Origin of the sequence: Streptomyces sp. NPDC012935, from assembly GCF_042900345.1 — a bacterium.
Lineage (GTDB): Bacteria > Actinomycetota > Actinomycetes > Streptomycetales > Streptomycetaceae > Streptomyces.
In genome coordinates this window covers 1-115,343 of the sequence record NZ_JBIBBC010000021.1, presented here as the reverse complement: position 1 = coordinate 115,343, position 115,343 = coordinate 1, and the positions used below count along the sequence as shown (strand labels likewise).

General features: G+C 71.0%; 92 protein-coding genes and 1 riboswitch (1 of these 93 running past the window's edge). Of the genes, 29 read left to right on the top strand and 63 right to left on the bottom strand.

From position 1 onward, the window contains the following. Window positions 1–895, bottom strand: partial view of a DUF6350 family protein gene (locus ACFY5C_RS35690; protein WP_389452761.1) — the 5' portion only. 848 nt of this gene lie to the left of the window's left edge; only the first 895 of its 1,743 coding nucleotides appear in the window; its start codon is at window positions 893–895; the stop codon falls past the left edge of the window. 114 nt (window positions 896–1,009) lie between these two features. Here ACFY5C_RS35690 and ACFY5C_RS35685 point away from each other — a divergent pair, with 114 nt between their 5' ends. Then, window positions 1,010–2,206, top strand: coding sequence for a helix-turn-helix domain-containing protein (locus ACFY5C_RS35685; protein WP_389452670.1), 1,197 nt, complete (start codon window positions 1,010–1,012; stop codon window positions 2,204–2,206). A 78-nt stretch (window positions 2,207–2,284) separates the two neighbouring features. On the opposite strand, the gene sucD is transcribed toward ACFY5C_RS35685, so the two are convergent. The 7 genes from sucD to ACFY5C_RS35650 all read right to left on the bottom strand — a co-directional run bounded on the left by sucD (window position 2,285) and on the right by ACFY5C_RS35650 (window position 14,311). Next, complete coding sequence (sucD, locus tag ACFY5C_RS35680) at window positions 2,285–3,169, bottom strand: succinate--CoA ligase subunit alpha (protein ID WP_328879822.1); 885 nt, start codon at window positions 3,167–3,169, stop codon at window positions 2,285–2,287. 27 nt (window positions 3,170–3,196) lie between these two features. After that, a complete protein-coding gene (gene sucC / locus ACFY5C_RS35675; RefSeq protein ID WP_389452667.1) occupies window positions 3,197–4,375 on the bottom strand; it encodes an ADP-forming succinate--CoA ligase subunit beta in 1,179 nt (392 codons plus the stop codon). 489 nt (window positions 4,376–4,864) lie between these two features. Further along, complete coding sequence (locus tag ACFY5C_RS35670) at window positions 4,865–6,943, bottom strand: hypothetical protein (protein ID WP_389452664.1); 2,079 nt, start codon at window positions 6,941–6,943, stop codon at window positions 4,865–4,867. A gap of 251 nt (window positions 6,944–7,194) precedes the next feature. Further along, complete coding sequence (locus ACFY5C_RS35665; protein WP_389452661.1) at window positions 7,195–7,698, bottom strand: hypothetical protein; 504 nt, start codon at window positions 7,696–7,698, stop codon at window positions 7,195–7,197. Between the two features lie 1,311 nt (window positions 7,699–9,009). After that, window positions 9,010–10,173 carry a VWA domain-containing protein gene (locus tag ACFY5C_RS35660; RefSeq protein ID WP_389452658.1) on the bottom strand — a complete coding sequence of 388 codons (1,164 nt, stop codon included), beginning with the start codon at window positions 10,171–10,173 and terminating at the stop codon, window positions 9,010–9,012. Between the two features lie 148 nt (window positions 10,174–10,321). Then, window positions 10,322–12,874 (bottom strand): DUF5682 family protein, encoded by a 2,553-nt coding sequence (locus tag ACFY5C_RS35655; protein WP_389452656.1) that lies wholly within the window; start codon window positions 12,872–12,874, stop codon window positions 10,322–10,324. Between the two features lie 306 nt (window positions 12,875–13,180). Next, complete coding sequence (locus tag ACFY5C_RS35650) at window positions 13,181–14,311, bottom strand: AAA family ATPase (RefSeq protein WP_389452653.1); 1,131 nt, start codon at window positions 14,309–14,311, stop codon at window positions 13,181–13,183. Window positions 14,312–14,477: 166 nt separating this feature from the next. On the opposite strand from ACFY5C_RS35650, the gene ACFY5C_RS35645 reads away from it, so the two are divergent. After that, window positions 14,478–15,836, top strand: coding sequence for an SWIM zinc finger family protein (locus ACFY5C_RS35645; RefSeq protein ID WP_389452650.1), 1,359 nt, complete (start codon window positions 14,478–14,480; stop codon window positions 15,834–15,836). A gap of 105 nt (window positions 15,837–15,941) precedes the next feature. Next, window positions 15,942–17,573, top strand: a complete 1,632-nt coding sequence (locus ACFY5C_RS35640) for a DUF5691 domain-containing protein (protein ID WP_389452647.1) — start codon at window positions 15,942–15,944, stop codon at window positions 17,571–17,573. An 85-nt stretch (window positions 17,574–17,658) separates the two neighbouring features. Here the strand turns inward: ACFY5C_RS35640 and ACFY5C_RS35635 are convergent, their stop codons facing one another. Continuing rightward, on the bottom strand, window positions 17,659–18,081 hold the full coding sequence (locus tag ACFY5C_RS35635; RefSeq protein ID WP_389452758.1) for a cobalamin B12-binding domain-containing protein: 423 nt from the start codon (window positions 18,079–18,081) through the stop codon (window positions 17,659–17,661). A gap of 647 nt (window positions 18,082–18,728) precedes the next feature. On the opposite strand from ACFY5C_RS35635, the gene ACFY5C_RS35630 reads away from it, so the two are divergent. After that, window positions 18,729–19,589, top strand: a complete 861-nt coding sequence (locus ACFY5C_RS35630; protein WP_389452644.1) for an esterase/lipase family protein — start codon at window positions 18,729–18,731, stop codon at window positions 19,587–19,589. A gap of 318 nt (window positions 19,590–19,907) precedes the next feature. Further along, a complete protein-coding gene (locus tag ACFY5C_RS35625; RefSeq protein WP_389452641.1) occupies window positions 19,908–21,377 on the top strand; it encodes a M23 family metallopeptidase in 1,470 nt (489 codons plus the stop codon). Between the two features lie 94 nt (window positions 21,378–21,471). Here ACFY5C_RS35625 and pcrA read toward each other — a convergent pair whose 3' ends face one another. Next, complete coding sequence (gene pcrA / locus ACFY5C_RS35620; RefSeq protein ID WP_389452638.1) at window positions 21,472–23,958, bottom strand: DNA helicase PcrA; 2,487 nt, start codon at window positions 23,956–23,958, stop codon at window positions 21,472–21,474. A 364-nt stretch (window positions 23,959–24,322) separates the two neighbouring features. Continuing rightward, window positions 24,323–24,491: riboswitch (cyclic di-AMP (ydaO/yuaA leader) on the top strand. 8 nt (window positions 24,492–24,499) lie between these two features. Here pcrA and ACFY5C_RS35615 point away from each other — a divergent pair. After that, complete coding sequence (locus ACFY5C_RS35615; RefSeq protein ID WP_389452635.1) at window positions 24,500–25,681, top strand: NlpC/P60 family protein; 1,182 nt, start codon at window positions 24,500–24,502, stop codon at window positions 25,679–25,681. Window positions 25,682–26,025: 344 nt separating this feature from the next. Then, the gene (locus ACFY5C_RS35610) at window positions 26,026–27,012 is read left to right on the top strand and encodes a tellurite resistance/C4-dicarboxylate transporter family protein (protein WP_389452632.1); all 987 of its coding nucleotides are present in this window, start codon (window positions 26,026–26,028) and stop codon (window positions 27,010–27,012) included. On the opposite strand, the gene ACFY5C_RS35605 is transcribed toward ACFY5C_RS35610, so the two are convergent. Next, window positions 26,990–27,343 carry a hypothetical protein gene (locus ACFY5C_RS35605; RefSeq protein WP_389452629.1) on the bottom strand — a complete coding sequence of 118 codons (354 nt, stop codon included), beginning with the start codon at window positions 27,341–27,343 and terminating at the stop codon, window positions 26,990–26,992. The genes ACFY5C_RS35610 and ACFY5C_RS35605 overlap by 23 nt on opposite strands. A 494-nt stretch (window positions 27,344–27,837) precedes the next feature. Between ACFY5C_RS35605 and ACFY5C_RS35600 the strand changes: the two genes are divergently transcribed. Continuing rightward, window positions 27,838–28,908, top strand: coding sequence for an NlpC/P60 family protein (locus tag ACFY5C_RS35600; RefSeq protein WP_389452626.1), 1,071 nt, complete (start codon window positions 27,838–27,840; stop codon window positions 28,906–28,908). 70 nt (window positions 28,909–28,978) lie between these two features. On the opposite strand, the gene ACFY5C_RS35595 is transcribed toward ACFY5C_RS35600, so the two are convergent. Beyond that, window positions 28,979–29,698, bottom strand: a complete 720-nt coding sequence (locus tag ACFY5C_RS35595; protein WP_389452623.1) for a LuxR C-terminal-related transcriptional regulator — start codon at window positions 29,696–29,698, stop codon at window positions 28,979–28,981. Then, window positions 29,695–30,984: a PspC domain-containing protein gene (locus ACFY5C_RS35590; RefSeq protein ID WP_389452620.1), complete on the bottom strand. Its 1,290-nt coding sequence runs from the start codon at window positions 30,982–30,984 to the stop codon at window positions 29,695–29,697. Before ACFY5C_RS35590 ends, ACFY5C_RS35595 begins: the two co-directional genes overlap by 4 nt. A gap of 178 nt (window positions 30,985–31,162) precedes the next feature. Between ACFY5C_RS35590 and ACFY5C_RS35585 the strand changes: the two genes are divergently transcribed. Together ACFY5C_RS35585 and ACFY5C_RS35580 are read left to right on the top strand one after the other, a co-directional pair. Then, the gene (locus tag ACFY5C_RS35585) at window positions 31,163–32,605 is read left to right on the top strand and encodes a PspC domain-containing protein (RefSeq protein WP_389452617.1); all 1,443 of its coding nucleotides are present in this window, start codon (window positions 31,163–31,165) and stop codon (window positions 32,603–32,605) included. Further along, a complete protein-coding gene (locus ACFY5C_RS35580) occupies window positions 32,592–32,852 on the top strand; it encodes a hypothetical protein (protein ID WP_389452614.1) in 261 nt (86 codons plus the stop codon). Before ACFY5C_RS35585 ends, ACFY5C_RS35580 begins: the two co-directional genes overlap by 14 nt. 25 nt (window positions 32,853–32,877) lie before the next feature. Here ACFY5C_RS35580 and ACFY5C_RS35575 read toward each other — a convergent pair whose 3' ends face one another. Together ACFY5C_RS35575 and ACFY5C_RS35570 are read right to left on the bottom strand one after the other, a co-directional pair. Beyond that, window positions 32,878–33,408, bottom strand: a complete 531-nt coding sequence (locus ACFY5C_RS35575; protein ID WP_389452611.1) for a DoxX family protein — start codon at window positions 33,406–33,408, stop codon at window positions 32,878–32,880. 473 nt (window positions 33,409–33,881) lie between these two features. Next, on the bottom strand, window positions 33,882–35,162 hold the full coding sequence (locus tag ACFY5C_RS35570; RefSeq protein WP_389452608.1) for a hypothetical protein: 1,281 nt from the start codon (window positions 35,160–35,162) through the stop codon (window positions 33,882–33,884). A gap of 334 nt (window positions 35,163–35,496) precedes the next feature. On the opposite strand from ACFY5C_RS35570, the gene ACFY5C_RS35565 reads away from it, so the two are divergent. After that, window positions 35,497–36,384: a DUF4429 domain-containing protein gene (locus tag ACFY5C_RS35565; protein ID WP_389452605.1), complete on the top strand. Its 888-nt coding sequence runs from the start codon at window positions 35,497–35,499 to the stop codon at window positions 36,382–36,384. 49 nt (window positions 36,385–36,433) lie between these two features. On the opposite strand, the gene ACFY5C_RS35560 is transcribed toward ACFY5C_RS35565, so the two are convergent. Continuing rightward, window positions 36,434–37,240 (bottom strand): class II aldolase/adducin family protein, encoded by an 807-nt coding sequence (locus ACFY5C_RS35560; RefSeq protein WP_389452602.1) that lies wholly within the window; start codon window positions 37,238–37,240, stop codon window positions 36,434–36,436. Between the two features lie 158 nt (window positions 37,241–37,398). Here ACFY5C_RS35560 and ACFY5C_RS35555 point away from each other — a divergent pair, with 158 nt between their 5' ends. Then, window positions 37,399–37,872 (top strand): pyridoxamine 5'-phosphate oxidase family protein, encoded by a 474-nt coding sequence (locus tag ACFY5C_RS35555; protein WP_389452600.1) that lies wholly within the window; start codon window positions 37,399–37,401, stop codon window positions 37,870–37,872. A 23-nt stretch (window positions 37,873–37,895) separates the two neighbouring features. Here ACFY5C_RS35555 and guaA read toward each other — a convergent pair whose 3' ends face one another. Further along, entirely contained in the window at window positions 37,896–39,473 is a 1,578-nt protein-coding gene (gene guaA / locus ACFY5C_RS35550) for a glutamine-hydrolyzing GMP synthase (RefSeq protein WP_389452597.1), read from the bottom strand. Between the two features lie 315 nt (window positions 39,474–39,788). Between guaA and ACFY5C_RS35545 the strand changes: the two genes are divergently transcribed. After that, window positions 39,789–40,082, top strand: a complete 294-nt coding sequence (locus tag ACFY5C_RS35545) for a chorismate mutase (RefSeq protein ID WP_389452594.1) — start codon at window positions 39,789–39,791, stop codon at window positions 40,080–40,082. An 864-nt stretch (window positions 40,083–40,946) separates the two neighbouring features. Continuing rightward, window positions 40,947–41,939, top strand: a complete 993-nt coding sequence (locus ACFY5C_RS35540; RefSeq protein WP_389452591.1) for an LAETG motif-containing sortase-dependent surface protein — start codon at window positions 40,947–40,949, stop codon at window positions 41,937–41,939. Window positions 41,940–42,031: 92 nt separating this feature from the next. On the opposite strand, the gene ACFY5C_RS35535 is transcribed toward ACFY5C_RS35540, so the two are convergent. From ACFY5C_RS35535 to ACFY5C_RS35500, 8 genes are all read right to left on the bottom strand, one after another. After that, window positions 42,032–43,840 carry a GMC family oxidoreductase N-terminal domain-containing protein gene (locus ACFY5C_RS35535; protein WP_389452588.1) on the bottom strand — a complete coding sequence of 603 codons (1,809 nt, stop codon included), beginning with the start codon at window positions 43,838–43,840 and terminating at the stop codon, window positions 42,032–42,034. A 49-nt stretch (window positions 43,841–43,889) separates the two neighbouring features. Beyond that, the gene (locus ACFY5C_RS35530) at window positions 43,890–45,503 is read right to left on the bottom strand and encodes a succinic semialdehyde dehydrogenase (protein ID WP_389452585.1); all 1,614 of its coding nucleotides are present in this window, start codon (window positions 45,501–45,503) and stop codon (window positions 43,890–43,892) included. A 137-nt stretch (window positions 45,504–45,640) separates the two neighbouring features. Next, a complete protein-coding gene (locus ACFY5C_RS35525) occupies window positions 45,641–47,467 on the bottom strand; it encodes a serine/threonine-protein kinase (protein ID WP_389452582.1) in 1,827 nt (608 codons plus the stop codon). A gap of 38 nt (window positions 47,468–47,505) precedes the next feature. Continuing rightward, the gene (locus ACFY5C_RS35520; protein WP_389452579.1) at window positions 47,506–49,254 is read right to left on the bottom strand and encodes a serine/threonine-protein kinase; all 1,749 of its coding nucleotides are present in this window, start codon (window positions 49,252–49,254) and stop codon (window positions 47,506–47,508) included. Window positions 49,255–49,346: 92 nt separating this feature from the next. Continuing rightward, complete coding sequence (locus ACFY5C_RS35515; RefSeq protein WP_389452576.1) at window positions 49,347–50,858, bottom strand: protein kinase; 1,512 nt, start codon at window positions 50,856–50,858, stop codon at window positions 49,347–49,349. A 437-nt stretch (window positions 50,859–51,295) separates the two neighbouring features. Next, window positions 51,296–52,981 carry a protein kinase gene (locus ACFY5C_RS35510; RefSeq protein ID WP_389452574.1) on the bottom strand — a complete coding sequence of 562 codons (1,686 nt, stop codon included), beginning with the start codon at window positions 52,979–52,981 and terminating at the stop codon, window positions 51,296–51,298. Window positions 52,982–53,144: 163 nt separating this feature from the next. Further along, on the bottom strand, window positions 53,145–55,979 hold the full coding sequence (locus tag ACFY5C_RS35505; protein ID WP_389452571.1) for a protein kinase: 2,835 nt from the start codon (window positions 55,977–55,979) through the stop codon (window positions 53,145–53,147). Window positions 55,980–56,164: 185 nt separating this feature from the next. Continuing rightward, window positions 56,165–58,348, bottom strand: coding sequence for a serine/threonine-protein kinase (locus ACFY5C_RS35500; protein WP_389452755.1), 2,184 nt, complete (start codon window positions 58,346–58,348; stop codon window positions 56,165–56,167). A gap of 210 nt (window positions 58,349–58,558) precedes the next feature. On the opposite strand from ACFY5C_RS35500, the gene ACFY5C_RS35495 reads away from it, so the two are divergent. Next, window positions 58,559–59,650, top strand: coding sequence for a serine hydrolase domain-containing protein (locus tag ACFY5C_RS35495; protein ID WP_389452753.1), 1,092 nt, complete (start codon window positions 58,559–58,561; stop codon window positions 59,648–59,650). 152 nt (window positions 59,651–59,802) lie between these two features. Here the strand turns inward: ACFY5C_RS35495 and ACFY5C_RS35490 are convergent, their stop codons facing one another. Then, on the bottom strand, window positions 59,803–61,509 hold the full coding sequence (locus tag ACFY5C_RS35490; RefSeq protein ID WP_389452569.1) for a glycerol-3-phosphate dehydrogenase/oxidase: 1,707 nt from the start codon (window positions 61,507–61,509) through the stop codon (window positions 59,803–59,805). A gap of 262 nt (window positions 61,510–61,771) precedes the next feature. On the opposite strand from ACFY5C_RS35490, the gene ACFY5C_RS35485 reads away from it, so the two are divergent. Continuing rightward, a complete protein-coding gene (locus tag ACFY5C_RS35485) occupies window positions 61,772–62,980 on the top strand; it encodes a nucleotide sugar dehydrogenase (protein ID WP_389452566.1) in 1,209 nt (402 codons plus the stop codon). Window positions 62,981–63,055: 75 nt separating this feature from the next. Here ACFY5C_RS35485 and ACFY5C_RS35480 read toward each other — a convergent pair whose 3' ends face one another. The 4 genes from ACFY5C_RS35480 to ACFY5C_RS35465 form a co-directional block, all read right to left on the bottom strand. Next, complete coding sequence (locus ACFY5C_RS35480; protein WP_389452563.1) at window positions 63,056–64,180, bottom strand: GuaB3 family IMP dehydrogenase-related protein; 1,125 nt, start codon at window positions 64,178–64,180, stop codon at window positions 63,056–63,058. A 105-nt stretch (window positions 64,181–64,285) separates the two neighbouring features. After that, a complete protein-coding gene (gene guaB, locus ACFY5C_RS35475) occupies window positions 64,286–65,791 on the bottom strand; it encodes an IMP dehydrogenase (RefSeq protein WP_389452560.1) in 1,506 nt (501 codons plus the stop codon). 165 nt (window positions 65,792–65,956) lie between these two features. Beyond that, window positions 65,957–66,544 (bottom strand): sigma-70 family RNA polymerase sigma factor, encoded by a 588-nt coding sequence (locus ACFY5C_RS35470; protein ID WP_328424507.1) that lies wholly within the window; start codon window positions 66,542–66,544, stop codon window positions 65,957–65,959. A gap of 305 nt (window positions 66,545–66,849) precedes the next feature. Further along, complete coding sequence (locus ACFY5C_RS35465; protein WP_003948568.1) at window positions 66,850–67,461, bottom strand: response regulator transcription factor; 612 nt, start codon at window positions 67,459–67,461, stop codon at window positions 66,850–66,852. 381 nt (window positions 67,462–67,842) lie between these two features. Here ACFY5C_RS35465 and ACFY5C_RS35460 point away from each other — a divergent pair, with 381 nt between their 5' ends. Next, entirely contained in the window at window positions 67,843–68,172 is a 330-nt protein-coding gene (locus ACFY5C_RS35460; RefSeq protein ID WP_389452557.1) for a WhiB family transcriptional regulator, read from the top strand. A gap of 56 nt (window positions 68,173–68,228) precedes the next feature. Here the strand turns inward: ACFY5C_RS35460 and ACFY5C_RS35455 are convergent, their stop codons facing one another. Next, window positions 68,229–69,134 (bottom strand): LysR family transcriptional regulator, encoded by a 906-nt coding sequence (locus tag ACFY5C_RS35455; protein WP_389452554.1) that lies wholly within the window; start codon window positions 69,132–69,134, stop codon window positions 68,229–68,231. A gap of 81 nt (window positions 69,135–69,215) precedes the next feature. Here ACFY5C_RS35455 and ACFY5C_RS35450 point away from each other — a divergent pair, with 81 nt between their 5' ends. From ACFY5C_RS35450 to ACFY5C_RS35440, 3 genes are all read left to right on the top strand, one after another. Beyond that, window positions 69,216–69,884 carry an MOSC domain-containing protein gene (locus tag ACFY5C_RS35450; RefSeq protein ID WP_389452551.1) on the top strand — a complete coding sequence of 223 codons (669 nt, stop codon included), beginning with the start codon at window positions 69,216–69,218 and terminating at the stop codon, window positions 69,882–69,884. 97 nt (window positions 69,885–69,981) lie between these two features. After that, window positions 69,982–70,755, top strand: a complete 774-nt coding sequence (locus ACFY5C_RS35445) for an SDR family NAD(P)-dependent oxidoreductase (RefSeq protein ID WP_369272896.1) — start codon at window positions 69,982–69,984, stop codon at window positions 70,753–70,755. A gap of 146 nt (window positions 70,756–70,901) precedes the next feature. Then, window positions 70,902–71,594 carry an ester cyclase gene (locus ACFY5C_RS35440; RefSeq protein WP_389452548.1) on the top strand — a complete coding sequence of 231 codons (693 nt, stop codon included), beginning with the start codon at window positions 70,902–70,904 and terminating at the stop codon, window positions 71,592–71,594. 101 nt (window positions 71,595–71,695) lie between these two features. Here the strand turns inward: ACFY5C_RS35440 and groL are convergent, their stop codons facing one another. The 4 genes from groL to ACFY5C_RS35420 form a co-directional block, all read right to left on the bottom strand. Then, a complete protein-coding gene (gene groL / locus ACFY5C_RS35435) occupies window positions 71,696–73,321 on the bottom strand; it encodes a chaperonin GroEL (RefSeq protein WP_389452545.1) in 1,626 nt (541 codons plus the stop codon). Between the two features lie 149 nt (window positions 73,322–73,470). After that, window positions 73,471–73,779 carry a co-chaperone GroES gene (groES, locus tag ACFY5C_RS35430; protein ID WP_003998759.1) on the bottom strand — a complete coding sequence of 103 codons (309 nt, stop codon included), beginning with the start codon at window positions 73,777–73,779 and terminating at the stop codon, window positions 73,471–73,473. Window positions 73,780–74,115: 336 nt separating this feature from the next. Next, the gene (locus ACFY5C_RS35425; RefSeq protein ID WP_389452542.1) at window positions 74,116–74,952 is read right to left on the bottom strand and encodes a polysaccharide deacetylase family protein; all 837 of its coding nucleotides are present in this window, start codon (window positions 74,950–74,952) and stop codon (window positions 74,116–74,118) included. Then, a complete protein-coding gene (locus tag ACFY5C_RS35420) occupies window positions 74,949–75,953 on the bottom strand; it encodes a polysaccharide deacetylase family protein (RefSeq protein ID WP_389452539.1) in 1,005 nt (334 codons plus the stop codon). The genes ACFY5C_RS35425 and ACFY5C_RS35420 overlap by 4 nt, the downstream gene beginning before the upstream one ends. A gap of 121 nt (window positions 75,954–76,074) precedes the next feature. On the opposite strand from ACFY5C_RS35420, the gene ACFY5C_RS35415 reads away from it, so the two are divergent. Continuing rightward, complete coding sequence (locus ACFY5C_RS35415; protein ID WP_389452536.1) at window positions 76,075–77,244, top strand: methyltransferase domain-containing protein; 1,170 nt, start codon at window positions 76,075–76,077, stop codon at window positions 77,242–77,244. Here ACFY5C_RS35415 and ACFY5C_RS35410 read toward each other — a convergent pair whose 3' ends face one another. From ACFY5C_RS35410 to ACFY5C_RS35395, 4 genes are all read right to left on the bottom strand, one after another. Then, entirely contained in the window at window positions 77,245–78,525 is a 1,281-nt protein-coding gene (locus ACFY5C_RS35410; protein ID WP_389452533.1) for an RNA polymerase sigma factor, read from the bottom strand. A gap of 47 nt (window positions 78,526–78,572) precedes the next feature. After that, window positions 78,573–78,929 carry a YciI family protein gene (locus tag ACFY5C_RS35405; RefSeq protein WP_362384894.1) on the bottom strand — a complete coding sequence of 119 codons (357 nt, stop codon included), beginning with the start codon at window positions 78,927–78,929 and terminating at the stop codon, window positions 78,573–78,575. Window positions 78,930–79,041: 112 nt separating this feature from the next. Continuing rightward, entirely contained in the window at window positions 79,042–80,106 is a 1,065-nt protein-coding gene (locus ACFY5C_RS35400; RefSeq protein WP_389452531.1) for an LCP family protein, read from the bottom strand. A 143-nt stretch (window positions 80,107–80,249) separates the two neighbouring features. Next, window positions 80,250–81,335, bottom strand: coding sequence for a LacI family DNA-binding transcriptional regulator (locus ACFY5C_RS35395; RefSeq protein WP_389452529.1), 1,086 nt, complete (start codon window positions 81,333–81,335; stop codon window positions 80,250–80,252). Between the two features lie 167 nt (window positions 81,336–81,502). Between ACFY5C_RS35395 and ACFY5C_RS35390 the strand changes: the two genes are divergently transcribed. Next, a complete protein-coding gene (locus ACFY5C_RS35390) occupies window positions 81,503–83,830 on the top strand; it encodes a glycoside hydrolase family 3 N-terminal domain-containing protein (protein WP_389452527.1) in 2,328 nt (775 codons plus the stop codon). Window positions 83,831–83,855: 25 nt separating this feature from the next. On the opposite strand, the gene ACFY5C_RS35385 is transcribed toward ACFY5C_RS35390, so the two are convergent. From ACFY5C_RS35385 to tsaB, 4 genes are read right to left on the bottom strand one after another with little or no spacing between them, the layout of a single operon-like run. After that, window positions 83,856–84,125, bottom strand: a complete 270-nt coding sequence (locus ACFY5C_RS35385) for a hypothetical protein (protein ID WP_389452525.1) — start codon at window positions 84,123–84,125, stop codon at window positions 83,856–83,858. After that, on the bottom strand, window positions 84,122–85,240 hold the full coding sequence (tsaD, locus tag ACFY5C_RS35380; RefSeq protein WP_389452523.1) for a tRNA (adenosine(37)-N6)-threonylcarbamoyltransferase complex transferase subunit TsaD: 1,119 nt from the start codon (window positions 85,238–85,240) through the stop codon (window positions 84,122–84,124). Before tsaD ends, ACFY5C_RS35385 begins: the two co-directional genes overlap by 4 nt. Further along, on the bottom strand, window positions 85,233–85,787 hold the full coding sequence (gene rimI / locus ACFY5C_RS35375; RefSeq protein WP_389452520.1) for a ribosomal protein S18-alanine N-acetyltransferase: 555 nt from the start codon (window positions 85,785–85,787) through the stop codon (window positions 85,233–85,235). The genes tsaD and rimI overlap by 8 nt, the downstream gene beginning before the upstream one ends. Continuing rightward, on the bottom strand, window positions 85,784–86,440 hold the full coding sequence (gene tsaB, locus ACFY5C_RS35370; protein WP_328424541.1) for a tRNA (adenosine(37)-N6)-threonylcarbamoyltransferase complex dimerization subunit type 1 TsaB: 657 nt from the start codon (window positions 86,438–86,440) through the stop codon (window positions 85,784–85,786). The genes rimI and tsaB overlap by 4 nt, the downstream gene beginning before the upstream one ends. 111 nt (window positions 86,441–86,551) lie before the next feature. On the opposite strand from tsaB, the gene ACFY5C_RS35365 reads away from it, so the two are divergent. After that, on the top strand, window positions 86,552–87,106 hold the full coding sequence (locus ACFY5C_RS35365) for a hypothetical protein (protein ID WP_389452517.1): 555 nt from the start codon (window positions 86,552–86,554) through the stop codon (window positions 87,104–87,106). A gap of 48 nt (window positions 87,107–87,154) precedes the next feature. On the opposite strand, the gene ACFY5C_RS35360 is transcribed toward ACFY5C_RS35365, so the two are convergent. From ACFY5C_RS35360 to ACFY5C_RS35340, 5 genes are all read right to left on the bottom strand, one after another. Beyond that, a complete protein-coding gene (locus tag ACFY5C_RS35360) occupies window positions 87,155–87,343 on the bottom strand; it encodes a hypothetical protein (protein WP_389452515.1) in 189 nt (62 codons plus the stop codon). 147 nt (window positions 87,344–87,490) lie between these two features. Further along, complete coding sequence (gene tsaE / locus ACFY5C_RS35355) at window positions 87,491–88,003, bottom strand: tRNA (adenosine(37)-N6)-threonylcarbamoyltransferase complex ATPase subunit type 1 TsaE (RefSeq protein WP_389452512.1); 513 nt, start codon at window positions 88,001–88,003, stop codon at window positions 87,491–87,493. Next, the gene (locus ACFY5C_RS35350; RefSeq protein WP_389452509.1) at window positions 87,969–89,210 is read right to left on the bottom strand and encodes an alpha/beta fold hydrolase; all 1,242 of its coding nucleotides are present in this window, start codon (window positions 89,208–89,210) and stop codon (window positions 87,969–87,971) included. Before ACFY5C_RS35350 ends, tsaE begins: the two co-directional genes overlap by 35 nt. Window positions 89,211–89,377: 167 nt before the next feature. Continuing rightward, window positions 89,378–90,544 carry an alanine racemase gene (gene alr / locus ACFY5C_RS35345; RefSeq protein WP_389452506.1) on the bottom strand — a complete coding sequence of 389 codons (1,167 nt, stop codon included), beginning with the start codon at window positions 90,542–90,544 and terminating at the stop codon, window positions 89,378–89,380. Between the two features lie 84 nt (window positions 90,545–90,628). Beyond that, entirely contained in the window at window positions 90,629–91,513 is an 885-nt protein-coding gene (locus ACFY5C_RS35340) for a L,D-transpeptidase family protein (protein ID WP_389452503.1), read from the bottom strand. Window positions 91,514–91,626: 113 nt separating this feature from the next. Here ACFY5C_RS35340 and ACFY5C_RS35335 point away from each other — a divergent pair, with 113 nt between their 5' ends. The 3 genes from ACFY5C_RS35335 to ACFY5C_RS35325 all read left to right on the top strand — a co-directional run bounded on the left by ACFY5C_RS35335 (window position 91,627) and on the right by ACFY5C_RS35325 (window position 94,749). Next, window positions 91,627–91,998: a holo-ACP synthase gene (locus ACFY5C_RS35335; protein ID WP_389452501.1), complete on the top strand. Its 372-nt coding sequence runs from the start codon at window positions 91,627–91,629 to the stop codon at window positions 91,996–91,998. A 90-nt stretch (window positions 91,999–92,088) separates the two neighbouring features. Continuing rightward, complete coding sequence (locus ACFY5C_RS35330; RefSeq protein ID WP_389452498.1) at window positions 92,089–93,525, top strand: NAD(P)H-hydrate dehydratase; 1,437 nt, start codon at window positions 92,089–92,091, stop codon at window positions 93,523–93,525. A 63-nt stretch (window positions 93,526–93,588) separates the two neighbouring features. Then, a complete protein-coding gene (locus tag ACFY5C_RS35325) occupies window positions 93,589–94,749 on the top strand; it encodes an FAD-dependent monooxygenase (RefSeq protein WP_389452495.1) in 1,161 nt (386 codons plus the stop codon). A 51-nt stretch (window positions 94,750–94,800) separates the two neighbouring features. On the opposite strand, the gene glmS is transcribed toward ACFY5C_RS35325, so the two are convergent. The 3 genes from glmS to ACFY5C_RS35310 form a co-directional block, all read right to left on the bottom strand. Next, on the bottom strand, window positions 94,801–96,648 hold the full coding sequence (gene glmS, locus ACFY5C_RS35320; RefSeq protein WP_389452492.1) for a glutamine--fructose-6-phosphate transaminase (isomerizing): 1,848 nt from the start codon (window positions 96,646–96,648) through the stop codon (window positions 94,801–94,803). Between the two features lie 87 nt (window positions 96,649–96,735). After that, window positions 96,736–97,551 (bottom strand): ABC transporter permease, encoded by an 816-nt coding sequence (locus ACFY5C_RS35315; protein ID WP_389452489.1) that lies wholly within the window; start codon window positions 97,549–97,551, stop codon window positions 96,736–96,738. After that, complete coding sequence (locus ACFY5C_RS35310) at window positions 97,548–98,561, bottom strand: ATP-binding cassette domain-containing protein (RefSeq protein ID WP_389452486.1); 1,014 nt, start codon at window positions 98,559–98,561, stop codon at window positions 97,548–97,550. Before ACFY5C_RS35310 ends, ACFY5C_RS35315 begins: the two co-directional genes overlap by 4 nt. A gap of 203 nt (window positions 98,562–98,764) precedes the next feature. Here ACFY5C_RS35310 and coaA point away from each other — a divergent pair, with 203 nt between their 5' ends. Further along, entirely contained in the window at window positions 98,765–99,733 is a 969-nt protein-coding gene (coaA, locus tag ACFY5C_RS35305; protein ID WP_389452483.1) for a type I pantothenate kinase, read from the top strand. A 31-nt stretch (window positions 99,734–99,764) separates the two neighbouring features. Further along, on the top strand, window positions 99,765–100,718 hold the full coding sequence (locus ACFY5C_RS35300; protein WP_389452480.1) for a DUF389 domain-containing protein: 954 nt from the start codon (window positions 99,765–99,767) through the stop codon (window positions 100,716–100,718). An 86-nt stretch (window positions 100,719–100,804) separates the two neighbouring features. Here ACFY5C_RS35300 and glmM read toward each other — a convergent pair whose 3' ends face one another. From glmM to ACFY5C_RS35280, 4 genes are all read right to left on the bottom strand, one after another. After that, window positions 100,805–102,163 (bottom strand): phosphoglucosamine mutase, encoded by a 1,359-nt coding sequence (gene glmM / locus ACFY5C_RS35295; protein WP_389452477.1) that lies wholly within the window; start codon window positions 102,161–102,163, stop codon window positions 100,805–100,807. A 237-nt stretch (window positions 102,164–102,400) separates the two neighbouring features. Next, entirely contained in the window at window positions 102,401–102,925 is a 525-nt protein-coding gene (gene rpsI, locus ACFY5C_RS35290) for a 30S ribosomal protein S9 (protein WP_389452474.1), read from the bottom strand. A 42-nt stretch (window positions 102,926–102,967) separates the two neighbouring features. Beyond that, window positions 102,968–103,411 carry a 50S ribosomal protein L13 gene (gene rplM, locus ACFY5C_RS35285; protein WP_030950652.1) on the bottom strand — a complete coding sequence of 148 codons (444 nt, stop codon included), beginning with the start codon at window positions 103,409–103,411 and terminating at the stop codon, window positions 102,968–102,970. Window positions 103,412–104,162: 751 nt separating this feature from the next. Beyond that, window positions 104,163–105,455: a glycosyltransferase 87 family protein gene (locus ACFY5C_RS35280; protein ID WP_389452471.1), complete on the bottom strand. Its 1,293-nt coding sequence runs from the start codon at window positions 105,453–105,455 to the stop codon at window positions 104,163–104,165. 73 nt (window positions 105,456–105,528) lie between these two features. Between ACFY5C_RS35280 and ACFY5C_RS35275 the strand changes: the two genes are divergently transcribed. Continuing rightward, entirely contained in the window at window positions 105,529–106,413 is an 885-nt protein-coding gene (locus ACFY5C_RS35275; protein WP_389452468.1) for a hypothetical protein, read from the top strand. A gap of 44 nt (window positions 106,414–106,457) precedes the next feature. Here ACFY5C_RS35275 and ACFY5C_RS35270 read toward each other — a convergent pair whose 3' ends face one another. From ACFY5C_RS35270 to ACFY5C_RS35235, 8 genes are all read right to left on the bottom strand, one after another. Next, on the bottom strand, window positions 106,458–107,222 hold the full coding sequence (locus ACFY5C_RS35270; protein WP_389452465.1) for a polyprenol monophosphomannose synthase: 765 nt from the start codon (window positions 107,220–107,222) through the stop codon (window positions 106,458–106,460). A gap of 29 nt (window positions 107,223–107,251) precedes the next feature. Beyond that, complete coding sequence (locus tag ACFY5C_RS35265; protein WP_389452462.1) at window positions 107,252–108,562, bottom strand: UDP-glucose dehydrogenase family protein; 1,311 nt, start codon at window positions 108,560–108,562, stop codon at window positions 107,252–107,254. A gap of 52 nt (window positions 108,563–108,614) precedes the next feature. Beyond that, on the bottom strand, window positions 108,615–110,444 hold the full coding sequence (locus ACFY5C_RS35260; RefSeq protein ID WP_389452459.1) for a glycosyltransferase family 39 protein: 1,830 nt from the start codon (window positions 110,442–110,444) through the stop codon (window positions 108,615–108,617). Continuing rightward, window positions 110,444–111,466, bottom strand: coding sequence for a glycoside hydrolase family 26 protein (locus tag ACFY5C_RS35255; RefSeq protein ID WP_389452750.1), 1,023 nt, complete (start codon window positions 111,464–111,466; stop codon window positions 110,444–110,446). The genes ACFY5C_RS35260 and ACFY5C_RS35255 overlap by 1 nt, the downstream gene beginning before the upstream one ends. Next, entirely contained in the window at window positions 111,466–112,881 is a 1,416-nt protein-coding gene (locus tag ACFY5C_RS35250; RefSeq protein WP_389452747.1) for a glycosyltransferase family 2 protein, read from the bottom strand. The genes ACFY5C_RS35255 and ACFY5C_RS35250 overlap by 1 nt, the downstream gene beginning before the upstream one ends. Before the next feature lie 423 nt (window positions 112,882–113,304). Beyond that, a complete protein-coding gene (gene truA, locus ACFY5C_RS35245; protein WP_389452457.1) occupies window positions 113,305–114,171 on the bottom strand; it encodes a tRNA pseudouridine(38-40) synthase TruA in 867 nt (288 codons plus the stop codon). A 141-nt stretch (window positions 114,172–114,312) separates the two neighbouring features. Next, window positions 114,313–114,816 carry a 50S ribosomal protein L17 gene (rplQ, locus tag ACFY5C_RS35240; protein WP_389452454.1) on the bottom strand — a complete coding sequence of 168 codons (504 nt, stop codon included), beginning with the start codon at window positions 114,814–114,816 and terminating at the stop codon, window positions 114,313–114,315. Between the two features lie 182 nt (window positions 114,817–114,998). Continuing rightward, a partial coding sequence (locus ACFY5C_RS35235) for a DNA-directed RNA polymerase subunit alpha C-terminal domain-containing protein (protein ID WP_308433457.1) occupies window positions 114,999–115,343 on the bottom strand: 345 nt, incomplete at its 5' end.

Here is a 115,343-nt window from a genome sequence, read left to right as displayed (position 1 = left end):
ACGCCGAGGACAGCGGCCCCACCGCATGCCCCGTCCCGAGCACGAACCCCGGCCCGAGGGCATACGCCGCCGCCCACACCGCCGCGTTCGGCACGAGCGCCACGCACAGCAGCAGCACCGCGAACCGCCCCGACCACCCCTCCGCCAGCTGCAGAAACGACCCTCGCGCCGCCGCACCGTGCCACACCAGCGACCCGCTCACCAGCAATGCCCCACCCGCGACGAGCGCCGCCGCGCCGGCCCCGGCCGCCCGGGCCGCCGCACCGAGCCGGGCGGGCGCCTCCGCCTCGGGAACCAGCCGCCGTACCCGTGTCGGCATCACGCCCAGCACACCGTCGGCCGCCTCGGGCCGCCGTTCACACGCTGTCCACACGCCCACCCCCGCCACCCCCATCGCGAGAACGGGCACGCACACCCCGGTCCACCACCACGAGGGCCGCAGCTCACCGCCCGCCGCGTACACCGCGGCCCCCACCCCGACCCCGAGGTACCCGAGCACGACACCCGCCCACGCCGTACTGCCCGACACGAGCGGCGCCCCGTCACCGCCGTCCGCCGCGGCGTCCCGCGCCGCCCGGTACACCAGCCACACCGGCAGCATGAGCATCAGCAACGGCGTGACGCCCACCGGCGCGGGGAGACCGGAGAGGGTGTCGGTGCGGATCAGTTCGGCACCGTGCGCCAGCAGCCACAGCACGGCGGCGACCTGCAACGCGCCCCCCGGCCCCTTGTCCGGATACGGCGAACTGACCCACAGGACCATCACCACCACGGAGATCACACCGAGCCCGAGCCCCGCCGCGACCGCGCCGCCCAGAAGGCTCGCGCCGAGTCCAGGCGTGCGGTAGCGCAGCCGAGTGAGCAGGGACGACAGGGGCGTTCGACGAGCGGTCATCTCGATCACGCCCGCAATGCTCCCAACGACACGCGCTTTCCCGTCGTAACAGGCGAACCTCCGAAGTGTCGCTCAATATACGTTTATGTACTTTTTCGCACGAAGGGGCGTACTGTGACGCCGAGCCCCGGTTCCCCGCTTCCCCCGCCCGAGGAACGCCGACGCCTGCGCGAGGCGGCTTCATTGACGCAGGCTCAGGTCGCGGTACGGGTGGGCGTCAGCCGCGAGACAGTACGCGCTTGGGAGAACGGCCGTACGACACCACGCGGCCAGAGGAGGGAGGCGTACGCGCACGTGCTCGCCTCGCTCGCAGAGGAGACGGCGAAGAAGTCGGCGAGGAAGTCACCGGAGAAGTCACCGGAAGAGACAGAGGCTCAGAACGCCATGGGAGGGCGCGACATGACGGTAGGTCAGGGTGCCCCCGAGCGCGCCGGCACAGCCGTACGGACTGCCGTACCGGCAGCCGACCCCACCGAGGCTGAGGCACCGCCCCCCGAAGCGCGGGCCGAACGCCCCCTCTCACCCGCCCAGGCCTTCGACGCGCTCTACGCCTTCTGCGCCCCGGCCCTGGTACGCCAGACCTACCTGCTGACCGGACGCCGTGAACTCGCGCGCGAGTCGGTCGAGCGGGCCTTCGAACTCGCCTGGCAGCGCTGGCCCGAGGTGGCCTGCGACCCGGACCCGGCGGGCTGGGTGCGGGCGACGGCGTACGACTTCGCCCTCTCCCCCTGGCACCGGTTCCGCCCGCGCTACCGGCACCCCGAACCTCCACCATCGAACGCGTCCGACCGCGCCCTGCTGAACGTACTCCTCGAACTCACCCCGCCCCAGCGCCGCGCGCTGCTCCTGTACGACGGTGTCGGCCTCGATCTGCCCGAGACTGCGGCGGAGACGGAGGCGACCACACCAGCCACCGCGAACCGTCTCCTCAACGCCCGCGCCGCGGTCGCCGCCCGCCTCCCGGACCTGTCCGACCCCACCGAACTCCACTACCGCCTGGCCGAACTGGCCTCCACGGAGCGCCTGCGCGCGGCCAAACCGGCGGTGGTACGCGACGGCAGTGAGCGCCGGGCCCGCTTCTGGACCCGCGCGGCGATCGCCTTCACCGTGGCCCTCATCGGCACCACGGCCCTGACTCTGCGCACGGCCCCGACCCAGTACGAGCCACCGGTGCCGCCGGGGGAGACGGTGCTCGGCGTGCCGCCGAGGGTGGCGCCGGGCCCGCTGTCGGAGAAGGAGCAGAAGCTGCGCGCGAAGCTGCGGGCACAGATGCAAGGCGGTCCGGAGAGACTCACACCGCGGGCAGAGTGAGCTGCGGAAAAGCCGGTGGGCCCGCCCCCAGGAAAGGGGAACGGGCCCACCAGATGTCGCGCTTGGCGCCTGTGAAGGTCAGCCGCCGAGGATCTCGCGGGCAAGCTTCGCGGTCTCGGTCGGCGTCTTGCCGACCTTGACGCCCGCGGCCTCCAGGGCCTCCTTCTTCGCCTGGGCCGTGCCGGACGAACCGGAGACGATGGCGCCGGCGTGGCCCATGGTCTTGCCCTCGGGCGCGGTGAAGCCCGCGACGTAGCCGACGACCGGCTTGGTCACGTTCTTCGCGATGAAGTCCGCGGCCCGCTCCTCGGCGTCGCCGCCGATCTCACCGATCATGACGATCAGGTCGGTGTCGGCGTCGGCCTCGAACGCGGCGAGCGCGTCGATGTGCGTGGTGCCGATGATCGGGTCGCCACCGATGCCGACGGCGGTCGAGAAGCCGATGTCACGCAGCTCGTACATCATCTGGTACGTCAGCGTGCCGGACTTCGAGACCAGGCCGATACGGCCCGGCTTGGTGATGTCGCCCGGGATGATGCCGACGTTCGACTGACCCGGCGTGATGATGCCGGGGCAGTTCGGGCCGATGATCCGGGTCTTGTTGCCCTTCTTGCCGGCGTACGCCCAGAACGACGCCGAGTCGTGCACGGCGATGCCCTCGGTGATGACGACGGCCAGCGGGATCTCGGCGTCGATGGCCTCGACGACGGCGTCCTTGGTGAACTTCTCCGGCACGAAGATGACGGAGACGTTGGCGCCGGTCTTCTCGATGGCCTCCTTGACGGTCCCGAAGACGGGTACCTCGGTGCCGTCGAAGTCCACGGTCTGACCCGCCTTGCGCGGGTTCACGCCGCCCACGACCTCGGTGCCGTCACCGAGCATGAGCTTGGTGTGCTTCATGCCAGTGGCGCCGGTCATGCCCTGGACGATGACCTTGCTGTCCTTGTTGAGCCAGATAGCCATGGTGTGTTGTGTCCTCGTCCTGAGTGCTTACTTGGCGGCGTGAGCCAGTTCGGCGGCCTTGTCGGCCGCGCCGTCCATGGTGTCGACGCGCTGCACCAGCGGGTGGTTGGCGTCGGTGAGGATCTGCCGGCCGAGCTCGGCGTTGTTGCCGTCGAGGCGGACGACGAGCGGCTTCGAGACGTTCTCGCCGCGGTCCTCGAGGAGCTTGAGGGCCTGGACGATGCCGTTGGCGACCTCGTCACAGGCGGTGATGCCACCGAAGACGTTGACGAAGACGGACTTGACGTCCGGGTCGCCGAGGATGATCTCCAGACCGTTGGCCATGACCTGGGCGGAGGCGCCACCGCCGATGTCCAGGAAGTTGGCCGGCTTGACGTTGCCGTGCTTCTCACCGGCGTACGCGACGACGTCCAGGGTGCTCATGACGAGACCCGCGCCGTTGCCGATGATGCCGACCTCACCGTCGAGCTTGACGTAGTTGAGGTTCTTCTCCTTGGCGGCGGCCTCGAGCGGGTTGGCCGCGTCCTTGTCGTGCAGCTCGTCCCAGTCGTGACGGAACTCGGCGTTCTCGTCGAGCGACACCTTGCCGTCCAGGGCGATGACGTCACCGGAGGCGACCTTCGCAAGCGGGTTGACCTCGACGAGGAGGGCGTCCGACTTGATGAAGGTGTCCCACAGCGTGATCAGGACGTTGACGACCTTGTCCGCGACCTCGGCCGGGAACTTGGCGGCCTCGACGATCTCGCGGGCCTTGGCCTCGTCCACGCCGTCGATGGCGTCGATCGCGATCTTGGCGACGGCCTCCGGGCGGGTGGCCGCCACCTCCTCGATCTCCATGCCGCCCTCGACGGAGGCGATGGAGAGGAAGGTGCGGTTGGCACGGTCGAGGAGGAAGGAGACGTAGTACTCCTCCAGGATCTCCGGGGCCGTCTCGGCGATCATCACCTTGTGGACCGTGTGGCCCTTGATGTCCATGCCGAGGATGTCCGTCGCGCGGGCGACGGCCTCGTCCGCGGTGGCGGCGAGCTTCACGCCACCGGCCTTGCCACGGCCGCCGACCTTCACCTGGGCCTTGACGACGGACTTGCCGCCGAGACGCTCGGTGGCTGCGCGGGCCGCCTCAGGCGTGTCGATGACTTCACCGGCCAGCACCGGTACATCGTGCTTGGCGAAGAGGTCCCTCGCCTGGTACTCGAACAGGTCCACGCGCTTCCGTCCCTATCAGTGATCTCGCGGTTCGTTGGATGCGTGGGCGTGCCGCGAAGGGCAACGTGACGTCCGCTGTCACAAGGGAGGCGCACACGGTGTCCGAGCGCGCGGCATGTCCGTCTCGCAGGTTATCGCTGCTTGCAGGAGGCCCCTAAATCGAGGGTCACACCTGAGCGGTGATACCTGTCACATGATGCCGTGATCAGCGCGGATCACTGGCACGGCGTGCCGACTGTGAGGGACGCGGGAGGCGGGACGGAGGGACCTCACCGGGGCGGGAAGGACCTCACCGGGTTGGGGTTGACCCGGTGAGGTCCCGTGAAACAGCCCGTAGGGGCACGAATGAGCCGCCCCGGTGGGCTCTGGGCAGGTGATCCCCACCCCAATGGGGATCACCCGGCCCGTCCGCGGGGTTCCGGTCGGCACAGCCGACGGCTTTCGGCCGGCCGGGCCGTCTGCCCCGCGGAGTCGGTGGGGAGCGGTGCGTCAGATGCGGTACGCGCCGCTCTGGGGGAGGTCGTGCCGGAGTTCGGTCCGGATGCCGCGCTGGAGGTCCTGTGCGTAATCCGGCGTGACGGACCGGCCGACCTGCTGCACACCGGCGGCGGCGTTGCCGGCCGCCGGGCCCGCCGAGTCGCGGACCGTGCCGGTCAGGTCCCCGGCGAAGGGCGCGGCCTGCCCGGCGACTCCGTGCACGAAGGGGTCGACCTCGCCGACGACACCGCCCGCGAAGGGGGCGACCTCGCCGACCACGCCGTACGCCAGCGCCGTGGCGCTGCCGCCGACGCCCCGCACGACCGGCTGGACGGTGTCCACGACCGTGTCGACGACGGGTCGTACGGCACCGGTGACGCCGTACGCGAACGGCGGCACCTCCTCCGTGACGCCCTCGGCGAGGGGCACGGCCTGGCCGGCGACGCCGTGCACGAGCGGGTCGACCTCGCCGACGACACCGCCCGCGAACGGCCGGACATCGCCGACCACGCCGTACGCCAGCCCGCCCGCATCCGCGACGGCCTGCCCGGCGACGGGCACGACACCGTGCACGGCCGTGTCGGCGACGGGCGGCAGGACCGCACCGGTGACGTCCGCGGTGACGTGGCCAACGAGACCGGTGGCGTACGGGGGTACGTCGGTGGCGGCACCCCGCACGACCGGCTGCACGTCGGCGACGGCGCCGGAGGCGAGGGGCCGGACGTCGCCGACCGTGCCGTGGGCGAGGTACTGGACGTCGCCGACCGTGCCGTAGGCCGTCGGCTGCACACCCTGGACGACCCCGCCGATGACCGGCTGGACTCCCTGGACGGCATCGGCGGCGACCGGCTGGACGCCCGCGACGGCCTGCCCGGCCACGGGATGCACATCGGCGACGACGCCGTATGCCAGCGCCGTCGCGGCGTCGACCGTGTGCCCGGCGGTACCGGCGACCCCCGCCACGGCGCCGTGGGCGACCGGGACGACGCCCGCCACCGCCTGCCCGACGACCGGCCGCACGCCGGTCACCGCACCGCCGGCCACCGATCGGACGCTGTCCACCGCGTTCGTGGCGACCGGCGTCGCCCCGGCCACGGTGTGGGTGGCGGTGGGGGCTACGCCCGAGACGGCGTGCTCGGCGGTCGGGACAACACCCTCGACCGCCTGGCCGGCGACGGGCAGTACGCCGTGCACGGCATGGGTCGCGATCGGCGGGACGACCGCGTCGGCGGTCTGCGCGACGACGGGGGTGACCGTGCCGGGGACGGCGCTGACCGTGCCGACGACCCGCTGCTCCACACCGCCGACCGTGCCGGTGACCGTGCCGGTGACCGTGCCGGTGACGTGGCTCGGAACGGCGGAGACGGAGGCCTCGGCCGCTCCCTTGACGGTGGTGGCCTCAGCGGTGGCGGGGGCGGTGGCGGTTGCCTGGGCGGCCGTCGCCGTCCCCGTGGCGCTCCCCTGGACTTCGGCTGCGGCGGCCCGGGTGACCTCCTGCGTGGCCCGCAGCTTCGTCTGGGTGGCGGCGAGCGCCTGCTCCAATTCGGGGGCGAAGGCGGCGAGGGGGCCGAAGAGGTAATCGATGGTGCCGGGGGCGTCGGGCGTGGCGGGGAGCTGCGGGGTGTGCCGCGGTGCGTCCCTCAGGTCGCCGACGGCAGCGGCGGTGCTCCTTGCCTTGGCCTTCACGGCGGTGGTGGCGCTGGTGGCCCTGGTGGCCGCCGAGGCTGAGACGTCGGCGTCGACGTAACGGCGCGTCTGCTCGGCGCCGCCCGTGTTCCCGCGCGCGGTCCTGACGGAGTCGGTGACAGTGCTGGTGGCGTCGTCGGTGCCGTTGGTGACATTGGTGACGCCGGTGACGGTGTTCGTTACGTCGGAGGCGACGCCGTCGACGGTGCCGTTAACCGCGCCGAGCAGCCCTGGCGCATCGGTCGCATCGGCGGCGTCAGTCGCGTCGGTCGCGTCGGTGGACGTGTCCGGTACGGAGAGAGTGGAGGCGTGCAGCTCGTCCGCGCTGGCGGCGGCCGAACCGAGCGCCCACGCGCCGGTGACACCGGCGGCTATGACGATCGAACGGCGAATGTTCTTGTTCATACGTGCGTCGAATCCCTAGATCTTGGGACGGTTTGGGGACATTCCGGCAGCGAGTCCGGTAGCGATCCAGGCAGTTGAGGACCAGCGGTACCGGGTACGGCTCCGGAGGCTTCCGTCCGGAAAGATCCAGCGATGTCCAGGGGGACATGAAGTGCTGGGGTGCGGTCCGGACGGACTGGCACGGGCGTATGGGCAGGCCTGCTTCCGCCCCCGCGCGACAGGTCTACGGCGGGGAGGGCCGGCCTACTGGCCTAAGCGGGGGAAACCGGAATGTCCCGGTGCCTGTCCTGGATCTCGTCCGCCTCGACGCGAGCGGCGGCGCCGGGCACCAACCGCAGCGGCGCCCGCCCGTTCAACGAGACGGCGTGCGCGTCCCCGTGCCGCGACGAGTTGTTGTCACCCGCGGAACGGTTCCCCAGCACACCGCCTGGGTGATCGACCGGCGCCTGAGGAACGGGGGCATAGCGGGAAGGCTCGGTGGTACGTGCACCGCTGGACGCCGAGGCATGGGACGCGACGACATCAGCGACGAACCGGGGGCCGTAGCCGACGACCGCATCCCTGCCGGTACGCCCCTCGTCGCCCGTTCCGTCAACGGCCTCGGGCACCTCGGCGACCGGGTCGGGCGTCTCGGCGCCGGGCGCAGGCAATGTCTGCCCGGGCAGGGCGGGGAGACCGGGCAGGCCTGGGCCATCCGGGAGGCTGGGAAGGTCGGCGCCGGGAAGATCCGGGAGCGTGAATCCGGGGAAATCCACCCCCGGCCAGCTGGGCCAACTCGGCCACGCCGATGACTCGGGCACCGTCGGCAGCGCGGGCAGAGGGGGCAGCGCAGGCAGAGGAGGCAGAGGGGGCAGCGCAGGCAGAGGGGGCAGCGCAGGCAGCGCCGGGAGCGGCGCCAACGGCGGCACCTGCGCCTGCACCTCAGCCAATCCGCCGGTCACCGACTCGGCCGCGCCCCCGACCGGTTCGACGACGCGATGTCCGACGCCCTGGATGACAGCCTCGGCCGCGGGGCGGAGGACCTGGTCGTCGGTGGGGTGCGGGATCGCGGGGGTGGCGTTGCCGACACCGCCCTGAGTGTGGGGGGCGCGGCCGGAGGACGGCGGGATGCCGGGAGCCCGGGCATCCTGAGCGAGGTCACCGGGAGACGGTGCGCCGGGAGTCGGAGGGTGAGGCGCCGGGACACCGGGAGCGGACGCTCCGGCAGCCGGAGCATGGGGCGCCGGAACACCGGGAACGGTGGCTCCGGGAGTCGGAGCATAGGGCGCCGGGACACCGGGAGCAGAGGCTCCGGCAGCCGGAGCATGGGGCGCCGGAACACCGGGATCAGAGGCTCCGGGAGTCAGAGCATGGGGCGCCGGATCGCTGACAGCCGGCGGCTGCGAAGTTGGGGAGAGCGGCGAAGTCGCCGGGGGCCGCGGACTTGCCGGAGGCGTCGACGACGCAGTGCCGGGCACATCGCGCGCTCCCGTCTCCGCCAGGCCGCTCACCAACCGCCGGACCGCTCCCCCCGCCGATGTCCCGATCCCCTCGCCCTCGGGCGCCGAAGCCGTGGCCGCGATGACGGCGGAGGGTGCCGAGCCCGGGGACGACGCGCTGGCTGTCCCCACCGAAACCCCGTCGGCCGCATACGCCCGCTCTCCGCAGAGGAGCCCGATCGCGAGCACGCCGCCCACCAGCAGCACCAGCTGCAGCGCACGCCGCCCAGCCGCAGCGCGCGGGACACGCACAGCGGCATCGGGCAACGTGGCCGGCCAAGTCAAGACGGGGAGTCCTCCCGTGCGGCGGAACGAAGTACGCGTGACGAGCAGCGAGTCGATGCGCCGCGGTACGGACGAGCGGAGTGCGGCGCAGAGCTGAACAGGCGTCCGATACTCGCACGGCCCTCCCGATGCTGCGCAAGCCCTCCGCTACCGATGCGCCTCATGTCCCTTTTGCTGGCCCAAGTCGGACGTCACCAGGTCGACAAATCGCCAGCCGTTCCGGGCCTTTTGGCCCTCTCGCCCCCTCGCAGGGCCCTCCCCGACCCCCTCCCCCCGACCCCTCTTCGCGGCCCTCCCCTCGCCTCACACCGTGTCCGGCACCGGTATCGGCCGCTTCTCGATGGCCGCCGCCATTACCTCCGGGAACAGGTCGGGCGTGCAGGCGAACGCCGGTGCACCCAGCGCGCCGAGCGCGGCCGCGTGTTCCCGGTCGTACGCCGGCGCCCCCTCGTCCGACAGCGCCAGCAGCGCCACGAACTGCACCCCCGACGCCTTCATCGCTGCGACCCGCTTGAGCATCTCGTCCCGTATCCCGCCCTCGTAGAGGTCGCTGATCAGCACGACCACCGTCTCCGCGGGCCGGGTGATCTGCGACTGGCAGTACGCAAGCGCCCGGTTGATGTCCGTGCCGCCACCGAGCTGCGTGCCGAACAGCACGTCGACGGGGTCGTCGAGCTGGTCGGTGAGGTCGACGACAGCGGTGTCGAAAACGACGAGCCGGGTGTTGATCGACCGCATGGACGCCAGCACGGCCCCGAACACCGACGCGTACACCACCGACGCCGCCATCGACCCCGACTGGTCGATGCAGAGAACGACCTCCTTCTTCACGGACTGCGACGCCCGCCCGTACCCGATGAGCCGCTCCGGCACGACCGTCCCGTACTCCGGGAGGTAGTGCTTGAGGTTGGCCGCGATGGTGCGGTTCCAGTCGATGTCGTGGTGGCGCGGCCGGTTGATACGGGCGCTGCGGTCGAGAGCCCCGGTGAGAGTGGCCCGCGTGCGGGTGGCGAGCCGCTTCTCCAGGTCCTCGACGACCTTGCGCACGACGGCCCGTGCCGTCTCCTTCGTGGTCTCCGGCATCGCCCTGTTGAGCGAGAGCAGAGTGCCCACGAGGTGCACGTCCGCCTCCACCGCCTCCAGCATCTCCGGCTCCAGCAGCAGCGTGGACAGCCCGAGCCGGTCGATGGCGTCCCGCTGCATGACCTGTACGACGGAGGACGGGAAGTACGTCCGGATGTCCCCGAGCCACCGCGCCACGGACGGCGCCGATGCCCCGAGCCCCGCCGAACGGTCCTTCCCCGGCGCCGACTTGTCCCCTTTGCCGTAGAGGGCGGTGAGCGCCCCGTCCATCGCGGCGTCCTTCCCGGAGAGCGCGCACCCGGTGCCGTCGGCGGTGTCCCCGCCGAGCACCATCCGCCACCGCCGCAGCCGCTCTCGCGCCGGATCCATCGCCTCGGTCGTCATCGGCACGCTCCCTCACGAGGTCGCTCCCACAGCGGCATCACCGGCACGGTCGTGGTCGTTCGCCGACCATGCGCCGCGAACCCGTGCGATGGCCCGACGGCGCGCACCGCTCCGGCGCGCTCCCTCGGTTCCGTCACTTCGCCAGTCGTCATCCCGTAGCCCCCACCAGCTTGTTCGCGCCGACGTCGCTCTCGGCGTCCTCTTCCACCCGGTCCAGACCCAGCAGCAACCGCACCACCGGCACCACGGCATCCGCTCGCTCGGCATCGAGCTCGGCGCGGAAGCCGGGTACGCCTGAGCCGCCGGCCGCCCTGCTGCCCCGTTCTCCCGGCCCTCGCCGGACCAGCTCGCCCAAGGTCCGCCGCACCCCGGCCTCGTACGCCGAGAACGTCCGCCTCAGCAGCGGCAACACGTCCGTGAACGCCTCAGCCGACACCCCCGTCAGCCATGCGTCGACCAGCCCGAGCAGCCGCTCGTCGTGGACCAGCAGCATCCCGCCGCCGGAACCACCGCCCACGAACCCCTCGATCCACGCGGCCGCGTCCCCCGGCGGTGTCCCCGGCGACAACGCGAGCCCCATCAACCGCGCCGCCTCCTCCTGCGCCAACTCCCCGTCGTCCAGGAGCAGCCGCACGGAGCGCCCTCTGATCACGCCGGGGACGGTGTCCCGCCCGGACAGCACCCGAAGCACCCCGTGCCAACGGTTGCGAAGGACTCCGTGTCCGAGCGCGGCCGAGTCGCCCGAAGCAATACCGGGCCCTTCCGTGACGCCCTCGCCCTCGCCCCGCGCCGATGCCACCGCGTTGCCAAGCAACCCCAACGCTCCATGCACCGCGTCCACATGGCGCCGCATCTCCTCGGCGGCGTCCGCGTCCAGCGCAGCACAGGCCGGGGGCAGGCCGACGAAGATGCGCTCGGCGAGCCCCGCGGCGACCTCGGTGAGCGCCTTGGTGTCCGTGCCGCGCACATCGCCGTACCGCAAGGACCGCACCAGCGCGGGCAGCGCCTGAGCGAGATGGCCTACGTCGGCGTCGAGAGCCGCCCGGTCGGCGAGGATCCGCATCACCACAGGCAGCGCGTCCGGCAGGTCGGCCAGCAGGCAGCGCTCCGCGAGTGCCGTGACGTCGGCAAGCCCCTGCGCGGCGACGGCACCCGCCTCCGCCTTGGCGGTGGCCGCCGCGAACACGGTGGTCCCCCACACCCCGGCCTCGGCGATCCGTACGGACAGCTCGGGCTCCCACCGCAGCCGCCACGTCTCCCGGAACGTCCCCGTGCTTCCCCGCGACGAGACCGGCTCGCCCCACTCCACGCCGAGCAGCCGCAGCCGGTGCAGCAGCCTGCTGCGCTCGGCGTCGTTCTCCTTACGCAGGTCGAGATCCAACTCCCGCTCCAGCGCCTCCGGTTTGAGCCGCAGCCGCCGCTGGATCCGATCGAGGTCCCGCTGCAACGGCACCGCCGGCGCCGACCGCGGCACCTCCCCCAGCACGTCCCCGACGACCAGCCGATCGCGTACCAACGCGAGCGGCACGTCAGAGCCCTCGCACATCACCGCCCGCACCGCGTCGGTCATCTCGCCCAGCCCCGGCAACGGGCGCCCACGCATCGCGGCCAGTGTCTCCGCCAGCCGCACCGCCTCGATGACGTGCGCCGAGGAGACGATCCGGTCCTCGTCCCGCAGCAGCCCGGCCACCTTGGTCATCCACCGCTCGACCGGCCGGTCCGGTACGCCGAAGAGGTGCCCGTACCACCCCGGCGAGTCGATCCCCGCCCCGTACCCGCTGGCCCGGGCCAACCGCCGGTTCGTCCACGGCACCCAGGTCATATCGGCCTTGACCTTGGGCAGGCCCTTCAGCAGCGCCTTGTCCGCGGCCACGGTGCTCTTCTGCCGCAGCGCGGGCACGTGCCACGCCCCGCACACCACGGCCACATCGTCACCGAACTCCCGCTGAGCGGACCGTACTTGGAGCCGCATGTACGCCTCCCGTACCAGATCCCGCTCATGCCCCCCGCTGCCGTACGCCTCTCGCAACGCCCCCATGGCCTCCTCGAGCCCGAGAAACGGCGCGAACGCATCCCCGTCTCCCACCCCCCGGTGCTCGACGACGTCCTCCCACCACCGCTCGGGATCGTCGTAACCAGCGGCATCGGCGAGAACGGCGAGGGGGTCGACCCGGACATCGGGGCCGGAGCCGCTCGCGTCGCCCTGCGCCCCGTCAGGCTCACCGGCTCCCCCGCCGGACGGCGCCGGCCCCGCGTCCTCGTCGGCCGGCGACTGCCCACCGTCCTCGTCAGCGGGCGTCGGCCCCCCGTCCTGCTCCACACACGCCGACTCCTCATCCCTCCCCCACGCCAACGTGTGCGTGGCCGGCAGGTCGATGAACCGGGCCGGTACCTCGTGCTCCAGGGCCCAGCGGATCGCGACCCACTCCGGGGAGAACTCGGCCATCGGCCAAAAGGCCGAGCGGCCGGGCTCGTCCACGGCGTGCGCGAGGAGGGCGACCGGCGGTCGCATGTCCGCGTCACCGGCAAGCTCGATCAGGGCATCGGCCTCCGGCGGCCCTTCGATCAGCACGACCCGAGGCTGCGCCGCGTCCAACGCCGCCCGCACCGTCCGCGCCGACCCGGGCCCGTGGTGCCGTACGCCGAGCAGCAGCGGCCCGGCACTCCGCCCCTCGCCGCAGGACCTGTCCACGCCAGTCACACCGTCCCCCTCGGTCCGCGAATGTCCGGCCACGCCGCCGCCGGCACCGCCGCTTGCACCGCTCGCGCCGCCGCGTCCGCCGACCGCCCGTCCGCGCTCAGCTCCCGACGCATCTCGTCACCCCTCACAGCACCATCCCCGTCTCCTGCACAGCCGCCGGACGATGCCGACGACCGCACCCTCCCTGCCCACCCGTCGGACCACATCCCGGCGCCGCCCTGGGCAGGCCATGCCTCTAATCCGCTGCCACGGACCCGCCCGACTTCGACCCGCCGCTCGGGCGACCCCACCCGAGGTCGTCCTCGTTCACACGCTCACCTCCCGGCACGCCCGGTAGAAGTCCGTCCAGCCGTCCCGCTCACGCACCACCGCCTCCAGGTACTCCTGCCAGACGACCCGGTCGGCCGCCGGGTCGCGGACCACGGCGCCGAGGATGCCCGCGGCTACATCCCCGGAGCGCAGCACTCCGTCGCCGAAGTGGGCCGCCAGGGCGAGGCCGTTGGTGACGACCGAGATCGCCTCGGCCGTCGACAGCGTGCCGCTCGGGGACTTCAGCTTCGTGCGGCCGTCGGCGGTCACCCCGTCGCGCAGCTCACGGAAGACGGTCACGACGCGGCGGATCTCGTCGATGCCGTCCGGCGCGGCCGGCAGGTCGAGGGAGCGGCCGATCTGGTCGACGCGGCGGGAGACGATGTCGACCTCGGCCTCGACGCTCTCCGGCAGGGGCAGCACGACCGTGTTGAAGCGGCGGCGCAGAGCGCTGGAGAGGTCGTTGACCCCACGGTCGCGGTCGTTGGCCGTGGCGATGAGGTTGAAGCCGCGGACCGCCTGCACCTCCTGGCCCAACTCCGGTATCGGCAGCGTCTTCTCCGACAGGATCGTGATCAGTGTGTCCTGCACGTCCGCCGGGATACGGGTCAGCTCCTCGACCCGCGCGGTCATCCCCTCCGCCATCGCCCGCATGACGGGGCTGTGCACGAGGGCGTCACGGCTCGGGCCGTTCGCGAGCAGCTGCGCGTAGTTCCAGCCGTAGCGGATCGCCTCCTCCGGCGTGCCCGCCGTGCCCTGCACCAGCAGCGTCGAGTCGCCGCTGACCGCTGCGGCGAGGTGCTCGGAGACCCATGTCTTCGCGGTGCCGGGCACGCCGAGCAGGAGCAGGGCACGGTCCGTGGCGAGCGTGGTGACGGCGACCTCGACGATGCGGCGCGGGCCGACGTACTTCGGTGTGATCACCGTGCCGTCCGGCAGCGTGCCGCCCAGCAGATAGGTGGCCACCGCCCACGGCGACAGTTTCCAGCGGGTCGGGCGAGGGCGATCGTCCTGCTCGGCCAGCGTGGCGAGTTCATGGGCGAACGCGTTCTCGGCGTGCGGTCGCAACACCTCGGCCGCTTGCGTCTCCCCCGCTTCGACGGATTTCGGTTCTACGGAAACAGACATGGCAAAGTCCCCCTCCAGCTCGGCCGGTTCAGCCGTTTCGGATCTGGCATCCACGTTGCACCACGCCACTGACAACACGTTCCGACCTGCGTAAACGCACCCGCAGAGCCGCTCGCGGCTCGTCCGCCCCGGCCGATTGTCAGTGGTGGGATCTACCTTCGATGGCATGACTCAGCTGGGGGTGCGCTGGACCGCGGACCAGGTGCTGGCACTGGCACCTGACGCCGCATCACGCAAAGCGGGAAGCAAACTCGGTGCGGCAGGGCCGTGGTCCGAGGCGGGGAGTTCCGACGAGGGGACGGTGTGGGGACTGTGCAAGGGCAGTGGCAGCAAGCCGTATCAGACGGTCATCGATGTCGCGGACGCGTCCGGGCCCGCGTACAAGTGCAGTTGTCCGAGCCGGAAGTTCCCGTGCAAGCACGCGCTCGGGCTGCTGCTGCTCTGGGCGGGCGGCGAAGGTGCGGTGCCGCCGGCGCAGCAGCCGCCGGACTGGGCGCAGGAGTGGATAAAGGGGAGAAGGCAGCGCGCGGACGAGAAGCGGGCGGCGGGTGCCGCCGGTTCGTCGACGGCGTCCGCTGATCCGGAGGCGGCGCGACGTCGTGCGGAGCGCCGGGCCGTTCGGGTCACAGCGGGGGCGACGGAGCTGGAGCAGCGGCTCACGGACCTGCTGCGCGGCGGCCTGGCCGGCGCGGAGCAGGCGGGGTACCGGATGTGGGAGGAGACAGCGGCCCGCATGGTCGACGCGCAGGCTCCCGGACTGGCCGCGCGGGTGCGGGAGCTGGGGGCGATCCCGGCGTCCGGCCCTGGCTGGCCGGTGCGTCTGCTGGAGGAGTGCGCGCTTCTCCACCTCCTCGATCAGGGCTGGCTGCGCCGAGAGCGGCTGCCCGAGGCCCTGGGGGACACAGTCCGCTCCCGCATCGGTCTGCCCGCCTCGGCCAAGGGCCCGGCCGTCCGGGACCGCTGGCTGGTCCTGGCCCAGTACGACTCGGCGGACACGAAGCTGACGACCCGCCGGATATGGCTGTACGGCGCAGAGTCGGGTCGCACCGCGCTGCTCCTCTCCTATGGCGCCGCCGGCCGCGCCCCGGAGCTGGCGCTGCCGGTGGGGCTGGCCCTAGAGGCAGAGGTGTCGGCTTACCCGGGTGCCGGTCAGCTGCGGGCGGCCCTGGGCGAGCAGTTCGCACCGCCCGCGCCAGCGGCGATACGGCCGACGGGTGTGACGACGACCGAGGCGGCCGCCCGCTACGGCGAGGCGCTCCGTGACGACCCGTGGCTGGACTCCGTCCCGGTGACCTTGGACCGGGTCGTACCGACCCCGGACGGCGACTCGTGGCAACTGGTCGACGCCGACGCGGACTCGGCCCTGCCACTGACCCCGGCCGCCCGTGCCCGCCCTGGTCTGTGGCGCCTGGTCGCGCTGTCGGGCGGCGCCCCGGTCAAGGTGTTCGGCGAGTGCGGCCACCGCGGCTTCACCCCGTTGACGGCCTGGCCGCGGGGGCGGGGAGAGGCGGTGCAGCTGTGCTGAGCGGCACCGAATCCGCCGACCCGCCCCTCCCCAGGGACATCCGACCCCAACGCCCCTGTCACCACTCCCCGGCATTCAGCACGAAGGCAGAGAGGAACGACCCTGATGAACAGCCCCTCGGTTCCCGTGGACTCGCCGCCGAGCGCCTGGGAGGAACTCGTCACCGCGGCTCTGCTCGGGACGGACCGGCGTACGCCTCCCGGCTGCTCACCGGGCCCGGAAGCACCGCTGGCGCTGCTCGACACCGCGGCCGTGGAGACCGTACGGCGACGCGCCGGGCTGCGGCCGGCCCGGGCGGCGCAGCGGCCGCGGCCGGCTCCCGAGGACCCTCGCCCCGCACTGCCCCCGGCTGCGGCCCGCAGGCTGGGGATGCTGCTGACCGACCGTCCCGGCGTGGGCGGCGGACGCAGAGGCACGGCACCGGACCTCATGGAGCTGCTGCCGCAGTGGCTCGCGACGGCGAACGACCGGGGTTTCGCGCCGCCCCCGCAGTTGCTGCCCGCGCTGCTGGACGCGGCGCGGGGCCGGACGGACCTGCGTCCGGCGGCGCTGACGTTCGCCGGCCCGCGGGCGGTGTGGCTCGCCAGGCTGAACCCGGACTGGCGGTTCGCCCTGCGCGCGACCCCGGGTGGCGGCGCGGCACTCCCGCACGTGGACAACCCCGCCGAAGTTCAGCAGCTGTGGCAGGAGGGCCTGTTCGCCGAGCGGGTCGCCCTGCTCTCCGCGATACGCGCGGGTGATCCGGCTGCCGCGCGCGAGCTGCTGACCACGACGTGGGCGACGGAGCGGGCCGAGGACCGGCTGATGTTCCTCGACTCGCTGCGCAGTGGTCTGGGCCCGCAGGACGAGCAGTTCCTGGAGCAGGCGCTGGCCGACCGGAGCCGTAATGTCCGGGCGACGGCGGCGGAGTTGCTGTCGGCGCTTCCGGGTTCGGCGCTCGCGGCGCGGATGGCGGTGCGGGCCGGGACATGTGTGGCGCTCGATCACACAGGCGAGGCCCCGACGATCACCGTGGAGGCGCCGCACGAGTGCGACGCGGGCATGGAGCGCGACGGTGTCGTGGCGAAGGCTCCGGCGGGGCGGGGTGAACGGTCGTGGTGGTTCGGCCAGTTGGTGGAGGCGACGCCGCTCGGCACGTGGCCGGGGCGGCTCGGCGGACGTACGCCTCGGGAGATCGTGGCGTTGCCGGTGGCGGACGACTGGCACAGCGAGCTGCACGCGGCGTGGTGCCGGGCGGCGGTGCGTCAGCGGGACGGCGAGTGGGCCAGGGCACTCCTCGGGTCCCCCTCGGCCCCGGAAGCCGGCGGTCCGGGTGCGGTGTCCCTGGCCGAGCGCGCGAAGCTGCTCGGCACGCTGGGTTCCACCGAACGGGCCGAATGGGTTGGCGGGTTCATCGCGACGCACGGCCTGTCCGAGGCGTTTCAGCTGCTCGGAGTGTGCGCCGTGCCCTGGGCCGAGCCGCTCGGGCGGGCGGTGGTCGACGCGCTCGACATCGCGCGGGACGCGGGCAGTTATCCCTGGAGTTTCAGCGGAGTGATGGGCCTGGCCGAGCGCTGCCTCGACCCGGCCGAGGCAAGCCGCCTCGACGGCCTGCTGGCGGTACCGGACGAACCGGAGGACGCGTCACCGGGGGCGGGGAGCTACTGGGCGGAGGCGTTCCAGCGGCTGGTCACGACATTGCGGTTGCGGGCAGCCATGACACAGGAGCTGGAGCCGTCCAGCCAGTCCGGCGATTGAGGACATGGTCCTTCAAGGGCCGAAGCGGGGTCCGGGAGCGGCAGCCCCAGGGACGGCCGCCCTCGCCCACCCCCACGAAGTCGGCTCAGCCGCCGGAGGCAGCCGGCTGCCGGACGTTCGCCCGCACCCAGTCCACGATCGCCTGAGTCGTCGCCCCCGGCGTGAAGATCTCCGCCACACCCTTCTCCTTCAGCGGGGGGATGTCCGCCTCGGGGATGATCCCGCCGCCGAAGATCAGGATGTCGTCCGCATCGCGCTCCTTGAGGAGTTCGATCACGGCGGCGAAGAGGGTGTTGTGGGCACCGGAGAGGATGGACAGGCCGATCGCGTCGGCGTCCTCCTGGATCGCGGTGTCGACGATCTGCTCGGGAGTCTGGTGGAGCCCGGTGTAGATGACCTCCATACCGGCGTCGCGCAGCGCCCGCGCGATCACCTTGGCCCCTCGATCATGGCCGTCGAGCCCAGGCTTGGCCACCACCACGCGGATCGGACCGGCTGCCACACCCATCACTGCCTCCATGAAGCGACTACATTCATCCGTACCGACAAGCACTGCTCACATATGAGTTATGCCGCACTGGCCGCACATGTCATACATGGTGCGCGTATCGCACTTTTTCCCGCCGCTCACAGCGCCGGACGCACCCTCACGGCACGGACGTCCCGGGCCACACCGCCCGGCAAGTAAACGAACGTTATCTCCAGCATCCCGCAACCGGCAGTTTCGCGGTGCAGAGCGAGGGGGAAATCACACGGTGGGACACGTTCGCCGCGCACCGTTCCATATCTCTGCGGCACACGAGCCGCAGCGGTCTGCGGCACACGCGTCGCAGCGGGACCAAGCGCAACGGGAGCCGCAAAGAGGTCGCCGCACCACCGCGCCGCAGGCCGCGCGACTGGTGGTGCGGCGTATCGACGCCGGCATGAAAGGCACGTAGGGCAGGTAAGGCACGGCAGCGGGGAGCCTCGTCGCCACACCGGCAGGGAGCCCCGTCAGGTCATCGGTGCTCCATGGCCGACCCGACCGACTCACTTCTCGCGCCTCGCTCACCCCACGCGCCTTCCTCATGCCTCGTCGGCCACCTCCACCGCGACTTCCCATGAGGGCACACGGGGGCCGGAGCCGTCCTCCTGCGTGCCGCAAGGAGGTCGGCCATGAAGGTCACCGGGGCAGTACTCCCCTTTCTCCCGCTCTGCCGACGCCTGCTCCCGAGCAGACTCGCCGGCCTCTCCCTGGCCCTGCTGAAGGCGACCGCCCTCGAGCTCGCGATCCTCGCCGGACACGTGCTGCTGTACCCATCCGGCATCGCACAGGAGCGCCGGCCCGTCCCGCAGCTCCCCGGGCAGGACACCGCCCAGCTGCCGACGGAGACCAATCCTCCCGTCGTCCTGCTGCACGGCTTCATCGACAACCGCTCCGTCTTCGTCCTGTTGCGCCGCAGCCTCGCCCAGCACGGCAGGCACCAGGTCGAGTCGCTCAACTACTCCCCGCTGACCTGCGACATCCGCACCGCCGCCGAGCTGCTCGGCCGGCACATAGAGGGGATCTGCGAGCGCACCGGCAGCAGGCAGGTGGACGTCGTCGGGCACAGCCTCGGCGGGCTGATAGCGCGCTACTACGTGCAGTGCCTCGGCGGCGACCTCAGGGTCCGCACCCTCGTCACGCTCGGCACGCCGCACTCCGGCACCCGTGTCGTCCCGCTGGCGAACGCGCACCCGATCGTTCGTCAGATGCGCCCCGGCTCACCTGTCCTCGAGGAACTGGCCCGGCCCGCGCCCGGCTGCCGTACCCACTTCGTGAGCTTCTGGAGCGACCTCGACCACCTGATGGACCCGCTCGAGACGGCCTGCATCGACCACCCGGACCTGATGGCGCAGAACGTCCGCGTCACCGGCATCGGACACCTCGCCCTGCCCGTGCACCCCGCCGTGGCGACCGGGATCCGGCAGGCCCTCGACACCGCACGAACCGGAGCCGAGGCTGCCACCCAGGCCGGCGGCCTGACAGTGGCGTAACCATCCCGCACCATCCCGCCGACCTCGCCGACCTCGCCGACCTCGCTGACCTCGCCAGGCAACCACCCGACGACCTGATCGCACTCGCCTCACGGTCTCAGGACAGCTGACCAAACGTCGAACAATCTTCGAACACAAGGCCAAACTCACGCCCGCAGTCCGCCAAAACACGGCCGAATGCCCGTTTCCTGCGCGCGCGAAACCTGCCGAAGATTGTCGTGCCCGCATACCGCCGGGTACAGTCGCCGCACTGCTCTGGCAGCCCCTGTTGTCGAGGCGAGAGAGAAGTTGGTGAACGATCGTCACCCGTCGGGGACCATGACCTCCCCGACCTCGGCTTCCGATGCCGCCTCGGCGCACTACGCGTCGTACGGCGCCCAGGAAGCCCACTACGGTGACTCCACCACGTACGGCACCTACGACGCCAACGGATTCGGCGCCACCGGGCACGCCACCACGACCTTCGACGCGGACCCCCTGTTCGGCAGCCTCCCCGGCGAGAGCACGGGCGCGTACGACACCACTCAGTGGTCCACGGGCAGCCACCACACCGTGAACTACGACGCCTACGCGGCCCAGCACCACGCCGCCTACGACACCGGCGCGTACGACACCACCGCCTGGACGAACGACCACGAGCGACTCGCCTTCGTCCCCCAGCAGGCCAACGGCCACGACGCCTCGGGTCAGTGGGACGCGAACGCCTGGCTCCAGCCCGACCAGTCCGCCGCCCCGGCCGACCAGACCCAGCACTGGGAATGGGGCACCCAGGTCTACGACACGGGCGCGTACGACGCCACGCAGTGGAACTCCGACAGCGGCGTCGACACCGGCTCGCAGGCGATCGACGAGTACGAGCACGCAGCAGAATCCTTCGATCAGCAGGCGACCGCGCACTTCGAACACCTGGACCCGACGGCGTACGACACCCCCGCCGAAGGCGACGCCGAGCTGACCGCCACCGGCGAACTCCCTGCCGTGACGCCCCTCCTGGACGACCAGGAGGAGACAGCTCCGGCCCCCTCCCCACGCGCCGCCTCCCGCAGCGGCTCTCGCTCCCGCCGCCGCACGCCCCCCAAGCGCTCCGCGCTGCTGACGGTCGCTGTGCCCTCGGCGTGCGTGATGGGCGTCGCGGGAATCGCCGCCGCCTCGGTCGGCAGCCTGACCGAGGACAAGGAAGCGTCGTCCACGCTGGCCTCGGAAGGCGAGGCCGTGCAGCCGTCCACGGCGAACAACAAGCTGGACACCCAGCTCGAGAGCCTCTCCGCCGGCGCCGACGACTTCGCCGACCGGGCCAGCCGTACGCAGGAGCGCATCGACCTCAAGGCCCAGCAGGCGGCCGAGAAGAGGAAGGCCGCCGAAGAGGCGGCCCGCAAGGAGCGGCTGCGCCCGAAGTTCGCGGTTCCGGTCGCGCAGCACGGCCTCAGCGCCTATTTCGGCCAGTCCGGCATCAACTGGATGTCCATCCACAGCGGCATCGACTTCCCCGTCTCGTACGGCACCACGGTGATGGCCGCGACCGACGGCACTGTCCGCACGCAGTGGAACAGCGCTTACGGCAACATGATGATCGTGACCGCCAAGGACGGCACGGAGACGTGGTACTGCCACCTCTCCAGCTACCGTGTCGCCTCCGGTACGACGGTGAAGGCCGGCGACCCGATCGCGTACTCCGGCAACTCCGGCAACTCGACCGGCCCGCACCTGCACTTCGAGGTGCGCCCGGGCGGCGGCTCGGCGATAGACCCACTGTCCTGGCTGCGCAGCCACGGCCTCGACCCGTCGTAGGCAGTCCGCCGACCTCCCTGGCAACCACCGACTGCCTTGTGCGCCCAGCGCCCCCGCTCCTCAACACCTCAGCGGGGACGCACGCTTGTCAGCGCTACAGCTTCTCCACCGGCGCATACCGCAGCAGCAACCGCTTCGGCTTGGTGTCCCCGAAGTCGATCGTCGCCTCCGCGTTCCCGCCCGTGCCCTTGACCGCCGTGACGGTGCCGAGCCCGAACTGGTCGTGCGTGACCCGGTCGCCGACCGCCAGCTGGACGACCGGCTTCTCCGAGGTCCGCCGGGTGGCGAATCCGGACGCCCCCGACGCGGAGGAGCGCGAGCGGGACGAGGACAGCGAGGCCGCCACGCCGGCCGCCGGACCGGAGGACACGGGCGCGGTCGCCCCCGTCCGCTTCCAGTCCACGTGCGCCGCCGGGATCTCCTCCAGGAAACGGGACGGCGGGTTGTACGAAGGCTGCCCCCACGCACTCCGCATCGACGACCGCGTCAGATACAGCCGCTCACGCGCGCGCGTGATGCCGACGTACGCGAGCCGCCGCTCCTCCTCCAGCTCCTTGGCCTGACCGAGGGCGCGCATGTGCGGGAAGACGCCGTCCTCCATGCCGGTGAGGAAGACGACCGGGAACTCCAGGCCTTTGGCGGTGTGCAGGGTCATCAGGGTGATGACGCCTGAGCCGTCCTCCTCCTCGTCGGGGATCTGGTCGGAGTCGGCGACGAGCGCGACCCGCTCCAGGAAGGCCGCGAGCCCGCCGGAGGCCTCACCCTCGGCCGATTCCTGCTCGAACTCCAGGGCCACGGCCGCGAGTTCCTGAAGGTTCTCGATACGGGTCTCGTCCTGGGGGTCGGTGGAGGCCTGCAACTCGGCCAGGTACCCGGTCCGTTCGAGAACCGCCTCCAGAACGGTCGCCGGTCCCACGCCGGACTCGACGATCGTACGGAGCTCCTCCATCAGCGTGTTGAACCGCCTGACGGCGTTCGTCGACCGCGCGGCCATGCCGTACGCCTCGTCGACCCGCCGCAGTGCCTGCGGGAAGCTGATCTTCTCCCGCTGTGCGAGCGCGTCGATCATCGCCTCGGCGCGGTCGCCGATGCCCCGCTTGGGGACGTTCAGGATCCGCCGCAGCGGCACGGAGTCCTCGGGGTTGGCCAGCACGCGCAGGTAGGCCAGGACGTCCCGGACCTCCTTGCGCTCGTAGAACCGGACCCCGCCGACGACCTTGTAGGGCAGGCCGACACGGATGAAGACCTCTTCGAAGACACGGGACTGTGCGTTCGTCCGGTAGAAGACGGCGACGTCACCGGCCTTCGCATCGCCCGCGTCCGTCAGTCGGTCTATTTCGTCGGCGACGAACTGCGCCTCGTCGTGCTCGGTGTCCGCGACATAGCCGGTGATGCGCGCGCCCGCGCCCGCGTTGGTCCACAGGTTCTTGGGGCGCCGCGACTCATTGCGCTCGATGACCGCGTTGGCGGCGGTCAGGATCGTCTGGCTGGAGCGGTAGTTCTGCTCCAGCAGGATCGTCGTCGCGTCCGGGTAGTCCTCCTCGAACTGGAGGATGTTGCGGATGGTGGCGCCCCGGAAGGCGTAGATCGACTGGTCTGCGTCACCCACCACACACAGCTCGGCGGGCGGGATGTCGGCCTCGCTCGGCGGCACGTCGACGGGGTGCTCACCGGTACCGACGAGCTCGCGCACCAACGCGTACTGCGCGTGGTTGGTGTCCTGGTACTCGTCCACCAGCACATGACGGAAGCGGCGGCGGTAGTGCTCGGCGACGTCCGGGAAGGCGCGCAGCAGGTTGACCGTCGTCATGATCAGGTCGTCGAAGTCGAGGGCGTTGGCCTCCCGCAACCGCGACTGGTACAGCGCATACGCCTGAGCGAGGGTCTTCTCGAAGCCGTCCGTCGCCTGGGCGGCGAAGTCCTCCTCGTCGATCAGCTCGTTCTTGAGGTTGCTGATCTTGGCGCTGAAGGACTTGGGCGGGAACCGCTTGGGATCGAGGTCCAGATCACGACACACCAGCGCCATCAGACGCTTGCTGTCGGCGGCGTCGTAGATCGAGAAGGACGAGGTGAACCCGAGCTTCTTGCTCTCCCTCCGCAGGATGCGCACGCACGCGCTGTGGAAGGTCATCACCCACATCGCGTTCGCGCGCGGGCCGACGAGCTGCTCGACGCGCTCCTTCATCTCGCCCGCGGCCTTGTTGGTGAAGGTGATCGCGAGAATCTGCCCCGGATGCACATTCCGCTCGGCCAGCAGGTGCGCGATGCGATGGGTGAGCACCCGCGTCTTGCCGGACCCGGCACCGGCCACGATGAGCAGCGGGCTGCCGGAGTGGACGACGGCGGCACGCTGGTTCTCGTTCAGCCCCTCCAGCAGCGCGGCCGCGTCCAGGGCCGGGCGGGGGGCGCCGTCGCGGTAGTACTCGTCCCGGTCCGGCGGCACGTCGAACTTCCCGCCGAACAGATCGTCCGGAACCGGCTCCGGAGCGTGTTCGTCCTCGGGCGGCGGCGGGGGTTCGTCCGCATGGGCCCGCGGGGCCTGGAGGTCCGCCAGGAAGCTGTCGTCAAAGAGGCTGCTCATCGCTCTCCGAGTCTAGGGCGCCCCACTGACAGCCCGCCGCCGCCCTGAGAACATCACCTGTTTCAGCACTCACCGATCTTCAAACCCCGCACACCCGAGCACCCCCCTCACCCTCCAGAACCATCCCATTACGATCCGCAACCCCTCGAACCAAACCGAACCAATTCCGCCGATACACACCCCATCCCCCTGAATCCCGCAACCTGCCACCAACAGCCCCACATCCACCCCGATCCACGGCACACATCGCCAAGGTCACGAAAATGTATCGGGCATATCGAACATCAACCTTCACAGGGGCCACACGAGTTGGCTACCGTGCCGGACAGGCCGTACGACCCCCACCGGCGAACGTCGCCGGGCCGCACGGCCTCCGCCGAGTCCGGAGCGCCGCCGTGCACCCGGAGCCGGGGACCCACCGAACTTGGGGTGAATCGGCCCGACTCCCGCCCGGGGAACGGCCGTAGGGCAACCCTTCCGAAACACCCGCCCGAACCCGACAGCTAACTCGGTAGGCGGAGCATGGAAGGAGTCGCCTCCCTTGGCGTCGCACCGCAAGTCGCGTCCCTCTGGTACGCGCGTAGCAGGCATACGGACCCCCGCCTTCGCCACGGCGGCCCTCACGTCCGTCGCCCTGCTGTCCCAGACGGCCAACGCGAGCCCCTCGACGGACGACAAGCCGAGCCTCGAAGAGGTCGAGAAGAAGGTCGACGACCTCTACCGCCAGGCGGAGTCCGCGACCGAGAAGTACAACGCGGCCAAAGAGAAGACCGCGAAGCAGCGCAAGCACGTCGACACTCTCCTCGACGACGTCGCCCGGCGCACCCAGAAGCTCAACGACGCACGTGAGGAACTCGGCCGCAACGCAGCCGCCCAGTACCGCACGGGAGCCTCGGCCCCCGACACGGCGACCTTCCTCCTGGCGGACACCCCACAGGACTACTTCGACCAGTCCCAGCTGATGGACCGCATGACGGGCCGTCAGAAGGAGTCGGTCGACGACTACTTCACCCAGCAGTCCGCGACGATGAAGAAGCGTCAGGAGGCCACTCAGAGCCTCGAAACGCTCACCGAGTCGCAGAACGACCTCCAGACGGCCAAGTCGACCGTCCAGAAGAAGCTCGCCGACGCACGCGAACTGCTCTCGCAACTGACGGCGGAGGAGAAGGCCCGCCTCGCCGCGATCGAGAAGCGCAAGCAGGAGGAGGCCGCCCGCAAGGCAGCGGAACTGGCCCGCCAGCAAGAGGCGGCCGAGCGCCGACGTCAGGAGGCGGCCCAGCAACAGGAGAGCGAGGACTCCTCGTCCGACTCGTCCTCCTCCGACTCGTCCTCCTCCGACTCGTCCGCGTCGGACCCCTCGTACGCCACCAAGGCCGAGAAGGCGCTGGCCTTCGCCCGCTCCCAGGTGGGCAAGCCGTACGTCTGGGGCGCCACCGGCCCTGACTCCTACGACTGCTCCGGCCTCACCCAGGCCGCCTGGAAGGCCGCAGGCGTCGACATCCCCCGCGTCACCTACGACCAGGTCAACGCAGGCACCACGGTCGCCGTCTCCAGCGCCAAGCCCGGCGACCTGGTCTTCTTCTACGACGACATCACGCACGTAGGCCTCTACATCGGCAACGGCATGATGATCCACGCCCCGAAGCCCGGCACGTACGTCCGCGAGGAGTCGATCTACTACGACGGAGAGTCGTCGATCCACAGCGTGGTCCGCCCGGCCTGACGAGCACACACGCGCGCGTGGCGCCCTTTCTCCGCCACGCGCGCGTAGTGGTGCGAAACGCACCCGCAGTCGCGTACGGCGGCAAGGGGACGTGCCGGGGGGTGCCCGCCCGCAGCGGCGGGCGTCAAGAGACAGCACCTCTTGAGAGACAGCAACCGCCCGACCGAGGACGGACCCCCCGGCACGGCCCCGACCCGCCCCACAGCCGCAGGCGCTACCGGCACTCCCACTCACCCGAGCGGGCCGCCGCAGGCATCCCGGCGCTCAACCGCCACGCGCATTTCACCCTGCACACGCGCGTGCCCCCACCCACCCCACACCCCCCACTCCCTAGCATCGACCCCATGCCCGCCCCCACGACCACCGCCACATCCCCTCTCCACACCTGGTGGTCGCGACGTCCCCCCACAGCCGGCGCCGCCGTCATGGCAACCGGCATCCTGTCGGTCGCGCTCCACCAGACCGGCTACGAAACCCTGTCCCGAATCACCCTCGCCCTCGCCTGCGCAGCCTGGCTGGCCCTCGCCGGCGACTTCACCGCAAGGCTCCTGTGGGACCGCGCCAGGTGGCTCAAGGAGGCCGCCACTCCCGCCGCCCTCACCGCCATCGCCGCCACGACGGTTCTCGGCACCCGCTTCGCCACCCTCGGCTGGCAGCCCCTCGCCAAAGCCCTCCTCGCCCTGGCGGCCCTGCTCTGGCCGGGTCTCCTCATCGCCGTAGTACGGCGCTGGCACCCTCGCATGCCCGGCGGGGTCTTCCTCGGCTGCGTGGCCACACAGGGCCTGGCCGTCCTGGCCGCAACCCTCGCCGCGACCGAGTCCACGGCATGGCTCGCCCACACGGCACTCGTGCTGTTCTGGCTCGGCCTGGTGCTCTACGTCATCGCTCTGACCCGCTTCGACCTGCGGCAAGTGACCAAGGGCGCAGGCGACCACTGGGTTGCGGGCGGCGCCCTCGCCATCTCCGCCCTCGCCGGCTCGAAGCTCCTGTCCGCCGACAGCCCGAGCCTGTACCTCTGGAACGAGGACGACACCGACGCCCTGCGCACGGTGACCGTCGCCCTGCTGGTCCTGGACCTGGCCTGGTACGCCGCTCTGCTCATCGCCGAGATCGTCCGGCCACGGCTGCGCTACGACGTACGCCGCTGGGCCACCGTGTTCCCCATGGGCATGACCGCCGCGGCGGCACTCTCTGTCGCCGCCGCGTTGGACGTGCCGTGGCTCAGGACCCCCGGCGAGGCCCTGCTGTGGATCGCGGTCGCGGCATGGCTGGCGGTCGCCGCAGGCGCAGTACTGAGCTACGCCGAAGTCATGTCCACAGAACGGCGATGAAGACGTTCACCATGGTCAGCAGCCCCACCAACCCGAAAAGGCGCTTGTCCACCGTCTCCTCGTCCCGCTTCACGTACACCAGCCCGAGGATCACGATCAGCAGCGCCAGCTTCACGCCGATCTTGATGTTGTCGACGGACTGATCGTCCGCCTGATTGAGGCCGACGAGGATCACACCGGTGACCAGCATGGTCAGCGCGCCGTGCAGCATCGCGGGCACGAACCGGGCGGAGCCCTGGCCCATCGCCTTCATCTGGGTGAAGAAACCACCGAGCAACGCGGCGATACCGATGATGTGCAGACCGACGAAGAGGTGGATGAGTACGTCCATGGGGCCGGAGCCTAATCAGCCCCATTCGGCTCCCCGCCACCGCCCCGACCCTCACCCTCCCTCACCCGCCCTCCCCGCCGAACTTCCCCTCCCTGATCTTGCATATATGCGCTCCATAGCACCCCGCGGCCGCCACCCACCCCCCATTCCGCCACATCGGTCAGCACGCAGCGTGAAAAAGACGCCCCCATCCCGCGATCACGCTCACTTACGGTCACGCACGATCCGCTCCCGGCACTTCCGCACAACGCGTTACCGGCCCGACACACGCAGGTTTAGCGTCCTCCACCAGGTGACCGGCTCCCCACCGCCGCCCGGGCCAGGGGCGGCAGTCGGACACCACCGCCGAGAAAGGTCCGGCGGCGGCCCGCTCCCCCTGTGTGGGCCGTCGCCGGACGCGTGACCCGCCCGCGGGCAGTCGTACGTCCGCTCCCCCAGGCTGTCGTGGCGGACGTGCGGGACGAGGCGGTCGTACGAAAGGACGTGCAGTCCACGTGGCAGCGCACCGAAAGCCCCGTCAGCGCTCGGTCGGCGGCAGTACGGCCCGCACGGCATGGACGATCGCCCTGGCGGGCGCGGCGACGGCGACGGGCTTCGACGGGACCGGACACGCCGAACCGCAGCTGACACCGGCCCAGGTCAAGGCGAAGGTGGACAAGCTGTACCACGAGGCGGAGGTCGCGACCGAGAAGTACAACGGCGCGAAGGAGAAGGCGGACACTGCCGAGCAGCGGATCAGGACGCTGCAGGACGAGGCCGCCCGAAAGACGGAGAAACTCAACTCGGCGCGCGAAGCGCTCGGCTCGATGGCCGCGGCGCAGTACCGCGACGGCGGCGTCGACCCGGCCCTCCAGCTCGCGCTCTCCAACGACCCCGACCGCTACCTCGACGGCGCGGAGTTCGCCGAACGTGCCGGCAACCGTCAGGCGGCATCCGTCGCGAGCGTCCGGGGGCAACTACGCGAGATCGAGCAGCTGCGCGGGGCCGCGCGCATCGAACTGACCTCGCTGCAGTCACGCCAGGCTGAACTGCAACGGCACCGAAGAACGATCACCGGCAAGCTCGACGCGGCCCGCACCCTGCTCGCTCAACTGACCGCCGAGGAGCGCGTCCGCCTCCAGAGCGCAGACGGCGGCGCCGACCGCGCGGCCCGCTCCTCCACAGGCTCCCGCGACGCCCTGACGACCCCCGGCTCAGCCGCGGCGCAGGCACCCAACGCCCGTGCGGCGTCAGCCATTTCGTACGCGTACTCCAAACTCGGCAGCCCCTACGTCTGGGGCGCGACCGGCCCGAACGCCTTCGACTGCTCCGGCCTCACCCAGGCCGCGTACCGCTCGGCGGGCCTCTCCCTGCCCCGCACGACCTACGCCCAGATCGACGCCGGCCGCCGCGTCTCCCGGTCCGAACTGCTCCCGGGCGACCTGGTGTTCTTCTACTCCGGCATCAGCCACGTCGGCCTCTACATCGGCAACGGCCAGATGATCCACGCCCCGAACCCGTCGGCGCCGGTCCGGGTGGCCCCTCTCGACGAGATGCCGTTCGCGGGAGCCACACGCGTCGTGTGAACGGACCTGGGCCCCTGCACAGCCGGGCCTGACCGCGACCCCCGGACGCGCCGAACCGTAGCCCCGGGCCTCACACCAGACGCCGCGCCGTCGCCCACCTTGTCAGCTCATGCCGATTCGACAGCTGAAGCTTCCTCAGGACCGCCGACACATGGGACTCGACCGTCTTGACGGAGATGAACAGCTGCTTGGCGATCTCCTTGTACGCGTACCCCCGCGCAATCAGCCGCAGCACCTCCCGCTCGCGCTGAGTGAGCCGGTCGAGGTCCTCGTCGACCGGCGGCGCGTCCGTCGACGCGAAGGCGTCCAGTACGAACCCGGCGAGGCGGGGCGAGAACACCGCGTCGCCGTCCTGGACCCGGAAGATGGAGTCGACCAGATCGGTGCCGGTGATCGTCTTCGTCACGTACCCGCGCGCACCGCCCCGGATCACTCCGATCACGTCCTCCGCCGCGTCCGAGACGGACAGTGCGAGGAAGCGGACGGGCTGCTCGGCGTCGCCCATCAACGGGGCGCAGCGGCGCAGGACTTCGACCCCGCCGCCGCCCGGGAGGTGCACGTCGAGGAGGACGACCTCGGGACGGGTCGCGGTGATGACCGTGACCGCCTGGTCGACGTCCGCGGCCTCTCCGACGACTTCGACGCCGGTCTGTTCGGTCCGGCCGATCTCGGCCTGGACTCCCGTACGGAACATGCGGTGGTCGTCGACGAGGACCACGCGCACGTGTCGCTCGGCCGCGCTCCCGCCGGTCGATTCCACGGGCTCGTTGGCCTCGGTCGGGTCGCTCATGACGTCTTCTCCGCCCTTTCCATCTCCAGCTCGACCTCCGTGCCACCGCCGGGCACCGCCCGCAGCCGGGCCGTACCGCCGTTGCGCTCCATGCGGCCGATGATCGATTCTCTGACGCCCATGCGGTCGGCGGGTATCGAGTCGAGGTCGAAGCCCGGACCGCGGTCCCGGACGGACACGAAGACGGTCTTGCCCTCCACCTCGGCGTAGACCTGCACGGCGCCGCCCTCGCCACCGTACTTCGCGGCGTTCACCATAGCCTCGCGCGCGGCCTGCATCTGTGCGGCGATTTTCTCGTCGAGCGGGCAGTCACCGACGACCACGACCTCTATGGGGACGCCGTGTTTGTCCTCGATCTCGGCGGCGTTGCGCCGGACCGCGTCGGCGAGGTTGGTGGGTTCGTCTGCCTCGTCCTTGCCGGTCCCCTCGGGTTTGTAGAGCCAGGTACGCAGGTCGCGTTCCTGGGCACGGGCGAGGCGGCGGACCTCGTTCGCGTTCTCCGCGTTGCGCTGGATCAAGGTCAGCGTGTGCAGCACCGAGTCGTGGACGTGCGCGGCGACCTCGGCGCGCTCCTGGGCGCGGATGCGCATCAGGCGCTCCTCGGAGAGGTCCTGCGTCATCCGGACCAGGTACGGGCCCGCGAGGAGTGTTATGCCGACGAGGACCGCCAGCGCCGCTTGCAGGACCGAGCCGAGGTGGGCGGCGGAGCCCTGCAGGACGAAGATGCCGGAGACGCCGGCCGTGACGAGCACGACGCCGCCCGCGGCGCGCAGCAGAGTCAGGGTGCGCCGACGCCGCCCGGCTTCCATCCACCGGGCCCGGCGGGCGTTGTCCGCCTGGCGCCAGACCAGGGCGACGCCCGCTCCGACGAGCACGGCGGGGAGGAGATAGGCCTTGGCGCCGCTTCCCAGGTCCACGCTGCCGACGAAGACCATCGCCACCACGACCATGAGGAGCAGCGCGACGATCTGCCCCTTGTCCGGCTTGCGGGCGACGAGTCTGCGCCGGCCGTCGGTCGCGGTCTCGGTGGCGAAAGCCGACGGCTTCTGCGCGTCGACGCCGCCGACGCCGAGCGGCACGAAGAACCAGAACGCGGCATACAGCAACGCACCCAGGCCGTCCGCCATGAACAGGCCGACGAAGACGAGCCGCACCCAGATGACGGGCAGGCCGAGATGCCCGGCGAGCCCCCGCGCCACGCCCCCGAGCCAGCGTCCGTCGCTGCTGCGGTAGAGCTTGCGCGGCGGCCGCGGTTCGACGAGTGGCGCTGCTGCGGCTTCCGGCATGCCATCGATGTTCACACGGTCGGAGCACCGGAGCATCAGGGTCGACCCCCGATACTCCCCTGATCTTCGGCAATCACCGCCTCGAACGCTTCCCCGCAGCCGCCTCAGGGCCGATATCAGGGTCCGACCAGGGTCATTCCGACTCCCGCGACGCCGACCCGCCCGTCACCATGGACACATGACAGAGCACCAGCACGCCGCGGACTCCGTGCCCGAGCCGGACGCCGTGCCCACCGCGGGCACCGCGTCCGACGCGGCATCCGCGAGCGCCGCGGGTGAGGGACCCCGCGTGCGCACGGGCGGAGAAAACGGAGAAGCGGCCCCGGCCGAGGATCCAGGCACACTCGAACCGCCGCACAGGTTCAGGCGCGAGCGCCGGCACAAGATGCTGGCCGGCGTCTGCGCCGGGCTCGGGCGGCAGTGCGACATGGACCCGGTGATCTTCCGGATCACCCTCGCCGTCCTCTCGGCGACCGGCGGCATCGGCCTCATCTTCTACGGCTTCGCCTGGCTCTTCGTCCCGTACGACGACGAGGACGAGAACGAGGTGCGCAAGCTGCTGACCGGCCGCGTGGACGGCCAGGCGCTGACGGCCGTGCTGTTCGCGCTGGTCGGCTGCGGCGTCCTGCTGACCCTGCTGAAGAACGGCGGTGTGCTGGCCTTCGCCGTGGTCCTCTCCCTCCTCCTCGCGGGCGCCGGCTACTGGTCGCGGCACCGCAGCACCCCCGACCCCGACCCGCTCGCAGCCCAGGCCGTCGCCGACGCCCCACCGGAGGCCCAGGCGCCACCGGTCCCCGCCGCTTTCTCCTCCTGGTGGCGCGAACCCATCGTCAAGGACGGCACACACGAGGGCGGCACCGGCTACCTCTGGGGCCCCCGCGACTCGCGCGACCGCGATATCGCGGCGGCGGTCAACATCAGCTTCGGCACCCCCTGGGCGAGCCGCCAGGACATACGCGCCCGACACCCCCAGCAGCCGAAGCAACGCGGCCCCCGCTGGATCGGCGGCTGGGTGTTCCTGCTGGCCCTGCTCGCGGGCGGCCTCGGCACCAGCGCCACCTGGGCGGATCAGTCGCTCGGCACCAGCCTCCAGACCGGCCTGGCCTGCGCGCTGCTCGTCCTCGGCCTGGGCATAGCGGTGAGCGCGTTCCTGGGCCGCACAGGAGCGGGCTCCATCTTCCTGGCGATCATCACCGCGGGTCTGCTGGCCGCCTCAGCGGCACTGCCCAAGGACATCAGCACGCACTGGATAGAGAGAAGCTGGCGCCCGGCGGCCGTGACCGACGTCCGGCAGCAGTACGACCTGGGCACCGGCATCGGCACTCTCGACCTGACCCGCCTGAACCTCACCGACAACCAGACGGTGACGACGAGAGCAGATGTGGGCGTGGGCCAACTCAAGGTGATCGTCCCCAAGGACGTGACCGTGGAGGTGAGCATCGACGTGGGGGTGGGCGACATCCAGCTGCCGGGCGACGACAAGCAGGACGTGGACGTGGCACCGGGCAAGCACAAGGAGCTGACCCTGACACCGCCCAAGGGCACCAAGGAGGCGGGCACGCTGGACCTCGACCTGAGCGTCGGCGTGGGGCAGGCGGAGGTGACCCGTGCTACGTCATGAGTTCCAGCCCGGCCGACTGGTCGCCGGCACCTTCCTGGCCCTCGCGGGCATCATCTACGTCGGAGACGCGGGCGACGCCTGGGAGACCCCATGGTTCGTGGTGATCCCCATGGTGATCGGCGGCCTCTGCCTGGCTGCCGCGGTGGCGCTCACGGCCCGAGGAATCCGCAGACGCCGCAGCCCCACTACTCCGCCCAGAGCCCACCCGGCACCCCCGGTCGGCCCCGGCCCCGAACTCAAACCGTGAAGCACCCCACTGACGACTGCACGGGCTACCGATAGCCCCCGGCCCGCTGCCGTCGCCGCCGGTGAAATGCGGCATCCACCGACAACATGGGGGCGCCCGCCAGTACGAGAGGCAGCCAGGCCATCAGATAGGCCAGGTCATTGCCGTAGTAGTAAGGATCGGAGGCCCAGCTCACCGTCAACCACAGGCTCAGCGAGATGAGCGCCCCACCGAGCGCCGCCAAACGGGCGAACAGCCCGATCAGCGTGCCGATGCCGACGGCCAGCTCACCGAAGGCGATCGCATAGCCGAACCCGACGGGGCTCTCCAGGGCCATGTCGACTATGGCCGGAATCGCCGAGGAGTCCCGAACGGCCCGCATCATGTCGCCGACCGAGCCCGCGCCGGAGTCCTTCATGAAGGCGCTGTCGGTGAGTTTGTCCAGGCCGGCATAGATGAAGGTGACGCCCAGAAAGACGCGGAGCGGGAGCAGTGCGTAGCGGGTGGCGGTGTCGCGCCAGTTCCGGTCGCCATCGAGGTAAGGGGGGTGCGTGTCCGTATGCATACCGTGAGTCATCGCCCGTAGCCGCCTCTCGCCCGCCGTGCCGTGACCCCTCAAAAAGACGATACGTACGCAGTGGCTGCGCCGCTCAACCCGAATTCTGGGACCTGCCCCACCCGAAGGGAACCCTGCGTCGTCCCTCGAGCCCTGACGGCCTGCGCCCCGGACCCTGCTTCGGCCCAAGAGCCTCATCCTCGGCCCCCGAACGGGCCGGATTGCCTGCACCCGCGTCGCAGAGCGGCCATGGTGGCGCACCCCCGCGGCGCCGAAGTCGCCCACGGCGGCAAGGGGACGTGCCGGGGGCGTCCGCCCGCAGTGGCCGGCGTCAAGAAACAGCGCCACCCTGCCCAACTCCCACCGCCGGTCCGAGGACGGACACCCCCCGGCACGGCCCCGACCCGCCCCCGACACCGCAGCGCCACCCGAACCCCCACCGCACAGCCACAGGCCGCCGCAGGCATCGCACCGGCCGACCACCGGAGGCCGCGTCAGTCGGTCACATCAATCGCATACCGATTGGTCTCCACCCCCGCCGCGGTAACCACCTGCACCTCCACCCGCCCAGGCTCCACCTCCACCGGCACAGGCACAGTAAGCACCGCATCCGTGGGATTGGTGAACCCCCCGCTCACCGGCACCAGCGGCACGTGCACATGCACCGCCCCGACCCGCACGACCATCCGCGAGAGCCGTTCCGCCTCCTGCGCCCCCGGCGGCACGAACCCCGCACCCCGGATCTCGATGTCGTCGCCCGTACGGATAGGCGCGTCCAGGTCCCCGGCCTCCCGCGCCCGCACCACGGAAAGGATCACCGGCCGCCCCCCTTCCGCATACTTCCCGGCCAGATAGGTGGCCGCCGAGATCAGCACGACCACCGCCAGTCCCCACGGCAGATCGGGCAACTGCTCCGGCCGCCGGCCCAGCCGCACCGCCGCGAACAGCAGCGCAACGCCACCGATCACGACGTACTGGATGTCGGCGAAAGTCCCCCGCCCCGCGTCATCCGTCAGCAGATCCGCCGCCCGGGGCCGGTCCGCCCGCAGCTTCTGCAGTCGCTGCCCGAGCACCCGCGCTCCGACGACGCGCCGCACGAGCACTGCGATCGCACAAACCACCGCGAGCACGGTCGCCACACCCGCGCCCCGCCCCAGGTCAAGGCCGGCGATCAGCGCATCGCGCTCCGCGTGTCCGGACGCCAGCGCCAGCTGTCCCACCAGCACGAGCACGGCGTACGCGACGAAGAGCACCCATGCCCCCGCCACCGCACGCGACGTGGACAGCCGGTTGTCCTCACCGATGACCGGCGCCAGCGCCCCGCCCCGCGCGCGGTGGAACCACGACGCTGCGGTCAGCGCCCCGGCCGTCACCAGCGCGGCCAGCAGTCCGGCCGTACGCGCAGCCGTCCACCCGGCACCGATCGCCGTGAACGCCTGCCCCAGGAGCAACGCCACGACCAGCGCCCAGACCACACACGCCGTACGCGACCACAGCCGCACCAGCCACGCCTCTCCCTCGGCCCGGCCCCGTTGGGCGACGAGTTCCGCGGACTGCGTCAGCTCCTCGGAGACCCACTGCCGGGAGGCGGAGGCCGAGTGGGCCACGGCCGCCGGTAGTCCCTGTCCGGCCGCGAACTCGTCCCGCTTCAGCAGGAACTCGGCGACCGCACGCCGATGCCCTGCCCGCGCCCCGTGCGGACAGTCCCCACAGGTGCAGCCGCTCCCATGCGCGCCCAGCACCGCGCCCCCCTGCCCAGCCTCCTGCACCGCCACGCCCGACGCCCGCCTTCCCGACAGCCCTCACGAACTCACGCACCCACGAACTCACGCACTCACACACTCGCGGCCCTCAGGGCCCACGCCCTGCACAGGCCCCGACAACCCTCATGGCCTTATAGCCCCATGGCCCACCGATCGGCAGCCCGATCTCAGATACCGGCCATCACCGTTTTCGGACATCGATGCCCTCGGCCATCGCCGCGCCACCGACAACTCCCGCACGACGACAGCGAATTGTCCCGCACCCGGCGCGCTCCCCACCCGGCAGGTCCCGTCGGCGCGAGTGAAGACAAGGCCACCGTGTTGACCCGGCTGCGAGAATTTCCGCATGGCCGAGATCATCCAGCGCGACGGGACCTGGGCCTTCGACGGCACAACGGTCCGGATCACGCCGGGACTCCACCGCTCCGTGCCGCTGTTCCGGCAGACGTACGGAGAGATCGCCGTGCCCCTGGAGGCCGTCGCGAGCATCGTCTTCGAGCCCGAGCGCAAGCGCGGCCGGCTGCGCATGCGGCTGCGCGAGGGCGCCGACCCGCTCCTCCAGGCGACCGGCGGCCGGCTCCCCGACCCCGCCGACCCCTATCGGCTGACGGTGGACATCGACCGTGCCGGGGCCGCCGAGTACGTCGCCGAGGAGATCCGTCGCGCGCTGCTGCTGGACCAGATCCCCACGGAGCCGGCCAGGACCTACCTCCTCCCCGGCCCGCCGGTCCCGGTCTCCGTCCGTTCCTCCGACGGCACGGTGTCCTTCGACGGCAGCCAGGTGCGGATCGACTGGTCCGACACCTCCGAGCGGGTCAAGCGGGCGACCGGCCCGCGGATCATCAGTCTTGGCGACCTCGTCCAGGTCGAATGGCTCCCCAACACCGGCTACGAGGACGGCTTCCTGCGCTTCGTGACCCGGGAGACGGTGTTCTCCAAACTGCCGCCGGAGAAGGACCCGTACGCGCTGGACCTGTGGGGCAGCGCCCGCCGTGACCTGCTCACCGCCCTGGTCGCCACCGCGGTCACCGCCCGCCTGCCGCATCCGTCCACCCGGCCCGGCGTCGAGGACCCCGCCGACCGCCGGAAGCTTGCGGCATCCGTCCCGGCCCGAGCCGACCACCACGACGTACTCCTGCGCAGGCTGCGGGAGCTGGGTGAACTGCACCGGGACGGGGTGCTCACGGACGAGGAGTTCGCGATGACGAAGGCGGTCGTCCTCCGGAGCTTCTGATCACGGCCACGGACCGCGGCACCACTGAGCGCGAAAAGCCCCCTGACCCTCAGCTCAACAGATCCGGCTCACTGCGGCTGACGTCCTGCCACAACGGCTGATAGTTGATCCACGCCACGAGATCCCCGCCCAGCTGCTCCCGCGTGGCCACCGCCTGCCGATGCTCGATGAGGACCGGACGGCCCGCCGCCCTGGCTGTCAGCTGCACCTGGCTGGAGCGTTCCATCGACAGGAACCACCAGGCCGCCGCGTCCACCGAGTCGCCGACGGTCAGCAGCCCGTGGTTGCGCAGCACGAGGGCCTTGCGCGTGCCCAGCGCGGCCGCGATGCGCCGGCCCTCCAGGGCGTCGACGGCCACGCCCGAGTAGGCGTCGTAGAGGGCGTGGTCCTCGTAGAAGGCGCAGCTCTCCTGCGTGATCGGGTCGAGGAGCTCGCCGAGCGCCGCGAGGGCCCGCCCGTGCACCGAGTGGCAGTGGGCGACCGCGACGACGTCCGGGCGGGCGGCGTGGACCTGGGAGTGCACGGTGAACGCCGCCTGGTTGACGTGGTAGCGACCCTGGATCACCTGTCCCTCGGAGTTGGCGAGCACCAGGTCGCTGACGGTGACGTGCCTGAACGGCATCCCGAACGGGTTGACCCAGAAGCAGTCGCTGAACTCCGGATCGCGCGCGGTGATGTGTCCGGAGACTCCGTCCTCGAACCCGAGCCGCCCGAAGATCCGCAGCGCGCCGGCGAGCCGCTCCTTGCGGTGCCGGCGCTCGTCCTCGACCGACTCGTGCATGGGCGGCATCGCGAACTGCAGGCGGTCGGTCGGCAGGGGCGAGGGCGGGGTGGACCCGAGGGGCGTCCCGTGCATGTGTCCTCCAGCACTGGGTTGCTTACGGGGCGGAAGTTACCGTCGGTCAGCGCAGGAAAACAGAGTTGTTCTGTAAAGATGACGCACGTAACGCCCACGGGCACCGGTTGGACGCATACCCGACAGCAGATGTCCGGTATCGGCGCCACACTCACCGTATGACAGCGAACTGGGCAACCTTCACCGCGGCCGAGCCGGACCTCGCCCGCATCGCGGAGGACCGCTTCGGCGCCTTTACGCACCATGTCCTCGCCACTCTCCGCAAGGACGGCTCCCCGCGCACCACCGGTCTGGAGGTCCGTTTCCTGAACGGCGAGCTGTGGCTCGGCATGATGCCGGACTCGCTCAAGGCTCTCGACCTGCGCCGCGACCCGCGCTTCGCGCTCCAGGCGAACCCCGGGGAGGGGCAGTCCATGGGCGGAGGTGACGTACGGATCGCCGGGCGGGCGATCGAGGTCGAGGACCCCGGGACGAAGGCCGCATACGGCGAAGAGGTGGAACCGCCGGAGCCGTTCCACCTCTTCCGTACCGAGCTCACCGAGGTCGTGAGGACCTCCATCGAGGACGACAAGTACCTCGTCGTCCAGATCTGGCAGCCCGGCCGGCCCCTGCGCACGATCAAGCGCACCTAGGGCCTGCCCCACTCAACAGGGGCCTACTCCCACTCGATGGTGCCCGGCGGCTTCGAGGTCACGTCGAGGACGACGCGGTTGACGTCCCGCACCTCGTTGGTGATCCGCGTCGAGATCTTCGCCAGCACGTCGTACGGCAGCCTCGACCAGTCGGCGGTCATGGCGTCCTCGCTCGACACCGGCCGCAGGACGATCGGGTGACCGTAGGTCCGGCCGTCACCCTGCACGCCCACGCTGCGGACGTCCGCGAGCAGGACCACCGGGCACTGCCAGATGTCACGGTCGAGGCCGGCGGCCGTGAGCTCCTCGCGGGCGATGGCGTCGGCCTCGCGCAGGAGGTCGAGACGCTCCTTGGTCACCTCGCCGACGATGCGGATGCCCAGGCCCGGGCCCGGGAACGGCTGGCGCTGGACGATCTCGTCCGGGAGGCCGAGCTCCTGGCCGACCATCCGGACCTCGTCCTTGAACAGCTTGCGCAGCGGCTCGATCAGCTGGAACTCGAGGTCCTCGGGGAGGCCGCCCACGTTGTGGTGGGACTTGATGTTGGCGGTGCCGGTGCCGCCGCCGGACTCGACCACGTCCGGGTACAGGGTGCCCTGGACGAGGAACTCCACCGCCGGGCCCTCGTCCGCGATGATCTCGGCCTGCGCCTGCTCGAAGACCCGGATGAACTCCCGGCCGATGATCTTCCGCTTCTCCTCGGGGTCCGAGACCCCGGCGAGCGCCTTGAGGAACCGCTCCTCCGCGTCCACGACCTTCAGCTGTACGCCGGTCGCGGCCACGAAGTCCTTCTCGACCTGCTCGGTCTCGCCCTTGCGCATCAGGCCATGGTCGACATATACGCAGGTCAGCTGGGAGCCGATGGCCTTCTGCACCAGCGCCGCCGCGACCGCGGAGTCGACGCCGCCGGACAGGCCGCAGATGGCGCGCCGGTCGCCGACCTGCTCGCGGATGGCCGCGACCTGCTCCTCGATGACATTGCCGGTGGTCCAGTCCGGCTTCAGGCCCGCGCCGCGGTACAGGAAGTGCTCCAGCACCTGCTGGCCGTGCGTGGAGTGCATCACCTCGGGGTGGTACTGGACGCCGTACAGCTTGCGCTCGTCGTTCTCGAAGGCGGCGACCGGGACGACGTCCGTGGAGGCCGTCACCGTGAAGCCCTCGGGGGCGGCGGAGCAGGCGTCGCCGTGCGACATCCACACGTGCTGCTCGGCCGGGGTGCCCTCGAAGAGGGTGGAGGACGACTTCGAGACATGCAGATCCGTACGGCCGTACTCGCGCGCGCCGGTGTTGTCGACCGTCCCGCCCAGGCTGGTCGCCATGAGCTGGAAGCCGTAGCACATGCCGAAGACGGGGACGCCGGCCTCGAAGAGGGCGCGGTCGAGCTGCGGGGCGCCCTTCTCGTACACGGACGAGGGGCCGCCGGAGAGGATGATCGCCGCCGGGTTCTTGGCGAGCATCTCCTGGACCGGCATGGTGCTCGGCACGATCTCGCTGTAGACCCGGGCCTCGCGGACGCGACGGGCGATGAGCTGGGCGTACTGCGCACCGAAGTCGACGACCAGGACGGTGTCGGGGGCGGCTGCGGGGTTCGCTGATGACACGGGTTGCCTTCCGGCGGTGAGCGAGGTGTGTGTGGGGCCGAGTCTACCGGGGTCCGCGGGGCCCCTCCCGGGGCAAGCCCCGTCTCAGGATGCGAACCGCTTTGGACTCCCCGGAGCGGCACGGCATACTGACCCCATGCTCACGCACCCGACCTTCCTCTTTACCTATGGCAACCGGCCCACCGGCTGCCATGGTCGTGCTGCTTGAGCAACTGACAAGCGACTTCCCAGGCGCCCCGGGCCGACAAGGTCCGGGGCGCCTGGCGTTTGCGGATCCTGCCGCTCCGGGGTGGCCCCACCTCTACAGGAGCCCGAATGACTGCCACCGCCACCGCCACCGAGAAGACCGGCGCCCGCACCCTTGAGGCCGCCGACGTGATCACCGGTGCCCGTGAACGCATCGACGCCCTCGACGACCGGATCATCGGTCTGATCCAGGAACGCATGGCCGTCTCCGCGGTGATCCAGGAGGCGCGGATCACCTCGGGCGGGCGGCGCGTGAACCTCTCCCGCGAGATGGAGATCCTCAACCACTTCAGCGAGGCGCTGGGCAAGCAGGGCACGACGCTGGCGATGACGCTGCTGGAGCTGTGCCGCGGCAAGATCTGAATCAACGTTCCGGGGACAGACGTACGCATCGGCTCTCACCCGCTCGGAGCGTGACGCCGCCCGGGACCCTTCGTTGGTACCGGTGTCCGTGCCAGCCAGGGGCGGCCCGAAAGAACCACGCGTGGCTCGCTGGAGCGACGTGGCGTACGGATCGTCCCGTGCGTCGTGGGACCTCGCTCCAGGAAAGTGACCGGACGGCAGGGGACAGCAGCCCGGTCACCCAAGAGAACGGTCGGCTCCGGGGACGCCCGGGGCCGGCCTGCGGAAAGGGCGAGAAGGAGTAACGCCGGGATCGAGCGGTTGCGGTGGCCGAGCCCGTCCAGCACGATGCGTAGAAAGCTCCAAGTCCCTCCGTGGACACCTGCAACTTCCTCGGCCCGGCCGTGCCCTGACGCACTGCCAGAGTCGAGACCCACAGGCCAGCGGCGCAATCCCCCGGCGCCGCTCCCCAGGCACCGACGCTGCCCTGACGTCGGTGCTGACGAAAGAAGGGCCCCGCGGCTCCGTCCCGCGGGGCCCTTCTCATGCCCGTCCCGTGCCCAGCCGCCCCGCTCCGGTCGTACGGGTCGACCACGGCGCCGGAGGCCTGGGGACTCGCGTACAGGTCGGCCTCGAACTTCGGGGCGGTGGCGGGTCTGGGTCCCTCGGACGGCTCGTCGGTCGCCGTGGCGTGCTCTTCCTCTCAGCGGGCTGCAGGGCATGTGATGCAGGCCACATAAGAAACTTGTTAGTGACCGTGCAACCATTCGCAGCCGTCACTGATCAAACCGTGCGTACCAAGGGCCACTCCCGCGCCCCACACGCGGAGGCCTCCCTGTATGCGCGTGCTGCGAGATCGCAGCACTCCGGACTTTCGAGGTCTTCATGAAGCTTCGCCGTGCCCTGGCCGCTGCGGCCGCGACGGCAGTGATAACGCCGGTCGCACTGCTCGCGGCGCCGGCCGCGTACGCGACCGACGACGAGCCCGCCACCGCCACGCCGAGCGTGTCCGAGTCGGCGACCGTGAGCGAGTCGCCGAGCGAGAGCGCGACCGAGAGCGCGTCGCCCACCGCATCCGCTCCCGCCCCCACCGCGTCCGTGAGCGAGTCGCCCACAGCGTCGGCTCCGGCACCGAGCACGTCCGCCACCGAGTCCGCCAGCCCGTCGGCGAGCGCCTCCACTCCCGAGGAGTCGGAGGACCCGGGCGAGGAGCCGTCCGCCTGCGAAGACTCCAAGGTCGACGTCAGCATCACGGGTCTGCCCGGCAAGATCTCCGCGGGCAGCGGCTGGCACAAGTTCTCGCTGAACGTCCTGAACAACTCCGACTCGACGCTGGGCGACCTCGACTTCTTCGCCGGGGCTTCCCCCGACGCGGAGGGCATGGACCTGTTCCAGAGCAAGCAGGTCGAGCTGCAGGCCTGGGACCCTGAGAACAAGGTCTGGGTGACCCTCGACGAAGGGGGCTACGCGGTTGGGTACGTCGGCTACACCGACGAGCTGAAGCCCGACTACGAGGTCAACATCCCGATGCGGATCAACGTGAAGTCCAGCGCCCCCGCCGGCGCCGGCTTCACCCTCGGCGCGACCATCTACGGTGACGCCGACGACGAGTGCATCGGCTTCGGCGAGGTCGCGTACAAGTTCCAGATCGTGGCCGCCGGCACGGACACGGACGGCACCAAGCCGCAGGAAGGCGGCAAGGCCCCCGTCACGGACAAGGAGCCGAGCAGCAACACGCCGGAGGTCACCGGCAACCTCGCCGAGACCGGCGCCGACTCCAACCTCCCGGTCATCGGCACCATCGGTGGCGTCGCCATCCTCGCTGGTGCGGGCGTCGTGTTCGCCATGAAGCGCCGCAAGGTCGGTGCGGAGGCCTAAGCCTCACCGAAGCTCCACGCAAGACGGAGAAGGACCTGCGCTCGGAGGGGGGCGCAGGTCCTTCTTTGTTGTCGGCTGTCGCGTCGCGGCCGTTACTTCTTCGGCGGCACCGCCGGCATCCCGAGGAACGGCAGCTTCAGGGCCCCGAAGGCCTCCGCCGGCACCACCGGGGACTTCGGCTCGACGGGCTTGAGGCGTTCGTACGCCGCTCCCTGCGCGGGGCGCTGATCCGCCTCGTCCTTGTTGGGCCAGTACGACATCGCCCGCTCGGCCTGTGCGGTGATCGTCAGGGAGGGGTTGACGCCGAGGTTGGCGGACACCGCCGCTCCGTCGACGACCGAGATGCCGGGGTGGCCGTACAGACGGTGATACGGGTCGAGTACGCCGGTCTCGGGCGAGTCGCCGATCGGGCAGCCGCCGAGGAAGTGGGCGGTGAGGGGGGTGCCCATCAGCTCGCCGACGTTGGAGCCGGCGAAGCCGTTGATGTCGGCCGCGAGTACCGAGGCGGCCTCCGAGGCGGCCTTGATCTGCTTGGGGTTGGGGGCGCCGTGGCCCTGGCGGGCGGTCAGCAGGCCCTTGCCCACGCCGTCCGGCTTCAGATACGTCGTGAGCGAGTTGTCCAGCGACTGCATCACCAGGCCGATGATGGTCCGCTCCGACCAGCGGCGGTTGGACAGGGAACGCATGACGAGGAGGGGATGGCGGGCCGCGTTCGCGAGCCAGGCGCCGACCCGTGAACGGCCGTCCACGTAGGGCACTTGCAGGATCGACAGGCCGCCCATCGAGTTGGAGCCCCTGCCGTAGCGGACCGGCTCGATGTGGGTGTTCGCGTCGGGATGGATCGAGGACGTGATGGCGACTCCGCGCGTGAAGTCGACCTTCGGCTGCCCCGTCGCCTTGCGGTAGCGCCGGTTGTCGGTCTGCGCGCCGACCAGGGCCTCCGAGTTGGTGCGGGTCAGCTCGCCCAGCTTCGGCGAGAGGTACGGCAGTTGGCCGCCCGCCTTCATCCGGTGCAGCAGGGTCTGGGTGCCGTAGGTACCGGCGGCGAGGACGACCTTGCGGGCCTTGAACAGCCTGCCCTTGCCCTTCTTCCCCCGGTCGGTCGGCAGGGTCGCCACCGCGAAGCCGCCCTGTGAGTCGTCCGTGACCGAGACGACCGTCGTCAGGGGGTGGACCACCGCACCCGCCTTCTCGGCCAGGTAGAGGTAGTTCTCGTTGAGGGTGTTCTTCGCACCGTGCCGGCAGCCGGTCATGCACTCACCGCACTCGGTGCACGCCTTGCGCGCCGGGCCCGCCCCGCCGAAGTAGGGGTCCGACACCTCTTTGCCGGGCTCGGCCCTCGACTCCCCCTCGGCGTCCTTGCCGTCGCCGAAGAACACGCCGACCGGCGCCATGTGGAAGCTGTCGCCGACGCCCATCCGCTCGGCAGCCGCCTTCAGGTGGACGTCCGACGGGGTCATCGTCGGGTTGATCCGTACGCCGAGCATGCGCTGCGCCTGGTCGTAGTACGGCTTCAACTCCTCCTGCCAGTCGGTGATGTCACGCCACTGGGGGTCGTCGAAGAAGGCCTTCGGCGGTACGTAGAGCGTGTTGGCGTAGTTCAGTGAGCCGCCGCCGACGCCCGCTCCCGCCAGCACCATGACGTTGCCCAGCAGGTGGATGCGCTGGATGCCGTACATGCCGAGCTTGGGGGCCCACAGGTAGTTCTTCAGGTCCCAGGAGTTCTTGGGGAGGGTCTCGCGGGTCCAGCGGCGGCCGGCTTCGAGGACACCGACGCGGTAGCCCTTCTCCGTCAGGCGCAGCGCCGTCACGGACCCGCCGAATCCCGATCCGACGACGATGACGTCATAGTCGTATCCGGAGCCGTCGTCCTGTTTCTGGGCAGAGTTCTCCTGTGACACTTGCTCTCCTCATTGAAAGCGGTGAAGCGGCGGTGCGGTCGAGCGGGTTCTAGCGGAAGCGGAATGCCTTCATCAGGCGCAGGCTCCGGCTCATGAACTGCGCGTACTTCTCGTCGTCCATCCCCAGCGACGGCGCCATCGGCAGCAGCCGCTGCTGGGCGACCGTCTGGGCCTCCGTGTACTTGAGGATGCCCTCGGAGCCGTGGCGGCGCCCGAGGCCGGAGTCCTTCATGCCGCCCATGGGCGACTGGACGCTGCCGTATGCGGGGGCATAGCCCTCGTTGACGTTGACCGTGCCGGTGCGCAGGCGGGCGGCGACCGCGCGACCGCGGCTGCCGTCCTTCGTCCAGACCGACGAGTTGAGGCCGTACGGCGTGGAGTTGGCGAGTTCGATCGCCTCCTCCTCGGTCCTGAAACGGTATATGGAGACGACCGGGCCGAAGGTCTCCTCGGAGCAGACGGCCATCGGCGCCTCGACGCCGTCGAGGATCGTCGGCTCGAAGAAGTACGGGCCGATGTCGGGACGGGCGGTGCCACCGGCGACGAGCTTCGCGCCCTTGGCCACGGCCTCCTCCACGTGCCGGGTGACCGTCTCCAGCTGGCGTTCGCCGACCAGGGAGCCCATGTCGGCGCCGTACGCGAGGGACTTGCCGAGCCGCATCGCCTTGGTGCGGGCGGCGAAGCGCTCCACGAAGGCGTCGGCGACGGACTCGTGGACGTACAGGCGCTCGATGGAGATGCACAGTTGGCCGGCGGAGGAGAAACAGGCGCGGACGGCGCCGGCGGCGGCCTTCTCCACGTCGGCGTCCTCAAGGACCAGCATCGCGTTCTTGCCGCCCAGTTCGAGCGAGACGCCGACCAGGCGGGCGGCGGCGCCCTGGGCGACCTCGCGGCCGGTGCGGGTGGAGCCGGTGAACGAGACGTAGTCGGCGTGCTTGACGACCTCGGGGCCGATGACCGGCCCCTCGCCGAGGACGACCTGGAAGACGTCGGCGGGGAGCCCCGCCTCGATGAGCAGGTCACGGGCCCACAGGGCGGTCAGGCAGGTCTCGGTGTCGGGCTTCATCACGACCGCGTTGCCCGCGACGAACCCCGGGAGCGCGTCGCCGACCGAGAGCTCCAGCGGGTAGTTCCAGGGTGCGATCTGGCCGACGACACCGCGCGGGTGGCGCAGTTCGGTGACCTTCGTGAGCGTGGGCATGGCGCCCGCGTGCCGCTTCGGCTTCAGATAGGAGGGCGCCTTACGGCCGTAGTGGCGGGCCGCGACGGCTACGGCCTGCACCTCCTCGTGGGCGTGCAGGCGGGCCTTGCCGGTCTCCAGCTGGATGAGGTCGAGGACCTCGGCCTGGCGTTCGAGCACCAGGTCGTGGAAGCGGAGCAGAACGGCGGCACGCTGCCGTACGGGGACCTGTGCCCAGACCGCCTGGGCCTTCCGGGCCGCCTCGAACGCCTTCTGCACGTCCTCGGGCGTGGATTCGGGCAGGTCGGCCAGCTTCTCGCCGGTGAACGGCGTGTGGTTCGCGGTACGGCCGGAGCCGGCCACGCCCTTGGTGAGCTGTGCCACCAGCTCGGGGGTCACCACGTCGGCGGCGGTGCGGGCGCCCTCCGGTGCGGGGGCGAGGGGGTTCGTGCCGGTCTTGGCCGGGGCCTGCGCGTCCGTCATGAGCCGCAGAGTATGCCGCGACGGAGGCTTTGTGTACCCGTCGGTAACGGGGATTCACCGAGTGCTCACATGCTGCCAGTGTCCACTGGCAGTAAACGCGCTGATCAGGGCGTTGCGCGGGGACGAGGAGGTGGCGCTTAGTCCGGTCCGATCTCAAGTCGGTCACGGGCGCCCTTGAAGACCGCGGTGCCCTTCTTCTCCGTGGGCGTGCCCTTGGGCATGTCGACGCGCAGCTCGTACATGCGGTCGTCGCCGGTGACCACGAACAGCTGCATGACGCGGGTCGGGGACTCCTCCTTGTTGTAGGTGATGTCGGAGAGGACGGCGTCGTAGCCCTTGAAGGTGGTGCGTGTGGACTGGCCGCTCGCGTCGTGGTTGTAGCTGTTCCAGGTGTCGAGCGCCTGCTCCGCCTGGTCCAGCAACGGGCGGGGCGACTTGTCCCACAGGGTGAGGCGCACCTGGACGAGACCGATGTCGTAGACGACGAGCCGGGGCTGCTCGGTGGTGCTGCCTTCCCGCGCCATCTCCTTGTACTCGGCCGGGAGGGAGAGCACGGCGTCCATCTCCTTCTCCCGGTGCGCGAGCCAGGCACCGGCGGTGGGGGTGGAGCTGACGCGGGGGCGGGGGCTCGAGGTGCTCGGCGCCAAGGGGGCCGAGGAGTAGACGGGGTTCATCTCCTTGGGGTCGTCGCCCTTGTCGACGAGGAAGGAGGAGGTGGTGGTGAACCAGGTGCCGGCCACGAGGAGGACGCCGAGAACGGCGACGGGAAGGGGGCGCAGCCAGGAGCGGGCCCCGGGCGCCCCGGGCCTCGAGGGAGTCACGGAGGCGGTTGCCGGTTCGGGCAGTGCTTCCGGGGGCGCGTCCGGGGGCCCGTCCGGGGGCGCGTCCGGGGGCGCGTCCGGGGTTGCTCCGGGCGTCGCTTCAGAGCCCGGCAGACCCTGCTCGCCCGCCGTTTCCGACGCCTCCGACGCCTCCGTTTCGGAAGGTGCCCGTTCGGAAGCCGCACGTTCGGAAGCCGCCGCGCCCGAGAGCCGTATCGTCCCCGCGTCCTCCGTGAACTCCCGCAGCGCCGAAGCGTCCTGGGGTCCCACCCCCGCCGAACCCCCGGCGGGCTCGGGCACCGGCCACCCCTGCGCGACCGCCTCCAGCACGGCGCCGACATCCTCCGCGTCGGGGCGCAGCTCGGGATCCTTCACCAGCAGCCGCACGATCAGCGACCCCAGCGGCCCCGCCTGTTTCGGCTCGGGCGGGTCGGCGGCGAGGATCGCGGCGAGCGTGGACTCCAGGGTCGTACGGCGGAAGGGCGACCAGCCCTCCACGGCGGCGTACAGGAGCACGCCCAGCGACCACAGGTCGGAGGCCGGGCCGGCGCCGCGGCCGGACATCCGCTCGGGGGCGATGAATTCCAGGGAGCCGACGAACTCGCCGCTGACGGTGAGAGATTCCTCGCCCTGGATGTGGGCGATGCCGAAGTCGGTGAGGACGACGCGGCGGTGGGCGCCGAGCAGCACGTTGGCGGGCTTGACGTCGCGGTGGACGATTCCGACGGCGTGCGCGGCGCGCAGGGCACCGAGGACGGCGACGCCGATGCGGGCGGCCTCGGCTGCCTCCACCGGGCCGCGCTGGAGGAGCTCGTGCAGGGACTCGCCGCGGACCAGCTCCATGACGATCCAGGGCAGTCCGTCCTCCTCCACGACGACGTCATGGATGGAGACGGCGGCCGGATGGTCGACGCGGGCGGCGGCGCGGGCTTCGCGGTAGAGGCGGTGGGCGGCCCGTTGATGGCCCGCGTCCTGCGGGTCGCCGGCCAACCTCGGTTGTTTGACGGCTACTTCACGGTCCACCAGCTCGTCGAGTGCCCGCCAGACGGTGCCCATGCCGCCGGAGCCGATGCGCTCGACCAGGCGGTAACGCCCGCCGATCACACGGCCCTTGGGGCCGGTGCCGCCCCCGTCGCTACTCATGCCCCATGCCTACCTTGCGGGGCGGGCCCTTGGCCAGTTCAGAGCTTGCCGATGTCCAGGTTCGCGATGGTCGTCCGCGCCACCTCGCGTCCTCGGTCGGTGAAGTCGCCCTTGCCCGGGTAGCTGATCGTCACCTTGTACATGTCGCCCGCCGTGGTCTTGTAGTAGAAGATCTTCAGCTCGCGGGGGCGGGGGTTCTCGGTGTCGTCGGTGGTGTACTCGACCGTGTTCTCGGCGGACTGCTTGCCCTGGTACGTGGTCTGCTGCGTGTCGGTCTTGGGGCCTTCGGGCATGTCGAGGTCGTAGCTGCCCTGCTCCTTGAACGTCTCGTTGTCGGCGTACATCTCGGCCGCCGCGGAGTTCTTGATCTGGTTCGAGGTGTCCTCGGTCTTGCGGGCGAGTTTCACACGGATCCAGATGCTGCCGCTCCAGTCGGAGTACGTGACCCAGTTCTTGTCCGTGTCGTCGGCGTCCGGCCTGGCGACCTGGTAGGCCGCGGGCACCTTCAGGGTGACCCCCAGCTTCGGGTGCGCCCGCTGCGCCCAGCCGTCCGGCGTGGACCCCGCGAACGGATCCGCGATCACCAGATACGCCGCCACCGCCCCCGCGACGACCGCCGCGCCGATTCCGAGCAGCGCCTTGCGCCCCAGCAGGATGCCGCCCTTGGCGCCCTCCGCGACCCGCACGATCTGCGTCGTCGGGGCCGGAGCCGGCGGGTTCGCCGTCTGCTCCAGCAGCGCACGCGTCTGCGCGGCGTTCGGGCGGCGGGCCGGGTCCTTCTGGAGCAGGCCGTTGATGGCCTCGGCGAGCGGGCCCTGCGCGGCGGCGGGCGGCGCGGGCGTGGCGTTGAGGACCGACTGGAGGGTCGCCGGGGTGTTGCTGCGGCGGAACGGCGAGACGCCCTCCGTCGCCGCGTACAGGAGAACGCCCAGGGACCACAGGTCGCTCGCCGGTCCCGGGCGCTGGCCGAGGACCCGCTCCGGCGCGATGTACTCGGGCGAGCCGACGAAGCCGCCGGTGTCGGTGAGGTTGGTCTCGCCCTCGATCTGGGCGATGCCGAAGTCGGTGAGGACGACGCGGTCATGACGGCCGAGCAGGACGTTGTCCGGCTTCACGTCGCGGTGCAGGATGCCCGCCGCGTGCGCGGCCTCCAGCGCGCCGAGGACTTCGAGGCCGATTCTCGCCGCGTCCCGGGCGCCGAGCGTGCCTTCTTGCAGCGCGTCGCCCAGCGTACGGCCCTGCACCAGCTCCATCACGATCCATGGCTGGCCGTCCACGACCGCGACGTCATGCACGTTCACGACCGCCGGATGGTCGAGCCGGGCCGCGGCTCGGGCCTCGCGGCGCATCCGCTCGAAGGCGTTGGCGCGTTCGCGATCGGGAAGATGATCCGGTACGCGGGGCTCCTTGACGGCGACTTCGCGGTCCACCGTCTCGTCCTTGGCGCGCCAGACGGTGCCCATGCCGCCGTGCCCGAGCTTGGCGAGCAGCCGGTATCGGCCCGCTATCAGACGTCCGGTACCGGGGTCCGGGGTGGGTGGTGTGGCGGGGTGGGCGGGTGAAGGGGAGGGAGCGGACGGGGCGGGCCCGGCGGGTACGGGCTGAGGCGCCCCGGGCTGGTGGGGCGCAGCCTGCTGCGGTACGGCTTGCTGCGGTACGGCCCGAGTGGGTGACGCGTACGGGTTGTCCGGGTGGGGAACGGCACCGGGCGGGTTCGCCTGCGGTGGTTGCAGTTCAAAACTCGTCGGCTCGTCGGGCCGGTAAGGGGGTCCCCCGTTGCTGCTCATGCGTCCATCCATATCGCGGCAAGCGCCTGGGTATCCAGCGGGAACGCTTTCCGGTCACAGAGCCGTGACTCAGCTCGCAACTTATCTCCGCTTTATCCGAGGTTGGTCGGCGCGAGGGGTGCGGAGGCGGAGGTGGCGCGGGGTGAGAGGGGGGTGGTGAGGGTGCTGGACGGGCGGGGGCGGGGTGTGCCGGAGGGGGTGGCCGCGCCGGGCTTGGTGGCGGGGCTCGCCGTACCGGGTCTGCCGGACAGGCTCGCCGTACCGGGCCTGCCCGACGGGCTCGCCGTACCGGGCCTGCCCGACGGGCTCGCCGTGCCGGGTCTGGCGGACGGGCTCGCCGTACCGGGGCTGCCGGACAGGCTCGTCGTACCGGGTCTGCCGGACGGGCTCGTCGTACCGGGTCTGGCGGACGGGCTCGCCGTACCGGGGCTGCCGGAGGAACTCGGCGTACCGGGTCGGCTGGAGGCGCTCGGTGTGCCGGTCGGCCCGGCCGACGTCCCCGAGGCGCTCGGTGTGCCGGTCGGTCCGGCCGACGTCCCCGAGGCGCTCGGGGTGCCGGTCGGCCCGGCCGACGTCCCCGGCGTCGAGCTGGGCGGCACCACACCCCCGTCCCCGCCCCGACTCACCAGCAGGGCCGCCGCCGACACCCCAGCGACCGCCATCGCGGCGACCAGCACGACGGTGGCCAGCTTGCTGCGCGTCGAGTACGGGCTCTCCCCACCGCGGACCGTGCGCACGGCGGACCTGCCGAACCGTTTCTCCGCAGGCATGCGCCCCGTCTCCAGGAACTCCCGCAGCATCCGCTCGGCTGCCTCCGCGGCCAGCCGCAGACCCGGATCCCGCTCCAGCAGCCCCTGAACGACCGGCAGGATCGGCGCCGCCTGCGTGGGCGGACATATCTCGTCGGACACGACGGCGAGCACGATGCCGCTCAACGAGTCGCGCCGGAAAGGCGATTCACCGCTCAGGGCCGCGCACAGCAGCGCGCCCACCGACCACAGGTCGGACGCCGGCCCGGTCCTGGAGTCGGACATCCGCTCCGGCGCGGTGTACTCGGGCGAGCCGACGAAGGCCCCGGACTCGGTGAGCGTGGTCGCTCCGGCCACCTGGGCGATGCCGAAGTCGGTGAGGACGACGCGGTCGGTGCCGTTCTCGATGAGCACGTTGGCCGGAGTGATGTCGCGATGCAGGACGCCGGCCGCGTGGGCCGTCTGCAACGCGCTCAGCAGGTCGGCGCCGATCCGGGCGGCCTCCGGTGCGTCCACGGGGCCGTGCGCCGCCATCCGGTCGGCGAGGGAGTCTCCGTCCACCAGTTCCATCACGATGTACGGGCGTTCGTCGTCCTCCAGGATGTCGTGGACGACGATGACGTGCGGATGGCTCAACTGCGCCACCGCCTGGGCCTCGCGCAACGTGCGCTCACGCGCCCGCCGTGCCTCGTCCGCGGAGAGCGTCTCGTCGAGGGGGAGCTCTTTTACGGCCACCCTTCGTCCGAGCAACTGATCGGTCGCCTGCCATACGACACCCATGCCGCCGCGACCGAGCCTCGCCTCGAGACGGTAACGCCCCGCGATCACACGGAAGTTGGCTCCCTCGGTCCCCATGCGCCCCATCATGCAGCACCGGACGGATCGACTCCGGGGCGCCGATCGGCCAACTATGCAAAGCAGCAAAGGGTTTCAAAAGCCGCGGGACGCTCGCCGGGGGCGGGGGGCTTGGGTGCCGGGCCGGTGGGGTTGGGTTCAGCGCGGGGGGTTGTGAGGGGCTCGGGCGCGCGTGCCGCAAGGACGCGGGAGACGCGCGCTCCGCGTCGGATGCCGTACGCCACGAGTAGCCTCGGGAGCAGGGGAGGCCCGCAATGCCTCGGCCCCCGCGCGCCAGGCACCTCCGGCCTGGCACTCAGCGAGAACTCACGGGAGCCGCGCGCCGCGGAAGCATCGGGCCCCGCACCCCAGGAAGGTCCGACCGCCCCGCAAGCCTCCTGGTGCCCCCGCAAGCCTCCCACCCGCAAGGCCCGCAAGGCCCAGGCAGCTTCAGGAACTCAGGAGCTGCCGGCGCCGCTCGCCTGCCACCCCTGCAGCACCGCCGTGAACTGCTTGCGTGCCGTTGCCCAGTCCGGCTCGGGCGAGGACATGTAGATCGCGTACTCCGTGCCGTCCCGGTCGATGTACGCCTGGTCGATGGCGCGGCGCGGGCCGGGGAACGGGGTGTCCTTGGCCAGCGCGGTCCACGTGTACTCCCACAGGGCGCCCTCGCGGTCGCGGTAGAGGTTCTCCTTCAGATACGCGGTCCGGTAGTCGACCAGCTTCTGCCCCACCTGGTCCTCCAGGTCACGCATGTGGTCGTAGGCTTTCGCGAAGTCGGGCGAGGTGTCGACGGCGATGCGGACGAAGTGCTCGCCCCCGTCAGGCGTGTAGTCGACCTGCTTCAGGCCGTCGACCTCCTTGCCGACCACCTCCCGCTCCCAGCCCGTGGGCAGGTAGAGGCTGAAGCCGAGAGGGTCCTCGTAGCGCTTCCAGGACGACGGAACGCCGGCCTCCGGGCGCGCCGTCTCGCTCGACGTGGAGCCGGGCGAGGAAGCAGCGGGCGTGCCCCCGCTCCCCGGGCCCCATCTGTGCAGCACCACAGCGGTGCCCCCGCCGATGATCGCGGCGATCGCGACGACGAGGGCGAGCGTGCGCAGCCGACGGCGTCTGCGCGGCGGCCGGGCGGGGGCGGCACCCGTGCCGGTGCCCGGGGTGGCGTACTGCGGGCCGATGGTCGTGGGCCCGTTCATCGGCGGGTACGGCGTACCGGTCACCGCCGTCTGCGCCCCGGTGGGCACGGGCGCCCCGGCGGGCCCGGACCCCGTGCGCGCCTCCGGCTCGTACCGCGTGTGCTGCGTGGGGACGTACACCTGCGCCGCGCTGGGCCGCCGTCCCTCCGCCGCCTCGGCCAGCATCTGCTCGGCCTCGGCGGCGCCGGGCCGGGTGGCCGGATCCTTGCGCAGCAGGGCGCTGATCACGGGCGCGAGCGCGCCGGCGTGCTGCGGATCGGCGGCTTCCTCCTCGACAACGGCCTGCATGGTGCCCAGCGGCGAGGTCCGGCGGAAGGGCGAGCGGCCCTCCACGGCCGTGTAGAGCGTCGCGGCGAGCGCCCACAGGTCGGAGGAGGGGCCCGGGTCGTGGCCGCGGACGCGCTCGGGGGCGAGGTAGTCGACGGAGCCGACGACCTCTCCGGTGCGCGTGATGGTGGAGTCGCCCTCGATCTGGGCGATGCCGAAGTCGGTCAGCAGGACGCGGCCGTCCTCGGAGAGCAGGACGTTGCCGGGCTTGACGTCGCGGTGCAGGACCCCCGCGGAGTGCGCGGCGCGCAGCGCCCGCAGCACCCACAGGCCGATACGGGCGGCCTCGGTCGGCTCGACACGTCCGTTCTCCTTGACCGCGTCGGCCAGGGAGTGCCCCTCGACCAGCTCCATCACGATCCACGGCCGGCCGTCGTGCTCCAGCACGTCGTGCACCGTGACGACGGCGGAGTGGTTGATGCGCGCGGCGGCGCGCGCCTCGGCGCGGGTGCGGGCGAGCAGCCGCTCCTGGTCGCTCTCGGAGACGTAGAGCGCGGCGGTCAGCTCCTTGATCGCCACGCCCCGATGCAGCACCTCGTCATGCGCACGCCACACCCGGCCCATGCCGCCGCTGCCGATCGCGTCGGCGAGCCGGTAGCGGCCCGAAATGAGCTGGCCCTGCATCTGATTCACGTTGCCCCGCAATGCTCTTGACAGGGTCAGGTTAAGGACCGGTCGACTCGACGGGAACCACGGGGGTGCCAAGGAGACCCCACTGTGATGGTTGTCGCTTTCGCCGCGGCGAAGCAACCACCAAGCCCCTGTCACACAGGGTTTGCGCCGGAAATCAGCCGGTGACCTGATAGGACGCCGACGCCTGCTCGAACAGCCGCGTCACCTCGTCCCGCTCGGCCTCCGGGCCGCGCACCTGCACGACGTGGTACTTCCCGTCGATCAGGATCGCGACATTGCGCACGAAGATCTCGCGCCCCTGGTCGTCGGTCCAGGTGAACTGCCCCTCGGCCATCGTCCGCTCGCCCACCTGAATGGTCTTCAGCCCACTGGAGGAGGCCCAGCTGGAGTCCCGGTACGGCTGCAACTCCCGCTCGTGCTCCCGCTGGTAGACCATCGGGTCGCTGCCGTACTGCGCCGTGGTGTCCCGGCCCGGTACGACGATGAGGTCGAAGTCGCCGTGCGCGTACACCACCTGCCCGCGCCCGTTCTCCGGCGTGCGGTCCCAGCCGTTGGCCACGGCGACCTGGAACCCGGCCGAGTCCTTGTACAGGGTGAAGCCGTCCGGGACCTCGGGGCCGTTCGTCTGCGTCTCAGTCGAACCGGCCGACTCCGAAGGGCTGTTGTCGGACGCCGGGGAAGTCTGGTCGGGCCGCGGCTCGCTGCTCGCGTCGGCGGACCGGTCGGGAGCCTCGCTCGCCTGTCCGGCCGCGCCGGTGCGATCGGCGTCCGCAGTGGCGCCGTCGCCCTGGTCGGCCTTCGGCATGAACAGCATGGCGTACGCGATCGCCGCGGCCATGCCGAGCAGGACGAGCACCAGCAACGTACGTCCGAGCCTGCGCGGCGAAGACGCCGGCTCCTGCTTGGCCCGCTTGTGCCGCCCGTGATGCGCGGGCAGCCCGGCCCGGCGCCGGCGCACCAGTTCGCCCCGGCGCCGCACGATCGGCAGCCGGTTCGGGTCGGCCGGCGGGGCAGCGACGACATGCGCACCGGCCTCCGGCTCGGGCGCGGACCGCACGAGCGAGCGCAGCCAGCCGCGCACTTCCTCGAAGTCGAGGCGCTCGGTGGGGTCCTGACGCAGCAACGACTCCACGACCGGCCTGAGCGGTCCGCACTCCTCGGCGAAGGCGGGCGGCTCCGCGCACACCATCTGCACCAGCTCGGCCGTCGACTCCTCCGGATACGGCGCATGCCCCTGTACGGCCCGGAAGAGCAGCGCCCCCAGTGCCCACAGGTCGGTCGCGGGACCGATCGGCGCCGCCAGCTGCCAGTTCTCGTGCACCGGCCCGGCCTGCTCCGGTGCCCACCGCTCGGTCACGGGCCCGACCACAGCCATCCGCGCCTGCCGTGCTCGCTCCGCGGCGAGCGCGGTGGTGGGACCCCGGTGGGCGGGAGTACCGGCCACGAGGTCGCCCCAGCGGGTCGCGGCGTGGGCGGAGTCGCCGACGGGGGCCGGGGCGGGGACACCGCGCGCGGCCTGGCCCGGGGTGCCGGGGGCAGGTGCGCCCGGTGAAACGCCCGGTCCGGGAAAACCGCCGGCGCCGGGCGTGGGTACGCCCCGCGCGGGAAAGCCGCTGCCGCCGGGAGCGGAAGCGGGGGCACCCACGGCAGGAGTCGCCTCGCATCCCGGAGCGGGCATGCCACCCGTGGCGTAGCCACCGACGCCCGGCGCGGGCACACGTGTGTCATACGGGGCGCCAGGGGCCCCGGGCTGCGCGTCCGGCCCCGCCGGCGGAAGTGCCGTACGGCCCCGGCCCTCGTCCGGCGCCGCTCCACCGGCCGCACTGCGCGGCGCGGCGCCGTGCCAGGCCGTGGTGCGCGTGCCGTACGGGTCGGCGATCTGGCCCGGAGGCGTGGTGATGCCGTTGCCGGAGTGGTACGGCTGCTGCGCCGAGCCGTTGGCCTGGGCCGCACGGTCGCCTTCGGCCGCCGGGCGCCCCGCGGGCAACGCCGCCCGCCCGTTCTGCGCCTCCTGCACCCGGGCCGCCGCACGGGCGCCCGCCCGATACGCGGCGATGGCTCCGGCTCGCGCGGCCCTGATGTCCCCACCGGTTTCTAGGGCGCCGCCCGGTGCCGCGCCCGAGGCTCCCGCCCCGGGGCTCGCCTCGGCCGCCGGCAGCGGCAGCCCCTCGGTGACACGCGCCTCGATGGCTGCACGCCGGGCAGCCTCGGGATCCACGCCGGCAGCGCCGGCCCCGGTCCCGGTCCCGGTCCCGCCGGCATGTTGGCCCGGTGAGCCGGGACCACCCGCGCCGCCGAAGTCTCCGCCCGGAGCAGCCCCGCCACCGAATGTCCCGACGGCGCCGCCTCCGGCACCGTCCTCGGCCGGCACCGGGTCGTACCCGCACAGCGCCTCCTCCGCGGCCCCGACCGCGAGCCCGGTCAGCATCACCCGGCCGTCGTCGCAGACGAGCACCGTGCGGGCGGTGATGTTCCGGTGGACCCAACCGTGCGCGTGCAGCACCCGCAGCGCCATGAGGACGTCGGAGGCGACCTCGGCGGCGCGGTACGGCGTCAGCGGCTTCTCGGCGAGCAGCGCGGCCAGCGGGCGCGCACCCACCAACTCACTCACTATCCACAGCGAACCGCCCTCGGCGAACACGTCGAAGACCTGGTCCAGCCGCGGATGGTCGGGGATCCGCGCCGCGGCCTGCACCGCCTCGACCGCCCGCCGCACGGCGGGATCGCTGGGCCGCCGCGTGCTCGAACGCGCCGACGGACGTCGCCCGGGCCCGCGCTCGCGCGCGTCACGCGCCGTGAAACCGTCGGGCAGCCCCTCCGCGTCGAGCACCTCCGCCTCGACGACCTCCGGCAACGGCACCTGCCGGACCAGGACTTCCTGCCCGCTGTAGGTGTCGAAGGCGCGCGTCTCGGTGAGTTCGTACTCGTCGGAGGGCGGCAGCGGCAGGCGGTAGCGGTCGGCCAGTACCCGACCCGCGTAGTCGTCCACGTTGCCTCCCCCGGCCGCCCGGTTGGTCAATTCCGTTCGCCTTGCGTCCCGTTCCGGACGCACGACTGGATGCGTACGGTCCGCAAGCACTCACGATACGTGCCGGAGGCAACTCGCAAAGAGGGGTTGCCGGATCTCACGGCCCAATCGCGCCCTTGGCGAGCCCAAACCGAAATCCGCTCACTTCACGACTTCGGCTTGAACGAGTCCGTCAGCATCTGCCACGTGTCCTTACGCAGGTCACTGTCCCAGTTGGCGGCTTTCGCGGTGTACATCAGCGCATATCCGAGTTGCTCGTTCACCACGAACCCTCGGTCGATCGTCCGGTACGCCGTCCCGCCCTCGGTATAGGTGAACTCCCAGTCGGCCGTGTTCCAACCGCGGTAGTCCACCTCCTCTATCCGGATCTTCTTGTACTCGGAGCGCTGCATGTACTGCTCCTGGTCCTTCCAGTCCGCGACCGGGTCACCCTTCGGCGTGGACGTCCAGGCGACGAGCAGCTTCTGCCCGTCGGGCCCGGTGAACCGGTCGCCCGCCGACCCGGTGGACTGGAACTTCCATCCCTCGGGCAGCCCGAGCGAGTACCCCTGGCTCCCGTTGTGCGTCGACGCGGGCTTGCTCCCGGATCCGGCCCCGGCATCGCTCCCGCCGGTCGCGCTCGCCCCGGCGCTCGGCGTGCTCCCGTTCTCCGTCCCGGAACCCGACCCCGACCCCGACCCGGCCGACGCGGACTTCTCCCCGTCCGTACGGCTCTTGTCGCTGTCGTCCTTCTTGGTGTCGGAACTCGCGCTCGCCTTGGCGGAAGCCTTGGCACCGCCACCACTGGCCGCACCGGTCGAGTCGTCGTCGCCGAGCGTGAGGGCGAGCACCACACCGATCACGGCAACCACCACGGCCACGGCGATGATCGCCAGCGTCCGCTTCGGCACCACGTCGGTGAGCGGCGCCCTCGGCACGGGACGCGACGGCAGATCCGGCGGCGCCATCTTGGGCCACCCCGAACTGCCCCCCGAACCCTCTCCGTTCGCCGCCTGCCCGTCCCGCTCTCCGCCCCGGTCACCGGCACCGGCCCGGTCACCAGCACCAGCACCAGCACCAGCAAGGCCACCGGCGGTCGAACCAGCACCCGCACCGGAAGCCCCAGCACCGGAAGCCCCGGAGCCGGAAGCCCCAGCACCGGAAGCCCGGCCGGAACTCCCAGCCTTCGTCGACGCTCCGGCCCCGCCCACTCCCGTGGACGACCCACCGGCCTCCGCCCCGTCGGACCCCGAAGCGACCGTCTCGCTCCCGGACTTGGTACGAGCGGCAGCCGCCCCGGCCGCCCCCGCGCTCACCGCGGCCTTGCGCACGGAACGCAGCGCCCCGCGCAACCGCTCCCCGGCCTCCTCGCCCCGCTTGCCGGCCCCGGCACCCGAACGGCCCTTGCTCTCCCGCGCGTCGGGCTGCGGCGGCAGCGGCACGACCTTCGTCGCGTCCGCCGGCTCCGGCTCGGACTTGGCCGCCGGCGCATGGATGACGGCGTTGAGCATCGCCCGCGCACCCGCGTCGTCGAGCCGCTTGGCGGGGTCCTTGGTGAGCAGACCGTAGATGACGTCCTTCAGCGGTCCCGCGTTCTTCGGCTCCTCCAGCGGCTCCGTCATCACCGCCGTGAGCGTCGCGATCGCGGAGCCCTTGTCGTACGGCGGCACACCCTCGACCGACGCGTACAGCAGCCCGCCCAGCGACCACAGGTCGGCCGCGGGGCCCGGCTTGTGGCCGCGGGCCCGCTCCGGGGAGATGTAGGAGGGCGCGCCGACGAGCATGCCGGTCGAGGTGATGGAGGGGTCGCCCTCGACCTGGGCGATGCCGAAGTCGGTGAGGACGACCCGCTCGGTGTCGGACTCCAGCAGGACGTTCGACGGCTTCACGTCGCGGTGCAGGATGCCCTCGCGGTGCGCGGACCGCAGCACGTCGAGGACGGCCAGGCCGACCTCGGCCGCGCGCTTGGGCTCCAGGAGGCCGTCCTCGCGGATGACCTCGGCGAGCGACTTGCCCTCGACGAGTTCCATCACGATCCATGGCCGGTCGTCCTCGTCGACCACGTCGAACACCGTGACCGCGCTGTTGTTGCGGATCCGGGCGATCGCCTTGGCCTCACGCAGAGTGCGCGTGATCAGCCGCCGCTTCTCCTCCTCGTCGATGTTCGACGGGAACCGCAACTCCTTGACGGCGACGGTCCGCCCCAGAGTCTCGTCCACGGCGCGCCACACCGTGCCCATGCCGCCCCGGCCGAGCACTCCTCCCAGCCGGTACCGCCCCGCGAGGAGACGCTCACGGTCGTCCTGACGAGTGTCCTGACGAGATGTCCCCGCCCGCTCCGCCTCCGACATGCGTCCCCTCATACAACCCGCCCTGACAGAGCCTCCATTGTCTCTCACCCGACAAGTGCCCGACGCCCAGGGTGCCTCACGCGTCGTCACCCGACCGCACGGCCCGAGCCGCCCGGGCACCGCACACCCGAGGCCCGGTGAATCACAGGTTCCGCTTGCCCGGCATGATGACCCGCGACAAGGGAAGGACCCCGCATGGCGCGAACGGCGATGCCACTGCTCCGGACACTACTGGCCATACCTGTGTGCCTGACTGTCCTCTGCCTCGTGTCCCCGGCCCTTCTCGGCCAATCCGCGACGTCCTCGACCTCCTCGTCGGCACGCACCGCCTCGTCGACCTCCAGGGCGCCGGCGACAAACACCCTGCTGTCCCTGCTGGTCACCCGCGGCAAAGCCCCAGCCGCGGCCCTGCTGGCCCGCGAGGACGGCGGCACCCGCTATGCCCAGGCCGGCCGGGGCGTCGCCCGCACCGACCGCTTTCGCGCCGGAAGCATCACGAAGAGCTTCGTCGCGACGGTCGTCCTCCAACTGGCCGCCGAGCGACGTCTGTCCCTGGCCGACACGGTGGAGCAGCACCTGCCGGGCCTGGTACGCGGGGCGGGCAACGACGGGCGCGCGCTGACCCTTCGTTCCCTGCTGACCCACACCAGCGGTCTGTACGACTTCACCGCCGCCTCCGGGGGCACCGCCCCCGTCACTCCACTTCAGGCAGTCCGCATCGCACTCACCCACCCTCCTGCCCGCCCCGGCGGTTACTCCTACTCGAACACCAACTACGTCCTGCTCGGCCTGGTCATCAAGCAGGTCACCGGCCGCTCCTACGCCGCCGAGACCGAACGCCGTGTCATAGCTCCGCTGGGTCTGACCGGCACCTCCTTCCCTGGCTCCCGCATCTCGCTCCCCGCCCCGCACGGCCGCGCCTACGCCACCGACGGGACCGATGTCACCGCACTCGACCCGCGCGTGGCCGGCGCCGCCGGCGAGCTGGTGACCACGCTCACCGACCTCGACCGCTTCTACGCCGCGCTGCTCGACGGCCGCCTGCTGCCCCCGCGGTGGCTGCGCGAGATGCTCGACACCCGTGCCGCGCACGGCTCGTACGGCATGGGACTCTTCCCCGTGAAGCTGCCGTGCGGCACCGTCGTATGGGGGCACAACGGGCGCATATCCGGCAGCTACGTGCGCTCCGCGGCCACCGTCGGCGGTCGTCGCGTCCTGACCTTCCGGGTGAACACGACGGCGATCGCAGACCCCGGCCTCGAACCCCGGCTGCTCGCCGCCGAATTCTGCCCTCGCACCTGATAGAACGGCCGAGTTTCGAGCAGAGATCCCGGCCCCCGTAGCCCGTTCGGGTGATGTCCCGCCGCCCCCACCGAAGCTCCGGCGGTCGCGGGTCCAGGGACCCGCGACCCCGTCGGCCCATACCCGAGGTGCTGCAGCGGCTACCCGAGGTGCTACAGCGGCACGATGTCCGGCGCCCCCAGCCGCGCCGCGTCCGCCGTCAGGTCGTCCGGCTGCCGCTGCGACTCCCGCTCGGCCTCCACCCGCTTCTCGTAGTGCTGGATCTCGCGCTCGATGTGGTCCTTGTCCCAACCCAGCACCGGCGCCATCAGCTCGGCCGCCTCGCGCGCGCACCGCGTCCCCCGGTCGAACGTCTCGATCGAGATGCGCGTCCGCCGCGTCAGCACGTCGTCCAGATGCCGAGCCCCCTCGTGCGAGGCGGCGTACGCGATCTCGGCACGCAGATAGTCGTCGGCGGACTGCAGGGGCTCGCCCAGCGCAGGATCGGCGGCGATGAGCTCGAGCACCTCCTCGGCCAGCGCCCCGTACCGGTTCAACAGGTGCTCCACCCGCACGACGTGGATCCCCGTCTGAGCCGCGATCCGCGCACGCGCGTTCCACATCGCCCGGTACCCCTCCGCGCCCAGCAGCGGAGTGTCCTCGGTGACGCACTCGGCGACCCGCATGTCGAGCCCGTGCACGGCCGCGTCCACCGCGTCCTTGGCCATCACCCGGTACGTCGTGTACTTGCCGCCGGCCACCACGACCAGACCGGGCACGGGGTGGGCCACGGTGTGCTCGCGCGAGAGCTTGCTGGTGGCGTCCGACTCGCCGGCCAGCAGGGGCCGCAGTCCCGCGTACACGCCCTCCACGTCGTCCCGTGTCAGCGGCACCGCCAGTACCGAATTCACGTGCTCCAGCAGGTAGTCGATGTCCGCGCTGGACGCGGCCGGGTGGGCCTTGTCGAGGTCCCAGTCGGTGTCGGTGGTGCCGACGATCCAGTGCCGGCCCCAGGGGATGACGAACAGCACGGACTTCTCGGTGCGCAGGATCAGGCCCGTCGAGGAGTGGATGCGGTCCTTGGGCACGACCAGGTGGATGCCCTTGGAGGCGCGAACGTGGAACTGTCCGCGCTCACCCACCATCGACTGGGTGTCATCGGTCCACACGCCGGTCGCGTTGACGATCTGCTTGGCGCGGATCTCGTACTCGCCGCCCCCCTCGACGTCCCTCACGCGGGCCCCGACGACGCGTTCACCCTCGCGCAGAAACCCGGCCACGCGCGCGCGGTTGGCGACTTGCGCGCCGTAGGCCGCCGCCGTACGCACCAGGGTGGCGACATAGCGGGCGTCGTCCATCTGTGCGTCGTAGTACTGCAGGGCGCCGACCAGCGCGTCCTTCTTCAGTGCGGGGGCGATGCGCAGGGCGTTGCCGCGGCTCAGGTGGCGGTGCATGGGCAGGCCCCGGCCATGGGTGCGGGCCATCGACATGACGTCGTACAGCAGGACGCCGCACCCTGCGTACAGGCGCTCCCAGCCCTTGTACTGCAGCGGGTACAGGAACGGCACCGGCTTGACCAGGTGCGGCGCCAGCCGCTCCAGCAGCAGGCCGCGCTCCTTCAGGGCCTCGCGCACGAGCGCGAAGTCGAGCATCTCCAGATAGCGCAGGCCGCCGTGGATCAGCTTGCTGGACCTGCTGGAGGTGCCCGACGCCCAGTCACGTGCCTCGACCAGTCCGGTGGACAGTCCGCGGGTCGCCGCGTCGAGGGCGGTGCCGGCGCCCACCACTCCGGCGCCCACGACCAGTAGGTCCAGCTCACGCTCGGCCATTGATGCGAGTGACTCGGCGCGCTCCGCCGGCCCCAGTGTCGCTGTCCTCACCGCTGCCTCCCGCTCATCGGTCGCGTAGGCCGCACCCGGCGGGCGAAGCCCGGTTCGTACCCCCCATGCCCAAATTCTGACCGGGTTGCCCGGCTTCAGCCACCACGCACCCCCAGCCTGTGGACAACACTCACGGAAACGCGATCATTCAATGCCGTAAATCGGTCATATTTACTCCTAGTCTGACATTGCGCTCCCTCGATCTGTCCACAGGGCTTGCGCACCTGCACCGCTTCGGTTATTGGGAAGGACGGCCCACGCCATGCCCTCAGATCTCGCCGTCATCGGACTCGGCCTGCACGGCCTGCCCCTGGCGAAGGCCGCCGTCGCGGCCGGCATCCCCACGCTCGGTTACCGGACCGGGCCCGAGGCCGGCTCCCTCAGCCCCGCCGAGCTGCGCCGGATGCTCTCGGGGGGCTTCCGGCACGCCACCAGCCCCGCCGAGCTCGGCCGCGTGCGCACCGCCGTCATCTGCGCGCAGACCCCGCGCGGCGCGGACGGCGGGCTGGACCTGAGCCAGGTGGAGGGGGCAGCCCGCACCCTGGCCGCGCGGCTGCGCCCGCACACCACCGTGATCCTGGAGTCGCCCGTGCCCCCGGGCACCACCGAGAACGTCCTGCGCCCACTCCTCGAAGAGGTCTCCGGACTGCGCGCCGGGCGCGACTTCCACCTGGCCTACTCCCCCAGCCGCGTCGACCCCGGCAACCGTGACTTCACGCCCGCCAACACCCCCAAGGTGATCGGCGGCCTCACACCCGCGTGCACCGAGTCGGCCGCGGCGTTCTACGGCCGTCTCACCGACAAGGTGGTACGCGCGCGTGGACTGCGCGAGGCGGAGACGGTGCAGGTGCTGGAGACCAACTTCCGGCATGTCAACATCGCCCTCGTCAACGAAATGGCCGTCCTCTGCCACGACTTGGGCGTCGACCTGTGGGACGTCATCCGCTGCGCGGAGACCAAGCCGTTCGGCTTCCACGCCTTCCGCCCCGGCCCCGGCGTCGGCGGCCACGCCGTCCCGCAGGACCTGGCGGGCCCCGCCGGCCGCACCCTGCGCATGGTCGAACTGGCCCAGCAGGTCAACAGCCAGATGCCCCGCTACGTCGTCCAGCGCGCCGCCACCCTGCTCAACGAGCACGGCAAGTCCGCGCGCGGCGCCCGCATCCTCCTGCTCGGCGTCACCTACAAGCCCGACCTCGCCGACCAGCAGTCCACGCCCGCCCAGGAGGTCGCGATCCGCCTGATGGAGCTGGGCGCCTGCGTCAGCTACCACGACCCGCACATCCCGTCCTGGAACGTCCTGGACCGCCCGGTCCCGCGCGCGGACGCCCTGTACGAGGCGGTCGCGGACGCCGACCTGACGATCTTGCTCCAGCAGCATCGGACGTACGACCTGCAGGGCCTGTCGGTGAAGGCGCAGCTGCTGCTGGACACGCGGGGCGCGGCGCCCACAGGGGCGGCGCACCGGCTGTGACGGGGCACGCAAAGGGCCGGTCACCCCACTCGGGGTGACCGGCCCTTCCCTGACGTCGGCGTAACCGCGCGGCGGCTAGCGCTGGTGCTGCGAGTCCGCGACCGTGACCTCGACCCGCTGGAACTCCTTCAGCTCGCTGTACCCGGTCGTGGCCATCGCCCGCCGCAGCGCACCGAAGAAGTTCATCGAGCCGTCCGGAGTGTGGGACGGCCCCGCCAGGACCTCCTCGATCGTGCCGACCGTGCCGAGGTCGACCTTCTTGCCGCGCGGCAGCTCCTCGTTCACCGCCTCCATGCCCCAGTGGTGGCCACGGCCCGGCGCGTCGGTCGCGCGGGCGAGCGGGGAGCCCATCATCACGGCGTCCGCGCCGCAGGCGACCGCCTTGGGCAGGTCGCCGGACCAGCCGACGCCGCCGTCCGCGATCACGTGCACATACCGGCCGCCGGACTCGTCCATGTAGTCACGGCGGGCCGCCGCCACGTCCGCGACCGCCGTCGCCATCGGCACCCGGATGCCCAGGACGTTGCGCGTGGTGTGCGCGGCGCCGCCGCCGAAGCCGACCAGGACGCCCGCCGCGCCGGTGCGCATCAGGTGCAGGGCCGCGGTGTACGTGGCACAGCCGCCGACGATCACCGGGACGTCGAGCTCGTAGATGAACTGCTTCAGGTTCAGCGGCTCGTGCGAACCGGAGACGTGCTCCGCCGAGACCGTCGTACCGCGGATGACGAAGATGTCCACGCCCGCGTCGACGACCGCCTTGGAGAACTGGGCCGTGCGCTGCGGGGAGAGCGCGGCGGCCGTGACCACGCCCGCGTCGCGCACCTCCTTGATGCGCTGCCCGATCAGCTCCTCCTTGATGGGAGCGGCGTAGATCTCCTGGAGGCGGCGCGTGGCGGCCTCCGTGGGCAGCTCGGCGATCTCGTCGAGCAGCGGCTGCGGGTCCTCGTACCGCGTCCACAGGCCCTCGAGGTTCAGCACGCCGAGGCCGCCGAGCTCGCCGATGCGGATCGCGGTGGCCGGGGAGACGACCGAGTCCATGGGGGCGGCCAGGAAGGGCAGCTCGAAGCGGTAGGCGTCGATCTGCCAGGCGATCGAGACCTCCTTCGGGTCCCGCGTACGGCGGCTGGGGACGACGGCGATGTCGTCGAAGGCGTACGCCCTGCGCCCGCGCTTGCCGCGCCCGATCTCGATCTCAGTCACGTCTGTGGCCTTTCCCTGATGCGTTCAGCGTCTTCCAGTATCGCCGACGGGTACGACAAGGGCGGCCCCGGTGCACCCGGGGCCGCCCTCGAAGGAGTCTGCCGACTACTTGCTGCGGCTGTAGTTCGGCGCCTCGACCGTCATCTGGATGTCGTGCGGGTGGCTCTCCTTGAGGCCGGCGGAGGTGATCCGCACGAAGCGGCCCTTGGACTCCATCTCCGCGATGGTGGCGGCGCCCACATAGCCCATGGTCTGGCGCAGCCCGCCGACGAGCTGGTGCAGCACGTTGGCCAGCGGACCGCGGTAGGGCACCTGGCCCTCGATGCCCTCGGGCACGAGCTTGTCGTCGGAGGCCACCTCGGCCTGGAAGTAGCGGTCCTTGGAGTACGACCTGCCCTGGCCACGGGACTGCATGGCACCCAGGGAGCCCATGCCGCGGTACGACTTGAACTGCTTGCCGTTGATGAACAGCAGCTCGCCCGGGGACTCCTCGCAGCCCGCCAGCAGCGAGCCCAGCATCACGGTGTCGGCGCCGGCGGCGAGCGCCTTGCCGATGTCACCGGAGTACTGCAGGCCGCCGTCGCCGATCAGCGGGATACCCGCGGGGCGCGCGGCCAGGGAGGCCTCGTAGATGGCGGTGACCTGCGGGACGCCGATGCCGGCGACCACGCGGGTGGTGCAGATGGAGCCCGGTCCGACGCCGACCTTGATGCCGTCGACACCGGCGTCGATCAGCGCCTGGGCGCCGTCGCGGGTGGCGACGTTGCCGCCGATCACGTCGACGTTCACGCTCGACTTGATCTTCGACATCCAGCTGAGGGCGTTGCTGTTGTGGCCGTGTGAGGTGTCGACGACCAGGAAGTCCACACCGGCCCCGGCGAGTGCCTGGGCGCGCTCCAGGGCCTCGGGGCTGGCACCGACGGCGGCACCGACGAGGAGCCGGCCCTCGGCGTCCTTGGCGGCGTTGGGGTACTTCTCGGCCTTGACGAAGTCCTTGACCGTGATGAGGCCCTTGAGGACGCCTGCCTCGTCGATCAGGGGAAGCTTCTCGATCTTGTGGCGGCGCAGCAGCTCCATCGCGTCGCTGCCGGAGATGCCGACATGGCCGGTGACCAGCGGCATCGGGGTCATGACCTCGCGCACTTGACGGTCGCGGTCCGTCTCGAAGGCCATGTCCCGGTTGGTGACGATGCCGAGCAGCTTGCCGGCCGGGTCGGTGACCGGGACACCGCTGATGCGGAACTTGGCGCACAGGGCGTCGGCCTCGGCAAGGGTCGCCTCGGGGTGCACCGTGATGGGGTCGGTGACCATGCCGGACTCGGACCGCTTCACCAGGTCGACCTGGTTGACCTGGTCCTCGACGGACAGGTTGCGGTGCAGCACGCCGACACCGCCCAGGCGGGCCATGGCGATCGCCATGCGGGACTCGGTCACCTTGTCCATGGCCGCCGAGAGCAGCGGGATGTTCACACGGACATTGCGGGAGATGCGGGACGAGGTGTCGACCGCGTTGGGGAGCACCTCGGATGCACCCGGCAGCAGCAGCACGTCGTCGTAGGTCAGCCCGAGGGTTGCGAATTTTCCGGGCACTCCGTCGACGTTGGCAGTCATGACACCTTCCCCAAATGGCCTTGATCGGTGCGGATGTCCATGCTAACGGGAAGCATGGGGCGCAAATTCCACGGTTGCGGCCGACCCCGGGCTTCGTATGTTCGTACGGAACCGGAGTGAGGCCTGTTCATTTGGGGGCGCACTCAAGGGAGCACTGACGGAGCACTACTGCTCGGCCAGCGCGCGCAACCTGCTCAGCGCCCTGTGCTGGGCAACCCGGACGGCGCCGGGTGACATTCCCAACATCTGACCCGTCTCTTCCGCGGTCAACCCCACCGCGATCCTCAGGAGCAACAGCTCCCGCTGGTTCTCGGGCAGGTTGGCCAGCAGTTTCTTGGCCCACTCGGCGTCGCTGCTGAGCAGCGCCCGCTCCTCCGGGCCGAGGGAGTCGTCCGGGCGTTCCGGCATCTCGTCGGACGGGACGGCCGTGGAACCCGGATGCCGCATCGCCGCCCGCTGCAGGTCCGCGACCTTGTGCGCGGCGATGGCGAAGACGAAGGCCTCGAAGGGGCGGCCGGTGTCCTTGTAGCGCGGCAGCGCGAGCAGGACGGCGACGCAGACCTCCTGGGCGAGGTCCTCGACGAAGTGACGGGCGTCGCCCGGGAGACGGGACAGCCTGGTGCGGCAGTAGCGCAGGGCCAGGGGGTGGACGTGCGCGAGCAGATCGTGCGTGGCCTGCTCGTCCCCGTCCACGGCGCGATGGACGAGTGCTCCGATCGCCCCGTGGGCATGAGCCGCCTCGTCCTCGCGCATCGGTCCATGGTGCCTTGCGGCCGTTTGGTCCGTGGCATCGTGTCCGACGTTGTGCACCGAAGCGTTATGAGCAGGTGCGGCAGAACTCATCCCCTGCGCCCTCCCCTTCCGCTCGACCGACTCGTCCCCGAGAGACTCCACATTCTCAAGGATGCGGCATCCGCGGCGAAACGAGCAGCGGGCACCCGGCGGGTCCCTTTGCCACACCCGCTCACCTTGCGGTAAACGCGCCGACCCGCCCTGAGAAAAGCAGCCCCGCCCACCAGGCGGCGGGCGGGGATCCCCGTGCCCCCGCTGAGGCTCACCTACCGGACCAGGCCCCACCGGAAGCCGAGCGCCACCGCGTGTGCCCGGTCCGAGGCGCCGAGCTTCTTGAACAGACGTCGCGCGTGCGTCTTGACGGTGTCCTCGGAGAGGAACAGCTCGCGGCCGATCTCGGCGTTCGAGCGGCCGTGGCTCATGCCCTCGAGGACCTGGATCTCACGCGCGGTGAGCGTCGGCGCGGCGCCCATTTCCGCTGAGCGCAGCCGGCGCGGGGCCAGCCGCCAGGTCGGGTCGGCGAGGGCCTGCGTGACGGTGGCACGCAACTCCGCTCGCGAGGCGTCCTTGTGCAGATAGCCGCGCGCCCCGGCGGCGACCGCGAGGGCCACGCCGTCCAGGTCCTCGGCGACGGTGAGCATGATGATGCGCGCTCCCGGGTCGGCGGACAGCAGCCGCCGCACGGTCTCTACGCCGCCCAGACCGGGCATGCGTACGTCCATCAGAATCAGGTCCGAGCGGTCGGCGCCCCAGCGGCGGAGGACTTCCTCGCCGTTGGCCGCCGTCGTCACGCGCTCGACGCCGGGCACGGTCGCGACCGCGCGGCGGAGCGCCTCTCGGGCAAGCGGGGAGTCGTCGCAGACGAGGACGGATGTCATGGCCGCCCTCCGCAGCTGATGCACGTCACCTTGAGCCTCCAGGCTGGTACGAAATCGTCACCTGTGCGGTCGACCGCCTCGGACGCGTGCCCGAGCGCTTGTTCCTTCAACCGCCTCCGCCCTCTCAACGACGGTCACTCGAAAGAGTTACGGGGGCATGCGCCGTCTTCGGCACTCTACGTGAGGGGGCGGACACGGGGCAGACATGCACGACGGACCCTCAATGTTTCATCACAACCCATGCCCCATTCAGCCCTTTTTCTTCCCGTTTCACGGCGTTTGGGGCTAGATTCGCAATGAGTCATATTTTCATCTTCTTAGATCGTAGATGTACGGTCGTAGACACCGTATCCGCCCAGAACGGCTACAAGGGGTCACGCAATGGCAGATTTCTCCCGCCTTCCCGGACCGAACGCGGACCTGTGGGACTGGCAGCTGCTGGCTGCATGTCGTGGGGTGGACAGTTCGCTCTTCTTTCATCCGGAGGGCGAGCGCGGTGCGGCTCGGAGCGCTCGAGAGAACTCGGCCAAGGAGGTCTGCATGAGGTGCCCGGTGCGCGCGCAGTGCGCGGCGCACGCGCTGGCGGTGCGCGAACCGTACGGCGTCTGGGGCGGCTTGACCGAGGACGAGCGCGAGGAGCTCATGGGGCGGGCGCGCAACCGGCTGGTCTCGGCCTCGACGGCCGGCGGGGAGACCGGCTCGCACACCTGAAGGAACGTTTCTGCATCTAGCTCGGGGCACGCACATGCGTGCCCTTCTTTCTGCCGCTAGCGGGCGGCGGCCCGCGCAAGCTGTTCCAGCGTCGCCGCCACGGCCGGCACCTGCGCCAGGTCGGGCAGGGTGAGCGCGACGATCTCCCGCCGGACCGCCGGCTCCAGCGTCACCATGCGGGCCCCCCGCGGCCGTACGGACTCGACGGCGAGCTGGGGCAGGACCGCCACGCCCAGGCCGGCGCCCACCAGGCCGACGACCGCCGGATAGTCGTCGGTGGCGAAGTCGATGCGGGGCGTGAAGCCGGCGCTCTCGCACACCTCGATCAACTGTCCCCGGCAGCGCGGGCATCCGGCGATCCAGGGCTCGGCCGCGAGCTCCCCGATGGCGACCGATCCGGAGGACGCGGTGCGCGCGAGCCGATGCCGTTCGGGTACGAGGCCGACGAGACGGTCCGTCAGCAGCGGGCGTACGACGAGGTCGTCCCACTCCCCTTCCTGGGCCGCGCCTTCGTACCGGAAGGCGAGGGCCACGTCGCAGTCGCCCTCGCGCAGCAGCTCGACGGACTTCGGCGGCTCGGCCTCCTCCAGGGAGACCCGGGTGCCGGGGTGCGCGGCGCGCAGGGCGGCGAGGGCGGTCGGGACGAGGGTGGAGCTGCCGCTGGGGAAGGAGACGAGCCGCACGCGGCCGGCCCGCAGTCCGGCGATGGCGGCGACCTCCTCCTCGGCGGCGGTGAGTCCCGACAGGATCCCGGCGGCGTGCCGCACCAGCGCCTCGCCGGCCTGCGTCAGCCGCATCTCGCGTCCGCTGCGGATCAGCAGGGGGGTGCCGACGGAGGCCTCGAGCGCCTTCATCTGCTGGCTGACGGCGGGCTGGGTGCAGCCCAGCTCACGCGCCGCCGCGGAGAAGGAACCGGTGGTGGCGACGGCGCGCAGGACGCGGAGGTGACGGGCTTCGAGCACGGAACCGAGCATAAGCGAGCCTTGGAGGGCGTGCCGAATATCGCGTCGACACTTTGGACGTACGTCGCCTACCGTGCGGGCATGAAGCTTCTGTCTGTGAATCTGGGCCGCGCCAAGGCGGTGCCGTACACGGATCACGCCGACGGTGTGACCGGCATCGACAAGCAGCCGGCGGCGGGGCCGGTCCTGGTGGCGGCGCCCGGCCCGAAGGGCGTCGGGGGGAGCGGGCTGGCGGGGGACACGGTGTGCGAGAAGCGGCACCACGGCGGCGACGACCAGGCCGTGTACGCGGTCGCGCGCGAGGACCTCGACGACTGGGAGCGCGAGCTGGGGCGGTCGCTGACGAACGGCGTGTTCGGCGAGAACCTCACGACGTCCGGCCTGGACGTGTCCGGTGCCCTGATCGGGGAGCGCTGGCGGATCGGGCCCGAGGTGGTGCTGGAGGTGACGTGCGGCCGGATTCCCTGTCGTACCTTTCAGGGCCATCTGGGTGAGACGCAGTGGGTGAAGCGGTTCACGGCGAAGGCCGCGCCCGGCGCGTATCTGCGGGTGATCGAGCCGGGCGAGATACGGGCGGGCGACGCGATGGAGATCATCCACCGCCCCGGTCACGACGTGACGGTGGCACTGCAGTTCCGGGCGGTCACGACGGAGCGCAAGCTGCTGCCGCGGCTGCTGGCGGCGGGCGAGTCGCTGCACCCGGAGTCATTGGCGGCAGCTCGGAAGTATGTGTCACAGCACGGGATCTGACCGCGGCTCACCTGCCTGCTGTTCGCACGGGCTTCACCGACTGGGAGGCCCTGTGCAGAGAGCGGACGCGCAGACTCCGGGTCATTAACCTTGCGCCATGACAACGGCTCTCATCACGGGATCGACCGCGGGCATCGGCGCGGCCTTCGCACGGCGGCTGGCTGCCGACGGACACAACCTGGTGCTCGTGGCCCGGGACACCAAGCGGCTGCGGGAGCAGGCGACCGAACTGCATGACCGGCACGGCATCGAGGCGGAGGTCCTGACGGCCGACCTCGCCGAGGACACCGGCATCGAGACGGTCGCCGCTCGCCTGGGCGACCGCAGGAACCCGGTCGATCTGCTGATCAACAACGCCGGCTTCGGCAACAAGGGCCGCTACCTCGACGTCTCCATGGCCGACGAGCTGAAGATGCTCAAGGTGCACTGCGAGGCGGTACTGCGCCTGACGTCGGCGGCGTCGGAGGCGATGCGTGAGCGGGGGCGGGGCGGTGTCGTGAACGTCGCCTCCGTGGCGGCCTTCGTACCGCGCGGCACATACGGCGCGTCCAAGGCGTGGGTCGTGCAGTTCACGCAGGGCGCGGCGCGGGACCTGGCGGGCAGCGGCGTACGGCTGATGGCGCTGTGCCCGGGGTTCGTGCGCACCGAGTTCCATGAGCGGGCCGGGATGGGGACGGACAACATCCCGGGGTGGATGTGGCTGGACGCGGACAAGCTGGTGGCGGCGGCGCTCCACGATCTGGCGAAGGGCAAGACGGTGTCGATCCCGGACCCTCGCTACAAGGTCCTGCTGGGCGCGGCGAAGCTGGTGCCGCGAGGGGTGCTCGGGGGGATCAGCTCGCGGACCGGGCGCAAGTACGGGCCCCAGTAGGCGCGTCGGGGAGAGCCGGGCGCCTCGGTGCTTCGAAGGGGATCGGTGCGCCGCCCGGTTCCACCGTGACCGGGGGCCGCAGGGGCGTGGCGGTGGGAAAATGGTGGTGTCAGCCGCACCCAGCACGACCGGGAGGCCCCGACGCCATGACCTTCGTACAGCTCATCGACTGCAGGACCAGCCGCTTCGACGAGATGAACCGGCTGATGGACAGGTGGGTCGAGCAGACCAAGGGGAAGCGGACGGCGACGCACGACGTCATCGGGAAGGACCGGTCCGACGCGTCGCACTTCATCGAGATCGTGGAGTTTCCGTCGTACGACGAGGCCATGCGGAACTCCGATCTGCCCGAGACCGGCCGGATCTTCCAGGAAATGGTGGCGCTCTGTGACGAGCCGCCCACGTTCACCGATCTGGACGTGGTGCGCGACGAGCAGCTGAACGTCCTGGCCGCGCGGACCTTCTTCGAGGCCATGGGCAGGATGGGGCCGGAGCGGATCGGTGAGCACCTCACGGACGACTACGTGGATCACGATCCCTCGTATCCGCGGCCCGTGCAGGGCGTCGACGGCATGCGCGAGGTGTACGCGGGGTGGCAGGGCGCCTTCGACTTCACCTTCCGGATCGACGACCAGATGGCCCAGGACGACCAGGTGTGCACCCGGTGGACGTGGGTCGCGCGGCACAAGGGCGACTTCCTGGGGATCATGCCGACCGGGCAGGACGTGTCCATGCAGGGCATGACCTGGCAGCGGTTCCGGGCCGGCAGGATCTGCGAGAGCCGCTGGCTCTACGACCGGGCGGGTCTGCTGGAGCAACTGGGGGTACTCGGCGAGTGAAGCCCGCGAAGGGGAAGGCCCCGGTCCCGCACTCTCGTGCGGGACCGGGGCCTTCTGCGTGCGTATGAGCCGCTGGGCTCAGCGCGCGTGAGCTGCTGGGCTCAGTGGGCGTGCCCGTGGCTGTGGCCACCGGCCGCCGGCTCCTCCTCTTCCTTCTTCTCGACGACCAGGGTCTCGGTCGTGAGGAGCAGGGAGGCGATGGAGGCGGCGTTCTCCAGGGCGGAGCGGGTGACCTTGACCGGGTCGATGACGCCGGCCTTGACCAGGTCGCCGTACTCGCCGGTCGCGGCGTTGAAGCCCTGGCCCTTGTCGAGCTCGGCGACCTTGGAGGTGATGACGTAGCCCTCCAGGCCGGCGTTCTCGGCGATCCAGCGCAGCGGCTCGACGGCGGCCTTGCGGACGACCGCGACACCGGTGGCCTCGTCGCCGGTCTTGTCGAGGTTGCCCTCGAGGACCTTCACGGCGTGGACCAGAGCGGAGCCACCACCGGAGACGATGCCCTCCTCGACCGCGGCGCGGGTCGCGGAGATGGCGTCCTCCAGACGGTGCTTCTTCTCCTTCAGCTCCACCTCGGTGGCGGCGCCGACCTTGATCACGCACACGCCGCCGGCCAGCTTCGCGAGGCGCTCCTGGAGCTTCTCGCGGTCCCAGTCGGAGTCGGTGTTCTCGATCTCGGCCTTGATCTGGGCGACGCGGCCCTGCACGTCCTCGGACTTGCCGGCGCCGTCGACGATCGTGGTGTCGTCCTTGGTGACGGTGATCCGGCGAGCGGAACCGAGCACCTCCAGGCCGACCTGGTCGAGCTTGAGGCCGACCTCCTCGGAGATGACCGTGGCACCGGTGAGGGTCGCCATGTCCTGCAGCATCGCCTTGCGGCGGTCACCGAAGCCGGGGGCCTTGACGGCGACCGCGTTGAAGGTGCCGCGGATCTTGTTCACGACCAGGGTCGACAGGGCCTCGCCGTCGACGTCCTCGGCGATGATCAGCAGCGGCTTGGAGGCACCCGCCTGGATGACCTTCTCCAGCAGCGGCAGCAGGTCCGCGATGGAGGAGATCTTGCCCTGGTTGATGAGGATGTACGGGTCCTCCAGGACGGCCTCCATGCGCTCCTGGTCCGTCACGAAGTACGGCGACAGGTAGCCCTTGTCGAAGGCCATGCCCTCGGTGAAGTCCAGCTCCAGACCGAAGGTGTTGGACTCCTCGACGGTGATGACACCGTCCTTGCCGACCTTGTCCATCGCCTCGGCGATGAGCTCGCCGACCTGCGTGTCCTGGGCGGACAGACCGGCGACGGCGGCGATGTCGGACTTCTCGTCGATCGGGCGGGCGGTCGCGAGGAGCTCCTCGGAGACCGCGGCCACGGCCGCGTCGATGCCCTTCTTCAGCAGCGCCGGGGAAGCACCCGCGGCGACGTTCTTCAGGCCCTCGCGCACCAGCGCCTGGGCGAGCACGGTGGCGGTGGTCGTACCGTCACCCGCGATGTCGTTGGTCTTGGTCGCCACCTCCTTCACCAGCTGGGCGCCGAGGTTCTCGTACGGGTCCTCGACCTCGACCTCACGGGCGATGGTGACGCCGTCGTTGGTGATGGTGGGCGCGCCGAACTTCTTGTCGATGACGACGTTGCGGCCCTTGGGGCCGATCGTCACCTTGACCGTGTCGGCAAGCTTGTTGACGCCGCGCTCGAGGGCGCGACGGGCGTCCTCGTCGAACTTCAGGATCTTCGCCATGGGAGCGGTTCAGCCCTCTCGGAAAACGTGGGTGAAACGAACTGCGCCCCAGACGCCCGGCTTCATAAGGTCGCGGGGGCCCGGGGCGCAGCTCACAAGCAAAAGTGCTTGAGGTGACGGGTTATCTGGGGGGTGACCCCCAGACCCCCCTACTTCTCGATGATCGCGAGCACGTCGCGAGCCGAGAGGACGAGGTACTCCTCGCCGTTGTACTTCACCTCGGTGCCGCCGTACTTGCTGTACAGCACGATGTCGCCGGTCTTGACGTCGAGCGGCAGACGCTCGCCGTTCTCGAAACGGCCCGGGCCCACGGCCAGGACGACGCCCTCCTGGGGCTTCTCCTTGGCGGTGTCCGGGATGACCAGGCCAGAGGCGGTGGTCTGCTCGGCGTCGAGCGGCTGGACCACAATGCGGTCCTCGAGCGGCTTGATGGCAACCTTGGAGCTGGTGGTCGTCACGATCCGACCTCCCCCTTCGGAGATCTCACGGGGTTAACTGTCTGAGGTGGCGACCAGGTGGATCCGTCGTCGCGGGTGCCGGACCTGCCCGTCGCGTAGTTGGCACTCTCCAGTGGGGAGTGCCAGAGCCGAGACTATGACCGCGATTAGCACTCGGTCAAGCGGACTGCTAATTCGCTGCGCTGGCTGAGCCGCGTTCGGGTGACCGGTGCCGCCGGTGACCGGTGTTGCCGTGGCCGCCTGGGGGCTGCCGCCCCCAGACCCCCGCTATCGGCCTGAACGGCCTCGTCCTCAAACGCCGGACGGGCTGGAGTGGACCGGCGCCGGAGAGTTCCGTCAGATGTAGTCCTCCAAACGGCCCACCGTCAGCCCCCGTCCCTGGATCTCCCGCAGCAGCCTCGTCGTCCGCTCTCTCAGCGTCAGCCCCGCCGGTTCACCCGAGGGGACCGACACGATGTCCCCGGCGCGCAGCCGTCCGGGGCCGTGCGCGTACGTCAGTTCGCCGTCGCCCTCCATCGCCGCCCGCCACAGCACGACCGCCGTCACCCCACAGTGGGCCGCGGCACGGAGCGTGGTCGTGTCGTACGTGCCGTAGGGCGGGCGGAAGAGGCGGGGGCGGATGCCGAAGCGGGCGCGGAGTTTGTTCTGCTGGCCGCAGATCTCGGCGCGCTGGCCGGCGTACGGCAGGCCGCGCAGGGCGGCGTGGTCGAGGGTGTGGTTCTGGATCGACGCGCCCACCGAGCGCAGGCGCGCGAAGTGGCCGTAGCCCGGGCCGACCACGCTGTCCGTGAGGAACATGCTGACGGGCAGCCGCAGTTCACGGACCATGTCGACGAAGCGGGGATCCTTCTCGGCGCCGTCGTCGTAGGTGAGGAAGACGACCTTGTCGCGGGTGGGCGCGCGGTGCACGACGGGCAGCGGGTGTCCACCGGACGTCCCTGGCCGCAGCCGCCTCCCGGGCGGGGGCGGTGGCGCGGCGAGTGGGGCGGTCAGGCCCCAGCGCCGGTACGGCTGTGCCGTGTGCGGCGCGCTGTCCACCGACCGGGTGCTGTGGGCCGCCCTGTCGCCCGGCTTCCCTCCACCGGGGCCGACCGGACCGGCCGGCTGCGCGCATCCGGCGAGCAGGACGGAAGCCAGGACCGCGCCCGCCACGGCCCACGGCGTCCGCCTCACAGGTAGTCCTCCAGCCGGGCCACCGCGTAGCCCTCGGCCGTCACCTTGTTCAGGAACCGGCGGATCATGTCGGGCATTGTGCCCTGCCAGTCCTCCCGGCCCCGGAAGTGAGAGAGGACGATGTCACCCGATCGGATCTTCTGGTCCCACTCGCGGTACTCCCAGTGGTCGACGAAGACCTCTTCGTTCCACAGCGGGACGTACTTGATGCCGCACGACTTCGCGGCGCGCAGGCTGTCCTTGTCATAGTTCCCGAAGGGCGGGCGGAAGAGCAGCGGGGGCTTGCCGTAGCGCTCCTCGATGACGTCCTGCATGCCGCAGATCTCGTACTGCTGGCGGCGGTAGGAGAGGGCGGGGAGGTACGGGTGGTGGAGGGTGTGGTTGTTCAGGGTGACGCCGCTGCGCTGCATCCGCTTGAAGTAGCCGTAGTCGTCCTTGATCACGTAGTCGCTGAGGAAGGCGGTGTACGGCACCCGCAGGTCGTCCATCATCCGCAGAAAGACGGGGTCCTTCTCGGCGCCGTCGTCGATGGTGAGGAAGACGACCCGTTGCCGGGTGGGGATGGTCGTGAAGACCGGCGGGAGGCCGAGTTCCTCGTGCCCGTCGACCTCGAAACCCTCGCGGGTGGTGATCTTCGGCTTGGTCGCGGGTGGAGGCGGGGGCGTGAGCGGAATTCTCGACAGACCCCAGCGTTTCGCGGCGGCGGCTCGGGCGGCGACGGACTGCGCCGACTTGAACCTCTTCGGATGCGCACCGGGGGTGTTCCCGGCGTGCGGGCCCGCACTGGTGGCCGGAGGCGGTGCCTTCAGGGGCTGCCGGCTCGGGGTGGGGCGTGCGGGCCCGGATGCGCCAGTGCCCGCCGGTGCACAGCCCGCGGCGATGGCGGCGACGGCGAGCACGGCGACTGCTCCGCGGACCCGTGTACCTGCCGCTGCCCGGCCACGCCGCCCTGCGGGTGCCCCATTCGGGCTACTTTTGTCATTTTGTACTACTAGTCGCATGGTGCGGGATCTTCGCAGGCGCCCACCCCGAAGCCGGGCCGACACCGCCGTGCGGAGAAGCACCATCCACCGACTGGCCCACCGTGAGCGGCCGGTCCGCCGGCTGGCGGACAATGACCCGGTGAACGACCTCGCCGCCTTCTTCTCCCTCCTCACCCCCGAGGGCCGCGCCCTCCTCGACGCCGTACGCGACACCGACCCCGCCGACGAACTCGCCGTCGCCACCCGGCTGCGCCGCGAGCACCCCGCCGAGCTGGTGTCGGCGGCGCTCGGGCAGGCGCGGCTGCGGCAGCGGGCGGTGGCGAAGTTCGGGGCGGCGGACGCGGGGCGGATGTTCTTCACGCCGAACGGCGTCGAGCAGTCGACGCGGGCGAGTGTCGCGGCGTACCGCGCCGACCGGATGAAGGAGCTGGGGGTGCACTCGGTCGCCGACCTGTGCTGCGGGATCGGGGGCGACGCGATCGCGTTGGCGCGGGCCGGGATACGGGTGCTGGCGGTGGACCGCGACCCGGTGACGGCGGCAGCGGCGCGGGCGAATGCGGACGCCCTGGGCCTCACCGGCCTGTTCGAGGTGCGGGAGGGCGACGTCACCGAGGTCGACGTCTCCAGCTACGACGCCGTGTTCGTCGACCCCGCCCGACGGGGCGGCCGCGGGAGGATCTTCGACCCCGAGGCATACTCGCCGCCGCTGTCCTGGGCCGTCGAGACGGCCCGCAAGGCGCCCCGTGCCGCACTGAAGATCGCGCCGGGCATCCCGCACGAGGCGATCCCGGCCGAGGCGGAGGCCGAGTGGATCTCGGACGGCGGGGACGTGAAGGAAGCCGTCCTGTGGTTCGGGACGGATCCCGGCGCCGTTCGGGCCACCCTGCTGCCGGGACCGCGCTCACTGCTCTCACGAGGCCTCCCCGACCCCGGAGTCCGGCCGGTGGGGCGGTACTTGTACGAGCCGGACGGTGCCGCCATCCGTGCCCACCTGGTAGCCGAGGTCGCCCAGCAGCTGGACGGCGGCCTGATCGACGCGACCATCGCCTACGTCACGGCGGACGAGCTGCGGCCGACGCCGTACGCCGCCGCCTATGAGATCACCGATCAGCTCCCCTTCAACGTGAAGAAGTTGAAGGCCCTGCTGCGGGAGCGCGAGGTCGGCATCCTGACCGTGAAGAAGCGCGGGTCGGCGGTCGAGCCGGAGGAGCTGCGCAAGAAGGTCAAGCCTCAAGGACCCAACGCGGCGACCGTGTTCCTGACCCGGGTGGCGGGGGCGCCGACGATGCTGGTCGGGCGGCCCGCGTAGTCAGGCCTCGTCGCCCTCGTCGCCGGCCGCTCGCTTCAACAGCATCTCCCGCTCCCGTTCGTTGCGCGTCAGCCGCGCCGCCCGCTCGAACTCCGCCCGCGCCTCGTCCGTACGGCCGAGACGCAGCAGCAGATCACCGCGCACGCTCGGCAGCAAGTGGTAGTCCCGCAGCGCCGGTCCGGCCGCGATCGCGTCGACGATCTCCAGCGCGGGCTCCGGCCCCTCCACCATCGACACGGCGACTGCGCGGTTCAACTCGACCACGGGCGACGGGGAGCGGGCCGACAGCAGGCCGTACAGGGTGGCGATGGTCTTCCAGTCGGTCTCCTCGTAGGCGTACGCGTGCGCGTGGCAGGCGGCGATCGCGGCCTGGAGTGCGTACGGCCCAGGCGCTCCCGTGGCGGTGGCGCCCGCGCGGTCCAGCGCTGCGATGCCGCGGGCGATGAGCATGCGGTTCCAGCGGCTGCGGTGCTGGTCCTTGAGGAGGATCGGCTCGCCGGACGGGCCGGTGCGGGCCGCCGCGCGGGACGCCTGGAACTCGAGGAGGGAGGTCAGGCCGTGCACCTCGGGCTCCTTGGGCATCAGCCCCGACAGCACACGGGCCAGCCGCAGCGCGTCCTCGCACAGCGCCGGGCGCAGCCAGTCGTCCCCGGCCGTGGCGGCGTAACCCTCGTTGAAGATCAGGTAGATGACGTCCAGGACCGAGCCGAGACGTGCGGCGCGGTCGGGGCCGTACGGCACCTCGAAGGCGACGTTCCTGGTCGCCAGGGTGCGCTTGGCCCGGACGATCCGCTGGGCGACGGTGGCCTCCGGCACCAGGAACGCCCGGGCGATCTCCGGCGTCGTCAGGCCGCCGAGGAGGCGCAGGGTGAGGGCGATGCGGGCCTGCGGCGACAGCACCGGGTGGCACGTGGTGAAGACCAGCCGCAGCAGGTCGTCGTCGATGGCGTCGGGGTCGTGGAGGGCGGACGGCTCCTCGGGCGGTGCCGTCCGCTCCAGGTCGCGGCCGATCTCCGCGAGCTTGCGCGCGTAGTTCTCGCGGCGGCGGATCAGGTCCACGGCGCGGTGCCTGGCGGCGGCCATGAGCCAGGCTCCGGGGTTGTCGGGGACACCGTCGCGGGGCCACTGCTCCAGCGCGGCGACCAGCGCGTCCTGCGCGAGTTCCTCGGCGATCCCGACATCGCGGACCAGCCGGGCGACGGCGGCGATCACGCGAGGAGACTCGATGCGGAAGACGGTCTCGATGGTGCCGTGCGGGTCTGCGGTGGGCTGCGGGGTCACAGCCCACCATGCAACACCCGTACGACCTGGTATCCAAGGAGGGCGGATCAGCCCTCGGCGATCTCCCGCACCTCGCAGGTGACCTGCCAGCCCTCTCCGTGGACCTTCACGAACCGCGAAGCCCACTCCAGCGCCTCGGCCTTGTCCTTGCACTGCGTGATCGCGTAGCCGCCGATGACCTCCTTGGACTCGGTGAAGGGCCCGTCGGTGACGGAGACGTTCGCACCGTCCCAGTGCACGCGGGTGCCCTGCGCCGACGGGGTGAGACCGGCGGTGTCGAGCATGACGCCGGCCTTGGTGATCTCCTCCAGCAGTTCCCCCATGCGCTGCATCATCTCGGGGCTCGGGCCTTCGGCGGGGGCGGTGGACTCGTCGATCCGGACGAGCGAGAGGTAGCGCGGCATGGTGACTCCTCAGGGGCGGTGACCGGGTCCTTCCCGGCCTCTCACCCCTGCGTCGAACGGGAGACTGCCGGATCGACACGCTCCCCGGATTCTTTTCGAAGATCTTTTACTGTCACCGCAACGACTCCCACAACTCCCCCGCCGCCGGCTCCTGAGCCACCACCCGGTTACCGTCCGTCGGCGCCGGCACCACCGGCATCGTCACCGTCCGCACCGTGTCCGGCTTCAGCCCCTGCAGGCTCTGCCCCAGGCCCGTCAGCTCACCCAGTGAGTCCAGGCCCGTGTCGGTCGTCAGGCTGCCCGTCACCGCGTCGGCGACCCGGTAGAGCCGGGCCGGGTCGGTGAGGAGGTCGGTGGCGGAGATCTGGTCCAGCAGGGCCGTCACCAGCTTCTGCTGCAGGCCTATACGGCCGAGGTCGCTGCCGTCGCCTATGCCGTGCCGAGTGCGGGCGAGGGCCAGCGCCCGGGTGCCGTCCAGGTGATGCGTGCCCGCCTTGAGCGTCAGGTGGCTGTCCTCGTCGTCGATGTCCTCGTCCGTCGTGACGGTGACGCCGCCCAGCGCGTCCACCAGCCTCGCGAAGCCCGAGAAGTCGATCTCGATGTAGTGGTCCATCCGGACGTTCGTGAGCGACTCGACCGTCTTGACCGCACAGACGGGGCCGCCGACCGCGTACGCGCTGTTGAACATCGTGCCGTACGCCACCTCCGTCGAACCGCCCGACGGCAGCGGGCAGGACGGGCGGGTGACCAGGGTGTCGCGCGGGATGCTGACGACGGTCGCCCCGGTGCGGCCGGCGTCGATGTGCACCACCATCGCCGTGTCGGCGCGGGCGCCGGTGCTGCTGCCGCCACCCAGCTTCTGGTTCTCCTCACCGCTGCGCGAGTCCGAGCCCAGGACGAGGATGTTCAGGGAGCCGGTGGGCAGAGCGGAGGCGGAAGCCGACGGGACCGGCGCAGTCCGGCCGCTCAGGGGGCGGTCGTCGCCGAGGGCGCTGTCGATGTCGACGCTCTTGATGTTGTGGTTCAGGTGCCAGTAGGCCCAACTCATGGCAGCCGCGCCCAGCACCAGGGTGCCCGCGAAGACAAGTCCGGCCGCCTTCAGCGCCGTCGACCGCCGGCCTACCCGGCCGCCGAAGTCCCCGTCCGCTGCACGCCCGTTCGCCCCAAGTCCCGTCACAGGCAGGAACGTACGTCCGAATTATTACGGGCAGGAGTGTCAGACCGCCTTTTCTTCGGAAATTCTCAGACTTCCAGGAGATCCCCGCGGACACACCCGAAAGTTTCGATCGGCCAACCGACTGCCTTCGATGCGGCCTGGTGCTAAGCCGTCGGGGGCTCCCCCGTACTGCTCCGCACCACCAGGCTCGTCGCCAGCTCAACCCGCGTCGCCACCGGCGCCCCCTCCTCCCGCGCGAGGTCGAGGACCAGCTTCGCCGCCGCCTCCGCCATCTCCGTGAGCGGCTGCCGTACGGTCGTCAGCGGCGGCCCCACCCAGCGGGCGATCGGCAGATCGTCGAAGCCGACCACACTCAGGTCCTCCGGAATGCGCAGCCCCAGCTCGCGGGCGGCCTCGTACAGACCGAGCGCCTGGAGGTCGTTGCCGGCGAAGACCGCGGTCGGCCGGTCCGGGCGACGCAGCAGCTCCAGCCCCTGCCGGTAGCCGGTCTCGTGGTGGAAGTCGCCGGCCCGGATCAGGTCCGGCTCGACCGGGAGCCCGGCCGTCTCCAGGGCGGCGCGGTAGCCGTCGACGCGGGCGCGGCTGCACATCATCCGGGACGGCCCGGTGATCGCGCCGATCCTGCGGTGCCCGAGCTCGACCAGATGCCGGGTGGCGGCAAGCCCGCCCTGCCAGTTGGTCGCCCCGATGGACGGCACGTCGGCCCCCGGGTCGCCCGCCGGGTCCATCACCACGAACGGGATCGAACGGCTGGTCAGCAGGGCGCGCTGGGACTCGTCGAGCCCGGACAGCACGAGGATCACGCCGTGCGGGCGCCGGGCGGCGACCTGGTCGGCCCACGTCCTGCCCGGGGTCAGCCGCCCGGCGCTCTCGCTCAGCACCACACTCAGCCCCGCATCGCGGGCGACGTTCTCCACGCCCCGGATGACCTCCATCGCCCACGCACTCTCCAACTCGTGGAAGACCAGGTCGATCAGGGGTGACCGGCTCGCCTCGGCCCGCCGTCGGCGGTAGCCGTGGGCGCGCAGCAGTTCCTCGACGCGGGTGCGGGTGGCCGGGGCTACGTCGGCGCGTCCGTTGAGGACCTTCGAAACTGTCGGCGCGGAGACGCCGGCCTCGCGGGCGATCTCGGCGAGTGTCGCGGTCTGGGGGGACCGGCCGGTCGACGGTGGTGTCGTCCGGGTTTCACGCGTTGTGGTCCGGGTTTCGGCGGGCTCCGAGGGTGTCATGGCGGCGATCGTATCCCCGCGCGACCCCTTGACGAACCCTTCTCACCGCGCCTAGGTTCCCGGAACATTCGAGGTGAATAACGAAACATTCGCGCGAGGCTCATGAGAGGGCCTCCCAGCCGCCGCCCGGCCAGGAGTTTCATGACCACCGCCCGGACAGGAGTCTCATGACCACCGCCCCCTGGCGCGACCCCGCCCTGCCCGCCGCCGCCCGCGTCGACGACCTCCTCTCCCGGATGACCCTCGAGGAGAAGACAGCCCAGCTGTACGGCGTGTGGGTGGGCGCCGCCACGGACGGTGCGGCACGGACCGAGGGAGTCGCCCCGCACCAGCACGACATGACCGCCGACTACGACTGGGCCGAGCTGATCACCCACGGCCTGGGCCAGCTCACCCGCTCCTTCGGCACCGCCCCCGTCGACCCGGCGCCGGCCGCGCAGGCACTGGCGCGCGCCCAGCGCCGTATCGCCGGGGCGGGCCGCTTCGGCATCCCGGCGGTGGCCCACGAGGAGTGCCTGGCGGGCTTCACGGCCTGGCAGGCCACGGCCTACCCGGTACCGCTCGCCTGGGGAGCCACCTTCGACCCCCCGCTCATCGAGGAGATGGCCGCCCGCATCGGCCAGGACCTGCGCTCGGCCGGCGTCCACCAGGGTCTCGCCCCGGTCCTGGACGTCGTACGCGATCCGCGCTGGGGCCGCGTCGAGGAGACCATCGGCGAGGACCCGTATCTGACCGGCACGATCGGCACGGCCTACGTCCGGGGCCTGGAGTCGGCCGGCGTGATCGCCACACTCAAGCACTTCGCCGGATACGCGTCATCTGCGGGCGCCCGCAACCTCGCACCTGTACGGGCGGGCATCCGCGAGTTCGCGGACGTGACACTGCCTCCCTTCGAGATGGCGCTGCGCGAGGGCGGAGCGCGGTCGGTGATGGCGGCGTACAACGAGACGGACGGGGTGCCGGCGTCGGCGGACCCGGCATTGCTGACCGAACTCCTGCGCGAGAAGTGGGGTTTCACGGGCACGGTGGTCGCCGACTACTTCGGCATCGGCTTCCTGGAGACGTTGCACCGAGTGGCGGGCACGGCGGGGGAAGCGGCGCACGCCGCGCTGGCGGCGGGCATCGACGTGGAACTCCCCACCCTGAAGTGCTACGGGAAACCCCTGCTGGAGGCCGTCCGGTCGGGTGAGATCCCGGAGGGGCTGGTGGACCGGGCGGCCCGCCGAGTCCTGCTCCAGAAATGCGAGTTGGGTCTCCTGGACGAGGACTGGACGCCGGAGCCGAAGACAGCGGACCTGGACCTGGACTCTGCGGCGAACCGAGCCCTTGCGCGGCGCGTGGCCGAGGAGTCGGTGGTACTCCTGGACAACCCGGACGGCGCCCTGCCCCTCTCCCCCGACGCCCGTATCGCGGTCGTGGGCCCGCGCGCGGCGGACGCGCTGGCGATGCTGGGCTGCTACTCCTTCCCGTCCCATGTCCTCACGCACCACCCCGAGGTGCCGATGGGGATCGACATCCCGACGGTCCTTGAGGCACTGCGCGCCGAACTGCCGGACGCCAAGGTGACGTTCGCCGAGGGCTGCGCGGTCTCCGCCCCGGACACGGCTGGCTTCGAGGAGGCGGTGGCGCGGGCGTCGGAGGCGGACGTGTGCCTGGCGGTACTGGGCGACCGGGCCGGCCTGTTCGGGCGGGGCACCTCCGGCGAGGGCTGCGATGTGACGGATCTGCGGCTGCCGGGGGTGCAGGGCGAGCTCCTGGACGCGCTGGTGGCGACGGGCGTCCCGGTGGTGCTGGTGCTGCTGACCGGTCGGCCGTACGCCCTGGGCCGCTGGCAGGGACGGCTCGCGGCGGTCGTCCAGGCGTTCTTCCCCGGGGAGGAGGGCGGGCCGGCGGTGGCGGGTGTGCTGTCGGGCCGGGTCAACCCCTCGGGACGGCTGCCGGTGAGCGTGCCGCGAGTGCCGGGCGGGCAGCCGTGGACGTACCTCCAGCCGCCGTTGGGGCTGGCAGGCGAGGTGAGCAGTCTCGATCCGACGCCGCTGTACCCGTTCGGGCACGGAGGGTCGTACACGACGTTCGCATGGGGGGACTTCACATGCGGGGACGACCTGACGGAGGTCGGCACGGACGGCTCGTGCGAGGTGTCGCTGACGGTCCGCAACACCGGCGACCGGACGGGCGCGGAGGTGGTTCAGCTGTACCTGCACGATCCGGTGGCCTCGGTGACACGGCCGGACGTGCGGCTGATCGGCTACCAGCGGGTCGAACTGGAGGCGGGCGGAGCGAGCCGGGTGACCTTCCGCTTCCACGCGGACCTGTCGTCCTTCACGGACCGTGCGGGGCGCCGGATCGTCGAACCGGGAGTGCTGGAGCTGCGGTTGGCGGCATCGAGCTCGGACGTACGGCATACGGCACGGCTGCACCTCACCGGCCCGGTACGGGAGGTGGGGGCGGGCCGGCGGCTTCGGTGCGAGGCGCACGTGTCGGGGCCGCGGTGACGCGGGCGCCGCGCCGGAGCCGGACTCACACCGAGTCCGGCCAGGTGTCCACCGACTCGAACCGCCATCGATGCACCGTCCGAGTCACCAACTCTCCATCCGGCTCGGGAAGTTCAGGCAGCTGCGCGTCGTACGCCGCATCCCACCACGTGACGACGAGCACCCGGTCCTCCGGCGCCCGAAAGACCTCCCGGCGCAGCGGCCGTGCGGCCAACTCCTGCGCCCGGGCCCAGTCGAGCAGGGCCTCGCCCCGGCCGGGGACCGCCCGCGCCTCCCACATCAGCGCGACCGTCACGAGTAGAGGTTCTCCTTGCTGACCTCGTGCACATGGTCGTGGTCATGGTCGTGCGCAGGCGGCGTGCCCGGCACATGAGGGTCCGTCACCGGCAGCGAGGAGTCCGCCGACAGGTCCCAGCTGGACGCCGGCCGGTTCCGGGCCACCATCTCCGCGCCGAGGGCCGCCACCATCGCCCCGTTGTCCGTGCACAGCTTCGGCCGGGGTACGCGCAGCCGGAGGCCGGCCCGCTCGCAGCGTTCCTGGGCGAGGGCCCGCAGGCGGGAATTCGCCGCGACGCCGCCGCCGATCATCAGGTGGTCGACGCCCTCGTCCTTGCAGGCGCGGACGGCCTTGCGGGTCAGCACGTCGACGACCGCCTCCTGGAAGGACGCCGCGACATCGCGCACCGGAACCTCCTCGCCCGCCGCCCGCTTGGCCTCGATCCAGCGGGCCACCGCCGTCTTGAGGCCGGAGAAGGAGAAGTCGTACGCCGGATCGCGCGGCCCGGTCAGGCCGCGCGGGAACGCGATCGCCTCCGGGTCGCCCTCGCGCGCGTACCGGTCGATGACCGGGCCGCCCGGGAAGCCCAGGTTCAGCACCCGGGCGATCTTGTCGAAGGCCTCGCCCGCCGCGTCGTCGATCGTGGCGCCCATCGGGCGGACGTCGGAGGTGATGTCCGACGACAGCAGCAGAGACGAATGGCCGCCGCTCACCAGCAGGGCCATCGTCGGCTCCGGGAGCGCCCCGTGCTCCAGCTGGTCCACGCAGATGTGCGAGGCGAGGTGGTTGACGCCGTAGAGGGGCTTGCCCAGCGCGTAGGCGTACGCCTTCGCCGCCGATACGCCGACCAGCAGCGCGCCCGCCAGGCCCGGACCAGCCGTCACCGCGATGCCGTCCAGGTCGCGGGCGCTCACGCCCGCCTCCTTCAGCGCGCGGTCGATGGTCGGGACCATCGCCTCCAGGTGCGCCCGGGAGGCGACCTCCGGCACGACGCCGCCGAAGCGGGCGTGCTCGTCGACGCTGGAGGCGACGGCGTCGGCGAGCAGGGTGGTGCCGCGGACGATGCCGACGCCGGTCTCGTCGCAGGAGGTCTCGATGCCGAGAACCAGGGGTTCGTCCCGCAAGTCAGCCATTGATCTCGGTTCCTTGTACGGAGTCTGCACCCGCGGCGGAGCCGCTGTCGGGCGCTGTGGTCAGTCTCATCACCAGGGCGTCCACGTTCCCCGGCTGGTAGTAGCCGCGCCTGAAGCCGATGGCCTCGAAGCCGTAGCGCTCGTAGAGCTTCTGCGCGCGGACGTTGTCCACGCGGCACTCCAGCATCACTTCGGCGCAGTCGAAGTCGGTCGCGGCCCGCAGCAGTTCGGTGAGGAGACGGCCGCCGAGCCCCGTCCCCCAGTGATCGCGGGCGACTGCGATGGTCTGGACGTCGGCCAGTTCTCCGGCGGAGGCGAGGCCGGCGTATCCGACGAGCCGCTCGCCGTTCTCGGCGACGATGTAACGCCGTGTCGCCCCGGGCCCGCGCGAGTGGGCCAGCTCGGACCAGAACATGCCCCGGGACCAGGCGTCCTCAGGGAAGAGTTCCTTCTCCAGGCCGAGTACGGCGTCGATGTCCCACCAGCGCATCTCGCGCAGCGCGGAACCGGCGGCAGCGGCGGGAATCGGCGTCACGGGTTCGGTCACTTGGGGGTGACCACCTTGTAGTTCTTGGGGACCTGGGCGTCGGGCCGGCGCAGGTACAGCGGCCGGGGCGCGGGAAGTTCCTCGCCGGCCGCCAGCCTCTCGGCGGCCAGCGCCGCGAGGGCCGCCGCCGACACGTGCTCGGGCTCGTGGGCGCTGGGGAAGGTGTCCGGGTACAGCAGCGCGCCCGCACCCACGGCAGGCAGCCCGGCGACCTGGTCGGCGATGTCGGCGGGCCGGTCCACGGCCGGGTCGGTCAGCCGCGTGCGGGAGTCGGCGTACCGCGCCCAGTAGACCTCCTTGCGCCGGGCGTCCGTCGCGACGACGAAGGGGCCCTTCTCGATGTCGGCGGCGTACGCGAGGCCGTCCAGCGTGCACACGCCGTGCACGGGGACGCCGAGGACGAGCCCGAAGGTGTCGGCGGTCATCAGGCCGACGCGCAGCCCGGTGTACGGGCCGGGTCCGATGCCTACGACGACGCCGGTGACGGCGTCGAGTTTCACACCGGCCTCGGCGAGGACCCGGTCGACGGCCGGCAGCAGCAGCTCGCCGTGCCGGCGCGCGTCCACCTGGCTCGACGAGGCGATGACGTCCGTACCGTCGTGCAGCGCGACGGTGACGGCGGGGGTGGCGGTATCCAGAGCGAGCAAGAGCACGCAAACAGCCTACGGCGCCCGCGCCCCGGGAAGCGCCGTCCCGGTCGGCCGCTTGACGACTGCTACGGTCGGAATCGATCACCAGGTACGACGCGAACGCTGAGGTGGCCAGTGGCAGGCAGCAGCTCCGGGATCGTGGCGGGGCTGGCCGCGGCTGCCCTCGCGACGGTTGGCTTCCTCGCCTTCCAGGCCTACTCGAACGTCCCGGCTGAGCTGGGCAGGCCGGTCGCCGACAGCGTTCCCAGGGTGAGCACCTCCAAGGTGCCCCGCGACGGGAAGGACCCTCGCGCGCTGCCCGCCGGGTCCGGTGCGGGAAAACGGGTCGTGTATTCGGTGGACGACGACCGGGTGTGGCTGGTCGACGCGGGCGAGAAGGTCAAGCGCACGTTCCGCGTGGCCCCCGGATCGGTCGACCCTGCTCCGGGCGTCTACACCGTCAGCTCCCGCTCCAACGCGGTCACCGGCACCGACGGCCTCGCCGTGGAGCACGTCGTCCGCTTCACCAGCGTGGACAACGTCACCATCGGCTTCAGCACGGCCGTCGAGGGCCCGCCGCCCCAGCCCGCCCCGACCGTGAAGACGGGCGGCATCCGCGAGTCGCGGGCCGACGGCAACGCGATGTGGGACTTCGCGACGATCGGCCGAACGGTTGTCGTGATCCGCTAACCCTGAACGTCGCCGTGATCCGCTAACCCTGAACGTCGCCGTGATCCGCTAAGCGGCGTTGCGATGCCTGTGATCGGCGGGCACGCGGGAGGTCTCCGGGTCGGAGAGACGCGGCGGGGTGGAGATCACGTTCGCAGCGGCACCGGCCGCCAGCAGATCGCGCATGGACACCCCGGCGACCGGCGCGTACGGCCGCGGCCGCGCCTCGCTCTGCGCCTTGCTCTCGGATGCCGACATGGACGCCTCCTGGGGGCCGGGGGCGGACGTAGTTAGGCAGACCTAACCACGGACTGGATACCATGTGACCACGCACAAGACCGCAAACGCAATATCTTGCCGACGTCTTGTCGGAATGTTCATCAGGCTCGACCGGCCCCGTCCCGTTCAGGCCGAGAGCACGCTCAGATCCACCGTGGCCCAGCGCTCGCCGAGACCCGTCACCGTGACGTGCCGTACCTCGTCCGTCGTGTCGCCGACGGCCCGGTGGATCACGAGCTGCAGCCGTTCCTCGGTCAGCTCCTCGACCTTGCCCTCGCCCCACTCCACGACGATCACCGACTCGGGCAGCGAGACGTCGAGGTCGAGGTCCTCCATGTCGTCCAGGCCGCCCGACAACCGGTAGGCGTCGACGTGGACGAGCGGCGGGCCCTCGCCGAGGGAGGGGTGCACACGGGCGATCACGAAGGTCGGCGACGTGACCGCGCCCCTGACCCCCAGCCCCTCGCCGAGCCCGCGGGTCAGCGTGGTCTTGCCGGCGCCGAGCTCCCCGCTGAGCATCACGAGATCACCGGCGCGCAGCAGTTTGGCGAGTCGCCGGCCCAGCTCCCGCATCTGCTCGGGAGAAGTGACGGTCAGGTCGAGGTCACCCGCGTTGTGCGGTGCTGCTGGTGCTTCCATAGCCACTTACGGTAGCCCCTGCGGGCACGGCACCCGCGCGGGTGAGCAGGTCGGCCATACGGTCGGTGACCACTTCCGGGTGCTCCAGCATCACCAGGTGCCCGGCGTCCGGCACCAGGACCAGCTCGGCGTCCGGCAGCAGGTCGGCGATCGCCTCGCTGTGCTCGCTGGGCGTGACGAGGTCGCCCACCCCGGCCAGGACGAGCACCGGCATCTGAGTGAAGAGTCCCAGCGCCTCGGTCTTGTCGTGGTCGGCGAAGGCCGGGTAGAACTCCGCGACCACGTCGATCGGTGTCCCCTCGATCATCCGCTCGGCGAACCGGGCCACGGCCGGGTCGACGTCCCGGGACGAGAACGAGTACCGCTTGATGATCCCGGCGAACAGGTCGGCGGTGGCCCGGCGCCCCTTCTCCACCAGCTCGGCCCGCTGCCCCAGCGCCTTGAGCACGCCCGGCAGGATCCGGCGGACCGCGTTCACTCCCGCGACGGGCAGCCCGAAGTTGACCTCTCCGAGCCGCCCGGACGAGGTACCGACGAAGGCGGTGGCCACGACCCGGTCCCGGATCAGCTCCGGGAACTGGTCGGCCAGCGCCATGACCGTCATCCCGCCCATGGAGTGTCCGACCAGCACGAGCGGCCCCTCGGGCGCGGCCGCGTCGATGACGGCCTTCAGGTCGCGCCCCAGCTGCTCGATGTCGACGTGCTTGCCCTCCTGAGTCTGGGCGACGCCGCGCGCGGACCGGCCGTGGCTGCGCTGGTCCCAGTGCACGGTGCGCACGACGCCCCTGAGCGCGGCCCGCTGGAAGTGCCAGGAGTCCTGGCTGAGGCAGTAGCCGTGGCTGAAGACGACGGTGACGGGGGCGGGTGCCTTGCGCCCGAAGAGCCGTCGCCGGCGCGGGGTGAGGGCGGGTGCGGCCTCCGGATCGACGTCGTCGACCTCGTAGTACAGCTCGGTGCCGTCGTCGGCGTACGCCTTGCCGGGCATGCCGCGCAGCGAGCCGTACGGTCCCGCCGAGTCGAGGGCGAGCCGGGCCTTCTGCCGCATGCCGCGGCCCACGGTCATGCGCTCTATGGCGACACCGGCGGCCGCGCCGGCCGCGATCACACCTATCGCGGCGCCGGCGAACCCGGTCGCCCTGCGCCAGTTCGCGGCCGCCCCCGTGGCGGAGGCGACGGCCGCGACGACCTCCGCGCTGCTCTCGCTCACGTACCGCTCCTCTTCGCTGGGTCGTGCCCGGTGTCTCGGTGTGACGTGGGTGCCGAGTGGTGCGGATGCCCCGCTACGGGTTACCCGCCTCGTTCCTCATTCACATAACCGCATTCGGATGGACGCATCACATTGCCCGCGTCACATAGCCGCATCACGAAGACGCATCACATGGACGCATTCCTATAGACGCGTGGAACGCGCGTTCCGATCCGCGTGACGATTTCGTACGCGATGGTCCCCGCGGCCTGCGCCCAGTCCTCGGCGGTGGGCTCACCGCGGTCACCGGGCCCGAACAGCAGGGCTTCCGCGCCGGCCACCGGCTCGTCCCCGCCCAGGTCGACGACGAACTGGTCCATCGCGATCCGACCCGCGACCGTCCGCCACTTCCCGCCGACCAGGACGGGCCCGGCGCCGGAGGCGTGCCGCGGAATGCCGTCGGCGTAGCCGAGGGGGATGAGGCCGAGGGTGGTCTCGCCCGGGGTGACGTAGTGATGGCCGTAGCTCACGCCGTGACCGCCCGGGACGTGTTTCACCAGTGCGAGGGACGCCGAAAGCGTCATCACGGGCCGCAGCCCGAAGTCGGCGGGGCTGCCCAGCTCGGGGCTGGGCGAGATGCCGTAGGTGGCGATCCCGGTGCGCACCAGGTCGAAGTGGCTGTCGGGGAGGGTGAGCGTGGCGGGCGAGTTGGCGATGTGCCGCACCTCGGGCCGCGCGCCCTGCGCCTCGGCGTACACGACCATCTCGCGGAAGAGGGAGAGCTGGGCGGCGATGGACGGATGCCCGGGCTCGTCGGCGCAGGCGAAGTGCGACCAGAGCCCGGTGATCCGGATCAGCCCGTCGGCCTCGGCGCGCAGGGCCTCGCGCACCAGCTCGGTCCAGTCTCCCCCGGGCTGGCAGCCGCCCCGTCCGAGCCCCGTGTCGGCCTTGAGCTGCACGCGCGCGGGGGCGCCGGCCTGCCGGGCGGCCTCGGTGACCTCGCGCAGGGCCCACATCCCGCTGACGGAGACGTCGACATCGGCCTCGATGGCCTCGCGCCAGGGACCGCCCGGTGTCCACAGCCAGCACATGATCCGTACGCCGTCCACCCCGGCGGCCCGCAGCACGAGGGCCTCCTCGGGCGTGGCCGTACCCAGCCAGCCGGCGCCCGCCGCCACGGCCTCGCGGGCGCACCGCACGGCACCGTGGCCGTAGGCGTCAGACTTCACGACGGCCATCAGGGCAGCGCCCGGCGCGTGGGCGCGCAGGGTCTGCACATTGGCCCGCAGGGCGGCCAGATCGATCTCGGCGCGGGCGCGCAGGGGGGCGGTCCGCAGGGCTGCTGTTTCTGTCATGGCGCCCCCAGTGTCTCAGAGGGGTACGACAACGCCGCCGAGCCCGGGACCCGCGCCCCTGGTCACCGGTTCCGCGCCCGCGGGTCACGCCTCCGGCCGGTGCCCCCACACGTACACCTGATCGTTGTTCTTCAGCACGCCCCACAGCTTCCTGGCCTCGTCCAGGCGCAGATTGACGCAGCCCATGGAGCCGACCTCGGTGAAGATGTTGCCGTAGACGCCGTGGAAGGCCTGGCCGCCACTGAAGAACTGGGAATAGGGCATGGGGCTGTTGTAGAGGCTCGACACGTGGTTCTTGTGCCGCCAGTAGACGCGATGCGACCCGACCCGCGTCTCGTACCCCTTGCGCCCGCTCCTGACGGGCACGGGCCCGAACACCACCTTCCTGCCCTTCTGCACCCACGCCAGCTGCCGGTCGAGGTCCACACAGGCGATCCGGTACGTCCGTACCGGGCACTTCTTGGCGGCATTGGGATTCTTGCGGGCGGAGACCAGCTGCATGGTGGCCCAAGTCACGGGTCCGGCGAAGCCGATGGCGGGCTTGATCTTGTGCTTGGTCTGGAAGGCGCGGATGGCCCGGCAGTCGGCGGGCGACTGCTCCCCGTCCACGGGCCGCTTCAGCCACCGCTCGACCTGCCGCTGGTGCGGTCCCGTCTCCTGGCTGCACTTCACGCTCTCGAGGGCGTCCATCGGTGGGATGTACTCCACGAGGTCGTTCGTCTCGTCCGGCGCGTCCTTCGGCTCGACGGCGTCCTCCTCGGGGCTGGGCGTGTACACCTCCGGGGGCAGCGCCTGGTCGGGCGTGTCGGTCGGCCGGAGGTTGAGCAGGGCGGGTACACCGGGCACGAGTTCGGCCTCCGGCCCGGTAGCCGGGGGCACGGGGTCGGCCGAGGCGCTGCCGACGGGCAGCAGGGTGGCGCCGGCGAGCAACACGGCGATGCTCCGGCTTGCGATACGTCCGCTGATCATGCGCTCAGAGAAGCGTGGGGGCCTGCCCGGCGGGAGGCGCCGCGCGGCGGGGTCACCCTAACGAGGCGCGCGAGGCCGGAGGAGAACGGGCGACCGACCGTAGGGTGCTCGGCATGAGCATCATCGGGGTCGGCATCGACGTGGCCGAGATCGACAGGTTCGGCGCGGCACTGGAACGCACACCCGGGCTGGCCGAACGGCTGTTCCTGGAGAGCGAGTTGCTGCTGCCGAGCGGCGAACGCCGGGGCATCGCCTCGCTCGCGGCCCGTTTCGCCGCGAAGGAGGCCCTCGCCAAGGCGCTGGGAGCACCGGCGGGCCTGCTCTGGACGGATGCCGAGGTCTACGTCGAGGACAGCGGCCGGCCACGGCTGCAGGTGACGGGGACGGTCGCGGCACGGGCGGCCGAACTCGGCGTACGGTCCTGGCACGTGTCGCTGAGCCATGACGCCGGGGTGGCGTCGGCGGTGGTGGTGGCGGAGGGCTGAGCCGCCGGTTCTTGCGCCCCGGCCGGCCGAAGGCACGCCAATGCGTCCATGGATGCGACGAGCCGCGCCGCGTACGGAAGACTCGGTCGTATGCGGACTGCGTACAGCGTGGAGACGGTAAGGGCGGCCGAACGGGAGCTGATGGCGCGGCTTCCGGACGGTGCGCTGATGCAGCGGGCGGCGGCCGGACTCGCCGTGGCCTGCGCGGATCTGCTGGGCCGGGTGTACGGCAGCCGTGTCGTGCTGCTGGTCGGCAGCGGCGACAACGGCGGCGACACCCTGTATGCCGGCGCCCGACTGGCCAAACGCGGAGCGGGAGTTGCGGCGGTGCTGCTGAATCCCGAGCGGGCGCACGCCGGGGGCCTCGCGGCGCTGCGGCGGGCCGGCGGCCGGGCGAGGGGTGTCGAGGGCGCAGAGGAGTTGATCGAGCGCGCGGATCTCGTCGTGGACGGAATCGTCGGGATCGGAGGCAAGGGCGGGCTGCGTCCACAGGCGGCCCCGCTGGCCGCCGCCGCCCAGCGGTCCCGGGCCGCGGTGGTCGCCGTGGACCTGCCGAGCGGCGTGGACGTGGACACGGGCGAGGTACGCGGCGCGGCAGTGCGGGCCGACCTCACCGTCACCTTCGGCACGCACAAGCCGGGCCTGCTGATCGATCCGGCGCGGGACTACGCCGGTGTGGTCCGCCTGGTCGACATCGGCCTGGCGCTGCCGAACGACGCGGTGGAGCTGGAGGCGCTGCAACACGCGGACGTGGAGCTGCTGTTGCCGTCGCCCGCGGCGGAGACGGACAAGTACCGGCGCGGTGTCGTGGGCATCGCCGCCGGCTCGGCGCGCTATCCGGGCGCGGCCGTCCTGGCGGTGGCGGGGGCGCTGCGGGGCGGGGCGGGGGCCGTACGGTACGTCGGTCCGGCCGGGGACGCGGTGATCGCCCGGTTCCCCGAGACGCTGGTGTCGGACCGGGGGCCGAAGAAGGCCGGGCGCGTGCAGTCCTGGGTCGTCGGCCCCGGCGCCGGGGACGACGCGGCGACGGTCGCGGAGGTCCTGGCGACGGACGTGCCGGTGCTGCTCGACGCGGACGGCCTGCGGCTGGCGGACGCGGAGGCGGTACGCGGGCGTACGGCACCGACCCTGATGACCCCGCACGCCGGGGAGGCGGCCGCGTTGCTGGGTGTCTCCCGGGAGGAGGTCGAGGGGGCTCGGCTGGCTTCGGTACGGGAGTTGGCGGGGCGGTATGCGGCGACGGTGCTGCTGAAGGGGTCGACGACGCTGGTGGCGGACGCCGGGGGTACCGGCCCGGTCCGGGTGAATCCGACGGGCACGTCGTGGCTGGCCACGGCCGGCAGCGGGGATGTCCTGTCCGGATTGGCGGGATCACTGCTGGCGACAGGGCTCCCGGCGTTGGATGCTGCGAGCGCGGCGGCGTATCTGCACGGCCTGTCGGCGAGATTCGCGGCGGACGGGGCGCCGGTCGGGGCGCATGACGTGGCTGAGGGGATTCCGGATGCCTGGCGGGACGTACGGAGTTGAGGGCGACGCTGCGGGACGGCGGCGACCGGCGTCAGGGTCCCGCCGTCCCGGCGAGGCCGCCGCATGAGGGCGGTCGTCGTCGGGGCGGGCATCGGCGGACTGACCGCGGCACTGAGCCTGCGCCGGGCGGGTTGGGACGTCACGCTCGTCGAGCAGGCAGCCCGTTTCACCGAGGTCGGTGCCGGAATCCAGCTGGCGCCCAACGCCACGCGGGTGCTGCGTCGGCTGGACGTCCTCGACGCGGTGGCCGCGCCGGCCGCCCGCCCCTCCCACGTGAGCTTCCGCACCTGGTCCGACGGGGCGGAGATCTGCCGTTACGCGCTGGGCCGCGAGGCCGAGGAGGAGTTCGGGGCGCCGTATCTGCTGCTGCACCGGGCCGATCTGCATCAGGCCCTGTCCGCCGCGGTGCCTTCGGAGTCGGTGCGCCTGAGCACGACGGTCGTGGACATCACCCAGGACGACGACTCCGCCCAGGTCACGACGGCGACCGGCGAGCGCCTGGGCGCGGACCTGGTGGTGGCGGCGGACGGCATCCGTTCCGCAGCCCGCCGGTGGCTCTTCGGCGAGGACGAGGCGGTGTTCTCGAAAACCGCCGCCTACCGGGCCCTGCTCCCCGTTGCCGAGGTGGCCGACCTGGGCCTCCCCCCACTCGGCGTCTGGCTCGGCCCGGACCGCCACTTCGTCCACTACTGGGTGCGGCGCGGCGAACTGCTCAACGTCGTGGCCGTGTTCAGCACGGGGGCGCCGGCCCAGGAGTCGTGGACCGACCGGGCTGAACCCGGCGAGCAGCTGCGCGAGTTCGCGCAGTGGGACCCCCGGGTGCTGAGCGTCCTCGAACGCGCGGGCCAGGTGCTCCGCTACGGCATCCACACCCGAACCCCGCTCACCCGCTGGAACCTCGGCCGGGTGACCCTGCTGGGCGACAGCGCCCACGCGATGGTCCCGTTCCAGGCCCAGGGGGCGGCCCAGGCCATCCTGGACGCGGCCGCACTGGGCGACGCCCTCACGGACACGACGCCCGCCGAAGTCCCCGCCGCACTCGACCGCTACGTCGCCCGGCGTCTCCCGACCGCGACCAGCACGCAGGCCGCCTCGACCCAGGCAGGCAGGGACTTCCATCTGCCGGACGGCCCGGAGGCCACGGCGAGAAACGCCCGCATGGCGGCGCACGCGGGCGAGAACAGGTTCATGCCGCAGTCGGCGGCGTGGGGCGCGGACCGCTGAGGGGAGTGGGAATCACTCCCCCCGCATCCTTGTCCTACGCCCTGAAGCCGCCTACTCCACGGTCACCGACTTCGCCAGGTTCCGGGGCTGATCCACCTCGTTGCCCCGAGCCGTCGCCAGCTCGCAGGCGAAGACCTGCAAGGGAACCGTCGCCACCAGCGGCTGAAGCAAGGTCGGCGTGGCCGGAATCCAGATCAGGTGGTCCGCGTACGGCACCACCGCCTCGTCCCCTTCCTCCGCGATGACGATGGTCCGCGCGCCCCGGGCCCGGATCTCCTGGATGTTGGACACGATCTTGTCGTGCAGCACCGACCGCCCCCGGGGCGAAGGCACGACCACGACCACGGGCAGGTCGTCCTCGATCAGAGCGATCGGCCCATGCTTCAACTCCCCCGCCGCAAAGCCCTCGGCATGCATATAGGCGAGTTCCTTCAGCTTCAGCGCTCCCTCCAGCGCCACGGGATACCCGACATGCCGCCCCAGGAACAGCACCGTCCTCTTCTCGGCCAGCGACCGCGCCAGCTCCCGCACCGGCTCCATGGTCTCCAGCACCCGCTCGACCTCACCGGAGATGTGGGAGAGATCCCGGATGACCGCCCCGATCTCGTCACCCCACTTGGTGCCCCGCACCTGCCCCAGATACAGCGCGACGAGGTAACACGCCACCAGCTGCGTCAGGAACGCCTTCGTCGAAGCGACCGCGACCTCCGGCCCGGCATGCGTGTACAGCACCGCATCCGACTCACGCGGAATCGTCGACCCGTTGGTGTTGCAGATCGCCAGCACCCTGGCGCCCTGCTCACGGGCATGCCGCAGCGCCATGAGGGTGTCCATGGTCTCGCCGGACTGCGAGATGGCGATGACGAGGGTCTGCTGATCGAGGATCGGATCGCGGTAGCGGAACTCACTGGCCAGTTCGACCTCGCACGGCACCCGGGTCCAGTGCTCGATGGCGTACTTGGCGATCATCCCGGCGTGAAAGGCGGTACCGCAGGCGACGATGACGACCTTGTCGACTTCCCGCAGCTCGGAGGCGCTGATGCGCACCTCGTCCAGCGTCAGCGACCCGGACGCGTCGATGCGCCCCAGCAACGTGTCGGCGACCGCCTTGGGCTGCTCGGCGATCTCCTTGAGCATGAAGTAGTCATAGCCGCCCTTTTCTGCGGCCGAGGCGTCCCAGTCGACGTGATACGACCGCACCTCCGCCGGCCGCCCGTCGAACCCGGTGACGGTCACCCCGTCCCGCCGCAGCTCCACCACCTGGTCCTGACCCAGCTCGATCGCCGACCGCGTATGGGCGATGAACGCGGCGACATCCGAGGCGAGAAAGGCCTCTCCCTCCCCAACGCCCACCACCAGCGGTGAGTTGCGCCGCGCCCCGACCACCACATCGGGCTCATCGGCATGCACGGCGACCAGCGTGAAAGCCCCCTCCAACCGCCGGCACACCAGCCGCATGGCCTCGGCGAGGTCGGCGCAGACCGAGAACTCCTCGGCGAGCAGATGCGCGACCACCTCGGTGTCGGTCTCGGAGGCAAGCTCGTGCCCGCGCTCCTCCAACTCGGCCCGCAGCCCGGCGAAGTTCTCGATGATCCCGTTGTGCACGACGGCGACGCGCCCCGCGTTGTCGAGATGCGGATGCGCATTGGCGTCCGTGGGCCCACCGTGCGTGGCCCACCGCGTATGTCCGAGCCCCGTGGTCCCGGTCGGCAACGGCCGCTCGGCGAGCTCCTTGTCCAGATTGCCCAGCTTCCCGGCCTTCTTGGCCCCGGCCAGTCCTCCGTCCGCCAGCACGGCGACCCCGGCCGAGTCGTATCCCCGGTACTCCAGCCGCTTCAGTCCGGCCATCACGATCTCGAGCGCCGACTGCGACCCCACGTATCCCACGATTCCGCACATGCGCGGCAGCCTACGGTCCGATCGTCACGGAAATCTCTCCCGAACTCCGCGCCGCCTGCCCGAATTCGGAAATTCCCACGGGGGCCGTCAGGTCTTCGCCCGATAGGACCGCATGGCCAACGGGTAGAACACCAGGGCGATCCCGGCCGCCCACACCAGCGACCACAGCACCGGCTCCGCCACCGGCCCACCCAGCAGCAACCCCCGGAACGCGTCCGACAGATGCGTCACCGGATTCACGTCGCTCCACGCCTGCAGCCACCCCGGCATGGTGTCCACCATGACGAACGCGCTGCTGGTGAACGTGATCGGGAAAATGATCGTGAACGCGAAGGCCTGCACCTTCTCGGCGTCCCCCGCCAGCATCCCGATCAGCACCGCACTCCAGGACACGGCCGCCGCGAACACGGTCACCAGCAGCGTCCCGAGCAGGAAGCCGCCCAGTCCCCCGGTGATCCGGAAGCCGAGCAGCAGGCCGAGGCCGATCATCAGCAGCAGCGCCCAGACATGCTTGGCGAGGTCGGCGGTGATGCGGCCGATGAGCGGGGCCGAGCGGGCGATCGGCAGGCTGCGCAGTCGGTCGAAGACGCCCTTGGTGAGGTCGGTATTGAGCGCCATGGCCGTGTACATGGTCATGAACAGGGTGTTCTGGACGATGATCCCCGGCAGCGCGTACTTCAGATACGCCTCGGGCGACCCGGCCATCTGCCCGCCCAGCACATACGTGAAGAGGAACACGAACATGATCGGCGTGATGCTGTAGTCGACCAGTTCGAGGGGGTTGTGCTTCACCGCGACCAGGCTCCGCCAGGCCATCGTGAAGGTCTGCCGCATCCCGTCGAGCGGTCGCACCCGGCCCGACTTGGTGATCGGGGCCGTGATGGCCGTGGTGGCGGCGGTCATGACCGGCTCACCGCCTTCTCCAGCTCGCTCTCGTCCTCGTCCCGCACGGCCGCCCCGCCGTTCCCCTCCGGCTCGCCCGGCTCGGCTCGGTGGCCGGTAAGCGCCAGGAACACCTCGTCCAGCGAGGAGCGCCGCAGCGCGAGCTCGCCCACCGCGATCCCCTCCCGGTCCAGCGTGCGCACGACAGCAGGCATCAGCTCGGGGTCGTTCACCGGGGCGGTGATCGTCTCGCCCTCGATCTGCGTCTGCGGTCCGGCCGCCTGGGCGACCAGCAGGTGCGCCCGTACGAGATGCTCGGCCGCCACCGGCCGAAGCTGCAGCACCTGCCCCCCGACCTGGGACTTCAGCTGGTCGGGCGTCCCCTCGGCGATCACCCGGCCCTTGTCGATCACCACGATGTCGTCGGCGAGCACATCGGCCTCGTTCAGATACTGCGTGGTCAGCAGGGCCGTCGCGCCGTCCGCGACGAGGCCTCGCAGCAGGTCCCACAGCTCACCGCGGCTGTGCGGGTCCAGGCCGGTCGTCGGCTCGTCGAGGAAGAGGATGCTGGGCCGGCCGACGAGACTGGCCGCGAGGTCCAGTCGCCTGCGCATACCGCCGGAGTAGGTCTTCGTGGCCCGCCCGGCCGCGTCCGCCAGCTGAAAGCGCTCCAGCAGCTCGGCCGCGCGCGCCTTCGCCTCCCGGCGCGGCAGACCGAGCAGCCTACCGATCATCAGCAGGTTCTCCGTACCGGTCAGGTTCTCGTCCACTGCCGCGTACTGCCCGGTCAGCCCGACCATGGCGCGTACGACCCCGGCCTCCCGGACCACGTCGTGCCCGGCCACCTGCGCCCGGCCACCGTCCGGCCGGAGCAGCGTCGCGAAGATCCGCACCGCGGTGGTCTTCCCCGCGCCGTTGGGACCCAGCAGTCCGAGCACCGTGCCTCGCCGGGCCCCCAGGTCGACCCCGGCCAGCGCCTCGGTGTCCTTGAACCGCTTGACCAGGCCTTCCGCCTCGATCGCATACGTCATGGGTCACCCCCTCGGGGTCGGTGGACCCCGGGCTGGGCCCACCTCTCCCACAACTGTGACGCACGCCACTGACATTCCCCACTTGCCCGGGTATCGACCGGTGACAGACTTTTCCTCCCGAAAACGCGGCGGCGTGACGGATCCCACCTCACCGTCCGTTCGTACTCCCGTAACAATGGACTGTGATCTCTCCGGTCTCCTCGATGCCCCGGAGCGCCCACCGGCCCAGGCCGGAGGCGACTCCCTACGTCGACCTCACCCGCTCGGAGTGGAGCGCGCTGCGCGACAAGACCCCGCTGCCGCTCACGGCGGAGGAGGTCGAGAAGCTGCGCGGTCTGGGCGATGTCATCGACCTCGACGAGGTCCGCGACATCTACCTCCCGCTCTCCCGCCTCCTCAACCTCTACGTCGGCGCCACGGACGGCCTCAGAGGGGCGCTGAACACCTTCCTGGGCGAAAAGGGCTCCCAGTCCGGCACCCCGTTCGTCATAGGGGTCGCCGGTTCGGTCGCCGTGGGCAAGTCCACGGTCGCCCGCCTGCTGCAGGCCCTGCTCTCCCGCTGGCCCGAGCACCCGCGCGTGGAGCTGGTCACCACGGACGGCTTCCTGCTGCCCACCAGGGAGCTCCAAGCCCGCGGCCTGATGTCGCGGAAAGGATTCCCCGAGTCCTTCGACCGCCGCGCCCTCACCCGCTTCGTCGCCGACATCAAGGCGGGCAAGGACGAGGTCACGGCCCCCGTCTACTCCCACCTGATCTACGACATCGTCCCGGACCAGAAGCTCACGGTCCGCCGCCCCGACATCCTGATCGTCGAGGGCCTGAACGTCCTCCAGCCCGCCCTCCCCGGCAAGGACGGCCGCACCCGGGTCGGCCTCGCCGACTACTTCGACTTCAGCGTGTACGTCGACGCGCGCACCGAGGACATCGAGCGCTGGTACCTCAACCGCTTCAAGCGGCTGCGCGAGACCGCCTTCCAGAACCCCTCCTCGTACTTCCGCAAGTACACCCAGGTGTCCGAGGAGGAGGCCCTCGACTACGCCGGCACGATGTGGCGCACCATCAACAAGCCCAATCTGGTGGAGAACATCGCCCCCACGCGCGGCCGGGCCACCCTGGTCGTCCGCAAGGGCCCGGACCACAAGGTGCAGCGGCTGAGCCTGCGCAAGCTGTGAGGCTGTCACCAGGGCCTGTTAGAAAGGCGTCATGCTGCATCTGCGCCTGATCACGCCGGCCGACCGGACCGACGACGTGGTACGCCTGATCGAGAGGACGGTGGGGACGGCCCACCTCGCCGTCCTGCCGGGCGCCGCCCGCAACCCCACCGGGGATCTGGTCATGTGTGACGTGGCGCGCGAGGCGGGCGACGAACTCCTCACCGAACTCCAGCAGTTGGGCATCGAGGAGTCCGGGTCCATCGCCGTCGAGAACATCGACCTGTCGCTGTCCAAGCGCGCCGACAAGGCTGAGAAGGAGGCGCCGGGCGAGGGCGCGGACGCGGTGCTGTGGGAGCACCTGACGGAGGCGACGCACGAGGAGTCGACCCTCTCGATCACCTACCTCGCCTTCATCACCCTCGCGACGATGATCGCGGCCTGCGGCGTGGTCCTCGACAACGCGATCCTGATCGTCGGCGCGATGGCGGTCGGCCCCGAGTTCGGACCGTTGGCGGGTGTCTGCACGGCGGTGGTGCAGCGGGCGCCCCGCCTCGCGCTGCGCTCACTGATCGCACTGCTGGTGGGCTTCGCCGTGGCGATGGTGCTGACCGTGGGCTTCAGCTACTTCATGGACGCCGTCGGCCTGTTCACCGAGGCCAAACTGGAGGCGGACCGGCCCAACACGGGCTTCATCTACGCCCCCGACTGGTTCTCGTTCGTCGTGGCGGTCCTCGCCGGCGCCGCCGGAACCCTCTCCCTGACATCCGCCAAGTCCGGCGCCCTGGTCGGCGTCGCCATCTCGGTGACGACGGTCCCGGCCGCCGCCAACGCGGCCGTGGCCCTGATCTACGGCGACGCCAATCAGACCTGGCTCTCAACGGGCCAGCTACTCCTGAATCTGCTGGGCATCATGCTGGCCGGCACCCTCACGCTCCTGGCCCAGAAGTGGTTCTGGGCCAAACAGCGCCAACGCACGACCGCCCTCCGGGACAGCGCACCCTAAGGGACGCGGGGAACTGCGCGACAAGCCACAACGAACCGGCAGCCCGCAACGAAGCAGAAGCCCCGGCCCCTACCCGGCACAGCCGACTATCCGAGCGCGGACTTCACCACATCGGCCAGCCGCCCGGCGACAGACCGAGCCTGCTCGATGTCCGCGGCCTCGACCATCACCCGCACCAACGGCTCGGTACCGGAAGGCCTGAGCAACACCCGCCCCGTGGAGCCGAGTTCCCGCTCCGCCTCGGTGACGGCGGCGGCCAGCTCGGCCGAGCTGCGGACCCGGCTCCGGTCCACGTCCGGCACATTGATCAGCACCTGCGGCAGCCGCTCCATCACGGCGGCGAGGTCCCGCAGCGTACGCCCGGTCTGGGCGATCCGAGCCGCCAGCAGCAGCCCGGTCAGGGTGCCGTCACCGGTCGTGGCGTGGTCGAGGATGATGACATGCCCGGACTGCTCGCCGCCGAGGGCGTAGCCGTGCTCCTTCATCTCCTCCAGCACATACCGGTCGCCGACGGCGGTCTGCACCAGCTTCAGCCCCTCGCGCTCCAGCGCCAGCTTGAAGCCGAGGTTCGACATCACGGTCGCGACGACGGTGTCGGCGCGCAGAGCGGAGCGCTCCCGCATCGCCAGCGCGAGCACGGCCAGGATCTGGTCGCCGTCCACCTCCTCGCCGGTGTGGTCCACGGCGAGGCACCGGTCGGCGTCCCCGTCGTGCGCGATGCCCAGCGCGGCCCCGTGGTCGAGGACGGCGGCCTTCAGCTTGTCCAGATGCGTGGACCCGCAGCCGTCGTTGATGTTGAGCCCGTCCGGCTCCGCACCGATGGTGACGACGTCTGCTCCGGCCTGCCGGAACGCCTCCGGAGAGACGCCCGCCGCAGCACCGTGCGCCTCGTCGAGGACGATCTTCAGCCCGTCCAGTCGGTTGGGCAGGACGCCGAGGAGGTGGGCGACGTACTCGTCGAACCCCTGGTCGTACGACCGCACCCGCCCGACTGCCGCACCGGTCGGCCGCTGCCACGGCTCACCGTGCCGGTGCTCGTCGTAGACGGACTCGATACGGTCCTCCAGCTCGTCGGCGAGTTTGTGGCCGCCGCGGGCGAAGAACTTGATGCCGTTGTCCGGCATGGCGTTGTGGCTGGCGGAGAGCATGACACCGAGGTCGGCGCCGAGCGAGCCGGTGAGGTGCGCGACCGCGGGCGTGGGCAGCACGCCGACCCGCATCACGTCGACACCGGCGCTGGCGAGGCCCGCGACGACGGCGGCCTCCAGGAACTCCCCGGACGCGCGCGGGTCCCGCCCGACCACCGCTGTCGGCCGGTGGCCCTCGAAGGTGCCCGCCTCGGCGAGTACGTGCGCTGCCGCCACGGACAGACCGAGGGCCATCTCGGCCGTCAGATCCGCGTTGGCGACACCACGCACGCCGTCCGTGCCGAAGAGTCGTCCCACTTGTCCTCCTGAGGAAACATCAGTTCCGAAAGCGGAGCCGGCGCTCGATACGCCACCGGGCCACCGGGGGCTCCCGCTACCAGGCATTCCATGCCCGGGGCATCGGATCACACAAGCCTTTGAACGTCTTGTGCCGTTATACGCCCGCGCCCGGTGATAAGACGAACGCCCCGGCGGCACTGTGGCGTGCCGCCGGGGCGTTCGGAGTACCGGAGTACGAGCAGAGGCAGCTTGCGCTTAGCGCTTGCTGTACTGCGGGGCCTTGCGGGCCTTCTTCAGACCGGCCTTCTTGCGCTCGACCGCACGGTCGTCGCGCTTGAGGAAGCCGGCCTTCTTCAGCGGGCCGCGGTTGTTGTCGACGTCGGCCTCGTTCAGGGCGCGGGCGACACCGAGACGCAGCGCACCGGCCTGGCCGGAGACACCGCCACCGGCGATGCGGGCGACGACGTCGTAGCGACCGTCGAGCTCGAGCACCTTGAAGGGCTCGTTGACTTCCTGCTGGTGCACCTTGTTCGGGAAGTAGTCCTCGAGCGTCCGCCCGTTGATCTTCCACTTGCCGGTGCCCGGAACGATCCGGACGCGGGCAATGGCGTTCTTACGACGACCCAGGCCGGCGGCCGGCTGGGGCTCACCGAAGCGCGAGGCGAGGGACTCGGAGGTGTACTCACCCTCCACCGGAACCTCGGACTCGGTGGTGTAGCTGTCGATGTCGATGTTCTCGACGTTCTCGTCGAGCGGCTGCTCGGCAGTGGTCTCGGCCACGATTCTCCTCAGATTCTCTTCAGTCTTAGGGGGTGGCCGGACTTACTGCGCGACCTGGGTGATCTCGTACGGCTGCGGCTGCTGCGCGCCGTGCGGGTGCTGGTCACCCTTGTAGACCTTCAGCTTCGAGAGCATCTGACGGCCCAGAGTGTTCTTGGGGAGCATGCCCTTGACGGCCTTCTCGATGGCCTTCTCGGGGTTCTTGTCGAGGAGCTCGTCGTAACGGACGGAGCGCAGACCACCCGGGTAGCCGGAGTGGCGGTACGCCATCTTCTGGGTCCGCTTGTTGCCGGAGAGGTGCACCTTGTCGGCGTTGATGATGATGACGAAGTCACCGGTGTCGACGTGGGGCGCGTAGATCGGCTTGTGCTTGCCGCGGAGAAGGGACGCGGCGGTGGTGGCGAGACGACCCAGGACGACGTCCTGAGCGTCAATGACGTGCCACTGGCGAGTCACATCGCCGGGCTTGGGGCTGTACGTACGCACTTCGCAGCCTTCTTCTTCAGTGGATGGGTGCTGACACATGGCATCACTGAAGCGATCGTGCAGCTGGGGACGACAATGCCGGGGACGCTGCCCGTATGCCGCCCACTGGTAACTGCTCCAGGGAACCTAGGTAGAGGCCACTCCCGTGAGAATGAGCAAGCCAATACACAACGAAGATGCAGGATACCTGCGGCGCCACGGCCGGGTCAAAACGGGTGACCGCCGGCTGGCCCTGCTGTCCATTCACCAGCGTAAGCGCCCGCCGACGCCCACGACACCGCCCCCGACCGCTCCATGCCCCCCAACCACCGGGCCCACCCCGGCCAACCCTGGCGCCGCCCCACCCCGGACGTGACCATCAACACGCCGAGACGCCCCGCTCCCAAGCCGGACACCCCGCCCTCGATCCACGCCCCGCCCGCTCACTCCCCGCACCCCGACCGCCCACACCGGACACCCGCTTCCCACGCCCCGGCCCGGCCGCCGCCGCTCCCGAGCCACGTGCGCCCACACCGCGCCCCCCACTCCCCCAGCCCGGACACCCGAGCCCCAGGCCACACCCACCCATCCGGACGCTCACTCCCGCACGCCGAGCCCCACGCACGACCGCCCGCCCTGGACGCCCACGCCCCCACCCACCAGCACCCCGACCCCGAGGCCCCCCAAACCGCCCGATTCGCGCACCCGCCCCCCACCCGGACGCCCCTGGCGCCCTCAGAACCCGCCCCTCAGTCGGCCAGATCCAGTTCGCTCACCCTTCCCCCCGCCGGGTCGGCTCCTGGACGGGCGAAGGAGGAGATCCGGGCGCGGCGCCCGTCATGGGGTCCAGGGGCGAAGTCCCTGGTGGGGTCGAAGGGGCGGAGCCCCTGGAGGACGGGACGGGTAGGGGCGGCGGGGGCGAGAGACCCCCGCCGGACCGAACGCAACGGACAGCCACAGTCACCGCCAAACCACACAACGTCACCGCATCCCGAAAGGCCCGCCGCTGAACCGCCTCCAGATAGGGCCAGGTCACCCCGGGCAGCTGCGGCACGAGCGCCACCCAGAACCACACGCCCCGAGCAACCGCCCCCTCCCCCAGCGCCCCCGCCACCAGCAGCGGCACAACGACCAGCAGATAGTGGTCGTACGACGGCCGGGAGACGAGGAACGCGGAGAGCATCAGTCCCGCCGCGGTCTCGACCAGCCGCCGCGCCCCCTCATCCCCACCCCGCCAGCGCCAATACGCACACCCCACCCCCACCCCGGCCGCAACCACCCCGATCCCCCCGGCCAGCGCCCCCGGCACCCCCACCCTCGGCAGCACAGCAACCAGCGACGCCTCGTACAGCCGTACAAAGCCGTCGTCCCCGCCCAGAAGGAACGGCAGAGTCCGGGTGAAGAACCCCGCAGGATCCGGCAGCAGCAACGCCGCCCCCGCGGACGCCACCACCGGCACCCCGGCCATCACCCCCAACCCCCGCCACCGCCCCGCGAAGACGAACAGCAACCCCACCGGCGCCAGCAACGGCTTCAGCGCGATCGCCGCCCCGATCACCGCCCCCGCCGCCACCCACCGCCCCCGCGCCGCCAGCAACAACCCCAGCGGCAGGGCGAGCACAGCCGTAGCGGTCCAGTTCCCCAGCAGAACGAGGTGCGCGAACGGCGCGAACCCGACCGCGAGCCCGATCAGCCCGAGGGCCGCGAACCGGCTGCGCAGCGGAACCCCGTGCACCCGCAGCGCACAGACCCAGCCCCCCACCAGACACCCGGTCACGACCACCGGCACGAGCACACCCAGCACACCCCGCGGAACCAGCGCCTGAGCAGCCGCCGCCAGCACCGCGCTCGGCAAATAGAGAAAGTGGGGGTCGTCATACGGCGAACCCCCACCCAGCCAGACCCGCGCCGCGCGCACGACGATCGCGTTGTCCATCCCTCCGTCCGAGGTCACCCGCGCCGTACGCATCACGAGCGCCCCCAGCAAGACCCCGAGCACCGCCCACAGATGCCACGTCGCCCGTCGTACCAACCACCCGGAGATGTCGCTTTTGTGCTCGCTCACCGGCTGAACGCTAGGGGCCTGTGCGCCCCTTGGGGCGGACCGGCACACCTTCGGTCCGTCTAAGATGCGCCCCATGAGCTACGGGCAGCAGGGGGGACCCCCGTCCCAGTGGGATCCCTGGACACCGCAATCCCAGCAGCCGTGGAACAGCGGCGCCGACGACCAGACCCCGGACTGGGCCGCACTCGCCGAGGCCTCCGAGACCCGTAACAAACGGCGCCGGCTGCTGTTCATCGGCGGCGGCGCACTGGCCACCGTCGCGATCGGCGCTGCCGTCGCCGTGGCCGTGGTGTCGTCGAACGACGGCAACTCGGCCTCGAACAATCCGTCTTCCGAGCTCCCGGCGACCGCGGACCTGCCGAACCAGTCCACCGCCCCGTCGTTCGAGCCGACGAGCGCCCCGCCGCCGCTGGACCCGAAGGACTTCATCTCCAGCAAGGCCAAGGACACCGCTCCGCTCGGCGCGCAGATCCTCTTCCCCGGCACGCAGCTGACCATGGGTGAGACGGTCTACAAGAAGGGCGCGACGGACGACACGAAGAACTGCTCCGCGGTCACCGAGGGCGGCCTCCCGAAGATCCTCACCGCCAACGGCTGTACCCGCTTCATGCGCGTCTCCTACGTCAAGGACGGCCTGGCGGTGACGGTGGGCGTGGCCGTCTTCGACACCGAGGCGAAGGCCACGAAGGTCAAGGGCCAGGTGAACACCAAGAAGGACATCGTCCGGCCGCTGTCCGGCAAGGGCACCAAGGACTTCTGCGCCTCCGCCGTCTGCTACTCGAAGTCCAACTCCTACGGCCGTTACGCCTACTTCACCATCACGGGCTTCACCAACGGCAAGGACATGACGGACAAGGACACGGCGGGCTTCCAGACCGGCGACAACCTGGAGGAGTTCACGTTCCGCCAGATCCGCCGGCGCGGCGAGGCCCAGGCTTCGGCGGCGGCGGGCGAGTAGCGGCGAGCGGCGGCCGACGTGAGGGTCGACCGCCGCCCACGGGCTCACCTGTGCTTCAGGCGCAGCCGGATCGGTACGACCGCCGACTCCAGCTGCGTCCGAAGCGTCATCTTCGACACACCCTCCGTCCGCTCCTCGAAGCGGATCGGGATCTCGACAGCGCTGTGCCCGGCCCGTACGGCCTTGTACTTCAGCTCGACCTGGAAGCTGTAGCCCGCGCTGTCCAGGGTGGCCAGGTCGATGTCCCGCAGGGTCGCGGCCGACCACAGGTTGAAGCCGGCCGTGATGTCCCGGATCTTCGTGCCGAGCACGGTGCGGGCGTAGCGGTTGGCGAACCGGGACAGCAGCACCCGGTGCACGCCCCAGTCCTCGTCCAGCGAACCGCCCTCGACGTACCGGCTGCCGACGACCAGGCCCACCCCGGAGGCCACCGCCGTGCCCAGCATCCGCGGCACCGCCTCCGCCGGGTGGCTGCCGTCGGCGTCCATCTGGACGACGTAGGCGGCACCCTCCTCAAGCGCGGCGCTCATGCCCGCGACGTACGCCCGCCCCAGACCGTCCTTCTCGGTGCGGTGCAGCACGCTCATCCGGCGCCGGCCGTCCCAGTTGTACTTCTCGGCGAGTTCCTCGGCGATCCGCCCGGTGCCGTCCGGGCTGGAGTCGTCGACGATCTTCAGATGCAGCCCGTCGATCGGCAGCCCGAGCACCAGCTCGGCCATCCGCGCGACGTTCGCGGCCTCGTTGTACGTCGGCATGACCACGGTGACCGGTACGCCCCGGTGTCTGTCGTGGTTGTCACGTCCCGTCATGGCTTTCTCTTTCCCTCCCCTAGGAGCCTCTACCGAGGCCCCTCCCCAACGGGCGCGGGCCTTCCCAGCGCCCGGAACCGCCAGCCCGCCGCGGTCCAGCGGTCCACGTCGAGCACCCCCCGCCCGTCCACGATCCGCGGACGGGAAACCAGCGGCCGGGCCCGCTGCGGGTCGATCTCCCGGAACTGCGGCCACTCGGTCAGGTGCAGCACGAGCTCGGCACCGCGCAGCGCCTCCTCGGCCGACACCGCGTATCCGAGGAGCGGGAACGCCTTGCGGGCGTTGTCCATCGCCTCGGGGTCGTAGACCGTGACGTCGGCGCCGTCGAGCCGCAGCCGCGCGGCGACGTTGAGCGCCGGCGAATCACGGATGTCGTCGGAGTCGGGCTTGAACGCCGCCCCGAGTACGGCGATACGGACCCCCAGGACTGCTCCCCCGCACAGCTCCCGGGCCAGCTCGACAACCTTGTCGCGGCGCCGCATGTTGATCGCGTCGACCTCGCGCAGGAACGCCAGCGAGACGCCCAGCTCGTCGGCGCGGTGCGCGAAGGCGCGGATGTCCTTGGGCAGACAGCCCCCGCCGAAGCCGACGCCGGCCCGCAGGAACTTCCTTCCGATCCGGTCGTCGTGCCCGATCGCCTCGGCGAGCACACCGACGTCACCGCCCGCGGCCTCACAGACCTCCGCCATCGCGTTGATGAAGGAGATCTTGGTGGCGAGGAAGGCGTTGGCGGCCGTCTTGACCAGTTCGGCGGTCGGAAAGTCGGCGGTGACAAGCGGCGTCCCGGCGGCGAGGACGGGCGCGTACACCTTCCGCAGAATCGTTTCGGCATGCTCCGAGCGCACCCCGAACACCAGCCGGTCCGGCCGCAGCGTGTCCTCGACGGCGAAGCCCTCCCGCAGGAACTCCGGGTTCCAGGCGACCTCGACGCCGCCGTGCGTGTCCGCGAGCCGCCCCGCTGTGCCCACCGGCACGGTCGACTTGCCGACCAGCAGCGCGTCGGGGTCGGCGTGCGCGGCGATCGCCGCGAAGGCGGAGTCGACGTACGTCAGGTCGGCGCCCTCGGAGCCGGAGCGCTGCGGCGTACCGACGCACACGAAATGCACGTCGCCGAAGGCCCCGGCCTCCGCGTATTCGGTCGTGAACCGCAGCCGCCCGCTCGCCGTGTGCTTGGCGATCAGCTCCGGCAGCCCGGGCTCGTGGAAGGGCACCCGGCCCGCCTGCAGCGCGGCGACCTTGTCGGGGTCGACGTCGACCCCGAGCACGTCGTGGCCGAGTTCCGCCATGCAGGCGGCGTGGGTGGCACCGAGGTAGCCGGTGCCGATGACGGTGAGCCGCATGGGTACGGCCCCTTTCTTGGCGTGGAGCGTTCTGCCGTGGAGCGGCGACAGCTCAGGAGGTCTTGATCCAGATGCGGTACGTGCCCGTGCCGCTGGAGTTGCTGAAGGGCACCTCGCCGAGGAGCCGGTAGTGCGGGTTGCCCTTGACCGCGGCCGCGACGACGTCGTCGACGCGCGGGTTGGTGAGCCCGTCCAGGACGATCAGGTCGAACTCGCCCTCGCGCAGCGCCGCGCGGTAGGCGTCGTCGCCGGAGTGGTACTTGCCCTTCTCGTCCGTGTACTCGAGCGCGAACACGCCCTGCCACTGGCGGTGCGTGGTCTTTTCCCGCAGGTAGTAGACCGGCACTTCGGGCGTCGAGGCGAGGTAGTGGCCCTTGGAGTTCACATGGGAGTCGATGGTCCTGATCATCTTCGAGGAGTCGGGCCAGACGCCGAAGCGCCAGTCCGCCTGCGAGATGCCCAGGCACAGCACCGCCGTCCAGAGCATGATCCCCAGCTGGGGGTAGCGGAAGTGAGCGCCCACCAGACGGGTCACACCCACGCCTGCCATCGGCGCGGCGAACAGCAGACCGAAGCCCACGTGCTTGAACAGCGAGACCACGGTGGCCAGTTGGATCTGGTACGCGGGCGCGAGCAGGGCCGTGCCGCACAACGTCAGGCCGAGCAGGGCACGCCAGCGCCAGCCGGGGTTGCCCAGCTTCAGCGCGATCGGCGACTCGTTCATACGGCTGCGCCGTACGTAGGAGATGGCTCCGCCGACAGCGGTCAGGAACATCAGCCCGCCCCACTCCGCCGAGCGCTGGAGCAGGAACTGGGCGCTGTCGGAGCCGTGGTCACGGTCGGTGGTGGTCTGCTGGACACCGGCGAGCAGGTCCGTGGTGTACATCCCCACGAGCATCAGACCGCCGATGCCGAGGCCGAGCAGCACCATCCGCAGGAACGATTTTGCCCCCTTGTGCGGCCAAGCGGTCAGCAGCGCGAGCACACAGATGGTGGGCAGGTACAGCGCGGACGCGTACTTCACGCCGACCGCGAGCACCGCCACGGGCGCGGCGAGCAGGACGGCGAACACCGGCGCGCGGTCGGTGCGCACCACGATCCAGGTCGCCAGCGCGAGCAGGAACACCGCCATCGCGTCGTACGTCGCGAAGTACCCCATCACGACGGTCGACTGGAGCACGGCGAACAGCGCCGCCGCGGCCAGCGCCGCCCGCTCGTTGAACAGCCGCCGCGTGAAGGAGTACAGCAGCCCGGTGGTGCCCAGCATGAACAACAGGCTCAGGCAGCGCGCGCCCGTGAGCCCGAACTGTCCGTCGACCAGCGCGACGAGCACCGGGTACAGCTGCGGCGAACCGGAGAAGTACGCGGCGTAGTTGATGGGCAGCTTGGTGCCGTTGAGCAGGTGATCGAGCTCGGCGTGACCGGCGGCGAGGTACAGGGCCTCGTCCTGGAACGCCGTGTTGGCCATCCGCAGCGACAGCGCGGCCTGGATGAGGAGGATGCACAGCAGCACGGTCCGGCTCACCCAGGCCCGCCGACGGCTGCCCGCCATGTCCCAGCCGGCCTCAGGCGTCGCGGGGATGTGGTACCCCGGCTCGTCGTCCGGCACCTGCTGGTACTGGACCGTGCGCAACGCGTACGTCGGCTGGTCCTCGTGCTGTCCGTACGGCTGCTGCGGGCTCTGTGCCGGGTACGGCTCCTGGTACGGCTCCTGGTACGGCTCCTGGTAAGGCTCCTGCTGGTGCCCGTACTGGCCGGCGTCGAACCCGTAGCCCTGCTGAGCGGAGTGCTGCCCGTTCGAGTTGAACCAGCTGGAGGCCGACTCGTCCTCGGCATACGGATCGTAGGGCTGAGGCGTGTAATGATCGTTTCGGGAGGTCATCACGGCTTCCGTACGTCGAAGCCGAAGCTGTCGTCGGCGGCCAGGCGCTTGAACTCCGTCAGCGCCAGCGGGCTCGCCTCGAGTCGCCAGTCGGCACGCTTTTCGTGGTTGAACCAGATGAAACCGAGCATGTCGTCGTCCGCCGTCACGCCCGCGAACAGGTTGCGGATGTCGGCACGCCGCCGCTCACCCGCCATCGCGGCGGTCTCCAGCAGGATCATCGGCTTCTTGGTGAAGGTGCGGACCTGGTCGCGGGTCGCCCCGAAGACGCTGTCGAAGGCGTTGTCCTCCTCGATCGTCCAGTAGCCGATGAGGCCGACCCAGTCGACGTAGGCGTCGCCCGGGTAGTACGGCTTGAGCTTCACGCTCTTGACCGGGTTGACGATGTTGGGCGACCAGGCCCAGATGACGTTCGAGGCGCCGACGTCGACGAAGGTCTCGTGGATGTGCCGCCAGGCGGCCACGTAGTCCTCCGGGGTCACGTCCTTCGTGCCCCACTTCTCCCAGTGGCCGTTGAACTCGTCGGCGAAGGAGATCACGACGGGCAGGTTCAGCTTGCGGACCGCGGTCGCGTACTCCTTGATGTACGCGTCCGACTCGCCGGCCGCGATGTCGGCGACCGGCGTGTCGAACGGCTCCCACGACATCAGCGTCATGGCGCCCTCACGCCAGGCGTTGCGCACTCCGGTGGCGTCGAAGCCGTCGCCCCAGGCGGCGTAGTACTCGATGAGGTTCGGCTGCTTGCCGACCATCTTCGTGTACGTGTCGACGCCCTTCATGGAGTTCGGCGCGCCGTCCACAGCGGCGCCGAAGTACTTCTTGTCCGGCTTCAGCAGCGGTACGACGTCGTAAGGCACGTCGGTCTCGGGGCTCGCCGCCGGGTCGGCACCGGCCTTGCCCTGTTCGCCGCCCGGCGAGGAACCGCCCGGCTCCTCGCCGAGCACCGAGCAACCGCTGAGCGCGAGCACACCGCTCAGCAGCGCTGCCGCCAGGGTCGTACGCGTGCGGGTGAACAGCTGCATCACGCCACCGCCTTCTCGCGGGGCTGGACCAGGACACGGCCCACGACGAGGGCGTAGAAAAGGCCGGAGGACAGGATCAGGGCGAAGTCCGGGGCGTCCATGGTGAACGTCCGGTAGACCGCCCCCACGACCCAGATCAGCGCGGTGCCGCCGCTCCAGACCCACATGCCGATCCAGAAGCGCCGCGTCTTGTTCTTCTTGGCGCCGGAGGAGCCGGTGGGCTGCCAGCCCATGCGGTTCTTGCGGAGGATGTCCCAGATGGCGAACACATGGGCCCAGCCGTACATCAGGCGGGCCGCCCAGGCCTCCAGGCGATAGGGAGCCGTGTGCCACACCGGGAAGATGATCGTGGTGTAGATGATGCTGGGCAGCACCAGGACCAGGTGCTCGACCATGAGCTTCTCCGGCATCACCATCAGCAGCACGATCGGGATCACGGGTGCGGCAAAGGTGAACAGCGCCGTGTGGATGTAGTAGAAGAAGCCGGACATGTAGCACAGGCGGCTGGAGAAACGTATCTTCGCCTGCCAGAACTTCCGGCTGCCGAGCAGGCTCATCGACCCCGAGCACCAGCGGTACTGCTGGTTGAAGAAGGCACCCGCGGTGTCCGGACACACGCCCGTGGACACCGCGATCGGCACATAGCGCAGATCCCAGCCCAGGCCCCGCAGGTCGAAGCCGGTGTGCACGTCCTCGGAGTGCTCGATCAGCGTCGTACCGCCGTTGGTCTCCAGCGCGGCCCGCCGGTACACCGCACAACTGCCCACGCAGATGGCACCGTCGCTGCCCTGCCGGGAGACCTGCACGGACCGGTAGAACAGCTCCTGCACCGCCCCGGCGCCCCGCTCGATCCAGTTCTGCGAGTCCAGCACCCGGAAGTACTGCGGCGACTGGACGATCCCGATGCGCGGGTCCGCCTCCATGTACGGCAGCAGTTCCTGGAGCAGGTCGGCGCGTGGCGTGAAGTCGGCGTCCAGGATCAGGATGTACTGGCCGTCGGACTGCCCGAATCCGAAGTGCAGGTTGCCGGCCTTCTTGAACCAGCCCCGGTTCTCCCGGGTGCCGTAGCGGAACCCGAAGTCGCGGGCCATGGCGGCCAGTTCGGGACTGGCGCCGTCGTCGAGCACGAACGGGACGCAGACGCCGGGGTACCGGTCGGCCATCTCCCGCACATGCCGCCAGGTGTTGTGCAGCACCTCGATGGGCTCACCGCACACCGGCAGGAACACGTCGACGCTCGGGTACACCTCGGGCCGCCAGTTGTGCACCAGCCGCTTGTGGTGCGCGATGTCGAAGTCCCGGGTGAAGCCGTTCACCCGCAGCGACACCAGGTAGTACAGGACAGTGAAGACCAGCAGCGGCGTGTAGATCCACAGCAGCGGCGTGGAGGCGGCCAGCTTGAACTGACTGACCACCAGGCAGCAGAAGCTGATCAGCGAGCTGATCGTCAGGATCCACAGGCGCCGGCGTGCGTAGGAGTACTTCTCCTTGTCCGTCGGCGGCAGCGGCAGCAGCCCCAGCGGAGCGCCGTCACCCCGCCCCGCCTTCCGCCGTCCGACACCGTTGCCGTTCTGGCGCGTGCTGCGCCGCCCCCCGGTCCGCGCAGGACCAACTGAACTCATGAAAAACCCACCCCCGGGCCCGGATACGGCCCGTATGACCCCCACCCCTACTCGGCCTTCCCCATGTCGATTTCTCGAACAACGGCCGAGCAGCTCGAACAAATAGTTGAGCGATGAAAAGATATACGAGAGGTAAGGGGGTTGTAAGGGGCATCAAGAGGACTTACGCCCGGTAAGTCCTGACATGAGCGCTATCTGACCTCAAATGTCAGGTAACTAACAGGTTTCGCATCCGGACGTCCCCGGCAGAAATCGCCTGTTCCGCGCCTCCTTGCTCCGCGCCGCCAGCAACTCGTCCGCCGGATACCCCACTTCTTCGAGGGTGAGCCCGTGCGGCCGTACGACATGCACGGCGGAGTCCCTGACACCGGCCGCAAGCACCTTGCCCGGCCAGTCGGCGGGCCGGTGCCCATCCCCCACGAACAGCAGCGCCCCGATCAGCGAGCGCACCATGTTGTGGCAGAAGGCGTCGGCACGAACCGTGGCAGTGATGATCCCGTCGTCCCCCCGCACGAGGCTCAGCTCCTGCAGGGTACGAATGGTGGTCGCCCCTTCCCGCTTCTTGCAGTAGGCGGCGAAGTCGTGCTCGCCGAGGAGCCGCCCGGCGGCCTCGTTCATGGCATCGACGTCGAGGGGCCAGTCGTGCCAGAGGACGTGGCTGCGCAGCAGCGGGTCCACGCCCCCGGGATTGTCGGTGACGCGATAGGCATAGCGCCGCCAGACCGCCGAGAACCGAGCATTGAACCCACTGGGCGCCTCCCGCAGCGCCCACACCCGCACGTCCTTGGACAGCCGCCCGGCAAGCCGCTTGAGCAGCTTCTCGTGGTGCTCCCGCCAGACCGCCTCCGGCAGATCGACGTGCGCCACCTGCCCGCGGGCATGCACCCCGGCGTCCGTACGCCCCGCCACGGTCAGTTCGTACGTCGTCCCGCCCGACCGCGTGACGGTCCGCAGGGCATCCTCGATCTCCCCCTGCACGGTCCGCCGCCCGCCGGCCTGCTTGGCCCAGCCGGAGAACTCGGCCCCGTCGTAGGACAGATCGAGGCGCACACGCACATACCCGGGCTCTACTTCGTCACTCACACAGAGATCCTCTCAGCAACACAAAAGCGGGCCCGCCCCTCGAAAGGAACGGACCCGCGACGCCCTCAAGGGGCGCGGGGAAATGCCCGAGCAACCACGGCGAACCCGCAGCCGCCAACAAGGCAGTCCCCGCCAGAACGCTTACGCGTCCTTCGACTCCTCGGCAGCCTCATCGCCCTGAGCCTCGGCAGCCTCGTCGGCCTTGGTCGTGTCGACCTTGACCTCGGAGTCCTTGGCAGCGCGCTTCGTCGCAGCCTCGGCCTCGCCCGTGGCCTCCTGAGCAACCGTCAGCGCCTCGACCAGCTCGATGACAGCCATGGGCGCGTTGTCGCCACGGCGGTTACCGATCTTGGTGATACGGGTGTAGCCACCCGGACGGTTCTCGTAGCGCGGGCCGATCTCGGTGAAGAGCGTGTGCACGATGCTCTTGTCCGTGATGACCTGCAGCACCTGGCGGCGGTTGTGAAGGTCGCCCTTCTTCGCCTTGGTGACCAGACGCTCGGCGTACGGCCGCAGACGGCGGGCCTTCGCCTCGGTGGTGGTGATCCGGCCGTGCTCGAAGAGCGCCTTCGCGAGGTTCGCGAGGAGCAGCTTCTCGTGCGCGGCACTGCCGCCCAGACGGGCACCCTTGGTGGGCTTCGGCATTTTCTGTCTCCTGTGTGTCTGCCCCGGCCGTATCAGGTACCGGGGTCAGTATCCGAGCAGGCGGTCGCCTGTCGGAGATCCGATCCGAGCCCCGAAGGGGCCGGACCGGAAGGGGCACGGGGAAACTGCGCGATCAAGCACAGCGCACCCGCACCCAGGTGCGGACCGTCGGTCCCGAGCGCTTAGTACTGCTCGGTCTCGACGAACCCGGCGTCCGCGTCGTCGTCGGCGCCGAAGGCGTCGGCAGCGGCGGTCGGGTCGAATCCGGGCGGGCTGTCCTTCAGGGCCAGGCCCATGCCGGCCAGCTTCGCCTTGACCTCGTCGATGGACTTCGCACCGAAGTTACGGATGTCCAGGAGGTCGGCCTCGGAACGAGCCACGAGCTCACCCACGGAGTGGATGCCCTCGCGCTTGAGGCAGTTGTACGACCGAACGGTGAGCTCCAGCTCCTCGATCGGCAGCGCCAGATCAGCGGCGAGCGCGGCGTCCGTCGGGGACGGACCCATGTCGATGCCCTCGGCGTCGAT

Bases quoted from the DNA above. Each gene is read 5' to 3' on its own strand.
- tsaE (WP_389452512.1), bottom strand. From the start codon at position 88,003: ATGGAAGCACCAGCAGCACCGCACAACGCGGGTGACCTCGACCTGACC.
- ACFY5C_RS35510 (WP_389452574.1), bottom strand. From the start codon at position 52,981: ATGCAGGGCCAGCTCATTTCGGGCCGCTACCGGCTCGCCGACGCGATC.
- ACFY5C_RS35495 (WP_389452753.1), top strand. From the start codon at position 58,559: ATGCCACTGCTCCGGACACTACTGGCCATACCTGTGTGCCTGACTGTC.
- coaA (WP_389452483.1), top strand. From the start codon at position 98,765: ATGCCCCGGAGCGCCCACCGGCCCAGGCCGGAGGCGACTCCCTACGTC.
- pcrA (WP_389452638.1), bottom strand. From the start codon at position 23,958: ATGAGCAGCCTCTTTGACGACAGCTTCCTGGCGGACCTCCAGGCCCCG.
- ACFY5C_RS35335 (WP_389452501.1), top strand. From the start codon at position 91,627: ATGAGCATCATCGGGGTCGGCATCGACGTGGCCGAGATCGACAGGTTC.
- sucD (WP_328879822.1), bottom strand. From the start codon at position 3,169: ATGGCTATCTGGCTCAACAAGGACAGCAAGGTCATCGTCCAGGGCATG.
- ACFY5C_RS35460 (WP_389452557.1), top strand. From the start codon at position 67,843: ATGGCAGATTTCTCCCGCCTTCCCGGACCGAACGCGGACCTGTGGGAC.
- ACFY5C_RS35270 (WP_389452465.1), bottom strand. From the start codon at position 107,222: ATGACGGGACGTGACAACCACGACAGACACCGGGGCGTACCGGTCACC.
- ACFY5C_RS35660 (WP_389452658.1), bottom strand. From the start codon at position 10,173: ATGACGACCGAGGCGATGGATCCGGCGCGAGAGCGGCTGCGGCGGTGG.
- alr (WP_389452506.1), bottom strand. From the start codon at position 90,544: ATGACAGAAACAGCAGCCCTGCGGACCGCCCCCCTGCGCGCCCGCGCC.
- ACFY5C_RS35540 (WP_389452591.1), top strand. From the start codon at position 40,947: ATGAAGCTTCGCCGTGCCCTGGCCGCTGCGGCCGCGACGGCAGTGATA.
- ACFY5C_RS35515 (WP_389452576.1), bottom strand. From the start codon at position 50,858: ATGGGGACCGAGGGAGCCAACTTCCGTGTGATCGCGGGGCGTTACCGT.
- ACFY5C_RS35625 (WP_389452641.1), top strand. From the start codon at position 19,908: ATGACCTCCCCGACCTCGGCTTCCGATGCCGCCTCGGCGCACTACGCG.
- ACFY5C_RS35440 (WP_389452548.1), top strand. From the start codon at position 70,902: ATGACCTTCGTACAGCTCATCGACTGCAGGACCAGCCGCTTCGACGAG.
- guaB (WP_389452560.1), bottom strand. From the start codon at position 65,791: ATGACTGCCAACGTCGACGGAGTGCCCGGAAAATTCGCAACCCTCGGG.
- ACFY5C_RS35255 (WP_389452750.1), bottom strand. From the start codon at position 111,466: ATGCAGCTGTTCACCCGCACGCGTACGACCCTGGCGGCAGCGCTGCTG.
- ACFY5C_RS35555 (WP_389452600.1), top strand. From the start codon at position 37,399: ATGACAGCGAACTGGGCAACCTTCACCGCGGCCGAGCCGGACCTCGCC.
- ACFY5C_RS35325 (WP_389452495.1), top strand. From the start codon at position 93,589: ATGAGGGCGGTCGTCGTCGGGGCGGGCATCGGCGGACTGACCGCGGCA.
- ACFY5C_RS35610 (WP_389452632.1), top strand. From the start codon at position 26,026: ATGCCCGCCCCCACGACCACCGCCACATCCCCTCTCCACACCTGGTGG.
- ACFY5C_RS35420 (WP_389452539.1), bottom strand. From the start codon at position 75,953: ATGCGACTAGTAGTACAAAATGACAAAAGTAGCCCGAATGGGGCACCC.
- ACFY5C_RS35275 (WP_389452468.1), top strand. From the start codon at position 105,529: ATGAGCTACGGGCAGCAGGGGGGACCCCCGTCCCAGTGGGATCCCTGG.
- ACFY5C_RS35560 (WP_389452602.1), bottom strand. From the start codon at position 37,240: ATGCACGGGACGCCCCTCGGGTCCACCCCGCCCTCGCCCCTGCCGACC.
- ACFY5C_RS35530 (WP_389452585.1), bottom strand. From the start codon at position 45,503: ATGACGGACGCGCAGGCCCCGGCCAAGACCGGCACGAACCCCCTCGCC.
- ACFY5C_RS35595 (WP_389452623.1), bottom strand. From the start codon at position 29,698: ATGAGCGACCCGACCGAGGCCAACGAGCCCGTGGAATCGACCGGCGGG.
- ACFY5C_RS35470 (WP_328424507.1), bottom strand. From the start codon at position 66,544: ATGCGCGAGGACGAGGCGGCTCATGCCCACGGGGCGATCGGAGCACTC.
- ACFY5C_RS35650 (WP_389452653.1), bottom strand. From the start codon at position 14,311: ATGTCTGTTTCCGTAGAACCGAAATCCGTCGAAGCGGGGGAGACGCAA.
- ACFY5C_RS35340 (WP_389452503.1), bottom strand. From the start codon at position 91,513: ATGATCAGCGGACGTATCGCAAGCCGGAGCATCGCCGTGTTGCTCGCC.
- ACFY5C_RS35260 (WP_389452459.1), bottom strand. From the start codon at position 110,444: ATGACCTCCCGAAACGATCATTACACGCCTCAGCCCTACGATCCGTAT.
- ACFY5C_RS35605 (WP_389452629.1), bottom strand. From the start codon at position 27,343: ATGGACGTACTCATCCACCTCTTCGTCGGTCTGCACATCATCGGTATC.
- ACFY5C_RS35360 (WP_389452515.1), bottom strand. From the start codon at position 87,343: ATGTCGGCATCCGAGAGCAAGGCGCAGAGCGAGGCGCGGCCGCGGCCG.
- ACFY5C_RS35485 (WP_389452566.1), top strand. From the start codon at position 61,772: ATGCCCTCAGATCTCGCCGTCATCGGACTCGGCCTGCACGGCCTGCCC.
- ACFY5C_RS35300 (WP_389452480.1), top strand. From the start codon at position 99,765: ATGCTGCATCTGCGCCTGATCACGCCGGCCGACCGGACCGACGACGTG.
- ACFY5C_RS35265 (WP_389452462.1), bottom strand. From the start codon at position 108,562: ATGCGGCTCACCGTCATCGGCACCGGCTACCTCGGTGCCACCCACGCC.
- glmS (WP_389452492.1), bottom strand. From the start codon at position 96,648: ATGTGCGGAATCGTGGGATACGTGGGGTCGCAGTCGGCGCTCGAGATC.
- ACFY5C_RS35545 (WP_389452594.1), top strand. From the start codon at position 39,789: ATGACTGCCACCGCCACCGCCACCGAGAAGACCGGCGCCCGCACCCTT.
- ACFY5C_RS35465 (WP_003948568.1), bottom strand. From the start codon at position 67,461: ATGACATCCGTCCTCGTCTGCGACGACTCCCCGCTTGCCCGAGAGGCG.
- ACFY5C_RS35590 (WP_389452620.1), bottom strand. From the start codon at position 30,984: ATGCCGGAAGCCGCAGCAGCGCCACTCGTCGAACCGCGGCCGCCGCGC.
- tsaD (WP_389452523.1), bottom strand. From the start codon at position 85,240: ATGGCTGACTTGCGGGACGAACCCCTGGTTCTCGGCATCGAGACCTCC.
- ACFY5C_RS35585 (WP_389452617.1), top strand. From the start codon at position 31,163: ATGACAGAGCACCAGCACGCCGCGGACTCCGTGCCCGAGCCGGACGCC.
- ACFY5C_RS35395 (WP_389452529.1), bottom strand. From the start codon at position 81,335: ATGACACCCTCGGAGCCCGCCGAAACCCGGACCACAACGCGTGAAACC.
- ACFY5C_RS35450 (WP_389452551.1), top strand. From the start codon at position 69,216: ATGAAGCTTCTGTCTGTGAATCTGGGCCGCGCCAAGGCGGTGCCGTAC.
- ACFY5C_RS35520 (WP_389452579.1), bottom strand. From the start codon at position 49,254: ATGAGCAGCAACGGGGGACCCCCTTACCGGCCCGACGAGCCGACGAGT.
- ACFY5C_RS35390 (WP_389452527.1), top strand. From the start codon at position 81,503: ATGACCACCGCCCCCTGGCGCGACCCCGCCCTGCCCGCCGCCGCCCGC.
- ACFY5C_RS35405 (WP_362384894.1), bottom strand. From the start codon at position 78,929: ATGCCGCGCTACCTCTCGCTCGTCCGGATCGACGAGTCCACCGCCCCC.
- ACFY5C_RS35630 (WP_389452644.1), top strand. From the start codon at position 18,729: ATGAAGGTCACCGGGGCAGTACTCCCCTTTCTCCCGCTCTGCCGACGC.
- ACFY5C_RS35310 (WP_389452486.1), bottom strand. From the start codon at position 98,561: ATGACGTATGCGATCGAGGCGGAAGGCCTGGTCAAGCGGTTCAAGGAC.
- ACFY5C_RS35635 (WP_389452758.1), bottom strand. From the start codon at position 18,081: ATGGGTGTGGCAGCCGGTCCGATCCGCGTGGTGGTGGCCAAGCCTGGG.
- ACFY5C_RS35565 (WP_389452605.1), top strand. From the start codon at position 35,497: ATGGCCGAGATCATCCAGCGCGACGGGACCTGGGCCTTCGACGGCACA.
- ACFY5C_RS35525 (WP_389452582.1), bottom strand. From the start codon at position 47,467: ATGAGTAGCGACGGGGGCGGCACCGGCCCCAAGGGCCGTGTGATCGGC.
- ACFY5C_RS35445 (WP_369272896.1), top strand. From the start codon at position 69,982: ATGACAACGGCTCTCATCACGGGATCGACCGCGGGCATCGGCGCGGCC.
- ACFY5C_RS35330 (WP_389452498.1), top strand. From the start codon at position 92,089: ATGCGGACTGCGTACAGCGTGGAGACGGTAAGGGCGGCCGAACGGGAG.
- ACFY5C_RS35670 (WP_389452664.1), bottom strand. From the start codon at position 6,943: ATGAACAAGAACATTCGCCGTTCGATCGTCATAGCCGCCGGTGTCACC.
- groL (WP_389452545.1), bottom strand. From the start codon at position 73,321: ATGGCGAAGATCCTGAAGTTCGACGAGGACGCCCGTCGCGCCCTCGAG.
- ACFY5C_RS35640 (WP_389452647.1), top strand. From the start codon at position 15,942: ATGAACAGCCCCTCGGTTCCCGTGGACTCGCCGCCGAGCGCCTGGGAG.
- rplQ (WP_389452454.1), bottom strand. From the start codon at position 114,816: ATGCCGAAGCCCACCAAGGGTGCCCGTCTGGGCGGCAGTGCCGCGCAC.
- ACFY5C_RS35575 (WP_389452611.1), bottom strand. From the start codon at position 33,408: ATGACTCACGGTATGCATACGGACACGCACCCCCCTTACCTCGATGGC.
- ACFY5C_RS35500 (WP_389452755.1), bottom strand. From the start codon at position 58,348: ATGTCGGAGGCGGAGCGGGCGGGGACATCTCGTCAGGACACTCGTCAG.
- ACFY5C_RS35315 (WP_389452489.1), bottom strand. From the start codon at position 97,551: ATGACCGCCGCCACCACGGCCATCACGGCCCCGATCACCAAGTCGGGC.
- ACFY5C_RS35645 (WP_389452650.1), top strand. From the start codon at position 14,478: ATGACTCAGCTGGGGGTGCGCTGGACCGCGGACCAGGTGCTGGCACTG.